The organism is Endozoicomonas sp. ALB115 (assembly GCF_049310245.1).
Classification (GTDB): Bacteria; Pseudomonadota; Gammaproteobacteria; order Pseudomonadales; family Endozoicomonadaceae; genus Endozoicomonas.
In genome coordinates, this window is record NZ_JBLYZG010000019.1 from 1 (window position 1) to 83287 (window position 83287).

Below are 83287 nucleotides of genomic sequence, written 5' to 3' on the forward strand. Positions count from 1 at the left end.
TCACGATCAGCCAGAATCCATGTTCACGCCTGGCCAGAATTCGTGTTCACGCTTTGCCAGAATGAGCGTTCACGATTAGCCAGAATATGCAGGGCATACGCATCTTCATCAAGTGTGAAGAGGATGATGGTCAGATTCGGGTCATTGCCCACTGAATATCCTCGCTGGTCCGTTCCGCCAGCAGCGTCATGTGCGCGGCAAAATCCGGATGCTCAGGGTCCGTTACCGAGTCGGGACGGAACGTCGTGATCACCCGGCCTTTCCAACCACTGTCGTTAATACGCAGGTGACTCTCCAGCGTGTCCACTGCAGTTTCGGTGGTGGCCAGAACGTCAATATTGAATCGTTCATAGAGACTGCGTGGCAGGAAGGCGTCGGTTTTCAGCTGTGCATCGATGTGTTCGTAAATTGACCGGGCGTTTTTACTGTTCAGTGGCTGATCAACACCCAGCACTGTTTGGCTTCTGATTACCGTTATGTACAACAGAATCTCCTTCGGGGGATTCTGCCATTGATTAACAGAGAAACCGTGATGTTTATTGCCCAGCTTGTTGGTGGCTTTGCCTTCCTGATCGGCATCATGGCCTTTTGGCAAAAAGATGATGTGAAATTCCGCTATCAAATGACTGCCTTCAGCCTGGTGATGGCACTGCACTTTGTTCTGATGGGGGCAACCGTTGCGGCAATAGGTGCGGTTATTAATAGCCTGCGCAGTTATGCATCGGTAAAAAGTCAGTCAAAAATTCTGATGGCCATGTTCATTGTTTTGCTGATCGGCCTGACACTGCCCAATGTCGAGCAGTGATATGAAGTTCCGACCATTATCGGTTCGGTTGTTGCCACCTGGGCCCTGTTTTCCACCCGTGGCATTCCATTACAATCACTGATCCTTTTGAACTCCTGCTGCTGGCTGGTGCACAACCTGTTGACCGGGTCTGTTGGTGGCAGTCTGATTGAGGCAACGTTTGTGGTTACTAATAGCATTACCATTTATAAGCTTTATAAGGCAGCTGTTGTATCAGTACCGGTAATTCAGGAAGTTAAGCTATAGGGAACTCGGCTTTCCTCGTTCCCACACTCCGTGGCTAATGCATACCTGCACCAAGCGGTTTTTCACTTCCCATGAAAATGCAAAAGTTTGGGTATACTCCCACGAGGGACCGTGGGAGTGAGGTCAGAATGCTTAAATATCCCACTTCACGCTGACAGAGAAGTTACGGCCTGGCTGAGTGTAGCGGTTAAGTTCAGGATCGCCAAAACTACGACCACGGACATCTTCCAGTAACCAGTACTTTTTATCAGTGATGTTAAACAACCCGGCTCTTAACGTAACATCCTCCACAGGACTGTAATAAGCCGTTAGATCTACAAGCCCATAACCTGCCGGATTAAACTGGGTTTTACCTGTTGGCACTTCGGAGTCACTGACATCAGAGTCACTTTTACCTTTAACCAACGTCCAGGCAAGCTCACCACCGTAGTTTCCGGAAAGGTCATCATAGCCAAGACCGATCACAGCAGTTATGGGCGCAACACTGTTCAGCTTTTGATTATTTTCTTTATCTTCACCATCAGCATACGCAAGAGACCCTCGTAGTGCTGTTCCCATAGGGGCACCGATTGTTTCGTCAAGCCATAATTGACCCCTGAGTTCAACACCTTGAATTTCCGCTTTACCAATATTCTGTGCTTGAGTGATTCCTCCGGTGTATGTTGGGTCACTCATATCAGTGAATGTATCAATGAAGTTTGAGTAGCGATTATAAAAAGCTACAACTTCAAAACTACCTCTATGATCATCACCTCTTAAACCAAACTCAACAGACTGGCTCTCCTCTGGCTTCAGATCCGGGTTTGAGATGGTTTTATAGGGTTTACCATCAAAGCCTATACCCTTATGGGTATAGTACATATCGTATAAATCGGGCGCTTTAAACCCTTGGCTATACTGACCAAAAACGGAAAGCTCATCGCTCAAGTTATAAACAGCACCAAGTCGGCTAGTCAGCTTATTCCCTGTACTTTTTTCCAGCTTATCCCCTCCTGGAGAATACTTATAGCTGTCAAATCGCACCCCGGGGGTTAACACCAATCGGTCAGTTAAAGTAATTTCATCCTGAACAAAAAGGCCATATGTCAGCTTATCAACACTTGGAATGTACGTTTTGTCAGCAGGATCTTTCCCGGTCTCGTAACTGATATTTCTGTTTTCTGTTTTTACATCATTGACATCAAAACCATAAACAAAGCTATGTTCGGTATTACCTAACTGAACCTGTTTATCAAACTGAGTCGCCAGCTGAATGCTTTTTTCTCCATAGAAGTAAACATTCTTACGGTCATTGTATCTACTTGTGGCCGGGATCCAGGTCGTCTGGTCCATCTTTGAATCTTGCCAGTCCAGCTGGGTTCTCAGACTATCAAAAGCAGTGAGACCTGCCTCCCATTCATGAAAGGCACCAATGCGCTTACGGCTGGCAATATCTTCGCCTGTTGTACCACCTGGCAGCAGTTTTTCTCCTGACTTCAGCTTAACCTTAGTCTTAGCGTCCAGGTATTCACCAGTCAGACCAACTCGATGATCATCGTTCACCTGATACTGTAATTTACCCAGAAAGTTATTGCTGCCAGTATCCAGAGGATCAGCAGCGCCTCTTGCATTACCTTCAATATCTGCACCACTATGAGTTTCCAGTTCTTCAACATCTCTTCGGGTATAGATCAGCATACTTTCAAGATCACCTGTACGATTTGCCAGGGTGAAAGTTTCTGCAAAGCCATGATCTGCACTGGTGTAACTACCCTTTACCGAAGCAGTAGTATCATCACCATCAGACTTCAGGTAATCAGAGGGATCTTTTGTCTGATAAGCAACAATACCCCCAATAGCATCACTTCCATAAAGGCTTGATGCAGGCCCTTTAACAACTTCCACAGCTTTAATGGCATCAATATCAATAAAGTTTCTTTGTGAACGCTGGTAAGTAAAACCAGAGTCAAACTGCTGCGGCTGGTCTATGCCATCCACCATAATTTTAACCCGGTTGCCTTCCATACCCCGGATATTAAAACCTTCAGACCCGGTACGACCATCGGAACCAACACTGATGCCCGGCTCGTAACGAACCAAGTCTCTGATATCGGTAGCCAGCTGTTTTTCCAGCTGTTCTTCGTCCATAACTACGATCGTTCCAGCAATATCTTTCAACTGCTTCTCAGAACGTGCAGCGGTTACCGTAACCTGATTCATCAGAGTCGGCTGATATTTTTTATCGGTGCTTTCTGTGGCAGTTTCAGCCAGAACAGGCGAGGTTTGCACAAGAGAAACGGTGGCCGCCATCACAGCCAGCGCCAGCGTATTTTTTGAAAATTTCATGAATTTCAATCTGTACCAGTGTGGGCTTTAACAGCCACCAGTTGCCTTTTGACAGTCGCCAATGACCGCCTGCTTCTTCTGATTCTCATGCTGAAAAAAATACGCAATGAGAATAAACAACGGCGGGATAATAATTATAAAAAATATCTAATGCAAATCATTATCATTAAGCTTTATATGAGAACAGACGACTACGGTTGTATTTCACGCAGAGCGAGGCTATATGGGTATTAGCGCTCTCCTGCACTAGGAGGCTGTCCGAGAATAGCGCCCGTAGCGAGGATGGCAGAAAATTGAGGATAAAAATTCCGTTTTGTGAGGTGAATAGCGGGGCTATTTGCCGAACAAAACGGAATTTTTAGACCAATTTGCTGCCACCGCAGTAGGGCAGTCTATTCTCGGACAGCCTCCTAGTCTTTGGGAACATCATGACACCGTTGATTCTGATAGGGTGATGTTTTGAATTTTTTGAAATCATCAACAACCATCTGATGGGTAACCTCGCCCAGGCTCTTTCCCTCATCTTTCAGGCGCTGCTTGATTCGCTCCCAGCGATCAGGGGTCAGTGAGCCAATGATGTCACCGGTTATGTTATTTACTAACTGATACCGGTCTTCATAAATATGGAGGCGGACCCTTTCAGTGCCCCGGTTAACCACCAGATTGTTACGGTCAGTTTGTTGCCACTCATTTCTTTGCAGGGTTTGCCGCTGGGCTTTGGTCAATGTTTGTTTCCCTTGCAGTGCCAGCACCAGCTGGAAATCCTCCTCTGCCATGTCCAGAATCGCATCTTCATCAATGGTGACTTCAGGGTGATCCTGTTTCAGTTTTGCCACCAGTGCCCGGCGCTCCTGATCCTGGGGGGAGGGGGTTGTGGCGCTCAGGCGCTTGCCTTTTCTGATGGTCTGTTGCATTTCAGCAAGCTGCGCGGGATACAAATGGCTTGAGTCACTCAGGCGGTCGTAACGGGAAATTGCTTCGAAACTTTCAGTGATTCTTTCCACTTTTCCCGTGATGATCATGATGTTTTGCCGTGTCTTTTGCTGATCCGCAGCACTGATATCGGGCATTTTCAAAATGAATTGCAGGCTTACCAGTTGTTCTCTCAGTGCGTCAAAGTAACCGTACAGATGGTCGTCGTCGCCCCCCTGTAACTGATTGGGCATCACCGGCTTGTTGGCATTGATCAAACCCCGCAAAAAGTTGGCGCGATCATTGACGTCCTTTGCGGTTCTTGCCTTGTGCAGTTGTTGCAAGAGGATATTGCACTCGTCGTGATAGCCCTTGATCAAAAAGTGTTTTATCTCTTCGAGATGGACACTTATCTGATTTTTCAGCTGATCAAACGTCTGTGGGCTTGTTGAAGCTTCGTTGCACAGAGCACTGCGCACTGCTGCTTGCCACAGCGCAAACTGCTTTATCAATTCCGGTCCGTAACGTTTCTGATAGGCGCTTTTAATGGCGTTTATTTGGGCATTGATGTGTTCCTGCCTTGCTTCCAGCTGAGCACCTGTACTGGAGTCCTTATCGACTTTAGTCAGCTGGTCAGCCACTTGCTCTAACTCTAAAGCCCGCTTTTTAACCTTGTTGAGCAGGAAGATTTTCCCTGTTGGCAGTTCTGCTGCTCTGCTGCCACCTACTGCACCCTCCACGGGCAAGGAATGTTCATCTCTGGCAGATGGAGGACTCAGTACAGAGCCTGGCGCAGACGCATCCCCAAGCCTTAGAACGGGAGGCCGGAGTACGAGTGTCGGGTTCCTCTGTGGCTCTATCGTGATGGTTCTACTGCCAGAAGATCCCCCGCGCTGGTGGAAGTGGAAAAGTGTGGCATTCACTGGTGCGGGGACGAAGTGATCCCAATGGGTGAATGAGGACAGGTCACATTGATGCTGGTGGGTTTTGGTCTGGCAATAGCCGGAGCCGGGCACGTCAGCCAGGCAGCATTGCCTGAAGAAGGCGGTCACTTCCTTTCGAATCTCCGCCAGGCGGGCCGAAGGGGCAGTAGAATCTGAAACGCCAACGCTGAATTTGGAAACCAAAGGCAGGTTCATATCTAGCATACAGATACTTCCATTATTAACTGTTGAGATACAAGCCCATACGCTGGTTCAGTTCCTGTTTATGGCTTGAGATGGATCTTTCCTGTTAGATACCCGGTTGGAAAAATAGTTCCCGAGTACTAGGATTTATTACACTCATTTTTACCCAGTATCGGCCCCAGGCGGCGGGATAAGCCATGACGGTTCTTCGCAAACAGTTCGTAGCCAAAATCAGCAATACAGGCGACGCCCGGCCAGCGTAAAGGGGCAACCAGGCACCCCATACCTACAGCTTCCCAGGCCGCCAGAGTTGCATCCACCCCCTTGACTACACGGCCATCAGCCAGCTTCGCGTGAATAACCCGATCCAGTTCTGCCAGGTCAAATTCCGGGTATTTTTCCTGAAAACCATCCTGTCTGATATCAACCAGCTTCAGTAAACCTTTGCGGTTCTTTTTCGCCAGATGATCGACTTCACGCATGCACAGCGGGCATTCTCCATCGTAGAAAAGCGTAACAGGCAGGGATATTTCTTTTCTTTTTAGCACCATAACTGCAATCACCGAAGGTAAATGATTTTTCGAGAATGTAAGCAACCTTTAATAAACGTTTTTTTGCCAATTTTACGGCCCGGGCAGTGCTCCAGATCAAACAATTGGCGGATATTACTTATTAGCACAAACAATGCGAATTATTATCATTCATGTTATTGAACACCTTTTATGCTTCGAGTAACCTACGCTGCTGTTAGGTCATTCAACACTATTATCGCTCCTGGTCATGCCTAAAAAAGCTTTCTTCACATTGCTGATATCCGTTGCGGCCCATGTGGCGGTGGTGGTTGCGCTGGACCACCAGGAATCTGAGCCCAGAACCATTTATATGGGTTCTATCCAGGCACCGGTTTCCGTGAGCTTTGCCACGGTCAGCCAGCCGGAACCGCCGGTCAAAGAGCCGGTTGTTCAGGAAGAACCTGAGCCTGAACCAAAGGTAGTCCAGAAACCGATAGAGAACGCCAGGCCCGTTCTTGAAAAGAAAGCACCCAAGCCAGAGCCGGTAAAGAAAAAACCGGAAAAAATCACCGAAAAGTCCAAACCCGTTGAGAAGACCAGGCCTGAAGTGACTGAGCCGGTGATGGCAAAAACCGTGACTGAGAGAAGCCCGTCCCCCGGACTGAGCAACGAGCCCGTGATGGTGAGTGAACCGGAAATCCGTGACTGGGTTCAACCCCGCTACCCGAAACTGGCGCAACGGAGAAATCAGCAGGGCGTGGTGATGCTCGATGTAATTGTTGATGAACGGGGTCACCCGATCACCATCGATATTCTTGAGTCATCCGGCTACCCCGTGCTGGACAGGGCAGCCATTGATGCCGTTAAGCGCTGGTCATTCAAGCCCGAGCAACGTAATAGCCAATTTGTGAAATCCCGGGTGCATATTCCCGTCGCATTTGAAATCAGTTGATTCAGCAAACCATTTACTACTGAGCAGGTAACGCCATGTTGACAGAACACCTTGCATCACTGGGGATCATGGCCTGGCCATTACTGATCACCTCTTGCCTTGGACTGGCCATGATTCTTGAGCGGCTGGTGACCTATGCCCTGCTGCCCTCCATGAACCGCAAGGGGATGACCGCACTGTTTAATGAAGTGCGTCAATGCTGTGGCAGCGATAAGCAGGCACAAAGCAAGGACAATCTTTGCCAGGATCTTAGCCAGGGCAAAGGCATTCGTCAGGGGGTTGCAGTGCTTCTGAGCCACAGCACCTGGGAAAAGTCGATGCGTGAGGAAGTGGCTGGCCTGTGGCTGCTGAAGCAGAAGCGTAGCCTGAATGCCTGGCTGAAGCCATTGATGCTGATTGGTGTGCTGGCCCCTATGCTGGGTCTGCTGGGTACCGTATTGGGTATGATCGATATGTTCCGTGATATTGCCGCCGTGGCCGGTCCGGTCACTCCGGATATTCTGGCTGCGGGTCTGTGGCAGGCGATGTTCACCACCGCATTCGGTTTGATCATCGCAATTCCAGCCCTGGCGGCGGCTCACGGTTTTGGTGTCTGGGCTAACCATTATCTCTCCAAGCTGGAGTTTGCCCTGAATCACACTAACCTGCTGCTGGAAGGCCTGACGATGGACGACGACGGTTTAGCCACTTCGCCTTCAGCACCTGCTGTTAAGAGTTTGACGGAAAAGGGTAGTGCCAGCTCAGAGACTGGCCAGCCAGACGTCCTCCGTGCCGGAGCGGTAGCGGCATGATTCGCATCAACGATATTGATGAAACCAGTGCATCACTCTCCATGGCGGATCTGACGCCGCTGCTGGATGTGGTGTTTATCGTCATGGTGTTTCTACTGTTCACCGCCAATGTACAGACCCTGAGCCTGCCGGTGGAACTGCCTCAGGCAACCCGGCAGGAGGCGTCGGTCACCACGGCCCCAAAAACGCTGACCGTCAGTATTCTGGAACAGGGTGAGCCCTGGGCTATTGGTGAACAGAAGTTTGAGCAGTGGGAAGTGTTCGCTACCACTTTGTTGAAACAGGTGAAAGAAGCTCCCGGTACCACTGTACTGATTGCCGGTGATAAAGATGCCCCCCTGGGCAATCTGGTCAAGCTGATGATGTTTTTCAGCCAGCACAAGATTGACGCTGCGCAGGTGCTGATGGAACAGGAAGATGGTAAAGGCGAACCATGAAGAAAACGTTTAAACCACTGTTGGCCGCCCTGGTGGCTGTTTCTGCTGCCATGGGTGGCAACGCTGCACTGGCGCACGGATCACACGACAATCAACGTATTGTCTCTGCTGGCAACGGGGTAACCGAGATTATCTATGCCCTGGGTGCCGGTGATCAGGTGATTGCCGTTGACCAGACCAGCACCTGGCCCCTGGAAGTCAACCAGTTGCCCAGGCTCGGCTATCATAAACAGCTGTCTGCTGAGGGGATTCTGGCGCTTGGGCCTACCCTGCTGATCGGCACTGAAGACATGGGCCCAACGGCAACCCTGACCCAGTTGAAAAGTGCCGGTGTTGCGGTGGCAGCCCTGCCCCTGGAGCATACCGCTGACAGCATTGAACATCAGATCAAGTCACTGGCCGGTATTCTTGGTAAAGAGGAACAGGGCGAAGCGCTGTGGGACGACATCGAAGACTCCCTGGATGAGGCGCAAGCCATGGCCAGTGCTTATCAACAACAGCATGAAAAGAACGTACCGGTCCTGTTTGTCCTGACCATGGGCGGGCGCTCCCCAACCATCGCCGGTACCGGCACTGCGGCTAATGCGATCATTGGTCTGGCAGGGGGATACAACCCCGCAGCAGAGCAGTTTAAAGGGTACAAGGCACTGTCCAATGAAGCCATGCTGCTGCTGGCACCCGAGGTCATCATTTTTCCGGGCTCAACCAGTAACCCGGATATGACACCGGCAAAACTGCTGGAACAGATGCCCATCCTGAAGCAGACGCCTGCTGGCCAAAACGGCCGGGTGGTCGCCATTGATGGCAATATGCTGCTAGGCGGCCTCGGCCCAAGAACGGGGGATGTTGCACTGTCCCTGGCGAAATCTTTTTACTTAGACCAAGGTAATCCATCCTCCAATGAGTCGTAACCATCAGGGGGCACTGCTGTTAACCGCGCTGGCAATCCTGCTGCCAGTCGTGGTGATTGTGTCCATTGGCGTGGGCGCTGTGCCCATTCCCGCAGGTGATATTCTGACCATACTGTTTGACCGGCTGGGTTTGTCCGACAGCACCATCAGCAACCAGTCTGCGCTGATTATTGAGTCCATTCGTTTACCCAGAACACTGCTGGGGCTGATTGTCGGTGGCTCGCTGGCAGTGGCCGGTGCCTCCATGCAGGGCCTGTTCCGAAACCCACTGGCGGACCCCAGTATTGTCGGTGTCTCCAGCGGTGCGGCCCTGGGTGCGGGTAGTGCTATTGTCCTGGGCGGTCTGCTGTTTGCCGGTGCTCCATCCCTGGTGCAAAGCTACAGCGTTTCCATTCTGGCTTTTGTTGGCGGGGTACTGTCCACCTGGCTGGTGTATAAAGTCGGTACCACCAGCAACGGCACGTCGGTGGCAACAATGCTGCTGGCCGGTGTGGCGATCAATGCCCTGGCCGGTGCCGGGATGGGGATGTTGAACTACGTTGCGGACGATACCATGCTGCGCAACCTGACCTTCTGGCAGATGGGCAGCCTGGGGGGCGCTACGTGGGATCTGGTGATTATCTGTGCCACGCTATTAATCCCGGTGGTCCTGATTCTTGGCCGTTATGGCCTGGTGCTGAACGCGCTGCTGCTGGGTGAGTCGGAAGCTCGCCACCTGGGCATTGATGTCCAGAAGGTCAAGCTGACCCTGATTTTCCTGACAGCCCTGGCCGTGGGGGTTTCCGTTTCCGTCAGTGGTTTTATCGGTTTTGTGGGACTTGTGGTTCCTCATCTGATTCGCCTGGCGGTTGGCCCGGACCATCGTATTCTGTTGCCAGCCTCGGCCATGCTGGGCGGTATTCTGTTACTGGTAGCGGATATGCTGTCCCGCACCATTGTCGCCCCGGCAGAACTTCCCATCGGTATTGTCACTGCCCTGATGGGTGCCCCTTTCTTCCTGTCACTGTTGTGGCAGCAACGTAAAAGGATTGTCTGATATGGCCTCTGGTAAGGAAAGCGCAGCGGTAAACACGCTGGAAGTTCGGGGCGTATCGGTGCAGATCGGAGACAGGCACCTGCTTCAGGACATTAATCTGACCCTGAAGCCCCGGGAAGTGGTCTCGGTGCTTGGCCCAAACGGTGCCGGTAAAAGCACCTTGATGAAAGTCATCAGTGGCGAGAGAAAACCTTCCAGCGGCGAAGTGCTGCTTAATGGTCGCAGTGACTGGCCATTGAACCATCAGGCATTGATGCTCGGCGTGTTGCCGCAGTCATCCTCGTTGAGCTTTCCCTTTACGGCGGAAGAAGTCGTCCTGCTTGGCCGCATTCCCTGTGCCAGTCACCATGATGAAAACCTGATGATTACCCGGGAAGCGCTTAACAAAGTTGATGGCTTGCATTTGCAGGATCGTCATTACACCACCCTTTCCGGTGGTGAACGCCAGCGTGTGCATATGGCGCGGGTATTGGCTCAGATCTGGGATGAAAGCCCTTATGGTCAGCGCTACCTGTTGCTTGATGAGCCTACATCGGCACTGGACCCGGCCCATCAACAGCTGACCCTGAAAATGGCCAGACAGGAAGCAGACCAGGGCATCGGCGTGATGGTTATCATGCACGACCTGAATCTGGCCGCGCGCTATTCTGACCGGATTGTGATCCTCAGAAATGGCAGGATAGCTGCAGAAGGCACACCCCATCAGGTTCTGACCCCGGAAACGATTGGACAAGTGTTCGATATTGAGGTCAGTGTATCTGAGCACCCGGCCTATCACTGCCCGCTGGTTGTGAACCATTAATTGGCCGTTTAAGTGATGGCCTGACGATGCAGCGTCAGGCCCCAAACAACCAGCGCTACCCTCCTGCCAGCACCGGCTCTCCGTTCCATTGTTCGACCTTATTCCCGGAAGAAATCCGGCTCTTTGCCGCAAGGCCATGGGCAAACGTCTCAAATACCTGGGATATATATTTTTCCAGGGAGCGCAGTCCCGGGTCTTGATCCGTTTCAATAAAGTCATGAATCATGTCATGACCGCTCTGTGGTAAGGTGAAATCGGCAAAAAGCTTACCCGCCGACTGATAACGCCTTTCCTTATTGGGAATCATGGTTTCAAAGGCAATTCTCTGTTTCGCGCTGGTATCGAAACCGTCAAATACGACTTTATCCAGTCTGGAGGCAATGGCCTCAAGCTCAGGATCGTGGGTGCTTAATTCATGAATATCACGGTTACCGGCAAGAATGATGGTCTCAGGCAAACGTACTTCTGTTTTCAAATAAGGACTGTAGTAAGAACGATTGGACGGATCGAGCAGCTTCAACATAAACGACAGTACATCTTTGCTTTTCTCGTTTCCGGAGATGAAGAGCCGATCAAACTCATCAATCAGCAGAACCTGATTATGGTGATTAATATCCTGGCTTGAATCGGTACGGGCAACAATCGCATCCAGAATTCTGCCAGCCCTGGCATTGGCACTTTCAAACGGGGTTCCGACAATATCATCAATGGAGGCACCATCGAGATTGACAATGGCAAGGTTAGTCCCCATCGCTTCCGCCAGCTGTTTGGCTGCATGGGTCTTGCCGGTTCCGGGTGCGCCCAGGAAATAAATCGGGTAATGGCTATCATGGATTGAGGAATCGGTCTGCTGGTAAATCAGCTCGGAATGGACAAACCGTTTTAACCGTTCGCCTACGTGGGTTGGGTAGTCCTGCAAGGCTTCCTCAATTTTCTCTTCATCGTACACCAGTGCTTTGGAGTAAAACGGAAGCCTTAATGCTTTATCCAGAATTTTCTGCAACCGGTTGAGTGCTTCGCCGCCAGGGCTTCGCCAGAAACTGTAAAACAGCTCATCCTCGATGTAATGTTGTGTGCGTTTGTCCAGCAATGCTTTCTTGGCACCATAGGCCAGAATCAAATTCTCCTCGGCCAGCTTGGGCGCAAATATTCCGTAATAAACATTCATGGTAAATGGAACAGATGTCGCCACTATTAATGTGCCGACCATCGTAAAAGACACGTAAGCTAACAGGTTAGTAAAATCCGAGCTGGTCCTCACAAATTGGTAAATGGCTCCTTTGTACGAAAATGCTGTTCCAGCAATAGCAAAAGCAGGAACATAAAACGCCAGATAGGGTAACGACTCATAGAGAGAGTACTCCTTCAGTACCCAGTTGTACTGCCGTTTTGCTTCAGCCCAGCCTGCCCTTACCTGAGCTTCAATGGGTTGTCCCCCATATCCGGGGGCATTCAGACGATCAAAGAAACGGTTGTTTGCCATATATTGCCTGACATAGCTGATGTGTAATTTATCCGGTGTTACCGCAGTCTCATCTGCCAGGGCAATGGGACACAAAATAAAGGAGACTAAAAAGGAAATACAAAACTGCCTGAACTGCTTCATCAATTTAACCTTATTAACTTTGTTCGATTTGCGCAGTTAGACAATATTTTCCTGATCAAGGTTCACAGGCATGAACTAATCCAATGATTGCGGTAATTCCGGTGACCATTCACATCCCGGAAATGGCCTGCATGGTCGTCACGTAACCACAACAGTCCCACAGTGGTAAACCGAAGTTTTTCACCTGAAATCTGTTGATCTGTATCAATTGCACACCACCTTACAAATCAAAATAATAATAATTCTCATTTTGCTAGTTAGAACCCGACCTTCACCACCCCTTGGTAACATTTTGATTTTAAACGATTAAAAATCGTGCCAACCATATATTCGAATAGAATATATGCTTCAAAATCAAATGATTACGTTATTTTGGTGGTGAAAGTGGGTAGAACGATCCGATTATGGTTGCCAGACACACCCTGGGTCCCGAGCTGACCGGGATATCATCCCCTGATCCACTGAAGTTTGCCTTTACCGGCAAGAAGTCAGCCCACACCCACAGCGGCTCCATTCCGGTTCCTGCCGGGCAGACTCAGGCTATGTACCGGCAACTTATGGATAGCCCTGCTAACCCACAGCTGCTCACGGACAGTAAGCGACTGGCCTATATTCATATTCCTTTTTGCAGAACCCATTGCTCTTACTGTGGCTTCTTTCAAAACACCACCAAAAAAGATGAAATTGCCCGCTATGTCGACTATCTGGAGCGGGAAATTCGCCTGTCGGCACAGGATGCCTGGACTCAGGGAGGCCTGTTCCATGGCGTCTATTTTGGCGGCGGGACACCCACCGACCTGACCCCGGAGCAGATTATTCGCCTTGGCAATGCAGTATGTGAGTCCCTGCCACTGGCCAACGATGTTGAGATGACCTTTGAAGGCCGTTTTCATGGCTTTGATAACGACAAAATCGCAGCCTGCCTGGAATCCGGGTTTAACCGCTTCTCCCTGGGGGCACAGAGTTTTAATACCACCATCCGCCGCCGCATGAGCCGGATCGACTCCGGTGAATTCCTGCTGGAAAGGCTGGACTATGTCAGCAGTCTGAACAATGCAGCCGTCGTCGTAGACCTGATGTTCGGTCTGCCGGGCCAAACCCTGGATGACTGGGAGCAGGATCTGCACACCTTCCTGCAATCCAAAGCCCATGGTGTCGATCTTTATCAACTCATTCTGCTGGGTTCCAGCCGGATGAAGCAGTCGATTGACAATGGCTCCATGCCCGAGCCGGCCAGCTCACCGGAGCGTGCGGAAATGTTCCGCCGGGGCGTTGATATCCTCAGTTCCCACAAAGTGGGTCGACTGACTGTCAGCCACTGGGGACGGGATACCCGGGAGCGGAATATCTACAACCACGGGGTAAAATCCGGTGCCGAAATCATGCCGTTTGGTGCCGGTGCCGGTGGTAACTTTGCCGGGCACAATGCCATGAGCCTGAGAACACTGCCCGCCTATTACGAGGCCCTGGATGCTGGCCAAAAGCCCCTGATGATGATGAGCAAAGCCACGGGTAATAAACCGCTGCTGGGCACCATCGGCTCGGGTTTTGACCGTGGCTGGTTGGAAATCGGCAAGCTTGACCATGTTGCTGGTGCAGGCATGAGCGAGCACTGCATGCCGCTGTTTGACGCCTGGCAGGACAATGGCCTGGCCACCATTCACCATGGCATTCTCGATTTGACGCTGCCCGGGCAATTCTGGAACGTCACCATGCACCAGGCCCTGATTAATTTTCTTGAACAACATCCTTTTGCTGGAAAAAACACGGAGAAAGCTGCATGACTCTGGCTCAACAGGTACAGGATATTCTGACCGGAAACCCGGCCATTTTACCGGCAGATATAGCTAACCAGCTCAATGCCAGCGAACTGGACGTGATTCAGGCCATGCCCGCTGACATGGTGACATTGATTGATGCCAGCCATTACCTGGATGTCCTGCGGGATATCAAAACCTGGGGCGAACTGACGCTGGTGATTGATGTGGATGGTTCAATTTTTGAAATGGTTGGCCATTTCCCGAAAGGGGGTGAAAAGTTCGGCTATTACAATCTGAGCGACCGCCGGACACCGCTGAAAGGACACCTGAAGCTGGATAATGTTGCGGTGATCGCCCTGGTCAGCAAGCCCTTCCATGGTGTAGCAACCCGCTCGGTGCAATTCCTGAGCAAACAGGGCCGTATGTTGTTCAAAGTTTACCTGCGTCGGGATAAAGAGCAGAACTTTTTGCCGGAACAGCTGGAAAAATTTGAGGCGTTGAAGAGACTCTCTGCCGCCTGACTATCTACCCGGTAACCAGGATTACCGGGATTTAAAACTTGCGTCTGTGATCTTCCTCCTGAGGCCTCCGTCACCACCCGGAGGCTGGTCGGGAGTAGCCTGCGAATTTGCAGCAAAACCCAATGTCTGGTTGACTCAAATATTGCAAGAATGGTGTCCGGGAGGAACTTTTAACAGAAAGAACAGTCTCAAGGCAGAATTCAATAATTCCATAATCTAATGGATATACCTGCCTGCTCTGATTCACACGCTATTTCTTGTTGTCTTCAAGATACCGCTTCGTCTGGACCTGGTACATCGGGTCAACTCTTCTTCCGTGAAATAGCAGAAGCAGCAAATATTCTATGTGCCATGGGTACTCATAAAACTAATGAACACCACCTTCAGCAGCCAACGAAGTCTTTTCACAATGCATTGAATGATTCCCGGTTTGAAAACAGATCGATCGTCATCGCTTATAGCGATAATGAAGAAGATCAACCACGTCACTTACCGGCAACAACAGGATCGCAGAATAATGATCCTGCTCCCGTGTATATTCCTGAAAATGAACGGTTTTCAATCTATTCTCTGTTAGGGTTAGGGGGTGAAATTCATTCATCAGACGATTTAGCCTTGGCAAGAGTTGATGAGTCTGATGAACGTTGCTCCTTACCCATTGAGCACGAAAAGGAGCCTCGTAAAGCGCTCACCGATACACAGCACCGAAGGGAGCGCTATAAAAATGACCCTTCCTACGCCGAGCAACTCAGGAAGAAAAGCAGGGAACGTTACCGAAATGATCCCGCTTACGCAGAGCGCCAAAGGAAGCGCCAAAGGGATCGCAAAAGAGAGCGCTACCACAATGATCCCGTTTACGCAGAACACAAAAGGGAGCTCAAAAGAAAGCTTCGCAGAAATCCCGTTTATGTAGAATTCGAAAGGAAGAAAAACAGGGAACGCTACCAGAATAATCCCGCTTACCGAGAGCGCCTAAGGGAGCGCCAAAGGGAGAGCAGAAGGCTGCGCTACCACAATGATCCTGATTTCGCAGAGCGCAGAAGAGAAGCGTCACGAAGATACCGCTTACGCAAAGCACAAAAAAATGCGTCACCAGAATGATCCCTGTTTTGCCAATAGATAAGTAGTTAACCAAATGAAATCATATTAAAAAGCAATTCTAAATGAACTTTTGCAAAATAATTCAGTCAAATAGACGTATCCCCTGTTTGCCGCAGCATTACTGCCATAAAAATTGTGGGATATAAATAACTAATATTCTGAGGATATAAGACATATGAATGTCTCTCATCGTACTCCACCGGTGATCAAACAGCCACAACAAGTGGAACATCGGTCGGCCGGTTATGGCTGTGATTTTCACGCTGTTAAAGAAACTGCTAAAATTTCGAGTGGCTATGGTGCTATCGGTGCCTTCGGCGGTTACATGGGGGGTGCATTAATATCCAAGTGCCAAATCGCTTATGCCTTCCTCGGCATACCTATTGGTTTTGCCAGTCTTGCCTGTCCTGTAGCCACCTTTATTGGCATCTCTAGTCACTGCGCTTGCGTCAAGAAACTTCCGGAACGACAGATCGCCATCTGTACTGAACCAGTCTCCCACACTGGTGACAAGCAACAGAGCTCGGAGCAACCATCGGTATCATCTCCACCATACTGGGATCCCAACAGCATGGCTCCTCCACCGTATCCGGGAGAGGGAGATGCATTCATCTTCATAGATCCCTCATCGTATTCGTTCGTTTGTAGCAAATGCACAGCTCCCATTCAGTCTCAGCCAGGATTGCAGAGTTCTTTTGATGACTCATTCCAAGTTTTCAAACAGCCTCTGGTATCGTGGGAGGGGGATCAGCAGGGGGCAATTTCTTAGGGTCTGCTTTGACTTGACGAAAAGGCTCTCTTGCCATAACTGAGATGCTTAAATAATTAATGCATCACTTTAATCAATGTGCTGGCAACGGTCTTGGTCTGGCTTCTGGTCATACCAGGATATATTGGCAGTGAAAGACAGTGTTCGGATAACTGCTCACATACGGGTAGTTCATGTTCACCGTCTTTACCTGCCAATGCCCTTTGCTTATTTAGAGGCAACGGGTAATAAATAGCACTGGCAATACCTTCACCGGCAAGGCGCTTCCTGACCATATCCCGGCCAGTGGGCAAAACAACCGTAAACTGATGATAAATATGTTCCTGCTGCCCATGAGGAAAGAGTACCTCACTATCGTTCAGGAATTCTCGATACCATTGTGCCACCTGTTGTCGCTGAGCATTAAACACCTCTATATGCTCCAGCTTGACTCTTAACAGGGCCGCCTGAATTTCATCCAGACGACTGTTGTAGCCCGGGCACTCATGGTGGTACTGGTATGCACTGCCGTGATTTCGTAGCATCCGTACCGTTTCGGCGACTTTTAATTCGCTGGTAATGACCAGACCACCATCACCAAATCCACCAAGGTTTTTACTGGGGAAAAAACTGAAAGTACCGAGCAAACCGAAATTGCCGGTTTTTCGGGATTGATAACCAGCACCAAAGGATTGTGCACAGTCTTCCAGCAGGATTAAACCATGACGATCACAGACGGCCTGAATCTCCCGAAGCGCTGCAGGTAAACCAAAAAGATGGACAACCAGCACAGCCCTGCAACGGGAAGTGATACTTCGCTCCAGCTCAAGGGGGTCAATATTGAATGTCTCTGAGTCTATATCAACCAGAACGGGCGTTGCCCCCACCTGGATAATGGCCTCCGCTGTGGAAAAAAAGGTAAAACCCGTGGTTAATACCTCATCTCCCGGCCCTATACCGGCAGCATGGAGAGCAAGAACAAGTGCATCGGTACCATTTGCACAACTGATGGCGTACCTGGCTCCGAGGTAATGAGCGACCTCCTGTTCAAAAAGCTCCACTTCTTTCCCCATGATAAAACGACCACTGCGCAATACTTCCAGCGCTTTTTTTTCTAACTGCGCCTGAATTGGCCGATGCCATGCCTGCACATCCACCATTGGGATAGTATTCATTTTTTTTTGATTCATGGTGCCCCTTTTACACTCAATAAAACGGTACCGATTATTCGCTATATGGTTATTTTATCCTTTGCCAGCCGTTCAACGTTTGCTGTCAGAGGCTTACACCCGTCTTATGAATAATCTCCGAAATTCTATTCGCGGCATGCAACGCATCTCGACCATCTTCACCGCTGACCTTTGGGGGGCTTGCAGCAATAACACTCAGAAGAAAGTCTTCAATCTCCAGCCTGAGCGCATCACTGCCCTCATAACTCTGCTCCTGACATTCGATGGCCGGAACCCCCGGATGCAACTCCCCTTCACCTTTGAAGAAATGGCTGACTTTCAACGCTTGAAAATCAACGCAGATACAGGAGCATTTCTGGAAAATCCGCATTTTCCTTTTGCTTTTCTGACTGATTCGACTGGCGGTCACATTGGCAACACAGCCATTGGCAAACGACAAACGGGCCTGGGCAATATCAATGGTGTCTGACAAAACCGCACTGCCATTGGCCGCAATATCCAGTATCGGGGAATCCACCATATTCAGAATAATATCCAGGTCATGAATCATCAGATCCATAATCACATTGATGTCCATGGATCGTGGCTTGAAGCTGGACAGGCGGTGAGACTCAATAAACCGGGGCTGGTTAACCTTGTCGGCAACGCACCGCAGTGCTGCGTTGTAGCGCTCCAGAAAGCCAACCTGGAGGATCAGTTGTTGCTTCCTGGCCAGCTTAATCATCTCTTCAGCCTGGGGTACATTGCTGGCAATGGGCTTTTCCACCAACACATGCACGCCCGCTTTCAGAAAGTCACTGGCTATGGCGTGATGCAGGGCGGTAGGAACAACAACACTGACGGCATCAACCTGCCCGATCAGGTCCCGGTAATTACTGAAATAATGGGTGTTGCAGCTGCTGGCAACCTGCTGGCCACAGGTCTCGTTGATATCGGCAACGCCCACAAGGTGGCTGGATGCCAGCCGGGCATACTTCTGAGCATGAAATTTACCGAGATAACCCGCTCCAATCACTGCCGTTCGTAGCATTTGCTGGCATCACTCTCTGGCTTATGGGAACGCCGCCACTCTGAACAGTATTGACCCGGTTATGGAATTGGTATTAAAACGATATTCCCTGATCAAGGTTGTCGATGAATAGAAGCAGTAAAGAAAAGATAGACAGAAATTGCAGTTCTGCTAGAAGAAGAGGAAGAAATGGGGCAGAAAGTGAAAGGCAGCGAGGCACGCTGCCTTAGCCCGGATATTTCATAAACTGCCCCGAATCTCGCGCCGGACTTTGTCGCTCTAAGGGATTTTGTGAGGGAGCGCCGTACCGGGGAGTACGGTCGACTGAGCAAAACTCCCTTAGAGCGACAAAGGACAAGCGAGAGTGAGAGCACGTTTATGAAATATCCGGGTGAGGATGCTGACCAAGAATAGACTGCCGCAATCAGCTGCGCTTGCCTTATACGCTCACCTCGGCATGTTTATGACCACCGATAGCAGTTCTGTAGTCCAGCTCAATCTTGTTGATGACGCGGTCACCATCGAGCAGACACCCAGAAATACGGCGGTTTATTGCTATGAAAAGAGATTACAACACGTAACCACCCGACCATTTGCAGCCATATTCACTGACTGCCCATGGCCGGGTATGACTCAATCAAATCCCGAAAAAAATAAATTTCAGAACAAATAATGTGGCCAGAATCCACATACTGATACTGACTTCACTGGTCCTTCCCGCCAGCAGTTTTACCAGTGGGTAAGCGATAAACCCGAGAGCAATGCCGTTAGCGATGGAAAAGCTCAGCGGCATCATAATGGCGGTAATCAGTACCGGACCCGCTTCCGTCAGATCATTCCAGTCAATGTTTGCCAGACTGCCTGCCATCAGCACGGCAACATAAATCAGGGCACCGGCTGTCGCATAGGCGGGAACCATGGCCGCCAGTGGCGAAAGGAACATGCAGAGCAGGAACAAAACACCCACAGTGACGGCTACCAGGCCTGTTCGTCCACCGGCTGCGACACCTGAAGCACTTTCTACATAGGATGTCACCGTCGGTGTTCCCATCAGGGCACCTGCCCAGGAAGCGGTGCCATCGGTAACCATCGCCCGGTTCATGTTGTGCATCTTGCCATTCTCGTCAGCCAGACCAGCTTTATCGCCAACGGCAATCAACGTTCCGGTGGTATCAAACAAATTCACAAACATGAAAGCAACGATAACGCCCAGCATCTCGGGTTTCAGGGCACCCATGATATCCAGTTTACCAACCACAGGTTCAAGGCTCGGTGGGGCGGAGTATATTCCCTGAAAGGCGATATCCCCAGCCAGAAGGCCTATGCCCGAAACAACGACAATGGCGGTCAGCACCGCTCCCTTGAAGCCACGGTAAGCCAGCCCCAGAATCAACAGCAGGCTCAAACAGGCCATCACCGGGCTGAACTGGGTAATATCACCCAGCGTGATAATAGTACCCGGGCTGGCCACCACAATACCGGCATTTTTCAGACCAATCAGTGCGAGGAAAAGGCCAATACCGGCGGTAATACCCACTCGCAGACCTTTCGGAATGCTGTTGATAATCCACTCACGGATTTTGAACAGGCTCAGCAGCATAAAACCGATACCCCCCCAGAAAACGGCACCCATCGCCTGTTCCCATGAGTAGCCCATACCCAGCACAACGGCATAGGCAAAGAACGCATTCAGGCCCATACCGGGTGCCAGGCCTACGGGCCAGTTGGCATACAGGCCAATAGCGATGGAGCTCAAACCGGCGACAATACAGGTAGCCGCAAACAAAGCACCTTTATCCATACCGGCATCGGCAAGCATACCCGGTATCACAAACACCACGTAACACATGGTGACAAAGGTGGTGAAACCGGCCACCAGCTCGGTTTTTACCGTTGTGTTATGTTCCTTAAGCTTGAATAACCGCTCGAGAAACGTGGGCTTCTCATCGGCCAAAGGCAGTGGTCTTGTATCCGCTCTATTCATAGAGGCTCTAATCCTGTTGTAGAAAATTTTGAGATCCCGGTCATACGGAAGCAGAGCCTCCCGGATTCAGGTACCTGTATTCTGTCGTGAAAATCGTTACCCAGCCTGGCAAGACTAACAACCTGGACTGGAACAATGCAAATTTCTGACTATATAGTCAATAAAATTCACAGTTGGTGGCTTGCTATTTTACTGACCAGATAGTCAAATTAATGCAAATTAACAGGCTGGAAATGCCATACAGCCCGCCCAACGGGAGCTTCAGAGTCTGTTGCAAAAGGCCTGTCATGGCATAGAAAGACAAAATAAAAAGAAAAGGACATGCCATCGTGATTCGCTTTCTTCTTAACGATCGGCTCGTCGAAGTTGAGGACACCGCTTCAGATACCACGGTTCTTGATTATCTTCGAGGCAACGCTGAAACCAGCTCTGCAAAGCCTGCCACTGAACAGCGTACCGGCACCAAAGAGGGCTGCTGCTCCGGTGACTGTGGCGCATGCACTGTTGTGGTGGGTGAGCCAGAGGGCGATCGGCTGAAATATAATACCATGAACGCCTGTATTGCGCTGCTGCCTTCGCTGCATGGTAAGCAGCTACTGACCGTAGAAGACCTGGAAGGTTCGGCCCACCCGCAAGATAACCCAAATAACAAGAGTGAGTTACACCCGGTACAGCAGGCACTGGTTGACCACCATGGATCACAATGTGGCTTCTGTACCCCGGGCATTGTGATGTCGTTATTTGCGCTTCACCATGAACCTGCGGAAAACCAACCGGATGTTCTTGAGGCCCTGGGCGGCAACCTGTGCCGGTGCACTGGCTACCGCCCCCTGGTTGATGCCGCTGAGAGCCTGGCCAATGGGCAACCGGATGACAAATTCTTCAGACACCGGGCAGAAACCTTATCCAGACTGCAAACCATAGAACAACAGGGCAGTGTCAGCGGTAACGGTGCATTTATTCCTGCCACTGAGGATGAGTTCGCCCGGTACCTGGTGGAAAACCCTGACGCCAGGATTCTGGCCGGTGGTACCGATCTTGGGCTCGACGTGACCCAACAGCTGAAGAAAATAAACAAACTGGTATTGGTAAAGCGTATTCCTTCTCTGCAGACCATACACGAGGAAGAGAATGAATTGGTGATTGGTTCGGCTGTTACTTATCGGAGCCTGAAACCCATACTGTCGAAGTACTTTCCTGAGTTTGCACAGATGCTGGACCGGCTGGGCTCCCAGCAAATACGCAATCAGGGAACTCTGGGCGGTAACATCGGCAACGCCTCGCCCATAGGCGACACTCCCCCTGTGTTACTGGCGCTGGATGCCTCTCTGGATCTTCGTCACGGAGATACCCTTCGAAATATCCCCCTGAACCGGTTTTTCCTGGATTACAAAAAGACTGAGCTTAAATCCGGCGAGTACATTGCCCGAATCCGTATTCCCACAACCCCTCACCAGTTGAAAGTCTATAAGCTCAGCAAACGCTATGGTGATGATATCTCCACCGTCCTGGCCGCGATCAATCTGGAAACCAACGACGATGGACACATAACCAGAGCAAGAGTGGCATTGGGTGGCATGGCGGCCATCCCCAGGCGTGCAGACTTGTGTGAGCAGATTTTAACGGGATCACCACTGAACCAGGAAACACTCAGTCAGGCCAAGGCCGCTCTGTGTCAGGAGTTCAGCCCGATGTCCGATGTCCGGGCCAGCAGCGAGTATCGTCTTGTAGCCGCCTGCAATTTGCTGGAGCGTTATTTTATGGAACTGTCTGGCCAGAATGTAAGGATTATCTGTCATGCGTAAACTACCGGATCTGGCCAGTGAACAGCAGCAAAGTCCTATAAGCGGAAACCGCTCGGCTAAACACGACAGTGCTCATCTGCATGTGACGGGTAAAGCCCTCTATATTGATGACCGCCCGGAAATGGCCAACCAACTGCATGCCGGGTTTGGTCTTTCCACAGAAGCCCATGCAGATATCGTCAGCATCAATGTTGAGGAAGTCTGGAATACGCCCGGTGTTATTGCGGTCATCACCGCAGACGATATTCCGGGTCACAAAGATATTGGCCCTGTCTTTCCCGGCGATATGCTATTGGCCGATGGCCGGGTGGATTATATCGGCCAACCGGTGTTTGCCGTGGCAGCCACCTCCCATAAAGCGGCGAAAATCGCAGCCCGCAAAGCTGTGATTGAATATCGTCCGCTGGAGGCCATTCTGGGTATTGATCAGGCCATGGCGCAAAACTCCTTTGTACGGCCTGACCACACCATGAAAAAAGGCGACGCCGGACAGGCCATCCATAATGCCGATCACCGGCTATCAGGACAGATGTCGAACGGTGGACAGGAGCACTTCTATCTGGAGGGGCAGATTGCCAGCGTGATTCCCCAGGAAGATGGTCAGCTCCATGTCTATACCTCAAGCCAGCACCCTTCGGAAGTGCAAAAGCTGGTCGCTGAAGTCATTGGCATACCACTGAATAAAGTGGTGGCCGATGTACGCCGTATGGGCGGCGGTTTTGGTGGCAAGGAGACCCAGGCCGCCGCCCCGGCCTGTATTGCTGCGCTTCTGGCGGTACAAACCGGCAGACCGGTGAAGTTTCGCATTGATCGACAGCAGGATATGCTCTCTACCGGTAAACGACACCCTTTTCGCCATCGCTATACCGTGGGTTTTGATCAGCAGGGCCTGCTGGCCGGTGTTGATATCGAGCTGGCCGGTGATGCCGGGCACTCTCCGGACCTGACCGACGCCATTGTCGACCGGGCCATGTTCCACTCTGATAACGCCTATTATCTCAATAACGCCCATGTGATCGGCCATCGCTGCCGAACCAATACCGCATCCAATACCGCTTTCCGAGGCTTTGGCGGACCTCAGGGCATGCTGGTTATTGAACGGATTATGGACGACATTGCACGTTCAACCGGTCTGGACCCCCTGGAGGTTCGCAAGAGAAACCTCTATGGCATCACTGACCGAAATACCACGCATTACCACCAGCGTGTGGAACATAACGTACTGCATGAGGTGATCGGCCAGCTGGAAGAAAGCTCAGACTACTGGCAACGACGGGAAGCCATCCGCGCATTCAACCAGCAAAGCCCGGTACTGAAAAAAGGGTTGGCGTTGACACCAGTGAAATTTGGTATCTCTTTTACCGCAAAACATCTGAACCAGGCCGGTGCGCTTGTCCATGTCTATACCGATGGCAGTATCCAGATCAACCATGGCGGTACCGAAATGGGTCAGGGTCTTTATATCAAAGTCGCCCAGATCGTGGCCAACGAGTTCGGTGTTGCTCTGGAACGGGTGCAGGTGACGTCTACCCGCACCGACAAAGTACCCAACACGTCACCCACTGCGGCATCCAGTGGTACCGACCTGAATGGCAAGGCCGCTCAGGATGCCTGCCAGAAAATCCGGGATCGTCTGGTTGATTTTGCGGTTGAGCACTATGGCGTCTCAGGGCAGGAAGTGTCATTCCAGGGTGACGAAGTGCGTCTTGGTGAACGTCAAATGCCGTTTGCTGACTTTATTCAGGCGGCCTATCTGCACCGGGTTTCCCTATCCAGCAGTGGTTTCTACAGCACGCCGGAAATTCACTACGACCGGGAAACCGCCAGTGGCAGACCGTTTTACTACTTTGCCTGTGGTGCTTCCGTGTCAGAAGTCACCGTGGATACGCTGACCGGTGAATACAAGGTGGATCGGGTGGACATTCTTCACGATGTGGGCCATTCACTGAACCCGGCCATTGATCGGGGTCAGATTGAAGGCGGTTTTATCCAGGGCATGGGCTGGATGACCACCGAAGAGCTGGTATGGGACGACAGTGGACGTTTGCTCAGTAATAACCCGGCTACCTATAAAATCCCCACCATTGAAGATATGCCACCGGTATTCAATGTTGAGCTGTTCCAGCAGCCAAACCCGAAACACACCATCTATCACTCCAAGGCGGTAGGCGAGCCCCCCTTTATGCTGGGTATGTCGGTGTGGTGTGCCATACGGGATGCCGTATCCAGCCTTTCGGATTATCAGGTTAATCCACAAATTGATGTGCCTGCCACCCCGGAAAGGGTATTGACGGCCGTCACATCCATAAAAGAGAACGCGCTATAAACCGTGTGATGGGAGAGGATATGTGGATTGATGCCCTGGCCAGGCTTCAGCAAACCGGCGAGTCCGGTGTACTGGTGACCATTCTGGGGTCGGCAGGTTCTGCCCCCAGAAAATCTGGCAGTAAAATGGTGGTCACGGCTGACCAGTGCTTTGACACCATCGGTGGCGGGCAGCTGGAATTTCTGCTGATCCAGAAAGCCCGGGAACTTCTGCTTAACCACCACTCAGAGCCGCTTCTGGAGCACTTTCCCCTTGGCCCGAAGCTTGGGCAGTGCTGTGGCGGCAGTGTCAGTGCGCTGCTGGAACCGATCACCACCTGTGGTTTTCGTATCGCCCTGTTTGGTGCCGGTCACGTGGGTCATGCGCTGGTGAATGTTCTGGCTCCTCTGGATTGCCAGATTACCTGGATCGATAGCCGGGAAGCACTGTTTCCTGAACAGCTGCCGGGAAATGTTCGGGTCTGCATCAGCGATCAGCCGGAGCTGGAGGTAGAAAACCTGCCTGATAATACCTTTGTTCTGGTGGTCACCCACAACCACCAGCTGGATTTCGCCATTGCCGAAGCAACACTGAAACACGAACAAAGTCGTTGGTTGGGTGTTATTGGCTCAGAAACCAAGGCCAAGCGTTTCCGTCAGCGACTGGAACACAAAGGCAGTTTCTCGCCAGCCCAAATTGAGCATCTACGCTGTCCGGTTGGACTGGAAAATGTTGGGGGCCGAAAGCCTGCTGAAATAGCCATTGCGATTGCTGCTGAAATTGTGTCCATACAAAATGGCAACCGGGGTGAGAACCATAAAAAGCGCGAAGGTATCCCTTGGCAAGGCTTGAAAAAACTCTTACATTCTCATCAGCATGAAGTTGCCCAATGATAATAACTAACGTGTGTAGATACTATGCTGTCATCTATCCCGGCTTTTCTCAGGGGTTGCCTATCCGCGAGTGTACTCGCAATAAACACCCTGATTATGAGCATACCTTTACTGGCATTCAGTGTTAGTCGTTTTCTGATACCGATCAAACCGTGGCAAAAACTGTGTACCCGCCTGTGCATCGCTATTGCTGAGTGCTGGATCAGCATCAACAGTGGCTGGATGAAACTGACCCGGAGGATGCAGTGGCAAATTGCAGGACTGGACAGCCTGCAGAAAGATGAATGGTATCTGGTCACCTGTAACCACCAGTCCTGGGCGGATATTTTTATTGTCCAGCACCTGCTGAACCGCAGAATTCCCATGCTGAAGTTCTTTCTGAAACAGGAGCTGATCTGGGTACCGGTTATCGGCCTATGCTGGTGGGCGCTGGACTTCCCGTTTATGAAACGCTATTCACGGGCCTATCTGGAAAAGCATCCGGAGAAACGCGGTGAAGATCTTAAAGCCACCCGAAAAGCCTGTGAAAAGTTCCGGGATGTTCCGGTATCGGTTTTTAACTTTATTGAAGGAACCCGCTTTACCGATGCCAAACACAAGCAACAGAAGTCGTCTTTTCAACATCTGCTGAAACCACGGGCCGGCGGCGTCGGTTTTGTGCTTGGAGCCATGGATCAACAGCTGCGCACTTTGATTAATATCACCATTGTTTACCAGGACGGAGTGCCATCGTTCTGGGACTTCCTCTGCGGCCGGGGCGATGCTATCAACGTCAGTATTGAAAAACAGACAATTTCTGACGCTTATCTTGGTCGGGATTACAGTAATGATGAGGTATTTCGAGAACAGTGTCAGAACTGGGTGAATGAATTGTGGACTGAAAAGGACCAGCTGATCCTGTCAGTCAGGGAAAGCCACGCCAGAGCAGTGGCGGTTGAGCATGAGTAAGGAATGGTCCTGAATTAACTTCCCGGTTTATAACTTGCAAAAGTTAGTAATAGTTCATCATTCTGGTGATATAATCCCGCGCCAAATGCCCATTGATCGGTCTTCTGCATTCGAGTGCCATCAGTTCATTACCGCACGGTAACCCCGTAAGCCCCTCTTACGGGACATTACTTTTCTGAATACTCATCGGCAGCAAGCATCATTACCGTTGGTCGAGTTCTGCGAACCTGATGTGCCAGTTGATCAACAGGGCAAACTGATCATGCTCCATTTAATGAGGAACAACTATGCTTCCGGTTGAACGTCGCGAACATATTCTTGCTTTTGTTGAAGAAAAAGGCTGTGCCAACATCGAAGAAATGGCCGAACGTTTCGATGTCTCCCAAATGACCATCCGTCGTGATATTCGCACCCTGGAGCAAGAAGACAAGCTGCGCGTGACCTATGGCGGTGCTGTGTCCAAAAGCTTCCTGATGGAAGATATCCCTTACGAAAAGAAAAACGCGGTGAATATCGAAGAGAAAAAATCCATCGCCCATGAAGCCCTGAAGCAGATTCGTGAAGGGCAGATCGTTCTGCTGGACTCTGGTACCAGTACAATGGCGCTGGCCAAGCTGATGATGCGCATGAAGGTTACCGTGATCACCACTGACCTGAAAATTGCCCTGCAGCTGTCAGACTCGTCAACGGTTAAGGTGTTCACCACCGGGGGTAATGTCAGTGCCATCACCAAGGCGCACACGGATGTTGCGGCCCTGTCATTCCTGGACAGCATTAATGCGGATATCGCCTTCCTGGCCACCAACAGCTGGAGCCTGAACAATGGCGTGACCACGGCATCCAACGATCATTACTATATCCGTCGCAAAATGATGGAACGGGCCAATAAAACCGTTCTGCTGGCGGATTCCAGTAAATTTGGTGCCTCCAGCATGAAAACCATTGCCCGTCTGGAAGAGCTGGATTGCATTATCACCGACAGCAAGTTTGATGAAGAGAACCTGGCCGCAATCCGCGAAGCCGGTGGCAATATCATTCTGCCGTCCTGACCAGAGATCATCTTCCGGGAGCCCTGTGGCTCCCTTTTTTTGCCGTGAAAATCCCTGATTTCAGTTGTGATGAGTTTGTAGTCAACTCATTGATAGTATTTAGCGACGATGTTTCTTTATTGCCGATTGAGTTTCCAGTCTTCTTACTGCATCACACCCGTTATTTTCTAAAAAAATTCAGTTAAAAAAGAGGCCTTTGCTGGGAACCATCGGCCATAACCCCGGTCCGACAAACCAGAAAAACCGGAGTTATCGAACCATGCATATTTTAAGCAATTATCAACCCCGTCCCCAGGCCATGAGCCGAAACAGTGATCAGCGCTGTCAGTCCTGTAAGGAACAACGGAGCAATTTACAGCAGGCAATCTGGGTGCCATGCAGCGCAGCAACCTTTACTGTAGGCTTTTTTTCGGGACAAATTTGCAATTGCTCCGTCGCGTGTTCTTCGTTAACTGGCGCGTCATGTATCGGCTGCTTCACATTGTGTTGTTGGAACAACATCGGAAGGAGTATTGACAGGTGCCTGACAGAACGGAAATGTTGTCATTTTGATAATCTGCCGTATCAGCCTGATTCTGGCGAGATCAATAGTTCCGGGGCCAGTGAAACTGATGCCAGAAAAAAGCTTTCAGGTGACCGCCATTCGACGACACCATTCCAGATGATCACTGTACAACCAGGCACAAACTCTGTCCGCAACCGTGCGGCTCCGGGCATCCTCATTTCACCCGATCATTCACTCATCCAGGAGAATGATAACAACGATGTGCCAGCCGACTCAGATAAGAAGACAAAAGCCGACTTTGTTGCTGTGGACATACTGGAAGATTTTCTCATCGGTTACGGTACTCAGGCCAGGAAGTAAAGATAAGTGAGATTCTCCCAGGAGCCTGTGAGGAAGGTTACATTAAAGCGGCCTTGCCCGGGAACTATCACCAATAAACCCGGTCCGACGATCTGGAAAACTGGAGTTAACGAACCATGAATACTGTAATCAATTACCAGCCCGGACCACAGGCCGTGTGGGGAAACAATGTTCAGCACTGTGACTTCTGTGAGAAAGAACGTGACAATTTGCAGCAGGTTGTCTGTATGGCATACAGCACGGCAATGTGCGTAACAGGATGCTGTACTCTGGGATGTGTTACTCCCGCCCCGAAGGCCTGTTTATACAGTGCAGCATTTACCGGCGCTTGCGCAGTACGTTGCTTGAACAAGGCCGAAAGTACGGTGGACAAGTGCCTGAAAGAACGGAAGTGTTGTCATTCTGATCATTTGCCATATCAATCTCATGCCCGCGAGTGGGATAATTATGGCTTTGGTGAAACTGATGTCATTGAAAAGCCTGTAGTTGACATCTATCCACCTACACAATTCCAGGTGCTCACGTTACAACCAGGCGCAAGTTCTGTCCGAAACCGTGCTGCCCAGGGCTGCCTCACTCCACCCGGGCAGGGCAATGGCACAGGTTCCTAATCGTTTCATCATGCCCGGTGGCCGACGAATCGGTCATGAACATTTGTGACACTCAGCATTGCTGCTAAGCTGATTGAAGTCTCCAGCCTTGCAGGCGGCCCGGTGTGGCCGATAGCCGAAATGCCTCCCCTGATCTGTATCCCCATGGGTGACCCTGCCGGTATCGGCGCAGAAATCATTATCAAATCACTATGTGACCCGGAGCTTGCCGGAACCTGTCGGCCAGTGGTGATGGGGGATGTTCGATGGCTGGAACAGGCCGCCAGCCTGTGCAGGGAGAAGGTCAGCTTCCGGTTGCTTCAACAAACGACTCCTGACTTGCATCAGCCCGGACAAATCAACCTGCTTGACTGCCCGATCACGAATATCGACCACATTATGTTCGGAAAAATCTCTGCAGAAACCGGAGTGGCAGCATACAAGTTTATTGAGCAGGCGGTTCACTATGTTCAACAGCAGAAAAAAAGTGCCATCGTTACCCCACCCATCAATAAGTTGTCGCTCAAAGCGGCAAAGATTCCTCATATCGGCCATACGGAAATACTGGCATCACTGACTCACACCCATGACCCTATTACGCTCTTCCAGGTTGCCGGGCTCAGGGTTTTCTTTCTTACCCGCCATCTGTCGCTCAGACAGGCCTGTGATGCCATTGTTGAAGACAGGGTTTTCAAGGGCATTGTCAAGTCTTACCAGATTCTCAAGTCCCTGGGCGTCCCTTCGCCATCACTGGCTGTGGCCGGTTTGAACCCCCACTGTGGCGAGAACGGGCTGTTTGGAGATGAAGAAGTCTGCGCCATTGAGCCTGCGGTGATGCGGGCCAGGAAGGAAGGGTGGAATATCACTGGCCCCATTCCCGCTGATTCCGTGTTCCATCAGGCGCTTAACGGCGATTATGATGGGGTGCTGTCCATGTATCATGACCAGGGCCATATCGCCACCAAGATGGTGGACTTTCAACGTACGGTTTCCATTACCTGTGGCCTGCCATTTCTGAGAACCTCGGTGGATCACGGAACCGCCTATGATATCGCCGGTACCGGTCAGGCCAGCGAAGTCAGCCTGACGGAAGCGATCAAAGTCGCCATACAATATACCGATGGAACCCACCGGAATCAGTAATCCGCCTTATGCTTCAGGATCTCACGACGCTGCTTTTTATCCGGACGGTGATCGGGTCTGGGCATGGCACCTCGCAGGGCTTTTCGATTCTCGGCGGCCTCTTCCCGGGCCTGAAGGCTCTCAGGTGTTTCTTCATAGAGCTGCTGGGCCAGTTCAGCCTTCTGCCGCTTATCACTGAGCTGCTTAACGATAACAATGCGCTCATCCCAGCCAGCACGAAGTTTTATCACATCACCCACCCGAGGCTCTTTGCCTGGCTTGCACCGCTGACCATTCAAGTGCACCTTGCCACCGTCTATGGCTTCCTTGGCGATACTGCGGGTCTTATAAAAGCGGGCTGCCCATAACCATTTATCAAGTCTGATCTTTTCACTATTACTCATTCGGTCCCCCTTACTGGTACATGGTTTCAATGAGTTTGACGTGTACAATCTCCGTTCACCCTGAGCGGAGTCGAAGGGTGCTTGGCACGATCTATCAGAGTCCGGAGTTTCCGCCCTTCGACAGGCTCAGGACGAACGGAGTGCGGAGGCACGACAACCCGTCAAACTCATTGAAACCATGTACTAGGAAATAAACAGTTCCCGGAAATCCTCAACCGCATTGTAGGTACCAGTGTCCCAAGGCCCTTTTTGACTGTCGGGATAACGGATGGCCAGCAGCTCGGCAATACCATAGGTCTTTGCTGAATCAAGAATGCCGATATTGTCATCAATAAACAGTGCATGCGCCTTATCGAGGGCAATATCGTCTTCCAGTGCACGCCAGAAACTCTGACCCTCCTTGGGATAGCCGTAGTCATGGGAACTGATTAACTTATCATAGTTGTCAAAATGGAGGTCTAATAACGTGCCATCCATATCCAGCAGCACTGTGATGATCTTGGTCCAGTCAATCATGAGGGCGTCTCAGCTAGAGAATGTTGGGGAATTCAGGGGGTATCAGGTCCTATCTGAACGTTTCCGGCCATTTTACCAGTGCCATAATGTGAATGAAATTCCGTGCTTTCAAGGCCAAAAGTGATCCGGCATCAATGGATACCAGGAGCCTATGCCCACTATAATGACCGGGTATTTCCAGCCAGTACCATCAGGAAACCATGACGGAACACATTCCACAGAAAAATAAGCCAGAGATTCGCGCATGCCGGGAAATCGCCCGAACCCGCCTGTTCCGGGTGGAAGAGTTGGATATCCGGTTTGCAAACGGTGAAGAGCGTATTTATGAACGTCTGGGTGAGTTTGAGACAGGACACCGGGGCGTGATGGTTGTGCCACTGGTTGATCACCAGCATTTCATGATGATCAGGGAGTACGCTGCCGGAACGGAAGATTACCAGCTCACCCTCCCGAAAGGCCTTGCCGAACCCGGCGAAACCCTGCAAGAAGGGGGCAACAGAGAGCTGAGGGAAGAGATCGGTTTTGGTGCTCAACGCTGGCATCACCTGGGCGACTTCACCCTTTCACCCAACTACATGAAGCGCAGTATTCATATTATGGTGGCGCAGGACCTTTATGAAGAGACGCTGGAGGGCGATGAACCAGAACCCCTGGAAGTCGAGACGTTTTCATTTGATCAGTTAATGACGCTGTGTGCCCGGCCGGACTTTACGGAAGCAAGAGTGATCGCAGCCCTGTTTATGGTTCGCGAGCAACTTCAAGCCGGGTTACTGGGTTGACCATTAACCGGCCTGATCCACCTTTGCCAGAGTGCGAGATATGAGCAATCCTGAGTCTTTAATTCCTGAGTTAGTACACATTGCCCGAGAGGCAGGAAAAGGTATTCTTGCCGTCTATCAGCAGGATGATCTCGGGGTACAAACCAAGGCGGATACCACGCCTGTCACCAAGGCTGATCTGGCGGCCAATGCAGTCATCGTTAATGGCCTGGAAGGTTTGCCGGTAACATACCCTCTGCTTTCTGAAGAGTCGGATCATCCCTCCTGGCAGGAAAGAAGAAACTGGCAGCGTTACTGGCTGATTGACCCTCTGGATGGAACCAAAGAGTTTATTAACCGCAATGGTGAATTCTCAGTCAATATTGCCCTGATTGAGAATAACTACCCGCTCCTTGGCATCGTGCATATTCCCGCGACGGATACCACTTACTGGGGAGGTAAAAGTCTGGGCGCGTGGAAACAGGTTAACGATGGTGTTGCTTATGAAATCCGCCCCAGAAAGTTCGCTCCCCAGAAGGAAGTCATCGTTCTTGGCAGCCGCAGTTATGGCACAGAACAGGCCAGTCACTACCTTAACGCACTGAAAGCGGTGTATCCGGGCCTGATATCCAGGAAAGTTGGCAGTGCATTAAAAAGCTGCCTGATTGCTGAGGGTCAGGCTGATATCTATCCCAGACTTGGCCCTACATCGGAATGGGATACCGGAGCTGTTCAGGCAGTTGTTGAAGGGGCAGGCGGATTGTTTCTTAATCCGGATGGCCAGCGGTTCAGTTATAACCTGAAAGAAAGCCTGATTAATCCAGACTTTCTCGTACTGGCTGATAAAACGATTCAATGGAATAATTTCTGGCCGCCGCGTTCCTGAGGGACTGTATGAGCGGCAGATAGCTATCAAAAGACATAATGAATATCATCCACCTCAACCCTGGGGGCTCTGTCGGGTGGATTATCCACCTCACCTTTAATAATGGTGGGAGAGTTCAGCTTAACCTCCTGATCGGGCAGGGCTGAATCATCAATAAGTACTTTAATCTCACCGGTTTCACCACGAAACAGGTATATTTTCCCTTTGATTTTCTTAACAATTTCACCGGAAATCCGAACCAGTTCTTCATCGTCTGAGGTGTTCAGAATTTCTTCAACACTTTGCTTGTGATACATGGGATTTTCGGACGTATCGCTCTGGTCAAGATTAAAACGTGTTTCCTGAGAGCAGGCCGAGGCAATAAAACCTGACAGGATTACTCCTGCTAACTTTCCTTTCGTCATAAGTCTTATCTCTATTCAATCCTTATGTGATTATTCGGCAGTGCCGGATTATGATGCAATATCCATTTAACCCTGTTAAAAACGCTATTTATTTTCGTAGCTATTTTTTCTGTAGCTAATCATAAATAAGATCCATGCTAATTAAGACCCAATTCATAATAGCAAATGCTTTCCGGGTTTGTTCAAAGCCAATAATTATCTATCGAAATAGTTAAACAAACGAAGACGGAACCGTTCAAAAAGAGCACAAAGAAAAGATTTCTTTGTGCTCTTTTTGAACTTCGTGGTTATCCAATTCCAAAACCCATTAAAAATATTGGGGTACCATTACAGTAAATTCGATCCTTTTTTGTGCAGTTCTTTCTGAACGCAACGGGATAAGTAGCCAGAAATATATGATTCCATATGGCCAGCTACTTAATTATGCTAACTTGGGTACCTTGTTGCTGAAAAAAGCATCAAGCACCTTTTGAGTTTCCTCCAGGGGACCTAAATTCCCCAGGTCTTTTGCAATGATGGGTTTCAGTAGCTGCCTGGTATCTGCATCGAAGTAGTCTTTGTCATTCCATTGGAAACTATCCACAACCGAACGAGGGCCACCCCTTAAATTCTCACATGGCTGATCAATATAGTTGATAATATCTTGCAGAAAGTGCAAGGTTTTGATGGTCTTAGGAATAAACATTGACTCTACCCAATGACTGACCTGCATTTGCTGAACGCGACCCTCCGTCCATTGGTCATAACCTCTCATTAGCTCGCTTTTCTCACTTGAAAGTTCAAGGCTGATCAACTGCTGGAAAATATCTTTATAGTTTTCCTCCCATTTATCAGGGGCCGTAGCCAGCTGAAAGGCTAAAATTAACAAATCCTCATATCCCAATTTATGAGAATGGGCGCTACTTAACTGGTCGTCCAGAGAGTCGTGGTGTTTGGGTTTGGAACGATATTCAGACATTTTGTGTAAGACCTTCGTATACGACACCATCAAATGACTGACCCTTTCCATGGTTCCGGTATTATCAGTCGATAATGCGTCAAGCCAGATATCCTTGACCAGACGGAAAAAGACCGGATACTCCAGGAATGAACATTCCTCGATTTTGGGAAAATCTGGCGGAGGGTTATTAACCAACTCCTGAACTTGTTGGGCAAACTCACCAAAATAGTGTTGATAGTCATCTGAAGAATAATTCTTATAGTTGTTTGGATCAAAACTATGATAATGAAGATTTGTATGACCAGGAAATATCCGCGGATGGGCACCCGGGTATGATTCACGGTAGTGAGTGCAGACTTCTTTGGCAGACCCGAAGTCACATAAAAACTGTTGATTATAACCAATAGCCAGAACTGGCCAGCCATAACGGATGTAGGTTGCTGACTCCTTGAGGAACTCTGGCCAATTGCTGACAATCTCGGCCACTTTTTGCTGCTCCGGCCACGCAGAGGTAAGGTGTTCGTCAATTTTTTTGTCCAGACTTTTTTTCAGTGACTCGGCAAACCTGACGACCTCTTGGACTATTTGAGATTGATTACGGAAGCCGAGAGTCTTGTCCATCGCCTCTTTGATGTTGTGAAATGCGGAGGTTGTATCAACGCGTTTGCCGGCAAGCTCCTGGATAATATCAGCCGGAGTTGGTTTAATTGCCCGTTCATATAGCGCCATCTCTCCAGTAATAATATCCTTCTCAGAATACCCAAGCATCTTCAGTTGAAGGCGCTCAGATGAGGTGGTGGTGTGCCGGGAATCAAACGTCCCGGCTACTGCAGGTGTAGTGCCGAACGATAATTGATCAGCACCGCCGACGGCAGTGCGCTGGATAGATGTTTGTGGCTGGATGGAATTCGCCATGTAAACTCCTGAACGTAGAATGAAAACGAAATTCTTGTGATTGACCAGATTAAAAGCTGATATGTTGACTGACTGATCAGTTTTATGGACAACAGGACTAGAATTTTGTTCCCAAACTCTCCCGGTTGGCAGCAGTTCAGTTATAAAAAGCCTGATAAATCCAGACTTTCTCGTACTGGCTGATAAGACGATTCAATGGAATAATTTTGGCCACCGCGTTCATGAAGGACTGTTTGACGGGCAGATGACCATCAAAAAACATAATGGATATCATCCACCTCACCTTTCTCTCCTCAATGTTTGTTCAAATCCAACCATCATCTGTCGATATATTTTTAACCTTTTCATAGTGTTAGTTAATTAAAATTGATTTGGACATCATAACAGTCACTTCGCAATAATATGAGGCCCATTATGCCCCACCTTACCATCCGGAATGCATTCAAGAGCCTGATCTCTCTCGTTCTGGGCATAGTGTTCATGAATCAATGCCTGGCTTCAGAACAAGACTGCACCAACCTGCATGAACTCCAACACTACTCTGAACAACTATTGCCTCTGTGTGAAGCCGATGATTCGGCCACACCGATCCAACTGGCCTCCGATCAGGCTCTGGAAGTCTGTGATGAACCGGATGGCAGTGGCATGTGCAGAACCTATTTCAACGCTACCGGCAATGTGGCAGATGCGCTGGAAGACAATTTTTCCTATGCGCGGTTGATTCCGTTCAACCATCACGATTTTTATATGGCATTTATGTCAGACCCTCAGTACCCATGGTCATGTCAATCATCAAAGGAAAATTGTGATGACCAGGACAAAGCCTGGCAGGAAAATATGAATTATGTGCAAAGCCTGAATGCATTAATGGATGACCTGGGTAAAGAACAACTGGCCGGCGTCGTCATCAATGGCGACCTGACCGCGTTTGGTTATGACTGGCAGTTCGATGCCTACTACCGGCTATACCACAACGAATTAAAAATGAACGTCTATCCGGGCCTGGGAAATCATGATATTTCCAACAATGTTGATGGCTGCTTTTTGAATAACTGTGCTTCCAGAATGATGCTGTATTTACGAGATCATGTGCGTACGTTGAATGTCCGCAGTTTTGACTATCACAGCACGGGGACTTATTTCGAGTTTCCATCACTGAAAAAAAAATTCAGTAAAAGCTTTGCTTATTCCTGGGATATTGGTGACATCCATTTCGTTCAACTCAATAATTACCCAACCTATACGGCACAATGGGATGGCTGGAACTTTGCCCGGACCCGAAGGGATTATTTTGATATCCAATCCGCCAGAGAGTGGCTGGCCAATGACCTGGAACAGGCCAGCAGTGAAGGCAAACATATTATCCTGAACTACCACATATCCGGTTTTACCAATGAGATAAGAGATATCTTGCGGCGATATAAAATTTCTGCCATTTTTGCCGGTCACCTGCACTCTTTTGTAGGCCAGGTTGATTTTCACACCCTGTGGGATTTCTACGGACCAGGTGAGCATCTCCCTGTGTTTCTGGGAGGCGCAACGGTGTTCCAGAAATACATGCTGGTTCGATTTGAAGAAGATCAATTTGAGGTCAGTATTGTGAAAAGTAATCAGAGCGCAAGTTACGAGTTGGAGAGTGAGGGTGTATATCCCCTTTATTAAGTCGTTGGTAGTGACCAACTCACCAGCCGGGCTCCTCACTGCAATCTGAAATATCACTGGCCAATCCGTCCCGAATGGATTCCCGCATTCCCGGTATATCAAGCAGGTGAAGCGTTTCCTGAATAGCACTCCAGGCTGACATTAAGAGTGGTGGTCGTGAGCGCCCAGCGGCCTTCAGGCCAAACCAGGCACAGGGAACTTTCTGACATTTTGGAGTTCTAAGATATGGCATAAACTAATGTCGTTCGGTCTGCTCTTTTATAAATGCCATCATCACTCACACCAAAAGCAGCAACCATTTAATATAGGAAAGTTCTAAGCAGGTTAAGTTCAATTCACTACATTGCTTATTTACACTCAGCGATGTACGCAGCCATTCAGAGAAAAGCAGGGACTTATGGATATATCCGCAGCAAAGCAGGATTTTTTCACTCCACAAGCCTCTCAGAAAAAAAAGCCTGGGGGTCGACAGGGGAAAAAAAAATCCACAATGGGTTATGCACTAGAGTGCAATAATTCGACCAACCCAAGAAAACGTCACAACACCTCTCAGGACTCAGATCAACTCTCCCCCCGTGCAAAGGTATTGAAAACACGTAAAATTACTCCGCCCATAACAATGCAGGCAAACATTCTCCATGACCAGATTTTTACAGATCTGACCGAAGATCCAAAACAAGGCAAGGGTAAGAAAATTTTTGGGGATTTCTGGGGTGCTTTTAAAAGTATTCTGGATGCATTCTGTAACCAATACCATGGTGATGATACCCCCATAATTGAAGAAAATATCCTGGCAGCATGGATGCCCTGCAAAGATATAACCAGAGAAAATGACAAGAAGTTAGTCAAAATTGTCTGGGGTGATCGTTATTGCAAAATCACAACGGTTAATTATTTTTGGGATCAGGCAAAGAATATGGTTTTACGAGGCATCAAGGAAGGTGTAAATTACTTCTCTTATGAAACTGAATACAAAACCGGTAAAAAACCAATAACTGCATGGGAATGTCTGGACATATTTTTAACACAATTCATAAGCCGGAAAGGATGGAAAGGATCAGCAGCATTGCTCAGAGAGAAACTGACTTCATCGTTGAAAGACCCAAAGCCAACCGAATCAGACAAGAAAAAAATCAGTATTAGACACTGTGACCAATTTCTCAAACCTGAAGACATTGACAGCAAGGGTCTGCAGCTTTTTGGTAAATATCAATGGCGAGCAATCACTAAACTGATTGCAACATCCTACAATGGTTATAGACCATCCCAACAGGAAAACTGTACACCCGAGGTTCATGATATTTTCCACCAGGCATTAAAAGACTTTATTCAGATAATGCCAGAAATGCCCGGTATGGATGAAGTAGATGATCTTCATCCTGAAACTGGAGCGCCTATAAGAAGGACAATCGCAACGACTGAATTTAACATAAGTTCATCAGCTAATAAGCTTAATTCTGAACAAACGTTTGCTACATTGATCTATCCATTTATTCATGCTGAAAAATACGATCTGATGACAAAGGATATTGAGAAATATGAGTTCCTGCTAGCGGCGGTAATGAATTTAAAGCACTACTACTTTATCGTGGTAGACCCCAGAAACACCAGTAAAGAAGAATTTAGAAATGATGAATTATGGAAAAAAGAGCATAAGTACCATAGTATTTTTCCTTTTCTACTTTCATTTAAACCAGGTGTTAGCTCTATACCCAGCAGTGAAAATCCTGAAATTGGAGAAGATATAAATTATGATGCTTTAAAAAATTGTTTTTCTTCAGAAAATGAATTATCCACAGTAAAAAATATAAATCTTGAACTTGAATCAAGACTTACTAACTCTGAAAAAAATATATCAAATCTTATAAACGAAAAAAAATATCTGGAAGAAAAAATAGAGTTACTTTCTTCAGATAATACAGACATAAAAGATGAAAACAAAAAATTAACTGATCAACTACAAAATCACAAGAAAGAAATCTCTGAATATAAAAAACAAATACAATCAACAGAAGAAAAACTGCAAGAAGCCAATCAATTACTGTTAAAAAAAGAAGAGGAAATTAAAGAAAAACTCACATTAACTAAAGAAAATCAACACCTGACAGAAGAGCTAAAACTATCAAAAGAGTCAGCAATATCGTTAGAGGGTGAAGTAAAATCACTGACAGATACCATAGGATTTCTAAAAGACAAACTAGGCAAACTTGAAGAAGAACATAAAAGCATTGAAGAACAATGCAAGAAAAACATAAGTGAAATATACCCGCAAAAAAAAGAAACAAAAAAAAATAAATCAGGAGATAAAGAGCCGCCCACCCCATTAAGATCAATGAAAAACATGGTAGAATCCATGTGCTTGATAACAAGAGAAACACAGGAAGAGGCTGCCTATCTGCAACAAAAATTAATGAAAGAAAAAATCACAAGCCAAAAGTCAATTAAAGAAGCAAAATCATTTAGAGATACCCTTTCTGACAGGGAAAAACAGATTAAAAAACTGGAAAAGGAGATCCAATCAGCAAGAGAAGAAAGTATAGCTTCCAATGATACATTACTTGAAAGCAGTACAAAGATAAAGGAGTTAAAAATTCACCATCAAAATGAAATAAAAACAAGAACAAAAAAAATAGAAGAACTAAAACAAAATTACACCAAAAAAATAAATCATCTGGAAGAAGAAATCAACAACCTTAAAAAGCAGAAAAAAACAAACCAGGATGAATTAAAAAACCTGAAACAGTATCTCAATGAAGCAAATTCAAAATTAAAAAGAAACAATGATATTTTGTACAAAAGTTTAAGGAATAAAATCACAGAACTCTCAAAAAAGATCAAAGAAAAAGAAAAAGATATTAAAGAGAAAGATAAAGGGCTGACATCTATAAAAGACCAGATTACAGAACACAGAACAAACTCAGAACAATTAGTAGGTAAAGTTAATGTTCTGGAAAGCAATATTAAAACTTTAGAAAAAGAGAGAGAACTTCTTTGTCAATTACTCAGAGAATCCAGCAACCAGGATGAAAAAATCAAGTTTGAATCCGAAATCAATCACCTTAAAAAAGAGCTATTAAGTTCTAAGGAAAGCATCAAAGTGTATGAGAGTGATTTGAAAAAAATGAAAGACAAGCAAGACTCTCTGTTATCCGAATTAGAAAATATTAAACACGAACTAGCCAGAAAAGAAACAGAGGAACGTGAACAACTAATAAAAAAAAAGAATCTAGAAGATAAATTGAAATTGACTGAGGTAAGTGCTTTACAGTCACAATCGGAAGTAAGTAGCCTGAAAAAGGAATATGAAAGACGTATTAAAGCATATGAGAGTGATTTAAAAACATTAAAAGACAAACAAAGTTCTCTTTTGTCTGAATTAGAAAATATTAAATCTGAGCTTACCAATAAAGAATCAAATGAACGTGAACAGCTAATAGAGAAAAATAATCTGATAGATAGCCTGAAAGAGAGTAAAGCAAGTATTTTACAACTGCAAACAGAAGTCACTTCCCTGAAAAGACATGAAGATTGTTTAAGTACAGAAAATAAAAAACTTAATACCTGGTTGACTGAGATCAGATCAGATCTTAAACAGTCAATATTGGAAAAAGAAGCTGTTGGGCAAGACCTGAGTCTTGCCCAAGATGCACTGACCAAGCAAACAGAACTCATTAAAATAATACGTCAAGAGTCTAGCCATACACAAAATGAATTGGAAAGAACTCAAGATAAAAACAGCCAATTGAAAGACCAGGACATCCTTTTTATCCAGCAACAGGCATTACTGCTGGATGAAGACCAACGTTTAGAACAAGTACAGAGAGAACTCATTTGCACAAAAGCTCTGGCAGACGCGAAATGTCGTGAAGTCGATGAATTAAAGAAAGAAATGAATAACCTGAAAACAAATGTTCCTGCAATCAATCATACTGTTAATCAGCAGCTCAATATTCTCCAGATGACGCCTGATCAACTACTGGACTACCAAACGGGAATGGAAACACTCCTCAGGCAGAAAGATATTACCATTGATCTATTACATGAGATGTTGGCTGCAAATGCACAGACAGCAAAAATCCAACCCGGGCCTTCTCAACTGGCACCGTTAAATCCTGAGGCCGTTGTTCCTGTCGGGACCAGCACCAACCCAGCTAAGGTGAATAGCCCTACTGGCATTAGTAATGAAACCGGTATTGCATTTTCTGTCCTATGCCAACAATTATTGCAAGACGAAAACCCGACATCTGAGCCTGACATCGTTCAGCCACCATTGACCTCAGCAGGTACAGAGTCAGCACGAGCAGTGGCAACAGTCACACCTCAACAACTATCAATGTGTGGTCCGGGGACTTTCAATTCAGGTTCACAGTGGCCCGTACCCGGAGGACAACTCTCAACTATATCGATGAGCACTCCTGTGCAGGAGAGCACCGGGTCAGCCCCAAATACCAACGAATTACAATACAGAAGGTCAGCTTTAAATACCTCCGGATTACCATTCCCCAGGCTAGAAACCACATCCCTTCGCACTTCAGATGCTGACACACCATGGAACTTTGAATCTATTCCCTCCCTGCTTGGCATTATCACTGATTTAGACGATATGTCCTCTGTAGAGCCTATATTTAACGCACCAGTCCCTGACCAACCCGCATCGCCAAAGTCCAGAGATAGTTTTCCTTTCAATAATAATTCCCGGGAGCTTGTCAGACTTAAGCATCTGTAGCGAGGATTGCGAGAAATTGAGCCTAAAAATTTCAGATTCTGAGGAGAATAGCGGGGCTATTTAATGAAGAAGCAGGGATTTTAGACCAATTTCGCAACCGCACGACTGCATGGATGCAGGAGCTCGGAGCAGTTGCCGCGTAGGACAGTCTTAAGTCCGACAGGACGTCTAACTCCTTGAGGGCCATGCCGGTATCAGGAATAATACTTCTCTCAATCACCTGAGGTTACCACCACGAACAGGATTGAATGAGCATATGGACGCAGTTGCGAAAAAATACCGTCCCGGGAAAATCCGGGAAAATAATAAAAAAAGCATTCTGGCCGCTGCCGAACAGGAGTTTGTGACCCATGGCTTCAAAGGCACTACCATGCAGCGCATCGCGGAACGGGCAAACCTGCCCAAAGCCAACGTTCACTACTACTTCAGCAATAAGCTCTCGCTCTATGCTGCCGTTCTGTCGCATATCCTCAAGCTATGGGATCAGAGCTTTAACAGCCTCAGTCCTGAGGATGACCCGGAAGAGGCGCTGGCCGCCTACATCCATACCAAAATCATGTTCTCCCGGAAGAATCCCCTGGCCTCCAGACTCTTTGCCCAGGAAATCATCAATGGCGGTCCGCACCTGACAGAGTATTTTGGCGAGGACTATCAGATGTGGTTTCGGGGACGGGCACAGGTGTTCAAGGCATGGTCTGACCAGGGAAAAATGGATGCGGTCGATCCTGTGCATCTTATCTTTCTGCTCTGGTCATCCACACAGCATTATGCAGACTTCTCTTACCAGATAGCCCGGGCCATTGGAAAAGATACGCTTGAGCAGTCTGACTATGACCAGGCAACAGAGACATTAACCCGGATAGTCCTGAAAGGTCTGGGTATTACTCCAAACCAGCGTTAAACCTAACTGGCAACATCGACCTTTTCTCTCCTCATTCCAGCGATGAAAGGTTGATATCATTGAAAGCCAGAAGAGGAACCTAATAATCATTTTGAGGTCAAACTGCGGTATTTATAGTTGCAGGGTTTTATTCTGAAAGCATCCCCATCAAGCCACCCCCATCGAAGGCCTGCTGGCCGGGTTAGTCACCAAGCCGGATCAAGTGGAATTCCAAACCGCTCCACAAGTACATTTAATGGTCAGAGAGTATCAAAACTGCAGTCCCATAGAGATAAAGCCTCCACCACGGATCATGGCAAGCAACTTGAAGACGACTTCTGGAATAATAAACCATTACAAGGACGAAAAATCACCCCGGCTCAAGTGCTCAGAGCCTATGGAAATGACAGGACTTCTCTGAGACGTGGCTTCTTCCTGCAAAAGCTCTGCTTACAGAACATTTTACAGGGCAATAGAAAAGTTACCCCGGAGCAGGTCATTCAGGAATTCAACCGGCAACCAGGCCAATATAATAAGCACAAATTACCAATAGCACGCTTCAAGGCGGAATGCTGCCTGAAGGGCCTGACGCTAAATGGTCATAAGGTCTCAACGGATGCGGTGGTCAAGAATTTTCAGGCACTCAAAGCCCCCCTGGAGCTGGCGCGTTTTAAAGAACAATGTTGCCTGAAAGACCTGACAGTAAATGGCCAGCGGGTCACACCGGAGGCGGTGGTTCACGATTATCAGGTGACCAATGCAACACTGGAACTGGTGCGCTTTAAGGAAATGTGTTGCCTGAAGGGCCTGTTGTTGAATGGCCATCACGTCACACCGGAGGCGCTGGCCAGGGATTATCAGGCAATCAACGCAACACAGGAGTTGGCATACTTTAAGGAACTGTGTTGCGTGAAGGGCATAATGTTGAATGGCCAGCCGGTTACACCGGATGATGTGATTAAGGGGTTCAGGGGTACCCCGGAAAGCAAACTGTCAATAGCACGCTTCAAAGCGGAATGTTGCCTGAATTGCCTGCCGTTGCGTGGCCAGCCGGTTACGCCGGAGGCGGTGGTTAAGGATTTTCAGGCAGTCGGCGTCCTCCTTGATCTGGCGCACTTTAAGGAACAATGCTGCCTGAAAGGCATGACATTGAATGGTCAGCTGGTTGCACCGGAAACGGTGGTTAAGGATTTTCAGGCCGCCGGAGCAACCCTGGGGCTGGCGCGCTTTAAGGAACATTGCTGCCTGAAAGGCATAACATTGAATGGTCGTCTGATCACACCGGAGGCGGTACTTAAGGATTATCAGGCAGCTAACGCAACACTTGAGTTGGCGTGCTTTACCGAACTCTGTTGGCAGACAGGCCTGCCGATACATGGCCAGCACGTCACACCGGAGGTGGTGGTTAAGCATTATCAGATGGCCAGCGCCACACTGGAGCTGTCCCGTTTCAGGGAGCAATGTTTCCTGAAAGGCATAATGCTGAATGGCCAGCCGGTCACACCGGATGCGGTGGTTAAGGGTTATCAGGTTGCCAATGCACAACTGGAGCTGACCCGGTTTAAGGAACAATGCTGCCTGAAGGGCCTGAGGTTAAATGGCCAGTGGGTAACATCGGATGAAGTGGTGAATGACTATCAGGCAGCCAGAGCAACAACGGAGCTGGCGCTCTTTAAAGAACGATGTTGCCTGAAGGGTCTGCCATTGAATGGCCAGCCAGTCATACCAGACACCGTGGTTAAGGATTATCTGGCCGCCAGGGCAACACTGGAGCTGGCTCGCTTTAAGGAACAATGCTGCCTGACAGGCTTGTTGTTAAATGGGCGGCCGGTCACGCCAGAGGCGGTGGTTAAGGCCTTCCCGACTACTCTCGATGGCAAACTGGGAATAGCACGCTTTAAGGAACAATGTTGCCTGACAGGCTTGATGTTGAATGGCCAGCCAGTGAAACAGGATGCGGTGGTTAAGGATTTTCAGGCCGCCAGGGCACCACTGGGGCTGGCACGTTTCAAGGAACAATGTTGCGTGATGGGCCTGGCATTAGCCGGTCGGCAGGTCACACCCGATGAGGTGGCCAGGGATTTTCAGGCAGCCAGAGCCACTCTGGAGCTGGCACGCTTTAAGGAACTATGTTGTCTCAGGAACCTGGCATTGAATGGCCAGCCGGTCACACCGGATGCAGTGGTTAAGGATTTTCAGGCCGCCAGGGCAACACTGGAGCTGGCACACTTCAAGGAACTGTGTTGCCTGAAGGGCCTGGCATTGAAGGGTCAGCAGGTCACAGCGGATACGGTGGTTGAGGCGTATCCCGATAGTCCGGAGGGCAAACTGGGGAAAGCGCGCTTCAAAGCGGAATGTTGTCTGAAGGGCATGGCGTTGAATGGCCAGCCGGTCTCACCGGATGCGGTGATTGAGGATCTTCAGGCAGCCAGGGCAACACTGGAGCTGGGTCGCTTTAAGGAGGAATGTTGCCTCAGGGGCATGTCACTGAAGGACCAGCAGGCCACTCCGGATGCGGTGGTCAGGGGTTTCCCGGATAGTCCGGAAGGCAAACTGGGGGTAGCGCGCTTTCAGGAGCAGTGTTGCCTGATGGGCCTGCTGTTGAATGGCCAGCCGGTCACACCGGATGCTGTGGTGAAGGGTTTCCCGGATAGTACCGCAGGCAGACTGGGGATAGCGTGCTTTAAGGAAAAATGTTGTCTCAGGGGCCTGGCGTTGAATGGCCAGCCATTGACACCGGATACAGTGGTTAAGGGCTATAAGGCAGTCAGAGCAACGCTGCAACTGGCGCACTTTAAGGAAAAATGCTGTCTGAGGGGCTTGCTATTGAATGGCCAGCCAATCCAACCGGATACGGTGGTAAAGGCGTTCCCGGAGAGTATGGAAGGTACACTGGGGATCGCACGATTTAAGGAGAAATGTTACCTGAGAGGCATTACTCTGCGAGGCCCGCAGCTCACATCAGATGAGGTGGTCAGGCATTTCCCGAACAGTCCGGAAGGCAAACTGGCGATAGCGCACTTCAAGGAACTGTGTTGCCTGAAAGGCCTGCTGTTGAATGGCCAGCAGGTTACAACGGACAGGGTGGTTGAGGATTTTCCGGACAGTCCGGAAGGCAAACTGGGGATAGCGCACTTTAAGGAAAAATGTTGCCTGAGGGGCCTGGCGTTGAAAGGCCAGCCAGTCACACCGGATGCGGTGGTTAAGAGCTTCCCGGATAGTCCTGAAGGCCAGTTGGGGGTGGCGCGCTTCAAAGCGGAATGTTGTCTGAGGGGTTTGCTGTTGAATGGCCAGCTGGTGACGGCGGACGCGGTAGTCAACGATTTTGAACGCATTGGCAGATTGCTGGAAATCGCTATTTTTTATGCTCAGCTGGCATTGAATGCGAAAAAACTGAATGGCCGTTATCTGGGTAACAAGGACGTATTGGAAGCGTTTAATCAAGTCCCCGGGGATCAATCGGCAAGGCAAACCAGATACCTGATTGAAAGGCTGAAACACTCTCAGTGGTGGGATGAAAACAACGACGCTCAGGATTTGCTGCAAGAGGCCTGGCAAATCCTGAACAACGCATCAGTCAAAGGGGATGAGCAACACCGACTGCAATGTATATTGAAATTCATGGCTATGCAGCATGAACTGTCCATTGATCAACAGAGCGTGTCGGCAGAGCAGGTATTGCAATCCATCAACACCCTGAGACACTCATTTCAGAAAGCACGGCTGCATTTCTTCTTCCTGGCCTACTGCTATCTCACCAGCCATGGGGTTAATGGACATCAAATCGAAAAGGATCAGGTTCTGGAGTGCCTACAGAGTTTTACTGAAGTCAGCAAACTGCAACATGCTTTAGGCTGCTGGTTTGAGCAATGCAAATCCGAAGCCGATGTAATGGGTAATCTACTGCTTCAAAAGGAAAATATTTTTACTCCGGGGAGTAACAGCGCACAAGGATACGTAGCCACTCAGGCAACAAACGCCGGTGTAGCGCACACCCGGCAGCTATGGCCAAATGGACCGGTTTTTTTGGACAAGCAGGTTCCGCAGTTAACCGCACTCACACTTAAAGCACTGGATATTATTCAGGAAATCAATATTTCCTGTACCGACTTCCCCATTCTGATTACCGGTTCTTTCGCACGTTGTTTGCAGAATATGTGTTCAGTATTTAATGACATTGACATTATCTGCGCGACAGAAAAGTCGGCCAGAATACTCTGTGAAAAGCTGCGGGCACTGATCACAGACAAGGGTACAGACATTCCCAAAAGTATTGTCATCTGGGAAGTCCCGGGGTGTCAGGAGATCAGACTGCCAAATGGCTTCAATATTCATCTTAAAGACGGTGATTTCGGGATAAAAGCCATGGGGCTTCAGGTCAGTGTTGATGCCAGAGTCGTCCATGAAAATGCCCCACAATTGGCCGTTCACGTCCACGGTGTTCAGAGACCTGTACAATGTTTGTCGTTTACTGAAGAAACCCGATTACTGAACGATACGCTGGAATACCTCGCTGAGAGCCTTGATCCGCTCACCGTAAGGCTACAAAAAGGGGAGGTATTTAAAATACCACGAACCATTCTTTTTAATGCCCCTCAAAACAGCAATGAGCGTATTTATGGCTTGCTGTTACGCTGCCTGCTTACTCTGAATAAAGCCAGGCAATTCATCACCCTGAACTGTGCAGGCAATCCCGGGAAACCGGACTGCCGCAGTCATCAGCTGCAAAAAGAACAACTACGGCTTTATGCACTGACTGAGAATCTGCACATGAAATTGACCAGCCATGTTTGCCGTAATGATTTTGAGCACAGAATTAACAACTGGCTATCGACAACTCAGTCTGTTAATGATTGTCCGACCGATAAGAAAGAGTTTATCCAGGCACTGCTGGCGATGATGCACGCTTAATAACTCAAATCGGTATTGTTAAGTAGTTGGCCAAATGGAACTTAATGATCATTTTTCAGTCAAAGGGAATGTTTTTCGTTCAGGTGTGCAGGGTTATATTATGAAGCCAACTACCTCAACCTTCTCCCCCCCAGAGTCCGCTGGCTATGTTGACCAACGAGCCGGTTCAGGCGAGATATCTGGCCGATCTGCAAGCACCTTTAACGGTATGGAAATATCAACCCTTGAGTCTTGCGGACGAACAGCCACCACTGCATATGAACGCATCAGTATGGAGATTGCCTTTTGGCAAAACAAACCATTACAAGGACGTCAAATTACCCCGGCTGTGGTACTTAACGCCTATGGAAATGATACAACATCCCTTAGAAGTGGCGTCTTCCTGCAAAAACTCTGCCTGCGAAACATTCCCCATAACAATCGACAAGTAACCCCGGACCAGGTCGTTCAGGAGTTCAACCGACAGCCAGATCAAAACGATGAGTACAAATTAGCCATCGCACGCTTCAAAGCGGAATGTTGCCTGAGGGGGCTGCCGTTGAATGGCCAGCAGGTTACACCGGATGAAGTGTATAAGGACTTCATGGAGAGTCCGGCTGGCAGCGAGGAGATAACGCTCTTCAACACCAAACGTTATCTAAATGGTTATACTGATCGTCAGGTCGACCCGGGTCATGATCCTGAAGGATACGCAGCCTCTACCTTTCAGCATCAGGCTTCTGCTGCCGTTAGAAGAGCGCTTCCCTTATCAGACAATCAGGTTCCGCAGTTAAATGTGCTAACTCGCAGAGCACTGGAGATGATCCAGGAAATCAATGAGTCTTATAACACGCCCCCCATTCTGGTTACCGGTTCATACGCGCGTTTTTTACAGAACCGTCGTGCATCATTCAAAGGTATTGACATTATCTGCTCGACTGAAGATTCGGCCATGAAACTCTTTAAAAAGATGCAAGCGCTTATGGAAGCACTTGACATTGACCGGGATTTAGGTGCCAACGACGACTTCTTCATCCTCCCAATACCCGGATGCCGGGCGATTCAACTACCAAATGCTTACACTATTCATCTTAAAGACACCAGCTCAGACATCCCGGGTCCGGGGCTTATGGTCAGTGTTGACGGCAGAGTCATCAATGGACATTCAGCACCATTGGCCATTCGTGTTCCTGGCGTTGAGAGGCCGTTATGGTGTTTGTCGTTTGCTGAAGAAACCCGGTTACTGAACGATACACTGGAACACCTCATAGGAAACCTTAACCCGCTGACAGTTGAACTGAATCAAGGGGCAGCGTTTGAGTTACCTCGCACCATTCTTTTTGGCTTCCCAAAAAACGGCAAAGAGCGTATTTATGGCTTGCTTGTTCGCGCGCTGCTTACCCTGGATAAAGCCAGGCAGTTTATCTCCATATTCGCTGAAGAAGAGCCTGACGGCCAGCTGCAAGCGCAACAACAGCGCCTTCGTACACTTGCTGCGATTCTGCAGAGGAAATTGAGCAGGCATATTTGCCGCAGTGATTTTGAATGCAGAGTTTCCTGCTGGCTATCGACGGTTCCGCATGTAAGTGACTTCGAGATCAAGAAGGTGGAATTTATCACATCACTGTTAAAGATGATGCATCCTGAGCTACATCGGATAGACTCAACTCATTGAATATTTGATCGCCGGTAACTCAATCAGAATCTTTCAACCTTCTGTCTCAGGCCAGGTTATGTCAAACACTTTCCAGTTCTTGCAGTTTGGTTCCTGCGAAATATGTGGCCTTGCTCAATTACCGGAGCAATTGGCTTGCCTTATGGTTCCACTTGATCAGAACAAGATGCGTTTTTTCACTCTCTTTTATTGCGCCGATAACCCTCAATGCCACCTGAAAGCCATTGATAAGTTGTCAGAAAAAGAAGGTAAGCGATATTCAGGAATCCAATGCCGCTGACTATTTTGACTTTGCACATGTTGAACTCAAGGTTTCTTGTTCAAATTGCAGGAGGTATGACATCAGATGAACTTTAAAATAGCGCCGATGCAGTCTCGTATGCCATGGGATAATCCTTATGGCATGTGTCGAATCAATTCTGCCGCAGTATGCACTTTCAATCAGTTTAATGTCCAGCAAATTGACACTCAATTCCAATACTCCATACCAACCACAGAGGAAAGTACAAATCCCCCCCGACGTAGTTATGTTGAACGAAAAAACAGGCGCGCCGATAATGAAAAAAGACGCAGGAAAACCATGAATCAAGCCTACCAGGCACTTCGAAATAAAATTCCCGGAGCATCCAATCAACAATTAACAAAGATAGAGATTTTGATACAAGCCACGGCATACATTCAACAATTACAAGACCAACTTGGAGGCTGACCTATAAAACAACATTTAGTCTTATAAAATCGGATTTTTAGACCAATTTGCTGTCGCTGCAGTAGGGCAGTCTATTCTCGGATAGCCTCCCGGGCAGCTCAATCAGGTTAGAAATTAAGCAGTTAACCAATATCATACTGCTACTGACTTATCAGTCAGTTTTAAAAGCAGGCAAGACGGAAGTAGCAGAATCTGATTCAAGCTCATTTTTTGTTGCCTTGTCAGACACTCTTATAAGAGCGCCAGCTTGCTGACCAGCGCTTCTTGCCAGTTGCCTGTCACCGGTGCTCATGAAAACTTTATAGTAAGCCTTATGATAAGCATGTTGGTAAGACTTCAAGACAACCTGCCCTTTTTCGGACTGTGCCCAGGCCAGGTAAGTAGCCTTCCGTTTCGCAGACACACGGTAAGCCTTCCCTTTCTCGGACTGTTCCCAGGCTCGTTTGACAGCCTTCCCTCTCTCAGACTGTGCATAAGCCCTGCGGCAAGCCTTCCCTCTCTCAGACTTTGACCAGGCATTCCTGGCAGCCCTTCCTCTCTCAGACTGTTTGTAAGCCTTCTGGCGTGCCCTCCCTTTCTCAGACTGTGCGTAAGCCTTCTGGGAAGCCTTCCCTCTCTCAGACTGAAACCAAGCCTTTCGGACAGCTTTCCCTCTCTCGGATTGACGGTAAGCCTTTGTGTAAGCGTTCCTTCTTTCCGACTCCGCCCGGGTTCGTTTGGAAGCCTTCCCTTTCTTAGACTGTGTGTAAGCCTTCTGGCAAGCCTTCCCTTTTTCAGACTTTGCGTAAGCCTTCTGGCAAGCCTTCCCTTTTTCAGACTTTGCGTAAGCCTTCTGGCTAGCCTTCCCTTTTTCAGACTTTGCGTAAGCCTTCTGGCTAGCCTTCCGGACAGCTTTCCCTCTCTCGGATTCACGGTAAGCCTTCCCTCTTTCGGACTCAGTACGGGCTCGTTTGGAAGCCCTTCGTTGCTGAGGTTGTACGTAAGTCTTATCATGATCGATGTTCAAAGATTCGCCAGCTCCTGAAACAGACGCTTCAACATCCAACTCATTTCCTGCTGTTTCTTTCAACGTTGTGATAAGTGGAGGAGGATGATTACTTAAACCGTATGAGTGAGAGCTCACTTCATCGATCATACTCCAAACCTGCTCAATTCTTATTTCTGATTGATTGGATAGAATTCTGTTATTTTGTTCGGCCTCCTGATATTTCCCAGGTTTATGTGATATGTCTAGCGGCTTGATTTTTTCAGGTTCTTGCGAATAAATAATCCTGACGGGCATTTTTTTAAAACGGGAATCATTGAAAGGGTTATGGAAGTTTTCACCATATGGAATCAAGGGGTTTATATAATTATTTGGTGCAGTTTGATCAACTCGCAGCCCGAATACCAAACCACTTTGCTGCGACCAGTCTTTAACAGTGAATCCACTGCCCGACATAACAGACTCATACGCTTTTCGGGATCCCGAATACAAAAAGTGTGAATTAAAATACGGAGTAGACATTGAATTATTGAGTTATTGAATTAATGACTAGGACTATGCTTTCTTATAAAAGTTCCTACCTGAAAGATACTACTCCATATTTATGTCAGCCAGGCATAGCTATCAATAATTGAGGTTGATTCAAGCTCATTTATTTTTTGTTTTATTTGATTTTTTTATAAAGGCGGTAGCTTGCCTGCCTGCAATTCTTGCTTGCGCTTTATCACCGGTATTCTTGAAAACTTCACTGTAAGCCCTTCTGTAAAGCATCTGGTAAGCCTTACCCCTCTCTGAATTTCTCCATATCCGTTTAGACTCCTTCCCTTTCTCGGAGTTTGCCCAGGCCTGTCTGGCAGCCTTCCCATTCGCAGACTCACGGTAATTCTTCCGGTTAGCCTTCCCTTTCTCAGAGTCATCGTAAGCCTTCCGGAGAGCCTTCCCTCTCTCAGACTGACGGTAAGCCTTCCGGTAAGCTCTATGGTATGCCTTACCTTCCTCGGACTGAGACCAGGCTCGTCTGGCAACCTTCCGTTTGTCGGTCTGTTCGTATGCATTCCGGGAAGCTTTTCGTTTATCGCTCTGTGCATAAGCCTTAAGGAAAGCCTTCCCTCTTTCGGACTTCACGTAAGCCTTCTGGTAAGCCCTATAGTAAGCCTTCCCTGCTTCAGACCGATCCCAGGTTCGTTTTTTCGGAGGCCTCCGTTTCCCGGTCTGCTCACAGACCTTCCGGGAAGCATTCCCCTTTTCGGATTCATGGTGAACCTTCTCTTTCCCAGACTGTGTGCAAGCCTTATCAGGAACTACGGCCAGAGATTCACCAGATCCTGAAGCGGGAGCTTCAGCATCCAAACCATTTTCAGCAGTTTCTCTCAACGCTGAGGTAAGTGGAGGATGATCAGTATTTACAAAGTATGAGTGAGAACACGCTTCACCGGCCATACCCAACACCTGATGAGTTCTTGAATCTGATTGACTGGTAAGAATTCTGTTATTTTTGTCGTCCTCCGGTTGTGCCTTGGGTTTAGGTAAGAAGTCTAACGGCTGGCTTTGTTCAAATTCTTGAGAATAAACCACCCTGACCGGCACTGTTTTAAAACGGGAATCATTGAAAGGGTTATGGAAGTTTTCACTATATGGAATCAAGGGTTTTACATAATTATTTGGTGCAGTTTGATTAACTCGCAGCCCGAATACTAAACCACTTTGCTGCGGCCGGTCGTGAAAAGGCAATCCACTGCCCGTCACAACAGTTTCATACGCTTTCTGAAATATTGAATACAAGGAGTGTGAGTTAGAATAAGGAGTAGTCATTGATTTGTTGAATTATAAGATTGTTGAATTCATGATTAGGACTGTGCTTTCCTGTAAAAGTTCCTATCTGACAGACCAAACTTAATATTTAACCTGGCACTTAAAGGTTTATTCAAGCGCATTATTTTTTGCTTTATTTGACTCTTTTATAGAAGCAGCAGCTTGCCTGCCAGCAAATCTTGCCTGTTCTAAATCACGGGTATCCCTCAAAGCCCTATAGTAGGCATTCTGGTAAGCCCTCCGCACAGCCTTACCCTTTTCGGAGTTACGGTAAACCTTCTGGTAGGCCTTTCGGGCAGCCTTCCGTTTCTCGTCCTGTTCATGAGCATTATCAATAATGATGGTTAGAGATTCGTCGGATTTTGCAGCAGAAGCTGTAAAGTCCAACTCATTACCAGCAGGCAATGGATCAGAACTTTCACCAGCCATACTCCAAACCCGATCAGTTCTTAATTCCGGCTGGCTGGCAGGAGTTCTGGTATTTCGACCAGCCCCCTGGCATGCCCCGAGTCTATATGATAAGTCTAACGGTTTACTTTGTTCATATTCTTGAGAATAAATAACCCTGACTGGCATTTTTTTAAAACGGGAGTCATTTAATGGGTTATGAAAGCTTTCACCATATGGAATGAAGGAATTCATATAATTACTTGTTGCAGTTTGACCAACTTGCAGCCCGAATACTGATCCATGTTGCTGTACCCTTGCTGTAAAAGCCGATCCCCTGTTCGACATAACAGACTTATACGCTTTCTGAAATTCCGAATACAAGGGATAAAAGTTAGAATGCGGATCAGACATTGAATTGTTTAATTACTGAATTATTTATTGTGACAACTCCTTCTTATAAAAGTTCCGGCCTGACGCAACAACATTTAATATTTATGTTGCAGAGCATCACTGGGGCCAGAAGCAGAACCGCTAAAATCCAACTCATTTCCTGCAAGTGATCTATTTCGTTGCAACTGCTTACTGTCCAGTTGAGGATCAGTAATTTCACAAGGATTTTGTACATCAACAACTAATGAGCTTTCTGTGTTTGATTGCCCTAATGCTAAAATAGACTGGATAGAAAAACGCTCTTTATCAGGAATATAGGCGGGGGCATGATCATTTTTCTGCATTTTTGTTCTGCCCGGTAAGTAGAGTGGCTGATCTTTTTCAGTATCGTTATCGACAATGGCTATCGATCTTTTTTCAAACCGGGGGTCATCAAATATATTTTGAAAAGATGCCATTGGCTGATAAAGGCGGCTTTCAGTCGTATCATCAGCATGCATAGTATATAGAGCAGAGCTACTTCTGAAACTTGGCGGGAGAAAGCCTGACATAGCGATATAAACTGCTTAAAAGTCGGCAACTCACGGATAAACAATAGTTCATTTGTCGTGCAATATTTTTCCTGGCTGACGATCAAGAACCTGTTTACTCTCTAAAAGGCTCATTATTGTTTGCTTTATTGGATTCTTTTAAAAAGACGGTAGCTTGCCTACCAGCGATTCTTGCCTGTTCAATATCACCGGTAACCCTTAAAACCTTATTATAAGCGTTACGGTAAGCCTTCAGGTAAGCACGTCCTTGCGGAGACTCACGGTAAGCTTTTTGGTAAGCCCTCCACTTCTCGGTCTGACGGTAAGACTTCTGGTAAACCCTCTGATAAACCTTCTGGAAAGCTTTCACTCTCTCGGACTGATTATAAGCCTTTCGGTAAGCCTTTCGCTTCTCGGTCTGTTCGTAGGCTTTGAGGTAAGCCTTTCGGTAAGCCTTCCGCTTCTCGGTCTGTTCGTAGGCTTTGAGGTAAGCCTTTCGGTAAGCCTTCCGCTTCTCGGTCTGTTCGTAGGCTTTGAGGTAAGCCTTCCGCTTCTCGGTCTGTTCGTAGGCTTTGAGGTAAGCCTTCCGTTTTTCCGACTGCTCGTAAGCCTTCCCTTTGCTGGACTGACGATAAGCCTGCTGGTAGGCTCTCCGTTTCCAGGACCGCGCGCAAGCCTTCCCTTTCTCAGACTGCGCCCATGCTCGTCTGCGAGCCTTCCCTTTTTCGGACTGACGGTAAGCCTTCTGGTAAGCCCTCTGATAAGCCTTTTTTCGCTCAGACTGTGCGTACGCCTTCCGGACAGCTTTTAATTCCTCGGACTCACAGTCATCCTCATGGGTGCTGGTCAGAGATTCATCAGAGCCGGAAACCGTAGCTTTATCATCCAACTCATTTCCTGCAGGCGATGTATCTCGTTGCAGCTGTTCACTATCCAGTTGAGGATTAGCAACTAATGTGTTTTGTGAGGTTGATTGCTCTAACCCTAAAATAGACTGGATCGAAAAACGTTCATTACCAGGAATATATTTGGGAACATGATCATTATTCCGAGGTTGTATTCTGACAGGTAAGTAAAATGGATGGTCTTCTTGAAGATGGCTACTAACCATTAGTATCGACCTTTTTTCAAGCCGGGGATCACCTGATGGATCATTAAAAAGCACCTTTGGCTGCTGGAGACGGTGTTTAACAGTTTCATCAGAACGCATAGCACATTGAAAATTTGCTACGTCCACAACTTCACGAAAGAAAGCCTGACAGGATGTGGCAGACTGCGAATAAGCACTATCTCGAAAATAAGAAAAGTGATCTGCAGCTATATTAAAACCAGCAAAGTAGATAGGCATATTCATTGAATTATTGAATTATTGAATTATTGAGTTTCATACTATGACCTCTCTTTCATATAAAAGTTCAAACAGCTTTTAAGAAAAAACTATGTCCATCAGTTCCGTGATCAAATCCATCCAGAACATCATGCGCAAAGACGCCGGTGTTGATGGTATTGATTTTTCCCCCTGACAAGGTATCGTATTGAAAGCGGGCCAGACATTGGTGACTTTTTGATTACTCGAATATCCGGATTAACGTAAACCACCACCCCAACAGCACTCTGCCGGTGCTATGGTTGAACCATCATTCCCCAAACATTCAGAGAGCCGGAGTACTGCTGTGTTTGCCGATCATCCGTTGCTAAAGCCCTTTCTCAACCTTGAACCCGACACCTTCCCGGCGGAAGCTATCCGCCAGGTTATCGCCCATCAATAGGAAATGACCCCGTTACTGCTGGAAGTACTGCGGGATTTTGCCGACGACCCCATCATCGACGACAGCAAGCCCGCTCGTATCGCCGACAACAAGCGGGTGTCCCTGGATTCCACCGACAAGGTCTTCAGTGTCCTGAACAAATTCCGGGACCGGGAAAACGTGCGCCTGAAAGGGGGCCGGGTGGAAATTGGTGACGGGGAAAATACCGTCAGTGTTCGGTTTGCGGAACGGGAGGTCACCTCGGCCATTATTGCCAACGCCATCGACAGCCTGCGCTCCCTGCTGAAAGAGGAGCAGGCACCGGTGAGCATTATTATCAGCAGCGGCGTCAGCTTTGATAACGGGTTTGCCGCCAGAGAGTTTGCAGAGCTGGGCGGAGTGGTACTGAAGCCCGGTGATATTATTCAGGATGTACAATAGTTCAATGATTGCACCAATGTCAGGTAATTCATGATCGACAATGCATCCACCCGACCTTCACCACCCCTTGGTAACATTTTGATTTTAAACGATTAAATATCGTGCCAACCATATATTCGAATAGAATATATGCTTCAAAATCAAATGATTACGTTATTTTGGTGGTGAAAGTGGGATCCACCACCGGCAAGCGAACTTCCAAAGGCGAGACGGGCAAATCCCGTTTTGCCCACCCGACGCTGGGGTTCGGGGTGCCTGCCAATCCCCATCACTTGCAGGTGATCATCCCGAAAGAGAATCACGGTGCCGTGCTGATTACCGAACAACTGGGCATGCAGGCACAAGACCAACACGCAGCCATGATCGACCGCTGTCTGATGGACCTGAGCCACTTTATCAGCAATAAAGCATTGGACCGTGATGTGCGGGATGCGGCGGAAATACTGACCGGTCGGTTGCGGAATTTGCGGCTGGCATGACCAGCACTACCATCACAACAGTATGATAGTTTGTACCAGTCACCCTTCGACTTCGCTCAGGATGAACGGAGTGAGTACAATATGTCGGGATAGCCTAAGGTTAATTACTTAGTTGCTGTCATTGGGAAGCAGCTGGCGAATCAGGAGTTCCAGCTGGTCAAAGCGCTTATCGTGTTGATCAAAGCGCTCCCGGGTTTCTTTGACAAAGTCGTCGTGTCGTTTATCGGCTCGCTCAAACCCGGCTCGTGTTGCTTCCGCCAATGCAGTAATACTGAACTCCATTTTTTCCATACGGCGATCTTGTTGATCCAGCCTGCAGTCTTGCTGATCCAGCCTGCGTTCAAGCAGGTCAAAACGCACTCGGTTCTCACGCTGGTTTTCCAGAACAATCTGGTGCGTTTCGCCTGTAATCTTGACCAGGCTGCGAACCGCACTGTCAAGAGAGTCAACGTGCGATTCCAGCCGTTCTACCCGTTTCTCCAGACTCATAACAGCTTCTCATTTTTATTGGTTGGGCGTTGAATATAGCAGAAGTTCATGCCGACAAACCGGCAATAACCCTTTACCAACGAGGCCACCGTGATCAAACGCTTTTCTTCCCGCACCCACCAACTGGACAGAACCTTTCTGGCGGAACACCTGCAGGGGGCGGAAATGAAATAATAGGGATGCCGGTGAAAACCTCGTCTGTTACCCGTTCGAATATGACGGCCAGTGACACCCAGCGTCGAGAGGAGCGTTACTGATATAAATCAAAAAAGATTACACATCAACATGCAATTTTTTTGCCCCGGGTTCAAAGAAGTTAATGCTGTATCTAAATCAATACGATCAGCAGCGGGCCAATAATACCGACTTACTCTTTTGTCACTAAGGTCGTTAAAGTATTTACTTGTTTTATGCCTGGCTATATTGGTAACAAAGGCAGACTGCCACTTTGCTCCTTTCCCATTATCAATGAGCAGTTTCATAAATGCCACTGTGGTCACGTAACTCACGGCTATGTTATTCGTTGCCAGGCAGTCTTTAGCTATTGCTAATTGATCCTTTTTTGAACAGTCCTTCCAGTATTTATGGAAATCAGCTCGGAAATCTTCCAGACTTTTGTCCAGAAATCGCTTAAGAGAATCGCGGTTCAGTTCATCAAAGCAGCCCATCTCAAGGCGTAACTTTTTATTGATAGATGATAATTCCATATATGACAGTTTCTCTGCTGTAAGTTCGTCTGGATCAGTTTTTTTGCAATGCTTTTTATCTCCCTTCTTCGTAATTTTTGAATCATTCCCATACTCTATGTATGATTTTTTGCCCTCTGGCCACATCATGAACTCAAGACAATTTAAAAGCAAAGTCAGGGTAGCTTTCCCAGATAATTTGCCTCTATTGTTGCATTGTAAAAAGTATAAAATACCACACGAAAATTGATTACTGTAAAATTTACGTTTGAAATCAAAATATAAAAAACTCAGATCATTAAATTTCTGCCTATGGAAATCAGGGTTGTTTTTTACGAAGTTTAATGAACCGTAAATGGATTCAAACTGATATCCCAAAACCTCCCTAATAAGAACATGAGCATCAGAATCTGATGTAATCATTTTTTTGAGATGTTGATCCAGGATTTCCTGACTAAAACCATCCAGAGAGTCACTGCTACAGATTCTCAGAAAATCATTCTTTATCATAACCTGCAGCCATTGCTCCGGATTAACAGTGCGAGTCTCAACAGTATTTATGCCATTAACGGCAACAGAGCCATCACTTTGCTGAGCGAAACACGACTGATAGATAAGTTGAGACAAATGACTCCGCTTCCCAACCCAGGTAAAAAATTTCGCACCTTTTAACACCGATGGTGAAAAGCACTTCCCTGCAAAACCGCAGTTGATGAAGCTGACATCTTCAAAACTCGCACTGTTTAACGGCTCCATATTGAATTTACATTCCCTGAATTGGGTTGCTTTGAACACAGTGCCATTCATTGAGCAATCGCTGAAATCCAATTTTTCCAATTCATGATTGTGATTTTGCACAGCAATCTCCAAACCATCCAGCGACTTGAGTTTTCCCTCCAGCAGCTGCGGATTTTGTTGCATCAGGCGCTGGATACCTTTTTTACCGCAAGCTTGAACAAGAGTTTTGACATTTTCTGGAACCCCCATGTTGTGTCCAGAGGTTAGCTCAAGGTAACAGACTAACCAGGAGTGGAGAAAAATCTGCTCCAGTGGGCGACCGTCTGGCCAGTGGCTATAGCGCCTACGGAGTATGTACAACAGTTGCAGCTGATCTTTGGCAGAGCCTATAGTGAAAACATCCAGTTCATCAGGTAACGACAGAGGGAGGGCAAAGAGGGTCTCCTGACTAGTGCAACACTTAATTAATTGCTGGTAGTCACCGGCTGACTGCACAATGACTTTCTCATTAGGCCGGATGGCTTTCAGGCCCGGGTAAGAAACGTCCAAAGAACGGACTTTCAGAAAAAAATCTGCATCCAGGCGCATCAGTGCTGCTGGTTTGAACGTCATGGACAATGCCCCCGCGTATTGACTATGGGCGAATTCACTGCAGGGCTGGATACGGGTATATACATCATGGCCAATAGCGCATTTAAACCGATTGGCTGTGGTAGCAGTCTCCTGGAAGGGCTCCAGCCCAATGTCAGTACGTCGTACGAAGGAAGTCAGGGCTCTCTCATTGTTCAGCATACCAGCCACAATTCCTGTCACTGGTTGCCCAAGGGCCGTATAGTTCAAACCGTGTACCGGGCAAAATCCCCGGGCCGGGCTCCCGGAAACGCCGTGGGGCTGACCGGGGAGGTAACCTATCAGGCGTCCGGCATGTATACGATAACTTTCATACCAAGGCCGTAGGCTCAATCCCAGCCGTTCAGCAAGAAAGGTTTTTTTTGCATTGATGCGAACAACACGGGCGTCCACATCCGCATCGCCAGCTGCTGCCACGGCGCGGTTCATGTCACCAAGGCAGCGGTGATAGTCGGCCAGGGAGTCCAGCCAGCGCTCTTCCAGGTCAACAGCATCGGGGCACCCGTGGTCGATGCCCAGCTCCGCCAGCTCCCTGAACAGGGCCTCAACCACCGCTTTTTCGTGACCGGGAGCGGTCAGCACCATCTTATGGTCAAAGGTTCGGGCATTCGGGTCACGCTCGGGATAAAACTCAATACTGCCTTTCTCGATGAAGGTCGGCGCAAGTTCAATCACTCGCACCGGTGAGGCCGTCAGATTGGCGTGTTCAAGCTGTTTCTGATTCACATAACTGACGCTCTCACCGGTCAACTTGGCAAAACCGTGGCTGAATTCGCTCAGGCGCACTTGCGCTTCTCTCTCTTCACCAAGCCTTGAGCTAACCCTTGCAGGCAAGGCTGGTGCAGGTAGCGGGGTCTGAATTGGTGGCAGTGTTTCAATAGACGGCTGGTCTGCGGTTAAAGATGCACGACACCTTTTGGTAATGCAGTGCAGATTGTTTACAACATCTATGATGGTCTGACGATCCGTTTCTTGCCACCGCTCTATATCCTGAGTCAACTGCAGTGCCTGTTTTTCACACTCATCGGCCAGACTGGTCAGGTCACTGCGCCAGTCGCAGTATTTGCCGTTCAGATGCTTACTGACGTATTCGCTCCAGGTGCTCAGATGGTACAACCCTCGCTCCAGCGCCAGATTGTCAGCCACTCTGTTGCCTGCATCCCGTGACAGCCTGAGGGTCATCCGGGTTATTGGCTGACCATCCTGATCCAGCAACTGAGTGAGGCAGACCTGGCCAGTGCGGATGTCCTGGCCTTTAACCTGCAACCAGCCCCCACGGATACCTGCTGCCCTTATGGCCTGGTATTCCGCCATGGATACCCGTTCACCCGGCTCTAGCGTGTCTGGCAAGCGGGTGGTGAGCCAGGCTATGCGATCATGGATAGTTTGCCGTAACCAGCTGCGGTCACCGGCCAGATAACCGCTTTGTTCAATCAGCTGGCCCAGGGCCTGCCAGTCAAACTGGTGCAGCAGCTCTTTCAGGGTCTGACCCAGCAGGTTGTCGTCCAGTTTAGACATACTATCGACGCAGGGACTGGCAATAGGGTGGGAGTTCATTGCCGGGACTTGTGGGTCCCGCAGTTTGTTCAACAGCAACGGCATGGAGGAAAAATCGTCCTCGCCAGGCGCTGGCTCTGGTTTGTGGGCACAGGGGTAACGGGTGGCCAGTCCGGCGTGATTCCAGTTAAACACCACCGGCTCCCCTTCCGAGGTCAGTGCCATGTTCTCCCAGGTGAGATCTTCATTACCCACAATGGCATTGATCAGCAATAATCTGGCCCACTGCTTTGGCGACAGGGATTGCTGATGTTCCTTTGCGCTTTTCAGGTTACCCAGCCAGTCACTGGCTACATGACTGACCACGTAAGACTGGCCCGCTTCCTGATGGGCAAAGGTGTCGGGTACGTTCATGCCCAGGAGTCTGGCGATGTTAGCCATTAGTACCTGGTTGCAGGCACTTAGCTCACAGGGTGCCGGGTTCAGGTAAAAATGCCGGTTACTCACCGGGTCCAACCGTGTTTGTAACTGCGGGCATCCTGCCACTGCCACGCCCGGCTGCAGTTGGTTCAGGGAAAAGGCCGGCTCTGGCCCTGCCCGATGGTTGATGAAAGGAGTGATCAGCCCCCCGATAACAGCGGACTCCTCAACAATGCTGGAAAACTGATACCACAATGGCGAAGGATGGTGCTCAAACTGTTTTTTGATGCGCTCACTCCCGGTCACTCCTTGTATCCGGAAAAATCCCCTGCCTTTTTTTGCACTGTCGCTCAGGGATATGGAGTGCCACAAATCACCCTGGCTGGCAATCACCTGGCAAATCGCCTCAGCCAGCTGGCGCCACGCTTTTCGGCCGTGTTCATTCTGACAGGTAGCAAAACAGTCCAGCTTATTCATAAAAAAACAGCTTCTTACCCGCATCACATCGAGGCAATCGGCATCGTGGAGCAGACTGCGCAGGGTCTGTATCTCCTCAGGCAGATACTTACAGGCATCCGGATAATCTTTATTGCGAACCGCTTCGCCGCACTGCCAGGCCAGGTTCTGGGCAATGCCACAATTACGCAGGTGCTCCATCAGGTTGTCAGCACTGGCCCGCTCCCACTCAGTCTGGTCTTCCCCATCATCCTCACGGCCGGAGTCATGGAACAGGCAGGCCTTGACCAGCAGCGGTACCATGCGATCGGGAAATGCCAGTGCCGGGCGATCTTGCTGCTCTTTACGCAGCTGCAGTACTGCCAGTGCCCAGGTGGCTGTCCGGCAGCTGTGCTGAAGGCCGTGATGAAGCCGGGCAATCTCCTGGCCACTGGTCGCACCGGGCCTGTAAGGTTGGAGCAGTGCCGTTTTTACTGGTGTCTCAGTGGCTTTGATCCACTGTCTGTCGAGCTTGCTGTCTGTTGATAACCCGGACGATTCCATGATGCCTGCTTTTCTGACCGACTGGTCGCCAACAGTATGGGTTGTCGACCTTTTGAGGCCATCCACAGCGATATCTGGCTCAGTAGCAATAACCGTTCTGTTATGCCCGGCTTTGCCCCCAAAGGAGGAGTTAATTTCGGCAGCATTATTGGAAAGATCGGCGTACAGGGACTTTACATCTCTTTCCGTACCAACTTTTCTGACGAAAGCTCTGGCTTCCTCAAGCTTGTGATGATCATTGTTGGCGCTGCTGGCGGCCACCGTATTGCTGATATTGGTACTAACGTCATAAAGACCTGTTGACATAAACATATACTTATACTTATAAACTGTTGTTATTAAAGAACTTGTACGTTTTCTGATCATCAGGTAAAGAAAAAGTTCCATCGAAACAGTATTGAGTACCTTGTCTTGCACTTAATGCTATAGCTGCAAGTGTCGCTCTGCTTGCGAATTCCCAGCAACTTGGGCACCCCACCGGTCGGTTGCTGCTTTGGTCCCCCTGCGGCTGTTTGAAGGGTTCAGCGATTACCTGAAAACTGACGTTTATGCCATTTATTGAATTCACGCTTTTTTTCGTTGTTCATGAAACTAAGAAATCAAGCTTTCTGTTGATTTGGATCAATTACCACGATTCAGGATTTCATTTGGTTAACTACTTATCTGCCCTGCTCAATTCTGCAGCCAGTGAATCCGGATCCAGCGAAGAGCAAAACTCCCGGGCCATCGTTGTCAGCTCAGCTGATGTCAGCACCAAGGCATTACTCAGGTTCAGCGCTTGCTGTAAACAGGAGCGATCAGAATGAGATAATTTAACACGTGCATCTTTTGTCACGTTTGTTATGCCAATCAGTTCCTTTGGAGAAGATAACTTACGGGTGCCCTGTATTAATTGATCATCACCAAGTCGAGTATCGCCATTCCTGGCTTCCCAGCAGACGGTCAGGCTCCCACCATTAGCGTTGGTCTTGTGATACAGATATTGAAAAAATGCTTGTTCGACAGATTGCCAACAATGTTTCTTCAAATCTTTCAGCTTCTGTTCCTCTTCACTTGAGATTTGCATGTGCCTCCATTCCCAGTCGGGCCATTCGCAGTCGGGATGGACGGAGTACAGAAATCTTTTTGCTTGCAAAGGTAATTCAAGATAAGCCTGAATAGACATAACAGATTCTTCCATTATTGCATGAATCTGCAAATCGCTTAAGATCGATAGTCCATTCGTTTCATCTTTATTTTTCAAGTTCCAAAGTCTGGCTTTCCGATGTATTTCAAGATCATGAAATATCACCTGCTTTTGTCTCAGCTCGTCAAACTCCGAACTATCCCGAAATACCCGTGGCAAAATGGCGTTGGCCATATCAAAAATGTTAGTTTTATTCCAATCTGGTTCACCGATCATAATCACTGGGCGCTGATGGTTTTTTCCAGCCCGCATCATGGGAAAGGCGGCCTTGTGTGCCAACATGCGTCCTATATCCGGAACTCCCGTTGGATTATTGGTCCAGGAATCATTCAGCGATGAGCAGGTGATCAAGGACTCAAAGGAATCTGAATGCCCACTGTGGCCGTGGGTAACCAAAACGGGTTCTGCCAAGGCCTCAAGTTTTTCCTGGTCATTCGACTTGCCCGTTTTTTCATAGCCATAAAGATACGTGTACCATTTTTTCCGGGCATCGGCTATGTAAGGCTTCAGTTCATCAACGCCCTCCAGACAATCCAGGAATGTGTGATATCCGTTTAGAAAGCGGATAGGGTTGTTATACGCCGGTATTTCATTTTTGTTTCGACAATAGGCTGTGTCCGGGTCCAGTAAACCGGATGCCAACGCCTCCCGGACAAAATCGATAGTCGAAGGCTTCGAGAAATCAGCGCCTTCCAGTGCTTTGTCTAAAGCAGAAAGCCAATCGTTAATGTCACTATTACCATTTATAAACAGTTTTTTGATATCCATGAGTCGTTTTATAATCTGACCATCTGCTATGTCCTTGATGCTGTTGTGCAAGCCGGAGTGCAAGGTATCTGCCAATATTTCCCTTTTTCCCCCACCAGATAAATCCGCTTCATCTTCGAAAAAGAGCTTACGTACTATGTCATTGCCAAGCTGCGCAGCCATTTGTTTCAGTAGAGCATCACTGTCGAGCAGCCCGGTTAAGTCCTCTTGATCGCACAGTTCTTCGATTTGAGAACTCTTTGGCGTTGCCTTTTGAATCGGTTTATCGGGCTCTAATATTTCCAACTGGGTAGGGGCACCACCCAAATCCTGCCTCGACTGCCAGCTGCGACCGTCATCCAGGGAGTACTCGGGAAATACATGGACGGTATTGCTTACCAATCGGGAGGCAATGCCAAAATAGCGGCAAAACGTTACAAATATCACGGAGCGATGCACGCAAGCCCCTTGCCGATTTTGCAAGAGATACTGGAAGAAGCCTTTACTCTGCTCCGGTTTGGCCTTACCGGTAAACTGTTGACAATAATTGGCAATTGCCTCAATGCGTTGCCTGGGAGACTCTGCCTGTTGAATAGCAACCAAGTCTTTACGCAGCCCTTCCGGAAATCCCTGAATTTTCTCAAACAGGGGATCAATGCTGGTTTTTATGGTGCTTGAACAGCATGTTTCCGGACGATCTGTCCAGTCTTTCACAAGCTGCTTACCAGTAAGCGACGTATGGCGTTTACTTGACTGTCGTTGAACCACGTAAGTAAAGGCTATGGTTTCGTTTCTTTTGGCAGCAGGTACCACTACGCTGTGCAGCCCGGAATAGTCGTCTCTGCGCAGATGGAATGGCAGGTCGGGCTCAAGGCTCATATCGATAATGTCTTCATGGGCACTCAGACCCGGGAGCCTGAACAGGCCATTGACCGCTTTCAGGCGGATATGTGCCTGGCTTTGATTAACACCAGTCATCATATTTTTCTCACTGGCCGGATGCCTGGGTAACGTGACCTTAACCGGCACTGGGGGCAAATCATTAATGATGATGGAACCGTCAGCCGAGACAATGACATCCAGGCAACGGAATCGATACTCTGCTGGATGGTATTCGCTGTCAGCAAAGTAGCTGCCAATCACCCGGTCTGCCTTGATTCGGCGCTCATAATCGGTGTTTAAGTTCAATAGCTCTTGTGTGATTTGCAAAGATTCCAACAATATTTTGTCTCTGCGTTTTCGTTTTCTCTTGTCTTGACCGGTAATGAGCCTCGCTGTCAAGGCCCCTGCCATGCGCGATAATGTGGACTTTTTTCCGGATCCGGCATGACGGCTGCGGGCTGATTGGCAAGCGGCTTCGACGGTTTGTTTTTCCGAGCTTGATGCTTCACTGATCGGTCCGCAATGGCCACCGGGTTGTACGTCTTTGGTTTTATCTCCGGTTTTCCCAGCGGCTAAAACCGTCAAGGCCCCTGCTATGCGCGATAATGTGGACTTTTTTCCGGATCCGGCATGACGGCTGCGGGCTGATTGGCAAGCGGCTTCGACGGTTTGTTTTTCCGAGATTGATGCTTCACTGATCGGTCCGCAATGGCCACTGGGTTGTGCGTCTTTGGTTTTATCTCCGGTTTTCCCAGCGGCTAAAACCGTCTCTGGCGTGACCTGATCAGATGGCGGGCTGACAGGACGAGTCAGCAGTTGTCGCAGCTCTTTCCAACAAGCGGGCCACAGATGAACCGGCTGTATACCGTGATGGGCAATCAACCGGTCAGCATGCGGCAGATATCCCTGCCCTGTTTTTGCCATGGCTTGTTGTTGGGCGGCTGTTAATAGAAACGCGGTGTCCGGGGCCATGCCGGTATGCCCGAAGCGGTGGTTAAACCACTGTTGTTGCCAGTATCGGTAACAGGCCTGGGTCAGGACATCGTCGGTAATATCCGGTGCCAACGACAGGCCGGACGCTTGCCACTGCGCCCGGGCCAGCAGAGCGATGATTGCCTGCCGGGCCTGCGTGCCATCCAGATCCCTGTGGACAGTGATCTCATGGCGATCTTCCCTGAGCAGGGTGCACGCACCGAGGCGAACCAGCCAGGGACGCTCCAGGTTGGGTATGGTGGTATTAAGCCAGGTGCACAGGGCTGGCTCAACCGTACCTTTATACTCTGTTGCCACCGGCAGGCCCGATAATTTGTCCAGTGTCGTTTTTGCTGCCAGTAGATAGAGCTGGTAGTGCTGGCTGAACTGTTGCCTGATTGCCCTGTTGCTGAAGTCGCCACCTTCGGCAACGGCCCTGGCCAGTCTTTGCAGATCCAGGCTGGTGGGGCGCAACGCCAACTTTTGCTTCTCCAGGCATGACCGCAGTTGACAGTGCCACCGGGCCAGTAACGCGGCCACAGCTGTCGCGGTCTGCGGCAGCACTTTACCGGCAATCGCCTGCAGTTCCGCTGGCTGGTACTGACGGATGGGCAGATAGCGGAATCGCCCTGCCAATGCCGGTGACAGGGCTTTGCGACCACCGTAGTGCGGCGGGTTGATGGTGGCAAACAGATGAAAGCCCGGTTGGGCATCACCGGCCAGAATATCATTCAGCTCACCTTCCAGATGTTGGCTGCCGATCCGGTTGAGTTCGGCAATGACCACGATCTCACCGCGGATTTTTGCCCGGTCGATAGCGTTGCGCACGTCGTCCCAGGTGCAATCGCAGGCGTTCAGGCTGTGGACTTCAGGCAGGGTTTGCTGGCGTGCGCTTAACTGCTGTCGGTAACTGTTGATCAACAGTTGCAGGATAACATCTTTACCCCGGCCGGCCGGTCCCTCAATCAAGGTGGCCAGACGCCCGCTGTGTTGCCGTTGCTGTTGGTTCGCCTGCTGGCAACGGCTCAGATCCTGCCCCAGGCAATGCACCAGTTCACTAACGGCAGCCCCGGATGTATCAAATTCGGGTTTGAACTTAGCCACTGTCTCGGTAAATGTCCGGTTGATGTCAGTCAGGGTTTTGTCCCTGACTTGTTCGGTCAGGGTCTTGTCCACCGGGTATTGACTGGCAAACCAGATCGCCAGGGCGGTCCGGGCATCCTGGTGGGTTGCGCTGATGGCCGGGTCAAGCACATCGTGGAAGCCCTGCAAGACCAGCCCGTGCAGCTGGGCAGGGGTAACTGGTCCGGAGGTTACCGGCTGGCTCTGATCCAGATACCAACTCACCCAGGCGCAGATATCCGTCAGGTCCCTCGGGGTAAACTCGTGATCCGGCAGCAGCTCCGGGTAATACTGCCAGAGAGCCATGACACTGTCGGCGGCCTGCTGTGCCAGCGCCTCTGCCTGGCTTTCGGGCAGATGCCATTGCAGCGAGGTCAGCAAGGCAGGGGCCACCACCCGGTCGCGCAGAAAAGCCCGGTCCAGAGGCGGGTAGTAAACCGTGGGCATGAGTGCTTTCAGGGTCGGGTCCAGCTGTCGTCCGTCGTAGTGATCCGGGTTGCCGGTGAGAATCACCCGGTGGTTGAGGCTGACGGTGACCGGATGACCATCGACATAGACACAGGGGGTCGGCTCCCATAATCCGTTCAGTGCCGCCAGCAGGCCGGTTCTGGCCAGGTTGGCTTCGTCCAGCACCAGGGTAACATACTCCCCTTCAGCGCCGGGCTTGGTGTTGGCCCACGCCATCAGTGCCTGATCCTGCTGCATCATAAAGCGGTCATTACTGTCCGGTTGCTGCCGCCACTGCCAGCATTTCATCAGGGTCTGCTCACTGTCCGAGGGTCCCAGGGAGAGCACCCGGACTGGGCCGCAAGCCCTGGCCATCTTAGCTGCAAAATAACTTTTGCCGGTGCCGGTTTCACCCTGCAGGAAAATCACCGGTGCCTCGGCCAACCGTGCCCGTAATCGCGCCAGACGACGGCTTTCACGATCCTTCTGGTGGGCTCGGGCGTGACAGAGATCACTGGCCAGTGCCCGCAAGGGCTCTGCTGTGGAACCCTGCCAAACCAGTGACCGGCTTAACTGCTCACTGATACGCGCTGATGCCGCTTCGCTGGGGCCTGCCGCCCGGGCCAGGGTAAAGCAGTCTCTCGCCAGGGTGTGGATGGCATCGGAGCGTGTCTGCCCGGACATCAGAGGCAGAGACCAGCCCGCCGTCAGGGCATCTTCCAGCCGTTTGATCTGGGCCGATGGCCGGATGGGCAAGTTGCTGTGGGTGCAAAAGTCCCCGGGGTTGATCTGTAACTGGCAGGCCATCGCCTGTTGCTGTGCCTGAGGTGCCTGGGCAACCAGCAGAGCGCAGAACTGGTCAAGTACTTGCTGTTCGGAGTCGGAATCCAGCGGTTCGTCAAAGGATAATGACCACAATCCAACTTTGCCGGGGGCAGGCAGTGCCGGGCCAAAGGCTCTGGCCAGCTGCCACAGGTGATCTTTGATAAACGTCCGGTCCAGTGGCCGGGCACTGGCAATAACGCCTTGCAAACGGCCGGGATCTACCCAGTGGTTCCCGTCAGCATCGGGTAGCAACCGTCGGCAGGCTACCTTGATGAAATCACGCACGGAGGCCGTCTGTCGGGTACGGTGGGTCAACAGGCTGTCAATGCCCTTGCGCCAGTGTCGGGGTGCCAGCGCAGAGGCATTATCCCGGTGCTGCACCTGCCGGGCGGCCAGGATCAGACTGTTCAGCAGGCCTTCGGTAAGGGTGGGCAATGGCTCACACAGAGAACGGGGGATCGTCCTGAACGCCTCGTAGAGTTTGGTGATGGTCTGTTCAGGCAGGTCGGCGCGGTTGATGTCGTGCCGCCTGGCACAGATGGCCCAGATATCCGGCTCGGGACACGGCGTTGCTCTGGCCAGTGCGGCGCTGAGCAAGGGTGACGGACTACTGTCTGACGCCGACCAGAGCACAGTGATGCGGGCTCTCGGGTAGCTGAGCAGCTCGCCGTTCACCAACAGGGGCTGGGGCTGCACGCAGTAGAGTGGCTCCAGCGCCTGCAGCAGCTCCGGGTTGCTGGCCAGCCCTCGAAAGACTACGGGAGTTCCTGCTTGCAAGGCCCTGTGCAACCGGGTCGGACAACGACCAAACCGGGCCTGTTGCTCTGAAGTAACGTGGATATTGTCAAACAGCTGGCTAAGGGTGGTCTGTTCGTTGACCTGAATCACCAGTGGCGGTTCCGGCTGAGCGGCAAGCCAGGCAATGGCTTGTGGGGCTTGTTGGTAAAGCACGGTGGCGCAGTACCGGTTCCCGGTGAGCGCGGCAAGTAACGCTTGCTGTCTGGTGCTCGCTGACTTGCCCGGTAATTCCGATTGCCACTGTGGGGCAGCAACCTGCAGTACCGGTTTTATCCCCGTTGCCTCCCAGATGCCCTGCAAAGCACCCAATAGCCGGAACCAGAGCGTGGTACTGAGGGGGGCGGTGACAATAACCGCACCACCGGCCCGGATCTGCTGCTCCAGCAGGTTATTGGGGACGGCATAACCCTGCTCAATACGTATCGGATTCAGCCACTGGGCCATTCTGACCGGATTGATAAGGATATTGTGCTGCCCGGCAGTCCTGTCAGGTGCCTGGTCATCCTTGCTATCAGGGTTGCTATCCAGCGAACGGAACAGCGTGACCAGCTCCTGCTCAGCAACGGGCATCCGGTAAAACTGGATACCCCGGGCTAATTGGCGAGTCTCACCATTGCATGGGTACTCCTTGCGCACCAGCAGCTGGCGGATGGACTGTTCAAAGGACAAATCGTGCCAGTCAGCCCCCTTCAGAATGACCTGTTGGCCAGGCCGCAGCTGCTCAAGCTGGCCGGGTATGTGCCGGATACGCCCCTGGTGATCGACACCGGGACCACCAAACAGCAGCGAACGCCAGTGGCTGTGCAGATGGCAATCAATGGTAACCACATCGCCATCGTCCCCCGGGGTGCCGTGGTATTCAGGCAGCAAAGCGGTGTCAATGGCATCCGGAATCTCTTTATCGGAGGTTTGGGTCTCAAACTGCCAGCTGTTACCCGGGCGATTGACGCGGCGCCAGAAGTCAGCCCCCGGAGCCTGATCGTTGCTGCCCATTGTGGTTAGCTGCTCGGGGCTGGCCAGTACCAGCAGCGAGACATGGTTACCCAGGGGGCGCTTCTCTTTTTTTGTCCGGTCGTATAGACATGGGTTCTCAGGGTCCAGCAGTTCATTGAACGCTGGCAGCTCATCGCTGGTGAAAGAACGAATGTCCAGTACCAGCGTCAGCGGGGTATCGCTGGCAAAGAGTCGGCCAGACTCAAGGACGGGCTGGCTGTCAGCCGTAATGTGCAGACGCTGCACCAGGTTGTCTTCGCACAAATCATCGGGATGGGTGATAAGCAGCACATTCCCGCCGCTGTCACTGGTCCGGGCGTGCAGCAGACTGCGTACCTCTTGATCAGAGGCTACAAAATGAAAATCGAATGATCGGCCAGGCTGTGCAGTGGGATACTGCCGCACCGCTCTGGTTTTTCCGGTTGTCTGGTGTTTTGCGCCAGGGGACGTTGCGGGGGATAATTGCCCTGGTCCAGCAGTCATCTGAATCTGAGGGGGTAATTCCTTGATTTTGTGGTGTATTTCGGGCTTGTTGTTTTTACCTGGACATAAATTGTCAGTGATTAACACAACGGATTGAGAAGCGTCCTGAATATTCATAAAAATCCTTTTTTTCTTGTATTTCCCTGCCTCCTTGGACAAATAGACACATAAAAAGTTCAAAGTCCCGGGACCAGAACAAGAGTCTGTAACAGACCACACGATAGATGATATGACCCAGATCCGTCAGGAAGTGAAACTGCGGGATGGCAAGGTGGTGGTGCGTGGTCAGGCGGTTGCCCGCAGAAAGGTGAAGTCGGCAGATATTGTACTTTCTCATAAGCCTGGTTTGCCGCTGGCGGTGGTGGAAGCCAAGGCCAATCAGCATGAAATCGGCAAGGGGATGCAACAGGCGCTGGATTATGCCCGTCTGCTGGATGTGCCGTTTGCCTTTGCATCCAATGGTGATGGTTTTATCTTCCATGACAAAACCAATCCGGCAACCCTGGAAACCGAAATCCGGCTGGAAGACTTCCCATCACCGGAACAGCTCTGGCAAAAGCTCTGCCTCTGGAAAGGCTATACCGAACAACAATTGCCCATTATCACCCAGGATTACTACGACGATGGCAGCGGCAAGTCGCCCCGTTACTATCAGCTACAGGCCATCAACAAAACCGTAGAAGCAATCTCAGCAGGCCAGGATCGGGTACTGCTGGTGATGGCAACAGGCACCGGCAAAACCTACACCGCCTTCCAGATTATCTGGCGACTGTGGAAAGCCAAGAGCAAGAAGCGCATTCTGTTCCTGGCGGATCGCAATGTGCTGGTGGACCAGACCCGCATCAACGACTTCCAGCCCTTCGGCACGGCCATGACCAAAATCACCGGCCGCAAGGTAGACCCGGCTTACGAAATCCACCTGGCGCTGTACCAGGCACTCACCGGTCCGGAAGAGCACCAGAAAGCCTACAAAGTGGTCCGTGTCGATCTGGATGTAGATCTGCAAGGCTGGCGCCCCACCAAGGGCCAGACGGACAAACACGGTGAAGTGATCGAAGACCGTATTTACAACCAGAAAGACTTTGACCGCACCCTGGTGATCGACGAACGCACCCAGCTGGTGGCACAGACCATCACCAGCTACCTGAAACGCACCGACCTCATGGCCAAGACCATCGTCTTCTGTAACGACATTGACCATGCCGAACGGATGCGTCGTGCACTCATCAACCTGAACCCGGAACAGGTGGCCAAAAACGACAAATATGTGATGAAGATTACCGGCGATGACGACCTGGGCAAGGCGCAGCTGGACAACTTCATCAACCCCAAAAAGCCCTACCCGGTGATCGCCACCACTTCTGAACTGATGACCACCGGCGTCGATGCCAAAACCTGCAAACTGGTGGTTCTGGATCAGTCCATCCAGTCCATGACCAAGTTCAAACAGATTATTGGCCGTGGCACCCGGATTGATGACCGTTACAACAAGTTGTGGTTCACCATTCTGGATTTCAAAAAGGCGACAGAGCTGTTCCGTGATCAAATCCATCCAGGACATCATGCGCAAAGACGCCGGTGTCGATGGTGATGCCCAGCGTTTAGGCCAGATGTCCTGGCTGCTGTTCCTGAAAATCTTCGATGCCCAGGAAGAAGAGCTGGAGTTTGAGTTGGACGACTACCGCTCACCCATTCCCGAAGAATACCTCTGGCGCAACTGGGCGGCAGACAAACAGGGCATGACCGGTGATGAGCTGCTGGGCTTTATCAACAACGACCTGTTCCCGGACCTGAAAAACCTGATCGCCCCTGTGGATAAAAACCCCCGGGGCTTTGTGGTAAAGGAAGCCTTCAGCGATGCCTTCAACTACATGAAAAACGGTACCCTGCTGCGTCAGGTGATCAACAAGCTGAACGAGGTGGATTTTACCGACTCCAAAGAACGACACCTGTTCGGTGATATCTACGAGCAGATTCTGCGGGACCTGCAAAGCGCCGGTAATGCCGGTGAGTTTTATACGCCCAGAGCCGTCACCCGCTTTATGGTCAATCGCATCAACCCGCAGCTGGGCGAAAGCATTATGGACCCGGCCTGTGGCACCGGCGGCTTTCTCGCCTGCTCGGTGGATCATTTGAAAGACCAGGTGAAAACTGCTGCTGATCATCAAACCCTGCAACAGCAGATCCATGGTGTCGAGAAAAAGCAGCTACCGCACCTGCTCTGCACCACCAATATGCTGCTCCACGGCATCGAGGTGCCGGTGCAGATCAAACACGGCAACACCCTGAACAAGCCGCTTTCCAGTTGGGATGATCAGGTAGATGTGATCGTCACCAATCCACCATTTGGCGGCACCGAAGAAGATGGCATTGAGAAAAACTTTCCGTCAGAAATGCAAACCCGGGAAACCGCCGACCTGTTCTTACAGTTGATCATTGAGGTTTTAAAAGACGGTGGCCGTGCGGCAGTGGTTCTGCGCGATGGCACATTGTTTGGCGAAGGGGTCAAAACCAAAATCAAAAAACTGCTGACGGAAGCCTGCAACCTGCACACCATCGTGCGCCTGCCCAACGGCGTGTTTAATCCGTACACCGGCATCAAAACCAATATCCTGTTCTTTACCAAAGGTCAGCCCACGAAGGAGATCTGGTTCTATGAGCACCCTTACCCGACAGGTGTAAAGAACTACAGCAAAACCCGCCCCATGAAGTTTGAAGAGTTCCGGCAGGAGATGGACTGGTGGGGTAATGAGGCGGACGGTTTTGCCACACGGGTAGAAAATGAGCAAGCCTGGAAGGTCAGCATCGACGAGGTGACCGTGCGCAACTTCAACCTGGACATCAAAAACCCCCATGTGGGCGAAACCATCAGCCACGATCCGGACGAACTGCTGGCCAGCTACCAGCAACAGCAGCAGGAAGGGCTGCTTGGACAGTTGCAAACTATCCTTGGCGAAGCGCTGACCAACCGGAGCGGGAGATAACGTGGCCGACACCGACCTTAACATTGCCATTTATGAAGCCAGCCAGGGGAATATTCAGGTACTGCTGGACCAGGAGACCATCTGGCTGTCCCAGCGGCAACTGGCAGAGCTGCTGGAAACCAGTATTGATAACATCAGCCTGCACCTGAAAAACATCTACAAAGAGGGCGAGCTCACTGCCGGGGCAACTACCGAGGATTACTCGACAGTTCAGCAGGAAGGCCAGCGGCAGGTACGCCGGAAGGTCAAACATTACAACCTGGACGCCATTATCTCCGTGGCTTACCGGGTTAACTCCCGCAAAGGCACCCAGTTTCGCCAGTGGGCCACCAGCACCCTGAAAGAGCACCTGACCCGTGGTTACACCATCAACCAGCAGCGGTTCGAGCAGAATGCCCAGGAGCTGGAAGCGGCCCTGAAGCTGGTGCGCAAAGCGGCGGCCTCCCCACAATTGCAGGCGGACACCGGTCGTGGGCTGGTGGAGATTATCAGCCGCTATACCCAGACCTTTCTCTGGCTGTCAGGAACAGAGCCCTTCATTAACTTCCCGATGACACTCGATCTCCGCTCAGGATGCACGGACGAAGGGTGTGCCACAACCGCACATCATTTCAATGAGTTTGACGTGTACAATCTCCGTTCACCCTGAGCGTCCTTCGGCTCCGCTCAGGATGCACGGACGAAGGGTGTTTGGTATGATCCATCAGTCTGGAGCCTCTCCCTTCTACTCTTCCTCAGAACCCAGGGTGAATGTGTTATCCTTGCCAGCCTTTAACCAACTACCGAGGATTCCTCAGAAGTTCAACGGGAACCATTCATGTCTTTCTTTGTATACATCCTGCAATGCGCAGATGGCAGTTATTACACAGGACACACAGACAACCTGGAACAGCGACTGGCCCAGCATCAGTTGCGGTATTTTCCAGACTGTTATACAGCCAATCGCCTACCCGTTGAATTAAAGTATCAACAAGCCTTCCCTTCCCGTGAGGAAGCCCTGGCGGCCGAACAGAAAATCAAGGGCTGGAGCAGGAAAAAGAAAGAGGCCATGATGCGAGGAGATTGGTCACAGGTGTCCCATCTTGCCCGTTCTTATTCAGCGCCTTCCGAACCGCAAAACCCCGTGCATCCTAAACAACCAAACCCCGTGCATCCTAAACAACCAAACCCCGTTCATCCTGAGCAACCAAACCCCGTTCATCCTGAGCCTGTCGAAGGATGTGGACTCCGAACCAACAACGAAGACCGTGCCAATCACCCTTCGACTCCGCTCAGGGTGAACGGAGATTGTACAAACAATGACTGAGCAACTGATCGTAAATCACCTCTCTACGCTGGCGCTGGCGCTGGCGGTGCAGAACAAATCCGCTTCTGGCCGAGGTTCCGGCAAGAAGATTGACCTTTATGGCATTAAGAAACTGCGGGAGCTGATTCTGGAGCTGGCGGTCCGGGGGAAGCTGGTGGCGCAGAATCCGGAGGATGAGCCTGCTTCCAAGCTGTTGGAGCGGATTGAAGCCGAGAAGGTGAGGCTAGTTCAGGAAAGGCAAATAAAGAAACAGAAGCCTTTGCCATTAGTTACTGAAGATGAGAAACCATTTGAACTTCCAGTTGGTTGGGAATGGGGGAAGCTGGGAAATTGATCCAGCAATATTCATTATGGTTACACAGCTTCAGCCAAACATGATTCTGAAGGAGTTAGGCTACTTCGAATAACCGATATTCAAAACGATAGAGTTGATTGGGAAACAGTACCAGCCTGCGAGATTACAACTGAAAACTCTGAAGCATATAAGCTGGAAAGCGACGATATATTGATAGCCCGAACCGGAGGAACAGTAGGAAAATCCTACTTAGTTGAGAACATCAGTGTTCATGCAGTTTTTGCGTCATACCTGATTAGAGTAAAGAGAATCTCTTCTATGTATGCGCCATTTATCAAAACTTATCTCAGCAGAAACGCATCGTCACCAAAGTCGATGAACTGATGACCCTGTGCGACCAGATTGAACAGCAGACCGAAGCCAGCTTGTCCGCCCATACGACACTGGTAGAAAACCTGCTGGCAACCCTCACCAACAGTGCCAATGCCGAAGAACTGAAGCAGAACTGGCAGCGCATCGCCAGCCACTTCACCACCCTGTTCACCACCGAGGCGAGCATCGACCAGCTCAAGCAGACCATCCTGCAACTGGCTGTGATGGGCAAACTGGTACCCCAAGACCCCAACGACGAACTCGCCGCCACACTGCTGGAACGCATCGCCGCCGAAAAAGCCCGGCTGGTCAAAGAGGGTAAAATTAAAAAGCAGAATCCGCTGCCGCCAATTGCGGAGGATGAGAAGCCGTTTGAATTGCCGGATGGGTGGGAGTGGTGTCGTCTGGAAGAGTTGACTCAGATAATAACCAAGGGCTCGTCACCTAAGTGGCAAGGAGTTTCATACACTGAAAACCCTTCTGATGTACTCTTTGTCACCAGTGAGAACGTCGGTGCTTTTGAGCTTATGCTTGATAAAAAAAAGTATGTTGAGCAAAAATTCAACGAAGTTGAACCTCGCTCCATACTGGCGAATGGTGACTTCCTAATGAATATTGTTGGTGCATCGATAGGAAGAACCGCGATTTATGACATTGATGATCTAGCTAACATAAACCAGGCCGTATGCTTGATTCGTATCTTTAAAAATCTTCTTTGCAGCTCATTCTTCCTTCAATTTTTCAATAGCTCTATCTGCATTGGCTATATGTTTGACAAGCAAGTTGATAATGCCAGAGCCAACTTGAGCATGGGCAACATCGCTAAGTTCTTAATACCTGTTCCACCAACGGCAGAACAACACCGCATCGTCACCAAAGTCAACCAACTAACAACCCTCTGCGACCAAATCAAAACCCACCTGCAACACCAGCAGCAAACCCGCCTGCATCTGGCCGATACGCTGGTGGAGCAGGCCGTCAGTAACCGTTAAAGTACACTTACCAGAAGCGCTCGCCAGTCAACCAAAGGAAGACATGATGCTAACCCGACTAAAACTATCCAACTTTAAGGCCTGGCGGGAGTCCGGTGATGTTCAGCTCAGGCCAGTGACTTTGCTGCTGGGGGAAAACTCCACAGGTAAGTCCAGCCTTTTGCAAAGCCTGTTGCTGATGAAGCAGACGGCCATGTCTCCGGATCATACGGTTCACCTCAATCTGGGAGCTGAAGCGAATGACTATGTGGATATGGGCTCATTTGAGGACCTGCTGACCCGAAACCCGGAGAAGCGTAAGGTCGGTATTGAGCTGGATATGGATGACAGTAAAAGCCTCTGTTTCTTTTCGGTGGAATATGCCCAGGATTACAAAAAAAGTCCGGTCATTGAAAGCATGAAACTGAGTACGGATAACGAGCACTGGTTTCGTGTCGCACGGACTGAACGGAGTGCATTTGGCATCTATCTTCCCGGTGAGACACGCACCACCTTGAAGGCACGCTCCTATGCGCCAGAGCGTGGTATTGCCTTTTCAGCAGATGCGATTGCAGCCATGGGTGAGTCGGGAAAAACGGTTCAGAACCTGAGCCTGCAACTGCGCCGGGAACTTGAAGCAATTTCCTACCTTGGTCCACTGAGAAACAAGCCTAAACGGACCTATATTTGGAATCGCACCCGCCCGGGGATCATTGGTGACGATGGTAGCAATGCGATACCCGCGCTTCTGGCCAGCGCTCAGGCCGGAAGGAGAAACGATGACAATCTTGTTGGCTCCGTATCCCGCTGGCTGAAAAAAATGAAGATCGCTGACAAGCTGGAGGTAAAACAGCTCAGTGCCGGTCATTACAGCGTGCTGATTCACCGGGATGGTGTGGTCGCTAACCTTCGGGATGTAGGGATTGGTATATCTCAGGTGTTACCGGTGCTGGTGCTGGCTTATTTTGCTCCGGCATATTCTACCGTTCTTCTGGAAGAGCCAGAGATTCATCTGCACCCGCAGGCTCAATCTTTGTTGGCGGAGTTATTTCTTGAGGTCAGCAAAAAGCGTCATGTGCAGTTTATTGTGGAAACCCACTCAGAGCACCTGTTCCGACGTATGCAGACATTGGTCGCTAAAAAGAAAGCCTCGCCTGAACAGTGCGCCCTGTATTTTGTCGAACGCCAAAAATCCGATGCTGTTCTGAAAACATTAACCATGGATGATTTTGGCAGGCTTTCCTACTGGCCAAAGAACTTCTTCGGCGATGCGACAGGGGAGGTGCGGGAACAGGCAAAACAAACCATGCTCCGGATGAAAGAGGAACGTAACCAATCATGAGTCGGCATGTTGTTGATACCAATGTTTTGATTGTTGCCAGCGGCGAACACCCTGACTCACCGTTTTCATCATACAGGCATCCTGTCGAGGATGCGGGTGAGGCAGAAAAGGTTCTGGAGTGGCTGATGGACTTTGAGCTCAGCGGCGGTCGTATGGTGTCGGACTACGACTATGAAATTTTTGGTGAGTATGAAAAAAAGCTCACTGAACAAGATTATGGTCTGATGGTTCGGCGTACGAAGTTCGATAGGAATGAAATCGATTATGTTGCGCTTGAATGGGAAGATGATCCAGCCAATCCCGACAAGGTTGCCGTACTACCCAAACAACTAAAAGATGTTGTCCACGATCTTGCCGATAGAAAAATGATAGCTGCCTGCTTAAAAGCAAATGAGGATGGTATGGCCTGCACCCTCGTGAATGCCTGCGATACAGACTGGTACGACTGGCAAAAGCAACTTGAAGTAGCGGGCGTAGAGGTTGAGCAGATTATAGAAGAATGGTCCCGCAAAAAATGGAAAGAACACCATGACCGATGATTTCTTCCGCTTTCCCCACACGCCACACATTCAATGGTTGGGTTCTGGTGAACCACGGGGCGATAAACTGTTATCAGATTCCGAAGTCTATGAACTGCTGCATGCAAAGCTGACCGTGGAAGAAAAAGTCGATGGTGCCAATGTCGGCTTCTCTGTCGGCCCTGATGGGAAACTCAGGGCTCAGAATCGTGGTGCCTGGATTGAACGGGATATAGGCGGTCAGTTCAAGCACCTTTGGCGATGGGCAGCCCGTTACGAGGCAGATCTGATCAACCTGCTGGGTGAGCACCTGATTCTGTTTGGGGAGTGGTGCTATGCCCGTCATTCCCTGGCTTATGAGTCACTGCCAGACTGGTTTGTCGGGTTTGATATTTATGACTGTAAGGCAGACAGATTCTTCTCGGTTCCTCGCCGCGATGAGCTAGTTGCCCTTCTGGATCTTCAGCCAATCAAACCGCTTGCCGTGGGTACCTTTTCAATGGAGAAGTTAGAGGCACTGCTGAGCAGGCCATCTCACTACGGTGCAATCAACATTGAAGGTATTTATCTGAGGCAGGATCAGGGGGAATGGCTGAAGCAAAGAGCAAAACTGGTCAGAAGCGACTTTACCCAAACGATTGGTGAGCACTGGACCAGAAAAGGCATTATTCCCAATGAGGTTTTCGGCCAGAGATAACGGTAGTCTGTCGCTCGATTCCCTGTGATTTTTTGCCGCCAAAACGGTTCAATCTACACCACTAAAAAAGGGAGGGAGAAATCTACTTAAGGTTTTTTGACGACTGAGCATGCACAAAGGAAAATTTATCCGGCGAGTCTTTGATTACTGAAGACCGTAAGAAGTATTTGTTTATGAGTGACAGAAGGCTGCATTGCAGGTCAGAGCCTGATACCGATTAGTACCGTTACAGCCCAATCGAAAGTGGGGGCAATAGTGGGGGCAAACAGACAGATACAAAAAAGCCCGTAGTGTTTACTAACGCTACGGGCTTTACTGTATATGGTGCCGGCACCAAGAGTCGAACTCGGGACCCACTGATTACAAGGCATCTATAACTGCTTCCCATAGCCATCCGTAAAATCCCACCACCCTGCTCTACACCCCTTGTTTCACGGGCTCTGTAGAAGATCGCATTCCCATAAGCTACCATAAGAATTTGCTTCATCCCACGCGAAACGGGGACTAAAACGGGGACTAAATTGAGCTTAGTCCCCACTTCCAAAAATCGAATAAATAGAACCATGGTTGGAGTTATTGATGCCACAGTACTCACCCACCCAGATTGAGAACATGACCATTGATGGCAAGAAGAAAATCAAGATCAGTGAGCCGGTCGGGGGGAAAGGTGAAGGGACGCTTGTCTATAAACAGCAAAAGAGTGATGTTGAGGCCTATTACCGGTATCGGGATAAAGGCGAAGACACCACGCTATTTATTGGCCGCTACAGCCGGTTGGGTAAAACCGGCCTGAAGCTGAATGAGATACGGGATAAAGCAAGGGAGTATGCCCGCATAAGACGGGAAATAGCGCCGGTTGATCTTAAGGATCATCTCAAGTTTGAAGAGGCCCGGCGGCTACAGGAAATGGAAGAACAAAAGCGTCAGGCCGCAATTGAAGCAAGCCACGGCACACTGGAAGACCTATGCGCCTTATATGCAGCCAGTCTACACCGCCGAAAGGCATCGTCAGCAAGGGATGTTGAGAACTCCCTGAAACGAAATGTAATAACCCCTTTCCCCCATCTGGCAGCTCGCAAGGCCAATACAATTACACCGGATGATTTAATACCTTTATTCCAGCGCGTACTGGAACGGGGCGTCACCCGAACCTACAACATGGTCAGAAGCAACCTTAAGGCGGCCTTTAATCTTGGTATGAAATCGGACCATGACCCCAGGCAACAGCTTGAGCATGGCAAACGCTTCAGCATCCAGTTTAATCCGGTGGATGCCATTCCAAGATACGCTGAGTTTGATCGGGTCAGGGAACGATCACTCTCCAATGAAGAGCTCCATCAAATGTGGCACCACCTTGAGTCTGGCAAAGAAACATGGAGCCCGTTGTATGGCCTGCTCTTGAGGTTCTGTTTTGTTTGTTTTGGCAATCGTCCTGAACAGCTTAATGATATCAAGTGGTCCGACATTGATTTTACCAAACAAACATTAATGTTTGTTGATACCAAAGGTAAAAACGCAATCCCAAAGAAACGCGTTATCCCGCTCACAAACAGAGCAATGGCCATACTGGAGCAGGCTCAGCGAATATCAGGTTGCTTTGATGGTCCCTTTATCATCACCGGTGGATCACCCATCGATATACGCAACCTTGGCCGCTTTGTGGGCGCCTACAACGACTGGCTGCAAGATAATGCAATGGCGGAAGGCAAGCAGCCTCCGGAACGCTTTACCGCAAAAGACCTGCGCCGCACAGCTACCCGCCTGTTTACCGATTGCCGTGTCCTCAAAGAACATCGCTACCTGCTGCAAAGCAGGGAAGATGGCAGTGTCGAGTCCAAACACTACGACCACGATGACAGGCTGCCAGAAAAGCGGGATGTCGCCAAAATCTACGACGATTACCTGAGCAGAATCATTGAAGGCGCGGCTAATGAGGAATCAGACAATGTTATTCAGTTCAAGGCAACGGTGCCCTCCATTGCATAAACCCTTTAACTGAGTTTATCCATACACGGGGAAATGGTTCTCGATAATGAGGATCACCCCGTGAGAACAGCGTCTTCAGACTATATCCCTGTTTCTTTGTTATCCAACCCAAAAAGCATCAAACCAAGCATCTTTATCCAGTTTAATAGTAAAATAAGACAATTCGTGATGAAATAAAATACAAAACTGGACTGCCTTACAAATAAACCTATAATTTAAACATAATATGCTGTATTCGCCTCACTAACCTGATAACAGAGGCCGTTATGTTAATTGAGTTCTCGACCACAAACTTCCGTTCCTTCCGTGAAAGGCAAACCCTGAGTATGGTCAGGGGTAAATTAAAAGATGACGATAAGCTGGATACCCACAGCTTTCCCTTCCCGGATAAGGCCGACATGGCCTTGCTCCGTTCTGCAGCCATCTATGGTGCCAATGCCTCCGGCAAGAGCAACCTGATCCGTGCCCTGAGAACCATGAAACGAGTCGTGGTCCAATCTGCAGGCTGGCAGCGGGGAAAGGAACTGCCAATGGAACCTTACTTGCTGTCCACGGAGACGACCCGGGAACCCTGCGAATTTGAAGCCTCCTTTTATGCCAACGGTGTCCGCTTTCAATACGGCTTCTCAGCGACCAGCGAGCGGGTTATGGAGGAATGGCTTTATGCCTACCCCAGTGGTCGGGCACAGAGCTGGATCGAGCGCGCTTGGGACGAAGGTAGCCAATCCTACCAATGGGGCCGCATGGAGGCCTTGAAAGGCCAGAAGAAACTGTGGAAGGACAGCACTCGGGATAATGCCTTATTGCTTTCCACTGCCGTACAGCTCAACTGCGAACAGCTTCAGCCGGTGTTTGACTGGTTTGAAAATACGTTGAAGATTGTCGGCATCAATGGCTTTAATCCGGGATTTTCTATCAAATCGTGTGAGAAGGGTGAACGGAAGAAAGAAATTGTTAATTTCCTCAAGTCAGCTGACCTGAACATTACGGACATCAAGGTCAAGCCCAAAAAGATCAGCGCCAATGACTTACCGGAAGACATGCCGGATGATATGAAGCAATCCATCCTTCAGCAGTCAGAAGCCAAAGCGTTTGTAGATATCCAAATCATTCACGAAGGTGAAAATGGTGCTTCGGTTGCGCTCCCACTGCAAAATGAATCCGATGGCACCAGAAAGTTATTCGCCTATGCAGGCCCGTGGCTTGATGTACTTAAAGAAGGCAGCGTACTCTTTATTGACGAGCTGCATGACAACCTGCACCCATTAATCGTCCGGATGCTGGTCGGCCTGTTCCATAACAGCCAGACCAACCCGAAAAACGCCCAGCTTATGTTTACCACTCACGAAACCTCAATCCTCAGTCAGGAAGTGTTCCGTAGAGATCAGGTCTGGTTCGCGTCTCAAGAGGGGGCACAGGGTACACACCTAACCCCCCTTTCTGATTTCAAGGTACGCAAAGGCGCAGAGGATATTGAGCGTTACTATCTGGATGGCCGATACGGTGCCGTGCCCTACCTGCCGCACTTTTATGCTGATGTCTCTGTGGCAATGGGGAATTGATTGTGGCAGACCAGTTGTTCAAAAAGCGTAGAGCAAAAAAAGCAGCAGAGCTTTCCCGACAGCAAGCTAAACGGGAGTCTTATGACAAGGTTCTGATTGTCTGTGAAGGTACAAAGACCGAGCCCAACTACGTGAATGAAATCAAGGACGAACTAAAGCTATCAACCGCTAACGTATCCATAGCCCCTTCACCCGGTTCTGACCCACTCAGCGTTGTTGAGCATGCAGAAACTCTGGTCAATCTACAGGCTCGGCAGAAGCATTTAGACAACTACGACCGAGTATTCTGCGTGTTCGATAAAGACGAGCATGAAGAGCATGGCAATCGCTACAGCAAAGCCCTGAGCAAAATCAGTCAGATCAAAATTAAGGGTGTTACCTTTGCTGCCATTACCTCTAACCCCTGCTTTGAAGTCTGGCCGGTTCTCCACTTCGAAAGGCGAACAGCGCCTTTCTTACCCACCAGCAAGAGAACCGCAGCCCAGGAAGTCGCTCATCACCTTAGCCAGTACCTCCCTGACTATGAAAAAGGCAGGCAGGGCCTCTACAGCCAGATTAAAGGACAAACCAAACAGGCTATCACCTTTGCCAAAAGGCTTGAGCATGAAAACCAGAAAAGCGGCAGCGATAACCCCTCTACGCAGATGCATGTACTGGTCGATTACCTTTACAAACTGAAATGGGGTGAGATTGCCCGATAGCCGAAAGAAAAAAACTCCCAGGTCTTAATCAAGCACTTTCATACATGTCATAAAGGTGTAGTGGTCAAGTAAAAATGGACACCTGATTAAGCCGCTTTACTGAATTCCTGTTGCTCAAAGTCCACAGGGCTCACGTAATCAAGATAG

59 protein-coding genes and 2 pseudogenes are annotated in these 83287 nt (G+C 49.4%); 40 read left to right on the plus strand and 21 right to left on the minus strand.

From position 1 onward, the window contains the following. Positions 1-130 precede the first annotated feature (130 nt). Entirely contained in the window at positions 131-484 is a 354-nt protein-coding gene (locus tag ACO6VE_RS10815; protein WP_422443806.1) for a glucuronate isomerase, read from the minus strand. 48 nt (positions 485-532) lie between these two features. On the opposite strand from ACO6VE_RS10815, the pseudogene ACO6VE_RS10820 reads away from it, so the two are divergent. After that, a pseudogene (locus ACO6VE_RS10820) lies at positions 533-1051 on the plus strand (YgjV family protein). Between the two features lie 132 nt (positions 1052-1183). Here ACO6VE_RS10820 and ACO6VE_RS10825 read toward each other — a convergent pair. The 3 genes from ACO6VE_RS10825 to ACO6VE_RS10835 form a co-directional block, all read right to left on the minus strand. Further along, entirely contained in the window at positions 1184-3376 is a 2193-nt protein-coding gene (locus ACO6VE_RS10825; RefSeq protein WP_422461258.1) for a TonB-dependent hemoglobin/transferrin/lactoferrin family receptor, read from the minus strand. A 410-nt stretch (positions 3377-3786) separates the two neighbouring features. Beyond that, positions 3787-5436 carry a hypothetical protein gene (locus ACO6VE_RS10830; protein WP_422461260.1) on the minus strand — a complete coding sequence of 550 codons (1650 nt, stop codon included), beginning with the start codon at positions 5434-5436 and terminating at the stop codon, positions 3787-3789. A 119-nt stretch (positions 5437-5555) separates the two neighbouring features. Further along, positions 5556-5966 carry a thiol-disulfide oxidoreductase DCC family protein gene (locus ACO6VE_RS10835; protein WP_422461262.1) on the minus strand — a complete coding sequence of 137 codons (411 nt, stop codon included), beginning with the start codon at positions 5964-5966 and terminating at the stop codon, positions 5556-5558. A gap of 229 nt (positions 5967-6195) precedes the next feature. On the opposite strand from ACO6VE_RS10835, the gene ACO6VE_RS10840 reads away from it, so the two are divergent. The 6 genes from ACO6VE_RS10840 to ACO6VE_RS10865 are packed head-to-tail and all read left to right on the plus strand — an operon-like array spanning position 6196 to position 10856. Beyond that, positions 6196-6879 (plus strand): TonB family protein, encoded by a 684-nt coding sequence (locus ACO6VE_RS10840; RefSeq protein ID WP_422443813.1) that lies wholly within the window; start codon positions 6196-6198, stop codon positions 6877-6879. Positions 6880-6914: 35 nt separating this feature from the next. Further along, the gene (locus ACO6VE_RS10845) at positions 6915-7670 is read left to right on the plus strand and encodes a MotA/TolQ/ExbB proton channel family protein (protein WP_422443815.1); all 756 of its coding nucleotides are present in this window, start codon (positions 6915-6917) and stop codon (positions 7668-7670) included. Further along, positions 7667-8107, plus strand: coding sequence for an ExbD/TolR family protein (locus ACO6VE_RS10850; protein ID WP_422443817.1), 441 nt, complete (start codon positions 7667-7669; stop codon positions 8105-8107). Before ACO6VE_RS10845 ends, ACO6VE_RS10850 begins: the two co-directional genes overlap by 4 nt. Then, positions 8104-9018 carry a heme/hemin ABC transporter substrate-binding protein gene (locus tag ACO6VE_RS10855; protein WP_422443819.1) on the plus strand — a complete coding sequence of 305 codons (915 nt, stop codon included), beginning with the start codon at positions 8104-8106 and terminating at the stop codon, positions 9016-9018. The genes ACO6VE_RS10850 and ACO6VE_RS10855 overlap by 4 nt, the downstream gene beginning before the upstream one ends. Beyond that, positions 9008-10054, plus strand: a complete 1047-nt coding sequence (locus ACO6VE_RS10860; protein ID WP_422461264.1) for a FecCD family ABC transporter permease — start codon at positions 9008-9010, stop codon at positions 10052-10054. The genes ACO6VE_RS10855 and ACO6VE_RS10860 overlap by 11 nt, the downstream gene beginning before the upstream one ends. Before the next feature lies 1 nt (position 10055). Beyond that, complete coding sequence (locus ACO6VE_RS10865; RefSeq protein WP_422443822.1) at positions 10056-10856, plus strand: heme ABC transporter ATP-binding protein; 801 nt, start codon at positions 10056-10058, stop codon at positions 10854-10856. Between the two features lie 55 nt (positions 10857-10911). Here ACO6VE_RS10865 and ACO6VE_RS10870 read toward each other — a convergent pair whose 3' ends face one another. After that, on the minus strand, positions 10912-12462 hold the full coding sequence (locus ACO6VE_RS10870; RefSeq protein ID WP_422443824.1) for an AAA family ATPase: 1551 nt from the start codon (positions 12460-12462) through the stop codon (positions 10912-10914). 404 nt (positions 12463-12866) lie between these two features. Between ACO6VE_RS10870 and hutW the strand changes: the two genes are divergently transcribed. The 3 genes from hutW to ACO6VE_RS10885 all read left to right on the plus strand — a co-directional run bounded on the left by hutW (position 12867) and on the right by ACO6VE_RS10885 (position 15844). Continuing rightward, on the plus strand, positions 12867-14246 hold the full coding sequence (hutW, locus tag ACO6VE_RS10875; RefSeq protein ID WP_422461266.1) for a heme anaerobic degradation radical SAM methyltransferase ChuW/HutW: 1380 nt from the start codon (positions 12867-12869) through the stop codon (positions 14244-14246). Further along, positions 14243-14743, plus strand: a complete 501-nt coding sequence (gene hutX, locus ACO6VE_RS10880) for a heme utilization cystosolic carrier protein HutX (RefSeq protein WP_422443828.1) — start codon at positions 14243-14245, stop codon at positions 14741-14743. Before hutW ends, hutX begins: the two co-directional genes overlap by 4 nt. 351 nt (positions 14744-15094) lie before the next feature. Beyond that, positions 15095-15844, plus strand: a complete 750-nt coding sequence (locus tag ACO6VE_RS10885; RefSeq protein WP_422461268.1) for a hypothetical protein — start codon at positions 15095-15097, stop codon at positions 15842-15844. A gap of 825 nt (positions 15845-16669) precedes the next feature. Here ACO6VE_RS10885 and ACO6VE_RS10890 read toward each other — a convergent pair. The 3 genes from ACO6VE_RS10890 to ACO6VE_RS10900 all read right to left on the minus strand — a co-directional run bounded on the left by ACO6VE_RS10890 (position 16670) and on the right by ACO6VE_RS10900 (position 20775). Further along, positions 16670-17767 carry a DegT/DnrJ/EryC1/StrS family aminotransferase gene (locus ACO6VE_RS10890; RefSeq protein WP_422443834.1) on the minus strand — a complete coding sequence of 366 codons (1098 nt, stop codon included), beginning with the start codon at positions 17765-17767 and terminating at the stop codon, positions 16670-16672. A gap of 100 nt (positions 17768-17867) precedes the next feature. Next, entirely contained in the window at positions 17868-18812 is a 945-nt protein-coding gene (locus ACO6VE_RS10895; protein WP_422443836.1) for a Gfo/Idh/MocA family protein, read from the minus strand. 616 nt (positions 18813-19428) lie between these two features. Next, positions 19429-20775 (minus strand): NCS2 family permease, encoded by a 1347-nt coding sequence (locus ACO6VE_RS10900; protein ID WP_422443838.1) that lies wholly within the window; start codon positions 20773-20775, stop codon positions 19429-19431. Positions 20776-21104: 329 nt separating this feature from the next. On the opposite strand from ACO6VE_RS10900, the gene xdhA reads away from it, so the two are divergent. From xdhA to pdxA, 8 genes are all read left to right on the plus strand, one after another. Continuing rightward, entirely contained in the window at positions 21105-22580 is a 1476-nt protein-coding gene (xdhA, locus tag ACO6VE_RS10905) for a xanthine dehydrogenase small subunit (RefSeq protein WP_422461270.1), read from the plus strand. Then, positions 22573-24906: a xanthine dehydrogenase molybdopterin binding subunit gene (gene xdhB, locus ACO6VE_RS10910; RefSeq protein ID WP_422461271.1), complete on the plus strand. Its 2334-nt coding sequence runs from the start codon at positions 22573-22575 to the stop codon at positions 24904-24906. The genes xdhA and xdhB overlap by 8 nt, the downstream gene beginning before the upstream one ends. 20 nt (positions 24907-24926) lie before the next feature. Continuing rightward, on the plus strand, positions 24927-25778 hold the full coding sequence (xdhC, locus tag ACO6VE_RS10915; protein ID WP_422443844.1) for a xanthine dehydrogenase accessory protein XdhC: 852 nt from the start codon (positions 24927-24929) through the stop codon (positions 25776-25778). Between the two features lie 24 nt (positions 25779-25802). Next, complete coding sequence (locus tag ACO6VE_RS10920; RefSeq protein WP_422461273.1) at positions 25803-26726, plus strand: acyltransferase; 924 nt, start codon at positions 25803-25805, stop codon at positions 26724-26726. A 287-nt stretch (positions 26727-27013) separates the two neighbouring features. Further along, complete coding sequence (locus ACO6VE_RS10925) at positions 27014-27775, plus strand: DeoR/GlpR family DNA-binding transcription regulator (RefSeq protein ID WP_101748183.1); 762 nt, start codon at positions 27014-27016, stop codon at positions 27773-27775. Between the two features lie 661 nt (positions 27776-28436). Next, positions 28437-28640, plus strand: coding sequence for a hypothetical protein (locus tag ACO6VE_RS10930; RefSeq protein ID WP_422443848.1), 204 nt, complete (start codon positions 28437-28439; stop codon positions 28638-28640). 116 nt (positions 28641-28756) lie between these two features. Beyond that, the gene (locus tag ACO6VE_RS10935; protein ID WP_422443850.1) at positions 28757-29251 is read left to right on the plus strand and encodes a hypothetical protein; all 495 of its coding nucleotides are present in this window, start codon (positions 28757-28759) and stop codon (positions 29249-29251) included. Positions 29252-29296: 45 nt separating this feature from the next. Then, on the plus strand, positions 29297-30373 hold the full coding sequence (gene pdxA / locus ACO6VE_RS10940; protein ID WP_422443852.1) for a 4-hydroxythreonine-4-phosphate dehydrogenase PdxA: 1077 nt from the start codon (positions 29297-29299) through the stop codon (positions 30371-30373). Here the strand turns inward: pdxA and hslR are convergent. Together hslR and ACO6VE_RS10950 are read right to left on the minus strand one after the other, a co-directional pair. Continuing rightward, positions 30367-30756 carry a ribosome-associated heat shock protein Hsp15 gene (gene hslR / locus ACO6VE_RS10945; RefSeq protein WP_269672396.1) on the minus strand — a complete coding sequence of 130 codons (390 nt, stop codon included), beginning with the start codon at positions 30754-30756 and terminating at the stop codon, positions 30367-30369. The two genes, pdxA and hslR, sit on opposite strands and share 7 nt — an antisense overlap. Positions 30757-30939: 183 nt before the next feature. After that, positions 30940-31272, minus strand: coding sequence for a hypothetical protein (locus ACO6VE_RS10950; protein ID WP_422461275.1), 333 nt, complete (start codon positions 31270-31272; stop codon positions 30940-30942). A 200-nt stretch (positions 31273-31472) separates the two neighbouring features. Between ACO6VE_RS10950 and nudE the strand changes: the two genes are divergently transcribed. Together nudE and cysQ are read left to right on the plus strand one after the other, a co-directional pair. Then, positions 31473-32051, plus strand: a complete 579-nt coding sequence (nudE, locus tag ACO6VE_RS10955; RefSeq protein ID WP_422461277.1) for an ADP compounds hydrolase NudE — start codon at positions 31473-31475, stop codon at positions 32049-32051. A gap of 40 nt (positions 32052-32091) precedes the next feature. Next, positions 32092-32916, plus strand: a complete 825-nt coding sequence (cysQ, locus tag ACO6VE_RS10960) for a 3'(2'),5'-bisphosphate nucleotidase CysQ (protein ID WP_422443861.1) — start codon at positions 32092-32094, stop codon at positions 32914-32916. Positions 32917-32942: 26 nt separating this feature from the next. On the opposite strand, the gene ACO6VE_RS10965 is transcribed toward cysQ, so the two are convergent. From ACO6VE_RS10965 to ACO6VE_RS10975, 3 genes are all read right to left on the minus strand, one after another. Then, positions 32943-33320 carry a NirD/YgiW/YdeI family stress tolerance protein gene (locus ACO6VE_RS10965; RefSeq protein ID WP_269672392.1) on the minus strand — a complete coding sequence of 126 codons (378 nt, stop codon included), beginning with the start codon at positions 33318-33320 and terminating at the stop codon, positions 32943-32945. A gap of 421 nt (positions 33321-33741) precedes the next feature. Continuing rightward, entirely contained in the window at positions 33742-35175 is a 1434-nt protein-coding gene (locus ACO6VE_RS10970; RefSeq protein WP_422443863.1) for a hypothetical protein, read from the minus strand. Between the two features lie 136 nt (positions 35176-35311). Then, entirely contained in the window at positions 35312-35449 is a 138-nt protein-coding gene (locus tag ACO6VE_RS10975) for a hypothetical protein (RefSeq protein WP_422443865.1), read from the minus strand. A gap of 140 nt (positions 35450-35589) precedes the next feature. On the opposite strand from ACO6VE_RS10975, the gene ACO6VE_RS10980 reads away from it, so the two are divergent. The 6 genes from ACO6VE_RS10980 (at position 35590) to ACO6VE_RS11005 (ending at position 49717) form a co-directional block, all read left to right on the plus strand. Continuing rightward, positions 35590-36837, plus strand: a complete 1248-nt coding sequence (locus tag ACO6VE_RS10980) for a metallophosphoesterase (protein ID WP_422443867.1) — start codon at positions 35590-35592, stop codon at positions 36835-36837. Positions 36838-37234: 397 nt separating this feature from the next. Beyond that, positions 37235-41563: a hypothetical protein gene (locus ACO6VE_RS10985; protein ID WP_422461279.1), complete on the plus strand. Its 4329-nt coding sequence runs from the start codon at positions 37235-37237 to the stop codon at positions 41561-41563. Between the two features lie 256 nt (positions 41564-41819). After that, positions 41820-42464 carry a TetR/AcrR family transcriptional regulator gene (locus ACO6VE_RS10990; protein WP_101748170.1) on the plus strand — a complete coding sequence of 215 codons (645 nt, stop codon included), beginning with the start codon at positions 41820-41822 and terminating at the stop codon, positions 42462-42464. Between the two features lie 117 nt (positions 42465-42581). Then, a complete protein-coding gene (locus ACO6VE_RS10995) occupies positions 42582-47354 on the plus strand; it encodes a hypothetical protein (protein ID WP_422461281.1) in 4773 nt (1590 codons plus the stop codon). A gap of 100 nt (positions 47355-47454) precedes the next feature. Beyond that, positions 47455-49008 carry a hypothetical protein gene (locus tag ACO6VE_RS11000; protein WP_422443879.1) on the plus strand — a complete coding sequence of 518 codons (1554 nt, stop codon included), beginning with the start codon at positions 47455-47457 and terminating at the stop codon, positions 49006-49008. 346 nt (positions 49009-49354) lie between these two features. Further along, positions 49355-49717, plus strand: a complete 363-nt coding sequence (locus ACO6VE_RS11005; protein ID WP_422443881.1) for a helix-loop-helix domain-containing protein — start codon at positions 49355-49357, stop codon at positions 49715-49717. Positions 49718-49868: 151 nt separating this feature from the next. Here the strand turns inward: ACO6VE_RS11005 and ACO6VE_RS11010 are convergent, their stop codons facing one another. From ACO6VE_RS11010 to ACO6VE_RS11030, 5 genes are all read right to left on the minus strand, one after another. Next, positions 49869-51158: a hypothetical protein gene (locus ACO6VE_RS11010; RefSeq protein ID WP_422461283.1), complete on the minus strand. Its 1290-nt coding sequence runs from the start codon at positions 51156-51158 to the stop codon at positions 49869-49871. Between the two features lie 192 nt (positions 51159-51350). Then, on the minus strand, positions 51351-52142 hold the full coding sequence (locus ACO6VE_RS11015; RefSeq protein WP_422443885.1) for a hypothetical protein: 792 nt from the start codon (positions 52140-52142) through the stop codon (positions 51351-51353). 480 nt (positions 52143-52622) lie between these two features. Continuing rightward, positions 52623-53315 (minus strand): hypothetical protein, encoded by a 693-nt coding sequence (locus ACO6VE_RS11020; protein WP_422443887.1) that lies wholly within the window; start codon positions 53313-53315, stop codon positions 52623-52625. Positions 53316-53389: 74 nt separating this feature from the next. Continuing rightward, positions 53390-53794, minus strand: coding sequence for a hypothetical protein (locus ACO6VE_RS11025; protein WP_422443889.1), 405 nt, complete (start codon positions 53792-53794; stop codon positions 53390-53392). Between the two features lie 145 nt (positions 53795-53939). After that, positions 53940-54713, minus strand: a complete 774-nt coding sequence (locus ACO6VE_RS11030; RefSeq protein ID WP_422443891.1) for a hypothetical protein — start codon at positions 54711-54713, stop codon at positions 53940-53942. A gap of 883 nt (positions 54714-55596) precedes the next feature. On the opposite strand from ACO6VE_RS11030, the gene ACO6VE_RS11035 reads away from it, so the two are divergent. Both ACO6VE_RS11035 and ACO6VE_RS11040 read left to right on the plus strand, forming a co-directional pair. Further along, positions 55597-56013 carry a hypothetical protein gene (locus ACO6VE_RS11035; RefSeq protein WP_422443895.1) on the plus strand — a complete coding sequence of 139 codons (417 nt, stop codon included), beginning with the start codon at positions 55597-55599 and terminating at the stop codon, positions 56011-56013. A gap of 170 nt (positions 56014-56183) precedes the next feature. Then, positions 56184-56492: a DUF3780 domain-containing protein gene (locus tag ACO6VE_RS11040; protein ID WP_422461285.1), complete on the plus strand. Its 309-nt coding sequence runs from the start codon at positions 56184-56186 to the stop codon at positions 56490-56492. Between the two features lie 108 nt (positions 56493-56600). Here the strand turns inward: ACO6VE_RS11040 and ACO6VE_RS11045 are convergent, their stop codons facing one another. The 3 genes from ACO6VE_RS11045 to ACO6VE_RS11055 form a co-directional block, all read right to left on the minus strand. Then, positions 56601-56981: a hypothetical protein gene (locus tag ACO6VE_RS11045; RefSeq protein ID WP_422443899.1), complete on the minus strand. Its 381-nt coding sequence runs from the start codon at positions 56979-56981 to the stop codon at positions 56601-56603. Between the two features lie 263 nt (positions 56982-57244). Then, the gene (locus ACO6VE_RS11050) at positions 57245-62257 is read right to left on the minus strand and encodes a hypothetical protein (protein WP_422461287.1); all 5013 of its coding nucleotides are present in this window, start codon (positions 62255-62257) and stop codon (positions 57245-57247) included. A 349-nt stretch (positions 62258-62606) separates the two neighbouring features. After that, positions 62607-70523: an AAA family ATPase gene (locus ACO6VE_RS11055; protein ID WP_422461289.1), complete on the minus strand. Its 7917-nt coding sequence runs from the start codon at positions 70521-70523 to the stop codon at positions 62607-62609. 106 nt (positions 70524-70629) lie between these two features. On the opposite strand from ACO6VE_RS11055, the pseudogene ACO6VE_RS11060 reads away from it, so the two are divergent. The 12 genes and pseudogenes from ACO6VE_RS11060 to ACO6VE_RS11115 form a co-directional block, all read left to right on the plus strand. After that, positions 70630-71964 (plus strand): annotated as a pseudogene (locus tag ACO6VE_RS11060) (DEAD/DEAH box helicase family protein); the annotation flags it as partial. Then, on the plus strand, positions 71945-73390 hold the full coding sequence (locus ACO6VE_RS11065; RefSeq protein ID WP_422461291.1) for an N-6 DNA methylase: 1446 nt from the start codon (positions 71945-71947) through the stop codon (positions 73388-73390). The pseudogene ACO6VE_RS11060 and the gene ACO6VE_RS11065, both read left to right, overlap by 20 nt. A gap of 1 nt (position 73391) precedes the next feature. Beyond that, positions 73392-74039 (plus strand): virulence RhuM family protein, encoded by a 648-nt coding sequence (locus tag ACO6VE_RS11070; protein WP_422461293.1) that lies wholly within the window; start codon positions 73392-73394, stop codon positions 74037-74039. A 168-nt stretch (positions 74040-74207) separates the two neighbouring features. Continuing rightward, positions 74208-74696: a GIY-YIG nuclease family protein gene (locus ACO6VE_RS11075; protein WP_422461295.1), complete on the plus strand. Its 489-nt coding sequence runs from the start codon at positions 74208-74210 to the stop codon at positions 74694-74696. After that, complete coding sequence (locus tag ACO6VE_RS11080) at positions 74689-75030, plus strand: hypothetical protein (protein ID WP_422461297.1); 342 nt, start codon at positions 74689-74691, stop codon at positions 75028-75030. The genes ACO6VE_RS11075 and ACO6VE_RS11080 overlap by 8 nt, the downstream gene beginning before the upstream one ends. A 344-nt stretch (positions 75031-75374) precedes the next feature. Continuing rightward, complete coding sequence (locus tag ACO6VE_RS11085) at positions 75375-76355, plus strand: restriction endonuclease subunit S (protein ID WP_422461299.1); 981 nt, start codon at positions 75375-75377, stop codon at positions 76353-76355. 43 nt (positions 76356-76398) lie between these two features. Next, positions 76399-77676 (plus strand): AAA family ATPase, encoded by a 1278-nt coding sequence (locus ACO6VE_RS11090; RefSeq protein WP_422443915.1) that lies wholly within the window; start codon positions 76399-76401, stop codon positions 77674-77676. Continuing rightward, positions 77673-78215, plus strand: coding sequence for a hypothetical protein (locus tag ACO6VE_RS11095; protein WP_422461301.1), 543 nt, complete (start codon positions 77673-77675; stop codon positions 78213-78215). The genes ACO6VE_RS11090 and ACO6VE_RS11095 overlap by 4 nt, the downstream gene beginning before the upstream one ends. Continuing rightward, entirely contained in the window at positions 78205-78891 is a 687-nt protein-coding gene (locus ACO6VE_RS11100; protein ID WP_422443919.1) for an RNA ligase family protein, read from the plus strand. Before ACO6VE_RS11095 ends, ACO6VE_RS11100 begins: the two co-directional genes overlap by 11 nt. Positions 78892-79470: 579 nt before the next feature. After that, complete coding sequence (locus tag ACO6VE_RS11105) at positions 79471-80877, plus strand: tyrosine-type recombinase/integrase (protein ID WP_422461303.1); 1407 nt, start codon at positions 79471-79473, stop codon at positions 80875-80877. Positions 80878-81143: 266 nt separating this feature from the next. Next, complete coding sequence (locus tag ACO6VE_RS11110; RefSeq protein ID WP_422461305.1) at positions 81144-82439, plus strand: AAA family ATPase; 1296 nt, start codon at positions 81144-81146, stop codon at positions 82437-82439. A 2-nt stretch (positions 82440-82441) separates the two neighbouring features. Beyond that, positions 82442-83140, plus strand: coding sequence for an RloB family protein (locus tag ACO6VE_RS11115; protein WP_422461307.1), 699 nt, complete (start codon positions 82442-82444; stop codon positions 83138-83140). The last annotated feature ends 147 nt before the right edge of the window (positions 83141-83287 follow it).

Coding starts and splice junctions, on each gene's coding strand:
- ACO6VE_RS10840 (WP_422443813.1), top strand. CDS start 6,196: ATGCCTAAAAAAGCTTTCTTCACATTGCTGATATCCGTTGCGGCCCAT.
- ACO6VE_RS10855 (WP_422443819.1), top strand. CDS start 8,104: ATGAAGAAAACGTTTAAACCACTGTTGGCCGCCCTGGTGGCTGTTTCT.
- nudE (WP_422461277.1), top strand. CDS start 31,473: ATGACGGAACACATTCCACAGAAAAATAAGCCAGAGATTCGCGCATGC.
- ACO6VE_RS10860 (WP_422461264.1), top strand. CDS start 9,008: ATGAGTCGTAACCATCAGGGGGCACTGCTGTTAACCGCGCTGGCAATC.
- ACO6VE_RS10870 (WP_422443824.1), bottom strand. CDS start 12,462: ATGAAGCAGTTCAGGCAGTTTTGTATTTCCTTTTTAGTCTCCTTTATT.
- ACO6VE_RS11095 (WP_422461301.1), top strand. CDS start 77,673: ATGAGTCGGCATGTTGTTGATACCAATGTTTTGATTGTTGCCAGCGGC.
- ACO6VE_RS11055 (WP_422461289.1), bottom strand. CDS start 70,523: ATGAATATTCAGGACGCTTCTCAATCCGTTGTGTTAATCACTGACAAT.
- hutX (WP_422443828.1), top strand. CDS start 14,243: ATGACTCTGGCTCAACAGGTACAGGATATTCTGACCGGAAACCCGGCC.
- ACO6VE_RS10865 (WP_422443822.1), top strand. CDS start 10,056: ATGGCCTCTGGTAAGGAAAGCGCAGCGGTAAACACGCTGGAAGTTCGG.
- ACO6VE_RS10845 (WP_422443815.1), top strand. CDS start 6,915: ATGTTGACAGAACACCTTGCATCACTGGGGATCATGGCCTGGCCATTA.
- ACO6VE_RS11000 (WP_422443879.1), top strand. CDS start 47,455: ATGAAGCCAACTACCTCAACCTTCTCCCCCCCAGAGTCCGCTGGCTAT.
- ACO6VE_RS11050 (WP_422461287.1), bottom strand. CDS start 62,257: ATGTCAACAGGTCTTTATGACGTTAGTACCAATATCAGCAATACGGTG.
- ACO6VE_RS10935 (WP_422443850.1), top strand. CDS start 28,757: ATGAATACTGTAATCAATTACCAGCCCGGACCACAGGCCGTGTGGGGA.
- ACO6VE_RS11105 (WP_422461303.1), top strand. CDS start 79,471: ATGCCACAGTACTCACCCACCCAGATTGAGAACATGACCATTGATGGC.
- ACO6VE_RS10975 (WP_422443865.1), bottom strand. CDS start 35,449: ATGATATCCATTATGTTTTTTGATGGTCATCTGCCCGTCAAACAGTCC.
- ACO6VE_RS10830 (WP_422461260.1), bottom strand. CDS start 5,436: ATGCTAGATATGAACCTGCCTTTGGTTTCCAAATTCAGCGTTGGCGTT.
- ACO6VE_RS10835 (WP_422461262.1), bottom strand. CDS start 5,966: ATGGTGCTAAAAAGAAAAGAAATATCCCTGCCTGTTACGCTTTTCTAC.
- ACO6VE_RS10885 (WP_422461268.1), top strand. CDS start 15,095: ATGGGTACTCATAAAACTAATGAACACCACCTTCAGCAGCCAACGAAG.
- ACO6VE_RS11035 (WP_422443895.1), top strand. CDS start 55,597: ATGACCCCGTTACTGCTGGAAGTACTGCGGGATTTTGCCGACGACCCC.
- ACO6VE_RS11110 (WP_422461305.1), top strand. CDS start 81,144: ATGTTAATTGAGTTCTCGACCACAAACTTCCGTTCCTTCCGTGAAAGG.
- ACO6VE_RS10980 (WP_422443867.1), top strand. CDS start 35,590: ATGCCCCACCTTACCATCCGGAATGCATTCAAGAGCCTGATCTCTCTC.
- ACO6VE_RS10825 (WP_422461258.1), bottom strand. CDS start 3,376: ATGAAATTTTCAAAAAATACGCTGGCGCTGGCTGTGATGGCGGCCACC.
- ACO6VE_RS11015 (WP_422443885.1), bottom strand. CDS start 52,142: ATGGCCGGTGAAGCGTGTTCTCACTCATACTTTGTAAATACTGATCAT.
- ACO6VE_RS10920 (WP_422461273.1), top strand. CDS start 25,803: ATGCTGTCATCTATCCCGGCTTTTCTCAGGGGTTGCCTATCCGCGAGT.
- ACO6VE_RS10990 (WP_101748170.1), top strand. CDS start 41,820: ATGGACGCAGTTGCGAAAAAATACCGTCCCGGGAAAATCCGGGAAAAT.
- hslR (WP_269672396.1), bottom strand. CDS start 30,756: ATGAGTAATAGTGAAAAGATCAGACTTGATAAATGGTTATGGGCAGCC.
- ACO6VE_RS10895 (WP_422443836.1), bottom strand. CDS start 18,812: ATGCTACGAACGGCAGTGATTGGAGCGGGTTATCTCGGTAAATTTCAT.
- ACO6VE_RS10925 (WP_101748183.1), top strand. CDS start 27,014: ATGCTTCCGGTTGAACGTCGCGAACATATTCTTGCTTTTGTTGAAGAA.
- ACO6VE_RS11080 (WP_422461297.1), top strand. CDS start 74,689: ATGACTGAGCAACTGATCGTAAATCACCTCTCTACGCTGGCGCTGGCG.
- ACO6VE_RS11085 (WP_422461299.1), top strand. CDS start 75,375: ATGACCCTGTGCGACCAGATTGAACAGCAGACCGAAGCCAGCTTGTCC.
- ACO6VE_RS10985 (WP_422461279.1), top strand. CDS start 37,235: ATGGATATATCCGCAGCAAAGCAGGATTTTTTCACTCCACAAGCCTCT.
- ACO6VE_RS11020 (WP_422443887.1), bottom strand. CDS start 53,315: ATGTCTGATCCGCATTCTAACTTTTATCCCTTGTATTCGGAATTTCAG.
- xdhB (WP_422461271.1), top strand. CDS start 22,573: ATGCGTAAACTACCGGATCTGGCCAGTGAACAGCAGCAAAGTCCTATA.
- ACO6VE_RS11100 (WP_422443919.1), top strand. CDS start 78,205: ATGACCGATGATTTCTTCCGCTTTCCCCACACGCCACACATTCAATGG.
- ACO6VE_RS11045 (WP_422443899.1), bottom strand. CDS start 56,981: ATGAGTCTGGAGAAACGGGTAGAACGGCTGGAATCGCACGTTGACTCT.
- ACO6VE_RS10965 (WP_269672392.1), bottom strand. CDS start 33,320: ATGACGAAAGGAAAGTTAGCAGGAGTAATCCTGTCAGGTTTTATTGCC.
- ACO6VE_RS10950 (WP_422461275.1), bottom strand. CDS start 31,272: ATGATTGACTGGACCAAGATCATCACAGTGCTGCTGGATATGGATGGC.
- xdhC (WP_422443844.1), top strand. CDS start 24,927: ATGTGGATTGATGCCCTGGCCAGGCTTCAGCAAACCGGCGAGTCCGGT.
- ACO6VE_RS11025 (WP_422443889.1), bottom strand. CDS start 53,794: ATGCATGCTGATGATACGACTGAAAGCCGCCTTTATCAGCCAATGGCA.
- ACO6VE_RS10900 (WP_422443838.1), bottom strand. CDS start 20,775: ATGAATAGAGCGGATACAAGACCACTGCCTTTGGCCGATGAGAAGCCC.
- ACO6VE_RS11010 (WP_422461283.1), bottom strand. CDS start 51,158: ATGTCGGGCAGTGGATTCACTGTTAAAGACTGGTCGCAGCAAAGTGGT.
- ACO6VE_RS11090 (WP_422443915.1), top strand. CDS start 76,399: ATGATGCTAACCCGACTAAAACTATCCAACTTTAAGGCCTGGCGGGAG.
- ACO6VE_RS11005 (WP_422443881.1), top strand. CDS start 49,355: ATGAACTTTAAAATAGCGCCGATGCAGTCTCGTATGCCATGGGATAAT.
- ACO6VE_RS10970 (WP_422443863.1), bottom strand. CDS start 35,175: ATGGCGAATTCCATCCAGCCACAAACATCTATCCAGCGCACTGCCGTC.
- ACO6VE_RS10850 (WP_422443817.1), top strand. CDS start 7,667: ATGATTCGCATCAACGATATTGATGAAACCAGTGCATCACTCTCCATG.
- cysQ (WP_422443861.1), top strand. CDS start 32,092: ATGAGCAATCCTGAGTCTTTAATTCCTGAGTTAGTACACATTGCCCGA.
- ACO6VE_RS10930 (WP_422443848.1), top strand. CDS start 28,437: ATGATCACTGTACAACCAGGCACAAACTCTGTCCGCAACCGTGCGGCT.
- ACO6VE_RS10890 (WP_422443834.1), bottom strand. CDS start 17,767: ATGAATACTATCCCAATGGTGGATGTGCAGGCATGGCATCGGCCAATT.
- hutW (WP_422461266.1), top strand. CDS start 12,867: ATGGTTGCCAGACACACCCTGGGTCCCGAGCTGACCGGGATATCATCC.
- ACO6VE_RS11075 (WP_422461295.1), top strand. CDS start 74,208: ATGTCTTTCTTTGTATACATCCTGCAATGCGCAGATGGCAGTTATTAC.